This window comes from Tabrizicola sp. (assembly GCF_041911175.1).
Taxonomy (GTDB): domain Bacteria; phylum Pseudomonadota; class Alphaproteobacteria; order Rhodobacterales; family Rhodobacteraceae; genus Tabrizicola.
Window position 1 is genome coordinate 1 of the sequence record NZ_JAYRPN010000078.1, and the last position, 81,612, is coordinate 81,612.

The window sequence follows — 81,612 nt, forward strand, 5'->3', positions numbered from 1 at the left end:
CACCGTGTAGGTCGAGTTGCACACCCGGATCTTCTGCTCCAGACCCGGGCTCAGATCCATCAGCTTCGACGCGCGGTTGAACATCAGGTCAACAGACTCGCGGAAACTGGGTTCGTTCAGGTGCTGCATGTCTGTTCTCCGGTTGTTGTCTGGTTGGTGTCCTGCCCCGCCCGGACCACTGCGGCGAGAAGAAGCCCGAGACGCCGCTGCTCCACCCCGTCGGCGCGCGAATTCAGCAGGACCGGCACCCGCGCACCCAGCACGATGCTTGCCGTGCGGGCCTGGCCGTGGAGCTTCCAGGCCTTGACCGTCGCGTTCCCGGCCTCGATCGAGGGGAAGAGGACCAGGTCGGCCCGTCCCGCCACCGGCGACGCGGCGAAACCCTTCTTTGCCGCCGCGGCTGGGGACAGGGCCACGTCATAGCCGAAGGGACCGTCGACCAGCACGGACCCGTCCCCCGCCGCCCATTCATCGCGCAAGGCGGCGGCGTCGACCGTCGCGGGCTGGGCGGGATGCACCTTTTCGGAGGCGGCGATGGCCGCAACACGCAGCGGCGCCACACCCAGGCCCCGGAACAGCGGCAGGGCGTTCAGCAGGATCGCGCGCTTCTGCTCCAGCGTCGGCAGGACGAGAATGCCGTTGTCCGTCGCCCCGATCAGGCGCGGGGCCGAGGGCATTTCGGCCAGCGTCAGGTTGGACAGCACCGGCGAGGCGCGCAGTCCGCTGTCGCGGGCGACCACGGCGCGCAAGTAAGCGGCGCTGTCGACGTTGCCCTTGACCAGTACGTCGGCCTCGGCCGCATGGATCGCAGCGACGGCCAGCACGGCGGCTTCGGCGGCGCTGGCGGCGGGGCGGATCTGGACATGCGGGGCGAGCGCAGGGGGAAGCAGCGCAGCGATCCGGGCGGCATCGCCCGCAAGGATGGCTCCGCAGATCAACCCTTCGGCCAGCGCCGCCGACAGCGCTTCCAGCGTGGCCGTGTCTTCGGCTCCTGCCACGGCGGGGCAGAGTGGCGGGCGGCTCTTCGCGGAGATTTCGAGATCGGAGAAGTTGCGGATCACCACGGCATCGGCTCCACCTCGGGCGTGACGGGCCAGCGCCGCGCGCTTTCGACCCCGGCAAGAACGCGGGCGGCCCCGGCGGCAAGGGCCTCGCTTTCATGGCTGCCAGGGAAGCAGGTGACCGGGGCGAAGCTGCCGATGCGGTCTGTCAGCGCCTTGCTCAGGCGCGGCGAGTGGACCATGCCGCCGGTCAGCACGATGGCGTCGGGGCGGAAGTCCAGGACGGCGGCCATGCTGCCGATGGCCTTGGCCACCTGGTAGACCATCGCCTCCCAGACCAGACGAGCCTTGTCGCCGCCGCCGTCGATCATCGTCTCGACCCGGCGCATGTCCTTGGTGCCGAGATAGGCGAAGACCCCGCCCTGCCCGTAGAGTCGCCGTTTCAGCTCGTCTTTGCTGAAGCGACCCGAATAGCACAGGTCGATCAGCGGCATCGGCGGCAGGCCCCCGGCGCGTTCGGGCGAGAAGGGCGAGGCCTCCATCCGGTTGGTGCTGTCGACGATGCGGCCGTCGCGGATCGCGGCCACGGAAATCCCCGCGCCCAAGTGGGCGACCACGGCGTCAAGGTCTTCGAACGGCTTGCCCAACTGCGCCGCCAGCTTCCTCCCGCAGGCGCGGATGTTCAGGGCGTGGACAAAGGAAAAGCGCGGGATGTCGGGGCAGCCCGAGATGCGGGCGACCGGGGGCAGCTCGTCGACCGACACCGGATCGACGACGAAGGCGGGACAACCTGCGGCCTTGGCAATCCGAAGCGCCAGCGGGGCGCCGAGGTTCGAGGCATGGTGATGCACCGGGCGGTGCAGGGCGAAATCGACCAGTGCTTCATTCACCGCGATCACCCCGGCGGGCACGGGCGAGAGCATGCCGCCGCGTCCGGCCACGGCCGCAAGGCGCACACCACCCGGTATGGCGTCGAGAAATGCCTGCACAGCCGCCGCGCGGAAGGGCAGTTGCGCGGCGATGCTGTCGAAGCGGGCCATAGCCGCCTCGTCATGGTCGATGGTTTCGTCCAGCACCGGGCGGACGCCACCGGCCTCGGGCAGGAACAGGCCGAGCCGCGAGGTGGTGGTGCCGGGATTGATCGTCAGGATCAGCGAACGGGACATGCCTAGCCCCCGAAACTGTAGGCGGTGCGGGTGGTGGTGTAGAACTCCACCGCCTGGCGGCCCTGTTCGCGGGACCCGTGCGAGCTGCCCTTCGTCCCGCCGAAGGGGACGTGGAAATCCACGCCGGCCGTGGGCAGATTGACCATGACCATGCCCGCGCGCGCGCCGTGGCGGAAGGCGCGGGCCTGTTTCAGAGACCCGGTACAGATGCCCGCCGACAGCCCGTAGTCGCTGTCATTGGCTTGAGCCAGCGCCTCGTCGAAGTCCCCGACCCGGATCACGGCGGCGCAGGGGCCGAAGATTTCCTCGCGCGCCACGCGCATGGCGTTGCGCGCGTTCAGGAACAGGGCCGGGCGCTGGAAGTAGCCGTCGGTCGGCCCGTCCACCCTCTCGCCGCCAATCACCTCGCAGCCCTCGGTGCGCGCAAGGGCGACGTAGTCGAGGTTGGACTGAAGCTGTGCCGCCGAAACGACCGGGCCGATCTGGCTGGCGGGGTCGAGCGCGGGGCCCACGCGCAGCGCCTGCATTTCGGCACTCAGCCGAGCGACGAAGGCGTCGTGGATGCCCGCCTGCACGATCAGCCGCGACGAGGCGGTGCAGCGCTGGCCGGTCGAGAAGAAGGCCCCGTTCAGGCAGGCGGCGACGGCGAGGTCCAGGTCGGCATCGTCCATCACCAGCATCGGGTTCTTGCCGCCCATTTCCAATTGCAGCTTCTTCATGCCTTCGGCCCCGGCGCGGGCGATCATGCGGCCGGTCTGGGCCGAGCCGGTGAAGGAGATCGCCGCAATGTCGGAATGGGCCACCATCGCGCGCCCGACCACCGAGCCCGGCCCCATGACCAGGTTGAAGATGCCGGGCGGGCAGCCTTCTTCATGAATGATGCGGGCCAGCAGATGTGCGGTGCCGGGGACCATTTCCGCAGGTTTCAGCAGGACGGCATTGCCGAAGGCCAGCGCCGGGGCCAGTTTCCAGGCCGGGATCGCGGCGGGGAAGTTCCAGGGGGTAATCAGGCCGATGACGCCGATCGGCTCGCGCGTCACTTCGATGTCGACGCCGGGGCGGACCGAGGCCAGCGCCTCGCCCGGGATGCGCAGCGCCTCGCCGCCGAAGAAGCGGAAGATCTGCGCGGCGCGGCGGGTTTCGGCGATGGCCTCGCTCAGGATCTTGCCCTCCTCGCGCGCCAGCATGCGACCGATCTCCTCGGCTTCGGCCTCGATGCGACGGGCGACGCGGTCCAGAAGGTCGGCGCGCGCGAGCGGCCCCTTTGCCTGCCAGGCTGGCAGAGCGGCACGCGCGGCCTGCACGGCGCGGTCCACATCCCCGGCGGTGGCGGCGGCGTAGTGGCCAACAAGGTCCGAGAGGTCAGAAGGGTTGCGGATTTCGGTCAGGTGATCGCCCGGCATCCAGGTGCCGTCGATCAGGTTCAGATGCGCGTCGGACATGGCGGCGGTCCTTTTGGTCAGCACGGGATTGCCCCCTGCCCGGGATTGGCGGGCAGGAGTGCGTTGCAGGCGATCGGAAGGGGATCAGGCGGCCAGTTTCATCACCGCCGCTTCCAGAGCGGCTTCCAGGATGTCGAGCGCCTCGTCCAGCTGCGCCATCGGGATGGTCAGCGGCGGCAGAAGGCGGATCACGTTGTAGCGGGTGCCGCAGGACAACAGGATCAGGCCGCGCGCCTCGGCCTCGGCCACGACGGCGGCGGTCAGGGCGGCGTCGGGGGCATTGGTGGTGCGGTCGGCAACAAGTTCCAGCGCGTTCATCGCCCCAAGGCCGCGCACGTCGCCGATGCATTCCATACCCTGCCGCGCCGCGATCTGGTGCAGGCGGGCGCGGATGACCTCGCCGATGGCCTCGGCCCTTGTGCAGAGGTCTTCGTCGGCGATCACGTCCAGCACGGCATGGGAAGCCGCCACCGCCAGCGGGTTGCCGGCATAGGTGCCGCCGACGCCGCCGGGGTTCGGGGCATCGACGATCTCGGCCCGCCCGGTGACGGCGGAGAGCGGGAAGCCCCCGGCAAGGCCCTTGGCCATCGTGACAAGGTCCGGGGCCACGCCGGAATGGTCGAAGCCGAACATCCGCCCGGTGCGCGCCATGCCTGCCTGCACCTCATCGGCGATCAGGACGATGCCGTGCCGGTCGCAAATCGCGCGCAGGGCGCGCAGGAAACCGAACGGGGCAATATTGAAACCGCCTTCGCCCTGCACCGGCTCGATGATGATCGCGGCTATGCGTTCGGGGTCGACGGAGGACGCGAAGAGCCGGTCGAGCTGGGCCAGCGCCTCGGCCTCGGTCACGCCGTGGAAGGCGTTCGGGAAGGGCGCATGGACGATTTCGGGCGGCATGGCACCGAAGCCCTTCTTGTAGGGCGCGACCTTGCCTGTCAGCGCCATGCCCAGGAGCGTGCGCCCGTGGAACGCGCCGGAGAACGAGATGACACCGGACCGCCCGGTATGGGCGCGGGCCATCTTTATCGCATTCTCCACCGCCTCGGCGCCCGTCGTTACCAGCATGGTTTTCTTGGCAAAATCGCCGGGAGTGGCGGCGTTCAACCGTTCGGCAAGCGCGATGTAGCCCTCATAGGGGGCGACGTGGAAGCAGGTGTGGGTGAAGGCCTGCGCCTGGTCCGCCACCGCCGCCATCACGCGGGGATGGCGGTGGCCGGTGTTGTTCACCGCGATGCCGGCGGCGAAATCCAGGAAGCGGCGGCCCTCGGCGTCCCAAAGCTCGGCGTTTTCCGCGCGGGTGGCGTAGATGCTGCGGGTGGCGACGCCACGGGCAACGGCGGCGGACTTGCGGGCGGAAAGCTGGGCGGTGGCGCTCATGACTCGGCTCCTGATCTGAGATGGTGTTTCGCTAGCATCGCTCAATATTTTGCGCAAATAGATTTATGATCCTGCGCACCGGAAGACAAAAGATTGTGCGCTGCCCACCCAAGGCTTATGGTCGCCGACAGGACAGGATGGCGGGCATGAGAGATTTCAGCGTCGGAGACAGGTTGCGGCAGATGCGGCAGACCGCAGGCCTGTCGCAGCGGCAGCTGGCCGAGGCATCGGGGGTGCCGCATGGCCAGATCTCGATGATCGAGACCAACCGTTCCAGCCCCTCGGTCGCATCCCTGCGCAAGATCCTGGGCGGGCTTTCGGTGACCATGTCGGAATTCTTCGAGCCCGACGCCCCGGTCAGCCAGTCGGTCTTCTTCAAACCGCAGGACTTGCGCGACCTGACGACACGGCTTTATTCGACGCTGGACGATCCGCGCGGCAAGATCACCCTGCAGCAGGTCGGCGATGCCAAGGCGCACAACCTGCAAATCCTGCACGAACGCTATGAGCCGGGCGCGGATACCGGCGCGCAGATGCTGGAACATGTCTCGCACGAGGGAGGGATCGTCATCGCGGGCGAGATCGAGGTGACAGTGGGCGAGCAGAGCGCAGTCTTGAAGGCGGGGGACAGCTACCTGTTCGATTCGACCCAGCCGCATCGGTTCCGCAACATCTCGGACCGCGAGGCGGTGGTGGTCTCGGCCTGCACGCCGCCGTATCTGTAGGGGGCGCGGGTCGACCCCGCGCCCCGCGACATCATTTCTTCATCAGCACGTCCAGCGGCACCGGCTCCGAGATGCGCCATTCGTCGACGCGGGCGGGCTTGCCGCCCGTGATCTCGATGATCTGCATCAGCGCGGTGTTCTGGTGGTGCAGTTCGGGGGTGAAGCTGCGGGGGCCGAAGGCCGTCGGTTCGTCGCGCATCTTTTCCAGTTCCGCCGTGACCGCCGCGCCATCGACCGTTCCGGCCCGCTCGACCGCCTTGGCCCAGAGGTCGATCAGCACATAGCCCGGATAGGCATACTGGCTGGCCGGACGGGCACCGGTCTTGGCCTCATAGGCCTTGTTGAAGGCCTCGACTTCCGGGCGCGGATCGTCGCCGTAGATCGAGCCCTGGACAGGGACGACGAAGCCAGACAGGTCCGGGGTCGCGTCCAGCCAATAGGAGCCGTCCACCGCCGATCCGTTCAGGATCAAGGAGTTGATCCCGGCCGCCCGCAACTGGCGCACCGCCGCAGCAGCCCCCGGCATGACCGAGCAGAGCATGATCACGTCGGGTTGTTCCGGCAGGTCCTTGATCCGGGTGATCTGGCTGGCGATCGAGGCATCGTCGTTCTTGAACGTGTCGCTGCCGACGATCTGGGCGCCTTCCAGCTGCGGGAACATCCAGTTGAAGCCGGTGCAGATGCCCTTGTTGTATTCGATGAAGGTGTCTTCCAGCACATAGGCGGTGCGGGCCTCGCGCTTGGCATGGGCCCATTCGGCCATCGTGGCACCCTGGACCGGGGCAAGGACGGAGGACGAGAAGCTATTCGGCCCGACGCCCTGGATCCCGGCCTTCACGTCCTCGGCGCAGAGAAAGAAGCTGTTCATCCCCTCGCCCTCCGCGACCAGCGCGGCGGGGGCGCCGAAGTCGTAGTCGCAGGACACGACCATCATCTCGGCGCCCTGGTCCAGCACGTCGAGGCCCGCCTTGGCGCTTTCGGCGCGGTCGGTGCGGGTGTCGGCCTCGACCACCTTGATCTGGCGGCCGAGAAGGCCCCCGGCGGCGTTGATCTCGTCGATGCGGATCATCGCGGCGGTGGCGGCGGGGGTGTCGTAGGCCTCCATCCAGCCGGATTTCGCTATGGCGAAGCCGATGGTCAGGTCGTCTTCGGCGGCAGCCGGGACGGCCAGCGCCGCCAGCGCCAGAAGGGGAAAGGCAAGTCTTTTCATGGGGTCTCTCCTGTGGGTTGGGTCGGTTCTCTGTTCGTTGCGTCCGGCCGCGCGACCCAGCGGGCGGGCAACATCACCTCGCGCCCGGCCATCAGGCCTGCGGGACGGAAGATCAGGATCAGGATCATGGCGATGGCGAGGATGATCTCCTGGCTGCCGGGGGGCAGGGAAAAGGTCACGGCGCCAAACGACACGCCCTTTTCCAGCCGAACCAGCCCCTCGACCGCGATGGAAAGCGCCAGCACCCCCACCACCGCCCCGGACAAGGAGCCGACGCCGCCGAGCACCAGCATGGCGAGCAGCAGGAAGGTCAGGCTCAGGTAGAAGCCGTCGGGATTGATGACGCCGATGAAATGCCCCATCAGTGCGCCGCCTGCGCCGCAGAAGAAGGCCGAGAGCGTGTAGGCCAGCAGCCGGTGGCGGTAGCGGTCGATGCCCGAGGCGGCGGCGGCGACCTCGTCCTCGCGCGTGGCCCGCAGGGCAAGGCCCGAGGCCGAAGCGGCATGGAGCGCGGCGATCAGGATGGCGGCCACGGCCCAGGCCAGCGCGACCCAGGGGGTGACATAGCGGTCAAGCCCCACGACCGAGGAGGTGCCGCCGGTGACAGGCGTCCAGTTCGCCCAGATCGTGTTGACCATCGCCAGGAAGGCGAAGGTCGCGATCGAGGCGGCGATCCCGGACAGGCGCAGAATGGCAGCCCCGGTCAGCAGCGCGACCAGCGCAGCAACGATCCCGCCTGCAACCGCTGCGGGCAGGACGTGCCAGTGTGCGGCGGTGATGGCGTCGGGGAGGCCGGGCAAGAGGGTGGCCTTCATCTCGGGCTTCAATGTCGCCCAGGCCGAGACATAGGCGCCGATGCAGGCAAAGGCGGCGTGGCCGAAGCTGACCACCCCGGAATTGCCGACGAAGATCCAGAACCCCACCACCAGCGTGACGCGGATCAGCGTCTCGGCGGCCATGCGGGCGATGGCGCGGTCACCCAGCGAAAGCGCCACCAGCACGAAGGCCAGCAGGAGAAGCGCCAGCACCAGCGGCGTCGTGGCGGCCATGCGGCGGCGGATCATGTGCGGACTGGCCATGCTCAGACCCTCGGCTTGCTGCCCACGGGGGCGAAAAGGCCCTGCGGCCGGAACAGGAGGACAAGGATGACGCCGCCGTAGAGGAAGGCGTCACGGAAGGGTCGCGCCTCGGCGGGCAGGCCGGCCTGAAGCAGGGCGGAGGCCGCGCCGATGGCAAGACCGGCAGCGACCGCCCCCGACAGGCTACCCATGCCGCCGACCACGGTGGCGATGAAGGCCACCAGCATGATCTGGCCGCCCATCCGCACATCGGCCACGCCGGTCTGCGCGACCAGCACCAGCGCCACCACAGCAGCCAGCGCACCGGACAGCGCGAAGGCGCCCGAGATCACCCGGTTCGACCGCACGCCCAGCATCCGGGCCATCGTGAAATCCTCGGCCGCCGCGCGCATTTCGAGCCCGATCCGGGTCTTGCGCAGCATGAGCGCGAGGCCCGCGAGGATCACGATCACCGTCGCAATGACGATCAGTTGCAACAGGGGCACCGACGCGCTGCCGATCTGCACCGGCTGGCCCAGTTCGGCCCAGAGGCTGACCGCCTTGGGCCTGCCGCCATAGAGCACCAGGAGCAGGTTTTGCAGCGCCACGCCCAGGGCGAAGCTGCCGACCATCAAGGCCACGGGCGAGGCATTGCGCATCGGGCGGAACACCAGCGCCTCGGCCAGGACGGCAAGCCCGGCGCCGAAGGCCAGCATCACGGGGATCAGGACCGGCGCGGGCAGGCGGCCCAGACCCAGCACCGCCATCGCGTCGGTCGAGGGCAGGATCAGCGCGAAGACCGCGCAGGCGATGAACTGGCCGTGGGCGAAGTTGACCAGTCGCATGACCCCGAAGATCAGCGCGATCCCCAGGGCGGCGATGGCATAGATCCCGCCAAGCGCAAGGGCGTCGAACAAGAGTTGCAGGCTCATGCCGCACCTCCGAAATAGGCTTCGGTCAGAAGGTCCTTCGCGGCAAAGTCGGTGGCATCGCCATCGGCCACGATCTTTCCGCCGCGCATCAGGAGCATCCGCCCGCCCACGCGCGCCGCCCGGGCCGAGGATTGCTCGACGATCACCAGCGTCAGCCCGCGCAGGGCCTGAAGCTGGCAGAGCCGGTCATAGACTTCGTCCACCACCTTGGGGGCGAGGCCGAGCGAGGGTTCGTCGACCAGCATCACCTTGGGGTTGGTCATCAGGGCGCGGGCGATGGCCAGCATCTGCTGTTGCCCGCCCGACAGCGCCCCGGCACCGGAGTGCGCACGGTCGCGCAGGATCGGGAAGGCGGTGAAGACGGTCTCCAGGTCATCGGCCACCGCGCTGCGGTCACGCCGCATCCCGGTGCCGACCATCAGGTTCTCCTGCACGCTCAGGCTGGGAAAGATCCGCCGCCCTTCCGGCACCATCGACAGCCCGCGCCGGGCGATGGCTTCGGGGCCGAGGCCGGAGAGGATCGCGCCATCCATCTCGATCCGGCCATGTGCGGCACGGACGGACCCGGCGATGGCGGAGAGAAGCGAGGATTTCCCCGCCCCGTTCGGGCCGGAGACGAAGACCCGCTCGCCCTCGGACACGGTGAAGGACAGGTCGGAGATGGCCGTCAGCTTGCCGTAGCGCACTGCAAGGTCGAAGACGCCGAGCTTCGCCATCACGCGGCCTCCGCATGGGCGCCGAGATAGGCTTCGCGCACCGCGGTGGAGCCGAGGATCGCCGCCCGGTCGCCGCGCTCGATGATCTTGCCGCCGTCCAGCACCACGACATCGGAACAGACCGACAGGACGAGGCCGACGTTGTGTTCGATGAGCAGGCAGCCGGTGCCGCGCTCAGAGGCGATGCGGCGGATCAGGGCGGCAAGGTCGGTGGCCTCGGGTTCCGACATCCCGGCGGCGGGTTCGTCGAGCAACAGATAGGCGGGTGCCCCCATCAGCGCACGGGCGATGGCGACGCGGCGTTCGTCGGTATAGGGCAGGCCCGCGGCAGGGCGGCTTTCCAGCGCAGCGATCCCCATCCAGCGCAGAAGCTCGCTGGCCTGGTGTTCGGCCTCGGACCGGCCGAGGCCAAGACCGACGCCGGTGCAGGTCAGGTTGTCCAGCACGTCGAGGCCCCCGAACAGCCGCCCGGCCTGGAAGGTCCGCGCCACCCCGGCCCGGCGCATGCGGTGGGCGGGCAGGGCCGAGACGTCCCGCCCCTCCAGCGCCACCCGCCCGGCCGTCGGGCGCTGGAACCCGGTCAGGACATTGACGCAGGTGGTCTTGCCCGCCCCGTTCGGGCCGATCAGCCCGACGATCTGCCCCGGCGCCACCGACAGCGAGACATCGGTCAGCGCGCGGAAGCCGCCGAAGGCGACCCCCACCTCAACCAGCGCCAGCGCCATCTCAGGCCACCTCGACCGTGCGGGCGGTGCGCTGCGGCTGGGCGGTGTCGGTGGCTGCCGTCACGACATAGACCGCCGAGGCGTCGAGTTCCGCCATCCAGCCGGGTTCGATCACGATGGTCGTGGTGACTTCCTGGATCACCGCAGGGCCGGTGATCCGGTCGCCCGCCCCAAGCTGTGCGCCCTCGTAGACCGGCGTCTCGTGCGGGATGCCGTCGGCAGTGAAGATCATCTCGCGCGTGCCTTTCAGCGCGGAATGCGCGCCCTTGCCGGGGGCTGAGGTCATGCGCGCAGGCTTGTCCACCGCGCCGGTGATGGCGCTTTCGACGTTGACGACTTCAACGGCGCTGTGCGGTTCGGAATAGGTGTACAGCTCCTCGTGGCGGGCGTGGAAAGCGGCCTTCAGCCGTTCCAGCGCGGCTTCGGTGATCTCGAACGGGTCGATGTCCACCGTGCATTCATGCACCTGCCCGACATAGCGCATGTCGAGGCTGCGGCGGATGCCGATACGCTCTTCGGTGAAGCCATCGGCCATCAGGTCGTTGCGACCCCGGCCTTCCAGCTCGCCGAACAGCCGGTTCAGGCGGCCCGCTGCCTCGGCGCCTTCCAGACGGGCGGCGACGGGGGCCATGTAGTTGTACTTCACGTCCGACAGGATCTGGCCGAAGGCGCAAAGCCCCGAGGCGAGCTTGGAGATCAGCACCTTGCGGATGCCCATCTCGCGGGCGAGCGCCGTGATATGCGCCGCCGTCGCCCCGCCCGCGCAGTTCAGCACGAAGTCGCGCGGGTCGTAGCCGCGTTCGACCGAGACGCGGCGGATGGCGTTGACCATGTTGTTGTTGACGATGGTGAACATGCCATAGGCCGCCTTTTCCACGCTGATCCCCAGCGGGTCGGCCAGATGGGTCTTGATCGCGCGGCGGGCCTTGGCGACGTTCAGCGGCAGGCGGCCGCCGACCAGGCCATCGGGGTTCAGGTAGCCCAGCACCAGGTTGGCGTCGGTCGTGGTCGGCTTCTCGCCGCCCTGGTCATAGCAGGCGGGACCGGGTTCTGACCCTGCCGATTGGGGTCCCATCTGCATCAGACCCATGCTGTCGATCCAGCCGATTGAGCCGCCGCCCGCGCCAAGCGTCTCGACCTGGATCATCGGGATGCCGATCCGGTAGCGCAGGAAGTCGATGTTCTTCGACACGTTCGCCCGCCCGTCGCGGGTCAGGGTGATGTCGAAAGAGGTGCCGCCCATGTCGACGGTGATGATGTCCTTCGTCCCCCAGGGCTCGCCCAGCCAGAGCGCGGCCTGCGGGGCCGAGGCGGGGCCGGAGTTGATGGCATAGACCGACTGGTCGCTGACGACATGCCCCAGCGCCAGCCCGCCGTTCGACTGGAAGTAGCGCACCGGGTGCCGCGCGCCGAGCGACTGGAAATAGGCGTCCACCGCCTCGACATAGCGTTGCAGGATCGGGGCGAGGTAGGCGTTGACGATGGCGGTCGAGGTGCGGGTGTATTCGCGCACCTGCGGGTAGAGCTGGCTGCCGACGGTCAGGCGGACATGCGGCATCATCTCGCGCACGATCCCGGCCGCGCGGGCTTCGTGGTCGGGGTGCAGGACCGACCAGACGAAGCTGATGGCGACCGATTCCACCCCTTCGCGCAGGAAGTGGCGGCAGGCGTCGCGGACCTGGTCTTCGTTCAGGGGGGTATGGACCCTGCCATTCGACAGCACGCGTTCCGCCACGCCGCGCCGCAGGTAACGCGGCACCAGCATGGTCGCGGGCGGATACTCCGGGTCGTAGCGGTAGCCGTCTTCCTTGTGCCCAAGGCGGATCTCGATGCTGTCTTCATGGCCCGCCGTGGCGATCAGCCCGGTCTTCGCACCATTGTGGGTGATCAGCGCGTTCAGCCCGACCGTGGTGCCGTTGATGCAGAGATCGGCATTCGAGACGATCTCCTCGGGCGACAGGCCGGTTTCCTCCTGGATCAGCCGAAGGCCGTTGCGGATCGCGGCGGTCGGGTCGTTCGGGGTGGACAGTGCCTTGAAGATGCGCACGCCCCCCTTGCGGTCGGCCAGGATGAAGTCGGTGAAGGTGCCGCCCGCGTCGATGCCAAGGCGATACTGGTTCTGCATGGGATGGGTCCTTTCGGGTGGCCGAGGTCGCACGGGGGGCCGCCTGCCCCCCGACCCCCGGGGATATTTTGGCAAAGATGAAGGGGATCAGGCTGCGCGGAGGCGGCGCGTGGCCTCGTGATCGACGGTCAGGCTGTCGCGGTCGGTGATGACGACGCCGTAGTCCAGCCGGGCGCCGTCGAGGCTGACCAGGCCGTTGCGGACATCTTCCACCACCTTCTGCACCTCGCGTTCAAACGGGTTGCCATAGCCGCCGCCGCCGGGGTTCTTGTTGGCCGCGCGCTCGCCGGGCTGGATGGTCTCGATCACGTTGTCGGTGATGATGGTGGTCGCACCATTCCGGGTGAGTTCCAGGCGACCGACCTTTTTCTCCACCATCGTCGATTTGGCCCCTGCCGCACCCATCGCCGGGATGCGGCGGCCCTCGCCGAAGGTGATCAGCGTCATCGGGGTGTCGAGCGGTTCCACCTCCCAGCAGGTGCCCGACCCGCCGCGGTTCCGGCCCGCGCCGCCCGAGTCCTCCATCAGCGAATAGCGGTGGATGATGATCGGATAGCTGTGTTCCAGCATCTCGATGTCACCCGAGGTCAGCGCACCGAAGCAGCATTCCGGGCCGACCGCGTGCCAGCCATCCGCCTGCGCCGTGGCCCCGGCGCCCGAGATGATCGAGGCCAGCACCATCGTCACATATTCCTCGTCGTGGCGCTTGTCCCAGCCGGCGATGTTGCAGCCGTTGGCATGGCCCCAGCTGGCCGAAACCTTGTGCGGGGCCGCCTGTTCGAAGGCCAGGCGCACCGCGTCGGTCAGCGTCTCCATCGGGGTCGTGGTGCAGTTCATGTGCGGTGCCGGGGACTTGGCGTTGCAGAGCGTGCCCTTCGGCCCCATGTCGGTGGTCACGCAGCGGTAAAGGCCCTCGTTGTAGGGCGGGGGCAGCTGCGCGAACATCATCAGGCCCAGGTAGACGCCAGAGTGGCTGTTCCCTTCGTAGCTGTTGATGAAATAGGGGATCTGCGGCGGCGAGGAGATGGCGATGTGGCAGCCGTCGCCCTTGATGGTCACGGTGGCCTCGATCTGGAAATCGCCATAGCCGTGGCCCGCGTCTTCCAGGATGGCGGTACCGGTGTAGGTGCCGTCCGGCACTTCGGAAATCAGCTTGCGCATATGCGCCTCGGCCATGTCCAGAAGCTCGGCGATGCAGTCCTGCACCGTTTCCTTGCCGTATTTCTTCATCAGGTTGACCAGGTTGCGCGCACCGACCTGGCAGGCCCCGATCAGCGCGTTGAAATCGCCCTCTTGGTCGCGACGGGCGCGCATGTTGGTGAGCAGCAGGTTCATCACGTCCTTGCGCGGGCGCCCCCGGTCCCAGAGCTTGACCGGCGGGATGCGCAGGCCTTCGGCGAAGATCTCGGTGGCGTTCGGGTTGTAGCCCGCGGGCACCGGCCCGCCGATATCGGTCAGGTGGCCCTTGCAGACCGTCCAGAACGCCAGCTCGCCCTCGTAGAAGACCGGCATGTACATGCAGGTGTCGATGATATGCGACCCGCCGTAGGCCGGATCGTTGTGCAGGATCAGGTCGCCCTCGTGGATGTCGCCCTCGAAGAACCGCGCCACCGACTTCATCGCCGGGATCAGGCTGCCGAGGTGGATCGGGATGTCCTGGCCTTGCAGGATCATCTCGGGCGTGTGGTTGAACAGCGCCGTCGAATAGTCATGCGCCAGGTTGAACACCGAAGACCGCGCCGTCTGTTCCAGCGTCAGGGTCATCTCGCGCTGGGTCGTCTCCAGCACGCCCCGCACCACCGACAGCGTGATCGGGTCCACATTGCGTTTGGTCATCCATTTCCTCCCCGGATGGGAAAACGGCACCGGACGGCTGCGGGTAGTCCTGATTTTCCTCCCGTCGCGTCCGGGCTGCTTTCCAGCCTCTCTCATTGCGCAAGACTGGCCGAAATCCGGGGGCCGATCTTGCAGCGCAGGGCACGATCCTTTGCATCTGCGTGCAGCTGGGCGGGTGCATTTGTCGCTGAGCGCACAATGCCTTGAACCTCAGCGCACGGCCCGGTGCCGCCCCAGCATTCGGGCTTGATGCAATGCGGTTTCGCGCCTATCGATTCTGGGACGGCGCTTTGGGGAGAGGGCGCATGGAATTCGTTGCTCACAGCACCGACCAGGTCATGCCGAGCCAGCGCTCTTCGCACTGGAACCGCGTGATTGCCGAGACATATTTTCCCTTGCAGCTTGCCTACCGCGATGCGGCCTCCTTCACCGGCACGCTGGAACGGCGCGAGATGGGCAGCGTCTCGCTTTCGCGCCTTGCCACGCAGCCGATGCAATACGAACGCAGGCCAACGCACATTTCGCATACCCGCGAGGAAGAATACCTGATCACGGTTCCCCGCCGCAGCCCGGTCGAGTTCAAGCAACTGGGACGCGAGGTCCGCTGCGACCCTGGCGGCTTCATCCTGGAACGCGGCGACGAGCCCTATCGCTTTGCCTATGCCGACCCGAACGAGCTGAGCGTGCTGAAGATCAGCAAGAAATCGCTGGCCGAGAAGGTCCGCGACCCCGACAGGTTCTGCGCCCATACCATCGACTCTCGCATGGGGCTGCCGTCCCTCTTCACCTCGATGATGGAGCAGATGCATTCCCTGCCGCTGACCGCCGGTCGCGCCGCCGAGGTGCTGGGGCGGCAAATGGTTGAGGTCCTGGCGCTGGTGCTGGACGAGGCGGCGGGCGAGGACAGCCAGGTCCGCACCGCCGTCCGCTCGGGGCATCTGCGCCGGGCCGAACAGGTGATCCGCAAGCACCTGTCCAATCCCGCGCTGTCGCCCGAATTCGTCGCCGACGCCTGCGGAATCTCCAAGCGCTACCTGCACGAGCTGTTCGGCGACACCAACCAGACGGTGTCGCAATTCATCCGTGACGAGCGGTTGATCGCGGCGCGGGATCTGATCGGATCGTCGCCCGCGCTGTCGATGGCCGAGATCGCCTATCGCTTCGGCTTCTGCGACCAGGCCCAGTTCTCGCGGCTGTTCAAGGCCAAGTTCGACCGGCCCCCGACCGAATGGCGCAAGCACGGTTCGGTTGCAGCCTAGGTCCGGGCCGGAGGGTGATTGTTGCATCCGCCGTCGCGGGCGCAGCGGGAATCGACTATCCTGCGCGAACAAAACCCGATTTGGCGCGTTGGGGCCAGGCCCCTGCCGTGTCTTCCGGTAGCTTGAGTTAGGTCAAGGCCCGCTCCGCAGCGCCGGACTAAGCAAGGGCCAACTTTTGGGGGCCCCATGAAAGCTCTTCTTCAACTACTTCTGGCACTTGCCCTGCTGCTGCCCCTTCCGGCCGCTGCAGAATCAGTCCTGGAAACCCTTCTGCCCAAGGTCACCGCGTCCGATCTGGTCGAGGGGGCCGAAGGGTTCGGGCCCGTCCGCAAGGATGCGCCTGCGGTTCCGGTGCTGAAAGGCGGAGAGACGATCGGCTGGGCCTTCGTCACCAGCGATTTCGTGTCGACCACGGGATATTCCGGCAAGCCCATCCACACGATGGTCGCGGTCGACAAGGACGCGAAGATCATCGGCGTCAAGCTATTGAAACATTCCGAGCCCATCGTGCTGATCGGGATTCCGCAGGCCAAGATCGACGCGCTGGCGAAAAGCTATGTCGGCGTCGACCTGGTGGCCGAGGCGAAATCGGGGGGCACATCGCATGACCTCGACATCATCTCGGGCGCGACGGTCACGGTGATGGTGATCGACGATTCCATCGTGCGGGCCGGGCTCAAGGCGGCGCGGGCGATGGGGCTGGGGGGCCTTGCGCCCGAGACGGCCAGCGCCGGCCCGGCTTTCGAGATGAACCCCGATGCGACGGCGGCCTCGGACTGGATGGCGCTGGAGGGCGACGGCACGCTGCGGCGGCTGTCGCTGGACGTGGGCCAGGTCAACGCGGCCTTCGCGGCGTTGGGTGATCCGCGCGCCACGGAAAAGGCGCTGAAAGAGCCGCCGGAGACCACCTTCATCGAGATGCAGGCCGCGCTGGTGTCGCAACCGGCCATCGCCAAGGCGGTGCTGGGCGAGGGCGAGGCGGCGAACCTGAAGACCTGGCTGCAGCCGGGCGAGAATGCCATCGTCATCGTCGGGCGCGGGCTCTACAGCTTCAAGGGGTCGGGCTATGTGCGCGGCGGCATCTTTGACCGGATCGTGCTGATCCAGGACGATGTCTCGGTCCGGTTCCACGACAAGATGCACAAGCGGGTGGTTGCGGTGCAGACCCCCGGCGCGCCGGAGTTCACCGAGGCCGACCTGTTCAAGATCCCCGCCGACGTGGGCTTCGACCCGACCAAGCCGTTCCGAATCCAGCTTCTGGTGCATCGCGAGGTGGGGCCGATCGAGAAGCTCTTCACCACCTTCGACCTGGGCTACCAGCTGCCCGAGAAGTACCTGCGCCCGGTTGCGGTGCCCGTTGCCACCGAGGATACCGGCCCGGCAGAAGCGGCGGCGGCTGAGGACGAGTCGGCGGCGCAGCAGGCGTTGTGGAAGCGGATCTGGGCGGACAAGCGGCCGCAGATCGCGGTCACCGCGGCGATGCTGGCGGTGCTGACGCTGGTCTTCTTCTTCCAGCATTTCGCCGTCCGCAATGCCCGCCGCTTCTACTGGTTCCGCATGGGCTTCCTGACAGTGACGCTGGTCTTCCTGGGCTGGTATGCCAATGCGCAGCTGTCGGTGGTGAACCTGATGGCGCTGTTCGGGGCGCTGGTCAGCGGGTTCAGCTGGCAGGCGTTCCTCCTCGACCCGTTGACCTTCATCCTGTGGTTCAGCGTGGCGGCCTCGCTGATCTTCTGGGGAAGGGGGGCCTATTGCGGCTGGCTCTGCCCCTTCGGCGCGCTGCAGGAACTGACGAACCAGATCGCCCGCAAGCTGCACATCCCGCAATGGACGCTGCCCTGGGGCCTGCATGAAAGGCTGTGGCCGATCAAGTACATGATCTTCCTGGGACTTTTCGGTGTGTCGCTGGCAAGCATCGAACAGGCCGAACATCTGGCCGAAGTGGAGCCGTTCAAGACCGCCATCATCCTGAAATTCGTCCGCGCCTGGCCCTTCGTGGCCTATGCGCTGGCGCTGCTGGCGGCGGGGCTGTTCGTCGAGCGCTTCTTTTGCCGCTATCTCTGCCCGCTGGGCGCAGCTCTGGCGATCCCGGCACGCATCCGCATGTTCGACTGGCTGAAGCGCTACAAGGAATGCGGCAACCCCTGTCAGACCTGCGCCATCGAATGCCCGGTCCAGTCGATCCACCCGACGGGCGAGATCAACCCGAACGAATGCATCGATTGCCTGCATTGCCAGGTCCTGTACCAGTCGACGACCAAGTGCCCGGTCGTGATCAAGAAGCTGAAGCGGCGCGAGACCGCTTCGGCAAGCCCGGCCCGCAACATCTCGGGCCATCCGAACCAACCGAAACCCCAACCTGCTGAATGAAAGGGACAGATCATGTCTGAACGACCCACCTCGGGGATCTCACGCCGCGGCCTTCTGGGGGCCACCGCCGGCGGCGCGGCGCTTGCGGGCGCCTTGGGCGGTCGCCTGGCGCTTGGCACCGGCGCAGGTGTCGGCGCGCTGGCGCTTGGCACCTCGGCCGCCGTCGCACAGGCGGCGGAAGGCTTCGAAGTTGCACCCGGCCAGCTTGACACGCATTACGGCTTCTGGTCCTCGGGCCAGACCGGCGAGATGCGCATCCTGGGCATCCCGTCGATGCGCGAGCTGATGCGGGTTCCGGTGTTCAACCGCTGCTCGGCCACCGGCTGGGGCGAGACCAACGAATCGATCCGCATCCACCAGCGGACGATGACCGAGAAGACCAAGAAGCAGCTGGCCGCCAACGGCAAGAAGATCCACGACAACGGTGACCTGCACCACGTCCACATGTCGTTCACTGACGGCAAGTACGACGGCAAGTACCTGTTCATGAACGACAAGGCGAACACCCGCGTCGCCCGGGTCCGTGCCGACGTGATGAAGTGCGACGCGATCCTGGAAATCCCGAACGCCAAGGCAATCCACGGGATGCGGCCGCAGAAGTTCCCCGGCACGAAGTACATCTTCTGCAACGGGGAGGACGAGGCTCCGCTGGTCAACGACGGCTCGACGATGACCGACGTGTCGACCTATGTGAACATCTTCACCGCAGTCGACGCCGAGCAGATGATGCCGGCATGGCAAGTGATGGTGTCGGGCAACCTTGACAACTGCGATGCGGACTATGAAGGCAAATGGGCCTTCTCGACCAGCTACAACAGCGAAATGGGCATGACGCTGGCCGACATGACCGCCGCCGAAGCCGACCACGTCGTCGTCTTCAACATCGCCGCGATCGAGGCTGCCATTGCCGCGGGCGAGGGCGAAGAGCTGAACGGGGTCCGTGTTCTGGACGGCCGCAAGGACGCGAAGAGCAAGTTCACCCGCTACATCCCGATCCCGAACAACCCGCACGGCTGCAACATGGCGCCGGACAAGGTTCACCTCTGCATCGGCGGCAAGCTTTCGCCCACCGTCACCGTGCTGGACGTGACCAGGTTCGATGCCCTCTTCGACGCCGATGCCGATCCGCAGACCGCCATCGTCGCGCAGCCGGAACTGGGCCTCGGCCCGCTGCACACCGCCTTCGACGGCAACGGCAACGCCTATACCTCGCTGTTCCTCGACAGCCAGGTGGTGAAGTGGAACATCGCCGACGCGGTGAAGGCCTATGCCGGTGAGAAGGTCGATCCGATCAAGGACAAGGTGGACGTGCAGTACCAGCCCGGCCACCTGAAGACCGTGATGGGCGAAACGCTGGAAGCGGAAAGCAAGTGGCTCGTCTGCCTCTGCAAATTCTCGAAGGACCGCTTCCTGAACGTGGGTCCGCTGAAACCCGAGAACGACCAGCTGATCGACATCTCGGGCGACAAGATGGTCGTGGTCCACGACGGCCCGAACTTCGCCGAACCGCATGACGCCATCGCCGTGGCGGCCTCGAGGGTGAACCCGCTGTCGGTCTGGAAGCGCGACGACAAGATGTGGGCCGAGACCCGCAAGCAGGCCGAGGCGGACGGGGTCAACCTGGACGACTGGCAGGACATGGTGATCCGCGACAAGGACGATCCGAAGAAGGTCCGCGTCTACATCTCCAGCCAGGCGCCCAGCTTCGCGCTGGAAAGCTTCACGGTGAAGGAAGGCGACGAGGTCACGGTGACGGTCACCAACCTGGACGACATCGACGACCTGACCCACGGCTTCACGATGGGCAACCACGGCGTCGCGATGGAGATCGGGCCGCAGGCGACTTCCTCCGTCACTTTCGTGGCGGCGAATGCCGGGGTCTACTGGTACTATTGCCAGTGGTTCTGCCACGCGCTGCACATGGAGATGCGCGGCCGGATGTTCGTGGAGCCGACCGGGGCCTGATGATGAAGCCTGTCCTTGCCCTTCTCATGCTGCTCTCCTCGCCGCTTCTGGCGGCGGAAGTGCAGGTCATGCCGGGCGAGGGCACTTTGGCCGCAGCCATCGCCGGGGCCGCTCCCGGCGATGTGCTGCTGCTTTCCGGCGGGGCCTATCTGGGCCCCGTCATCCTCGACCGCACGCTGACGCTGCAAGGCGACGGCAGCACGGTGGTCGACGGGCAGGGCAAGGGGACGGTGATCACCGTCACCGGCGACGGCGTCGTCCTGACCGGGCTGAAGGTCATCGGCTCGGGCAATGACAACCAGGCTATCGATTCCGGGATCAAGGTCGTGAAGGGTGCCGACGGCACGCGGATCGAGGGCAACCGGCTGGTCGAGAACATGCACGGCATCGATGTGCATGGCGGGCTCGACACCCTGGTCCTGAACAACGTGATCGAGGGCAGGCAGAACCTGCACATGAACGAACGCGGCAACGGGATCTATGTGTGGAACAGCCCCGGCACCGTGATCGAAGGCAACAATGTCCGCTGGGGCCGCGACGGGCTGTTCTCGAACGCGTCGAAGAAGGGCACCTACCGCAACAACATCTTCCGCGACCTGCGCTTCGCGGTCCACTACATGTACACCCATGACAGCGAGGTGTCGGGCAACGTCAGCATCGGCAACCACCTTGGCTACGCCATCATGTTCAGCGACCGGGTTGTGGTGAAGGACAACCTCTCGCTCGGCGACCGCGAGCATGGGGTGATGCTGAACTTCGCCAACAACGCCGACGTGGCGGGCAACCTGGTGCGGGGCGGCACCAAGAAGTGCCTGTTCATCTACAACGCCCACAAGAACCTGATCGCCAACAACCGCTTCGAGGGCTGCGGCATCGGCATCCACTTCACCGCCGGGTCGGAACGCAACATGCTGACCGGCAATGCTTTCATCGGCAACCAGGAACAGGTGAAATACGTCGGCACCCGCTTCATGGAGTGGAGCTTCGAGGGACGCGGCAACTACTGGTCCGACCATCCCGCCTTCGACCTGAACGGCGACGGCATCGCCGACGGGGTCTACCGCCCGAACGACCTGATGGACCATATCCTGTGGTCGCAACCCTCGGCTGCCCTGCTCACCGGCTCTCCCGCCGTGCAGCTGGTGCGCTGGTCGCAGTCTTCCTTCCCGGCGATCCTGCCGGGCGGCGTGACCGACAGCCACCCGCTGATGCAGCCGATCACCATCCCCGTCCCCGACGACATCGCGCTCATGGAAGCCGCCGTCGCCGGGCGCTGGACACAAGGCACCTACGATGACATCGACCCTGACGATCTCGGAACTCACTAAGCGCTTCGGCGAGGTGGCGGCGCTGACCGGCGTCAGCCTGTCCGTCGCGCCCGGCGAACGCGTGGCGCTCTTGGGCCACAACGGCGCGGGCAAGTCGACGCTGATGAAGATCATCCTCGGCCTGATCCCCGCGACCAGCGGCGCGGTCACGATCTGCGATGCCGCCCCCGGCTCGGCCGCGGCCCGTCGCGCGGTGGCCTACCTGCCCGAGAACGCCGCCTTCCACCCGGCGCTGACGGGCCTGGAGCAGACCCGCCACTACCTTGCCCTGCGCGGCGAGGACCAGTCGCAGGCGATGCCCCTTCTGGAGAAGGTCGGCCTCGGCCACGCCGCCCGGCGCCGGATCGGCACCTATTCCAAGGGCATGCGCCAGCGCGTCGGCCTGGCCCAGGCGCTGATCGGCCATCCCCGGCTTCTGGTGCTGGACGAGCCGACTTCGGGCCTCGACCCGGTGTCCCGGCGGGAATTCTACGCTCTCCTCGACGATCTGGCGGCGAAGGGGGCCTCGATCCTCCTCTCCTCGCACGCATTGACCGAGGTAGAGGCGCGGACCGACCGGATCGTGATCCTCTCGAAGGGCCGGATGGTGGCCGAGGGCTCGCTGCCCGATCTGCGTCGCCGCGCCGACCTGCCGGTCGCGCTGCATGTCACTGCGCGGAACGGCTATGCGCCCGACATCGCGAAGGCGCTGCCGGGTGCGATCATGGTCGACGGCGCGCTGCACCTGACCTGCCCGCAGGCCGAAAAGCTGGAGACGTTGGGCCGCATCGCGGGGCTCGGCGACAAGGTGGCCGACCTCGACGTGCTGCCGCCCAGCCTGGAAGACCTCTACGCCCATTTCAGCCAGGGGGGCCTGCAATGATCCGCATCCTCTCCACCGCCCGGACCGAGTTCCGCATCGCGCTCCGCAACCGCTGGGTCGCCATCGCGCTGGTGCTGATGGCGGTCTTCTCGCTGGTCCTCGCGCTGGCCGGGTCGGCCCCCACCGGCGGGCTGGGGGTGGACCGGCTGTCCGTCACCGTCGCCTCGCTCACCTCGCTCTCGGTCTACCTGATCCCGCTCCTCGCCCTCCTCATGAGCTTCGACGCCATCGCCGGGGAAACCGAACGCGGCACGCTGCCGCTTCTGCTCGCCTATCCCATCGCGCGGTGGGAGATCCTGCTGGGCAAGCTCCTCGCCCATCTCGCCATCCTGACGCTCGCCGTCCTCCTCGGCCACGGCCTCGCCGCCGCGGTCACCTTCTGGTCCGACCCGACCGCCGTGAAGGGCCTGCCCGCGCTCTGGCGGCTCTCGTGGTCTTCGGTCCTTCTGGGTGCCACTTTCCTCGGCGCGGGCTATGCGCTGTCGTCGCTGTCCCGGCGTCCGTCCGGGGCCGCAGGGCTGGCCATCGGGCTCTGGCTCGGCCTCGTCGTCCTCTACGATCTCGCGCTGCTGACGGCCATCGTCGCCGACAACGGCGGCTGGTTCACGACCGACGCTTTCCCGATCGCGCTCCTCGCCAACCCGGCCGATGCGTTCCGGCTGTTCAACCTCACCGCCTCGGGCGCCACCGCCGCCGCTGCCGGGGTGGGCGGGGCTGCCGATGCCATCCCGCTCTGGCAATCTTTGGCTTCGGTCCTGATCTGGCCCTTCGCCGCACTGGCCCTTGCCGCTGCGGCCTTCCGAAAGGTCACGCCATGAAACGCGCGCTTCTCTTCGCCCTCGCCCTTGCCGCCTGCAAGGAAGAGGTTGCGCAGAACACCGACCCGCTGCCGCTGGCGCCCGAGACGCTGGGCTATTTCTGCCAGATGAACCTCATGGAACATGAGGGGCCGAAGGGCCAGGTCCACCTTGACGGCCTGCCCGGCGCGCCCCTGTTCTTCAGCCAGGTCACCGACCTTGTCACCTACTTGCGCCTGCCCGAACAAAGCAACACCGTGCTTGCGATCTACGTCAGCGACATGGGGGCGGACGGCGCGACCTGGGCGCAACCCGGTGCGGCGAACTGGACCGATGCGAAGACCGCAACCTATGTCGTGGGCGCCGATGTGACCGGCGGCATGGGTGCGCCGGAACTTGCCCCCTTCGCCGACCCGGCCAAGGCCGAAGCCTTCGCGGCAGTGCACGGCGGCTCGGTCATGGGGCTGGAGGCGATCCCCGACAGCGCGCTTGCGCCGCTGACCCCCAATGTTGCGGAGGGCGATGACGACTACGCCCGCCGCCTGAAATCCCTGTCCGGAACCGAGGGCTGACCATGCTGACCCGTCGCCGCTTCATCGCCATTTCCGCCGCTCTCGCCCCCTCGATGGCGCTTGCGCAGAAGTCTGACCTGCATGTCGAGACCGGCATCGCGCTTGGCGCCAAGGTCACGCTGCGGCTGGAACACCCCGAAGCCCCCCGGCTGGCCGCGCTGGCTATGGCCGAAATCCGGCGGCTGGAGCAGGTCTTCTCGCTCTACCTGCCCGACAGCGATCTGGTGCGGCTGAACCGCGATGGCCGACTTGCCGAGCCGCCGTTCGAGCTGCTGGAATGCCTGGCCCTGGCCGGTTCCGTCCATGCCGCCAGCGAGGGGCGCTTCGATCCGACGGTGCAACCGCTGTGGCGGGCCGAGGCATCCGCGCGCGAGGCCGGAGTGCCGCTGTCGGAGAGCGACCGTGCCAAGGCAAGCGCGCTGATCGGCTGGGCCTCGGTCAGGCTGGAGCCCGAGGCGATCACCCTGAACCCCGGCATGGCGCTGACCCTGAACGGCATCGCGCAGGGCTATGTCGCCGACCGGTTGGCGACGCTGCTGGCCGGGCATGGCCTGACCCGCGCGCTGATCGACACCGGCGAGATGGTGGCCCTGCCCGATGGCGACTGGCCGGTGCAGCTGGAAGCCGGGGGCAACCTGGCCCTGCGCAACCGGGCGCTGGCAACGTCCGCGCCCCTTGGGATGACCTTCGGCGGCGATGGCGTCACCAGCCACATCCTCGATCCGCGGACCGCACGGCCCGTCCTGTCGACCTGGCGCGTTGTGTCGGTTTCCGCGCCCTCGGCAGCCCTCGCCGATGCCCTGTCGACTGCGGCCTGCCTGACCGAGAACCGGGAGAGCATGGAAACCCTCTGCCGCGCCTTCCCCTCGGTGATCGTCGAGAATGCCGTCTCGGCCTGAGTGCTGGCTCGCGGGCTCCGAAACTCGCTAAAATCAGACGGGTTAAGCCGCCGTAAAGCCTGCGTCTGCTATCACTGGTCCCGGGTAGAAGACTTGGGTGATGTGGATGGCTGCGCAAGGCAATGCGGCGCCGGTCATCATCAAACGGAAGAAGGTTGTCAGTGGCGGGGGCCACCACGGCGGGGCATGGAAAGTGGCCTACGCCGACTTCGTGACCGCCATGATGGCGTTCTTCCTGTTGATGTGGCTGCTGAACGCGACGACGGAAAAGCAACGCAAGGGGATTTCGGATTACTTCAATCCGACGATCCCGGTGAACCGGATTTCGGGCGGGGGCGACGGCGCCTTCGGCGGCGACAGCGTCTTCGCCGAAGAGACGATGGCGCATGACGGGACCGGCGCGGTCGATCGCAAGACCGCCGCCAGCGCCGCGGATGCCAATGGGGACAATTCCGGCAAGGGGGCTGCGGGCGACGGCAAGGCGATGTCCGAGCTTCAGGATGTCGAAAAGGCCCTGATGGCCCGGGGCGGCGAAAGCAACACGATGGAACGGCTCTTGCGCCACATCGTCACCAAGGTGACCGACGAAGGCCTGGTGATCGAACTGTTCGATCTTCCCGGTGCCCCGCTCTTCGATGGCGAAACGGACGAACCAACGCCGGTGCTCCTGGCGCTGACCGACCTTCTGTCCGAGGTGCTGAACCTCACCACGAACGAGATCGCGGTCGCGGGCCATCTGCGTGCGCTTCCGGTGACGCTGATCGACAATCCGGTCTGGGACCTGTCGGCCCTGCGCGCCCAGACCACGCGCAAACGGCTGGAGGAGGCAGGGCTCGACCCCGCGCGGATGCAGCGGATTTCGGGCTATGCCGACCGGGTCCCGGCGGTGTCCGATCCCGCGGCGATGCGCAACAACCGGATCGAGGTGATCCTTCTGCGCAGGGACAGATAACCCTTCGAATTTTACCTGTTAGGCAGGTGTTAATCGACGCAGGTGCAGGGTCGGCCCTACAGGAGTCGAAGCTGCAGAAAGGCGCTTTCCATGACGATTTCCTCCTCGCTCAGCGCGGGCGTGGCCGGGCTGAACGCGAACGCCACCCGGCTGGCCTCGATTTCCGACAATATCGCGAATTCGGGCACCTATGGCTACAAGCGCGCCTCGACCGATTTCACCAGCATGGTGATCACCTCCTCGCGCGGGGCGGGCACCTATTCCGCCGGGGGCGTGCGGGCCTCGACCGTGCGGCTGATCGACGAACGCGGCGACCTCGTCGGCACCGGCAACCCGCTCGACCTGGCGATCGCCGGGCGCGGGATGCTGCCGGTGATCAACGAGGTGTCGCTTGGCAATGCCCTGTCCGACACGCCCTTGCTCATGACCCGCACCGGCAGCTTCCGCACCGATGCCGACGGCGTGCTCAAGACCGACTCGGGGCTGGTGCTGCTGGGTTGGCCCGCGAATGCCGACGGCACCATCCCGTCAAACCCGCGCGACACGATCTCTGGCCTGGTGCCGATCGTGATCAACACCAACCAGACGGCCGGTGACCCGACCACGACGATGAACCTCGGCGTCAACCTGCCCGCGACCTACACTGTTGCCGGATCGACGGCGACCCCGCCGCCGTTGTCGGTCGAATATTTCGGCAACCTCGGCACCTCGGAAGCGCTGGAGGTAACGTTTGTTCCCGTCGTGCCAGCCACAGGATCATCGAACCAGTGGACGATGCAGATCCGCGACAGCGCCGGTGGTGGCACGCTGATCGGCGAATACAACCTGACCTTCGACGATTCGCGCGGCGCGGGTGGCACGCTCGCTTCGGTCACCGTCGTGTCGGGCGGGGCCTACAACCCGGCCGACGGCACGCTTGACCTGACGGTCGCGGGCGGGCCGCTGACCGTGGGCATCGGCCGCCTGGGCGACCCGAACGGCCTGACCCAGCTGTCGGACAACTTCGCCCCAGTCTCGATCACCAAGAACGGCTCGCCCGTCGGCAACCTGACCACGATCGAGGTCGACGAGAAGGGCTATGTCAACGCCACCTACGACACCGGCTTCACCCGGCGGCTCTACCAGATTCCGCTCGTCGACGTGCCGAACCCGAATGGCCTTCTGTCCTTGTCGAACCAGACCTACCAGGTCTCGCCCGACTCGGGCTCGTTCTTCCTCTGGGACGCGGGATCGGGACCGACCGGATCGATCCAGGGCTATTCGCGCGAGGGGTCGAAGACCGATGTCGCGGCGGAACTGACCAGCCTGATCCAGACCCAGCGCGCCTATTCCTCGAACGCCAAGGTCATCCAGACGGTGGACGAGATGCTGCAGGAAACCACCAACATCAAGCGGTGATAGGCGATGAGCGTCACCTCCGCCCTTGCCGGCGCCCTGTCGGGTCTCTCGGCCACCTCGCGGCAGGCGGAAATCCTGTCGTCGAACGTGGCCAACGCCACGACACCGGGCTACGCGCGCCGCCAGGTCAGCCTTGGCTCGGCGGTGCTGGCCGGGCACGGCCAGGGCGTGCAGGTGCTGGGCGTGACGCGCGACGTGGACAAGCAGCTTTTGGGCGAGAGGCGGCTCGCGCAGGCCTCGGGCGGCGACCGCGACGCGCGGGCCGCGTTTCTGGCCCGGATGGAGCAGGCGCTTGGTACGCCCGACAGCGCGGGTTCGCTGGCCGCCCGGCTGGCGGCTTTCGATCAGGCGCTGGTGGAAGCGGCGGGCCGCCCGGACTCGCAGGCGCGGCTGACCGGCATCGCCACCACCGCGAAATCGCTGGCCGAGGGGCTGGCTTCGGCGACCAGGGACATCCAGTCCGCCCGCGCCACCGCCGACCGCCAGATCGGCGATCAGGTCGGCAGGCTGAACTCCACCCTTGCCCAGCTGCAGGACCTCAACGTCGAGCTGCGGTCCTTCACCGGGGCCGGGCGCGACATCTCGGCGCTTCTGGACCAGCGGCAGCAGCTGGTCGACCAGATCTCCTCGATCATTCCGGTGCGCGAAATCTCCCGCGATCTCAACCAGATCGCGCTTGTCACCACCGGCGGGGCGACGCTGCTTGACGGTTCGGCGGCGGTCATCGGCTTTTCACCCACCCACACCATCACGCCCGAGATGACCCAGGCCTCTGGCGGGCTGTCCGGCCTCAGCATCAACGGGCGACCCTATGATACGGCGGGTTCGGCCAGCCCGATCCTGGGCGGCAGCCTTGGCGCGCTTTTCGCGGTGCGCGACGATCTGGCTGTCAGCGCGCAGGGCAAGCTGGACGCGGTCGCGCGCGATCTGGTCGAACGCTTCGCCTCGCCCGCCGTCGACCCGACGCTTGCCCCCGGCGTGCCAGGCCTTTTCACCGATGCAGGCGCCGCCTTCGACCCGCTGGACGAGGCGGGCCTTGCCGGACGCCTCTCGCTCAACGCCGCCGCCGACCCGGCGCAGGGCGGAGCGCTGTTCCGGCTGCGCGACGGGCTGGGGGCCGTCACGGAAGGTCCGGCGGGCAACGGCACGCTGATCACCGCCCTCCACACCGCGCTGACCGGGACGCGGCCGCTGTCTTCCACCGGCTTCGCAGCCGGCAGCCGCAGCTTCGCCGCCCTGACTGGCGACCTGATGAGCGATGCCTCGGCGCTGCGGCTGTCCGCGCAGTCCGAGCAGAGCTTCGCCGCAGCCAAGCTGACCGCCCTGACCGATCTTGAGGCGCAGAACGGCATCGATACAGATCAGGAGATGCAGGACCTGCTGGTGATCGAGAAGAACTATGCCGCGAATGCCAAGGTGATTCAGGCGGTGGCCGACATGATCGACACCCTCATAAGGCTGGACGGATGACACGGATTTCAGTTGGCGACGCAAGCCTCACGAACATCCTGGCGCGGCAGGGTGCTGATCTGCGCGGTCAGGTGCAGCGCGCCTCGCAAGAGGTGGCAACCGGCCGGCATGCCGACATTGGCGCGGCATTGCGCGGCGATTTCTCGCCGCTTCTCGCCGTCGACGCAAGCCTCGCGCGGCTGGCGGCCTACAAGTCGAACACCGCCGACGCCGCCTTCCAGACCGCCGCGCAGCAGGCCGCGATTTCCGGGCTGTCGGACCTGACCTCGGGGATTTCGACCACCCTTCTGGGGGCGAAGAATTCCACACCCGTGCAGATCGACACGCTGGCCGCCGATGCCAAGGGACGTCTCGCCTCGGCCATCGGGCTGCTGAACACGCAGGCCTCGGGCCGCGCGGTGTTCTCTGGGGTGGCAACCGGCTCGGTCCCGCTCGGCCCGGTCGAGGACATGCTGGCTGCCCTGCAAACCGCCGCTACCGGGGCCACGACCGCCGGACAGGTTTCGGCGGCGGTGAGCGGCTGGTTCGCCGACCCGCTGGGGTTCGGGGCGTTCTACCAGGGGGGCGGCCCGCTCTCCGCCACCCCCATCACGCAGGGGGAGGCCGCAGAGATCTCGACCACCGCGACGGACCCGGCCCTGCGCGATACGCTTGCGGGCTTTGCGATGGCGGCGCTGCTCGACAGGGGCGTCCTCGCGGGTGACGCGACCGAACGCGGGCGGCTGGCGCAGCAGGCGGGGCAACAGCTGGTCTCGACCGAGGATGCGCGGACGACGCTCGCGGCGCGCATCGGTACCGTCGAGGCGCAGATCGAAGCGGCGCGCAGCCGAAACTCGGCCGAGGAAACCTCGCTTGGCATCCTGCGGTCCGACATCGGCTCGGTCGATCCCTACGAGGCCGGCACCCGGCTGGAGGTGCTCCGGTCGCAACTCGAATCCCTCTATCTCGTCACCGCCCGCGTCGCGCGGCTGAGCCTTGCGGAGTACCTCAGATGATCCGTTTCCTGCTGGCCTTCCTTCTGTTGGCAAGCGCAGCCCTGGCCGAGCCGATCCGCATCAAGGACCTGGTGGAGTTCGACGGGGTGCGCGGCAACGACCTGGTGGGCTACGGTCTGGTCGTGGGCCTGAATGGCACCGGCGACGGGTTGCGGAACGCGCCCTTCACCGAGGAAATCATGGCCAATCTCCTGGAGCGGCTGGGGGCCAACGTCACCGGCGAGGAGTTCCGTCCGAAGAACGTGGCGGCCGTCTTCGTGACCGCGCAACTGCCGCCCTTCGCGCGGGCGGGGGGGCGGATCGACGTGACGGTCTCGGCCATCGGAGATGCGAAGAGCCTTCTGGGCGGGACGCTGGTGATGACGCCGCTGAATGGCGCCGACGGTCAGATCTATGCGGTGGCGCAGGGGACGATCATCGCGGGCGGGGTCGCCGCCGAGGGGCAGGGGGCGAAAGTGACGCAAGGAGTGCCGACGGCGGGGGTCATCCCCTCGGGCGCGCGGGTGGAGCGGGAGGTGGAGTTCGACTTCGCGGGCCTGCCGGTGCTGCGGCTGGCGCTGAAGGCGGCCGATTTCACGACGGCGGCGCGGATCGAGCAGGCGGTGAACGCGGAATTCGGCGCGCGGGTCGCCGAGATGCAGGATGCGGGGACGGTCGCGGTGGACATCGACGCGACGGGGATGCGGTCCCCCGCGCATGTGCTGGCCCGGATCGAGGGCATTCTGGTGGAACCTGAAACGCGGGCGCGGGTGGTGGTCGACCAGCGGTCGGGAACCATCGTGATGGGGGCCGACGTGCGGATCAGCCGGGTCGCGGTGGCGCAGGGCAACCTGACGCTGCGGGTCGAGGAGAGCCCTCTCGTCGTCCAGCCGAACCCCTTTGCCGAGGGGGAGACGGTGGTGGTGCCCCGGACCAGCGCCTCGATAGGCAAGGACGGGACGGGGCTGGCCGAGGTGCAGGGCAACACGGATCTGGCCGAGGTGGTGGCCGGTCTGAACGCGCTGGGGGTGGCCCCGCATGACATGATCGACATCCTGAAAAGCATCAATGCGGCGGGGGCGCTGCATGCGGAATTCGTCGTGAACTGACGGGCTGTCCACGGTGGACAGAAAATCGGGACGTTTGATATCAACGGCTTGCTTGCGGGCGTTAGGGATTTCGTAACACTTCCGTGGCCGGAGACTGCTGACGCCAACCCTCTTGCTCCGGCGGGGAGACGGGACGCGGGTCTTGCTAGAGGTGGCCGGGGTTCGGGTGGGCGCCGGGTGAAAGTGTGGCCGCGAGACGAGTTGGGTCAAGCGCGGCGAGCCTTTGGGTCCCCGCTTTCGCGGGGATGACAGGGGGCGGGAGGTCTTGCGAGCGGTCGCGTACCCCCAAGGAGTTCAGGGACACCCGAAGGCGCTGAGCGGAAGGAGAGTTGGCACACCACGCCATGCCGGACCCCGAGCGAGGAGTGCATGACATGCTCGACGAGCGGCCCGGCGCAAGGGCGGGCGGCCCGCAGTTGACCCTGCGGGGGCGCGGGCGTAATCCGGGGATGATCCATGAAAGAGCATTCCCTTGACCATCCACCTGCACCAATCCGACCTTCCCGACGGCCTGACCCTCGGCCCAGTCGTCGCCATCGACACCGAGACGATGGGCCTTGATCCCCGCCGCGACCGGCTGTGCGTGGTGCAGCTGTCGGACGGCAACGGCGACGCGCATCTGGTGCAGATCGCCAAGGGCCAAACCCGCGCGCCGAACCTGGAGCGACTGCTGGCCGACCCCGCGACATTGAAGCTCTTCCACTATGGCCGCTTCGACATTGCGGTGATGAAGAAGGCGTTCGGCGTCACCACCGCCCCGGTCTGGTGCACCAAGATCGCCTCGAAGCTGATCCGCACCTTCACCGACCGGCACGGGCTGAAATACCTGCTGGCCGATCTGGTCGGCGTCGATGTCTCGAAACAGCAGCAGACGAGCGACTGGGGGGCGGAAACCCTTTCTGACGCGCAGAAGGACTATGCCGCGTCGGACGTGCTCTACCTGCACGCGCTCAAGGCGGAACTGGAGGCGCGGCTGATCCGCGAGGACCGGCTCGACCTGGCGCAGCGGCTGTTCGCCTTCCTGCCGACCCGGGCCGAGCTGGACCTTCTGGGCTGGGAAGACACCAATGACATCTTCCTCCACTGACCTGCTTGCCACCGGCCAAAGGGTGATCCGCCGCGAGGCGGGTGCCCTGGAAACGCTGGCCGGGGGGCTGGATGGCAATTTCAGCAAGGCCGTCACCTTGCTGATGGCCGCCAAGGGGCGGGTGATCGTCTCGGGCATGGGGAAATCCGGCCACGTTGCCCGCAAGATCGCCGCCACCTTCGCCAGCACCGGAACACCGGCGCATTTCGTCCACCCGGCGGAGGCGAGCCACGGCGACCTGGGCATGGTGGCCGAGGGCGACGTTCTGCTGATCCTGTCGAACTCCGGCGAGACGCCGGAACTGGCCGACATCCTCGCCCATGCCAAGCGCTTTGGCATTCCGCTGATCGGGGTGGCCAGTCGCGAGGGGTCCACCCTGATGCGGCAGGCGACGGTCGGCATCCTGCTGCCGCAGGTGCCGGAGGCCTGCGAGACCGGGATCGTGCCCACCACCTCGACCACCATGACGCTGGCTTTGGGCGATGCGCTGGCGATTGCGCTGATGGAGCACCGGGCCTTCACGCCCGAGCATTTCCGCATGTTCCACCCCGGCGGCAAGCTGGGCGCGCGGCCGTTGAAGGTGGCCGACCTGATGCATGACGACCCGCCGCTGGTGGCCGAAACCCTGGCGATGGGCGAGGTGCTGCTGGAGATCACCCGGCGCGGCTATGGCGTCGTGGGGGTGACGGATGCCAATGGCGACCTGGCCGGGATCATCACCGATGGCGACCTTCGGCGGCATCTGGAAGGGCTGATGCTGCACAAGGCGGGCGAGGTGATGACGCCGAACCCGCGTACCATCGGGCCGGAGGCGCTGGCGGGCGAGGCTTTGGCCCTGATGAACGACCGCAAGATCACCTGCCTGCTGGTCACCGCGCCGGACAGCCGCACGGCGATCGGCATCCTGCATGTACATGACTGCCTGCGCGCGGGTGTCGCCTGATCATGGCCCGGGTCGACCGGCATACGCGGCTGGTGGGCTGGCTGAAGGTGGCCCTGCCGCTGGCCGCGCTGGCGATCCTGTCGACGCTGTTCCTTGTTGCGCGCCGGATCGACCCCGAGGCGGCGCTGCCCTATGCCGAGGTCGATGTCGAGGACCTTGCCCGCGAGCCCCGGATGACCGCGCCGACCTATGCCGGGACGACCCAGGACGGCGCGGCGCTGACCCTTTCCGCCACCGAGGCCCGGCCCGAAGCGGAAGGCACCCCGGCCAAAGCGGCGGGGCTTCGGCTGGAGCTTGCCACCCCGGACGGCGGGCGGACGGAACTGCTTGCGGCTTCCGCGGTGATGGACGATGCCTCGCGGCAGGTGCTGCTGTCGGGCGGCGTCACGCTGACCACCGCCACCGGCTACCGGCTGGAGACGGCGGAGGTCGCGGCCAAGCTGGACCGGACCGGGCTGGAAAGCCGGACGCCGGTGGTAGCGACGGGGCCGGCGGGGGAAATCCGTGCCGATGGCATGGTTCTAAGTCAGGACAACCAGACCCCCGGGGCCTATGTTCTGGTTTTCAAGGGTGGCGTCCGGCTGGTATACCAACCGGGCAGCTGAGACGGCTGCAGAGGTTCGACGCATGGCATTTCGGCTTGGTTTTCTGGTCCTGACCCTGGCGCTGGCGGCGGCGGGCGCCGAGGCGCAGCAGAAGATCGCCTTCGGCGAGTTGAAGCAGGACACTTCGCTGCCGGTGCAGGTGCAGGCCGACCAACTGGCGGTGAACAATGCCGACGGGACGGCGGTGTTCAGCGGCAATGTGGTGGTGACGCAGGGCGAGATGAAGCTGGCGGCGGGTGAGGTGAAGGTCAGCTACGGCGCCGACAAGAAGAGCATCGAGACGCTGGTCGCCTCGGGCGGGGTGACGGTGACGAACCTCGGCGATGCGGCCGAGGCGAAGGAAGCGGTCTACACCATCGCCAGCGGGGTGATCGTGTTGTCGGGCGACGTGCTTCTGACGCAAGGCGGCTCGGCGATGGCGGGGCAAAAGCTGTCGATCAACCTCAAGGACGGGACCGGGGTGATGGAAGGCCGGGTCACGACCACCTTCGTGCCGGGGGGCAACTGATGGCCCGGCCCGACCTGACCGTGACCGATGGCAATGCCGGGCTGCAGATCCGCAGCTTGCGGAAGAGCTACAACAAGCGCCCGGTGATCCGCGACGTCAGCATGGACCTGCACCGGGGCGAGGTGGTGGCGCTGCTGGGGCCGAACGGGTCGGGCAAGACGACCTGTTTCTACTCGATCGCGGGCCTCGTGATGCCGGAAGGCGGCCAGGTGCTGATCGACGGCAAGGACGTGACCGCGCTGCCAATGTATCGCCGCGCCCGGCTGGGGATCGGCTACCTGCCGCAGGAAGTGTCGATCTTCCGGGGGCTGTCGGCGGAAGACAACATCCTCGCCGTGCTTGAGATCGCGCAGCCCGACCGCCACAAGCGGCGCGAGCGGCTGGAGGAGCTGCTGAGCGAGTTCTCGATCACCCACCTGCGGCGGACGCCCGCGCTGGCGTTGTCGGGGGGCGAGCGGCGGCGGGTCGAGATCGCGCGCTGTCTGGCGGCGGACCCGAAGTATCTGCTTCTCGACGAACCCTTCGCGGGGGTGGACCCGATTGCGGTGGGGGAAATCCGCCACCTTGTCCATGACCTGAAGGCGCGGGGGATCGGCGTCCTGATCACCGACCACAACGTCCGCGAGACGCTGGAGATCGTCGACCGCGCCTATATCCTGCACGACGGCAAGGTGCTGATGTCGGGCACCACGGACGAGGTCGTCCGGGACGAGAACGTGCGCCGGGTCTATCTGGGCGAGAACTTCCGCATCGTCTGAAACCGCGCATCGATTCTGTTGACAAGCGGGCTGCGCGGTGTGCCAAATACCCGTAATGCGAGCGATACTTGCCCCTGCCCCGGCCCGGTTTCTCGCGGTCACTCCAACCGCCAGATGCGGCGTGACGCAACGTTTTTTCCGACCAGAACCAGAAAGACCGGACGGTACGGCCTAGGGGCCGGAACGCTCTGGCAGCATGCAAAAGGAGAGATCATGCGCTACCAGATCAGTGGAAAACAGATCGACGTTGGTGAGGCTCTTCAGACCCATGTGAAAGCCGAACTGGGCGAAGTGGTGGAGAAATACGCCCAGCGGCCGACCGAATGCGTGGTGGTTTTCTCGAAGGTTGCGCATGAATTCGTCTGCGAGTCGGTGATCCACCTGTCCACCGGGCTGACCGCACAGGCGAAGGGGCATGCCGCCGAGATCTACGCGGCGTTCGAATCCTGCCGCGAGAAGCTGGACAAGCAGCTTCGCCGCTACAAGCGGCGCATCCGCAACCACCATTCGAACCGAACGGGCCCTGTTGAATTTGGCGGGGCGTCCTCGTATATCCTCGCCGCAACCGAGGACGCCGAGGAAGCCGAGCCTGACAGCCTGCAGCCGGTGGTCATCGCCGAGATGGAGACGAAGATTCCTTCGATCACCGTCGGCGAGGCCGTGATGCAGATGGAACTGGCGGGGCAGAAGATGCTGGTGTTCCGGAACGAAGGACATGGGGGCGTGAACGTCGTGTATCGCCGGGAAGACGGCAACATCGGCTGGATCGACCCTCGCAACAGCAAGTAGAGCGTCCGACCGACGCGGGACCAACGTCGACTCATGGAACTTTCCAAGCTACTTACCCCGGGGGCCGTTCGGGTCGTGGGGCAGTTCACCTCGAAGAAGCGGCTGTTCCAGGAGCTGGGCGAGATCGCGGCGCAGGCCTATGGGCTGTCGGGCGCTGCGGCGATCGACGGCTTGCAGGAACGCGAGTCGCTGGGTCCGACCGGCGTGGGACATGGCATCGCCCTGCCCCATGCCCGGCTGGAGGACCTGAAGGGGATCATCGGGGTCTTCCTGCGGCTGGAAAAGCCCCTGGACTATGACAGCGTCGACCGGCAGCCGGTGGATCTGGTCTTCGGGCTGTTCGCCCCGAAGGATTCCGGGGTCGACCATCTGAAGGCGCTCGCCCTCGTCAGCCGGACGATGCGCGACCCGGCGGTGGTGGCGAAGCTTCGGGCCAATTCGGACCCGGCGAAACTGTATGCGATCCTGACCGAAGCGCGGGCACCGCAGGCGGCGTGATCCTGTCCACGGTGGACAATCCCTGATATTCACGCAAAATCAATGGGTTGGTCGCGGGCGTCAGGGGTTTCTTAACCCAGGCCCTTGGGGCCGCTCGTCGTCGACTTCGTCGCTCCTCGCCGGGTTGCGACGAGAAGCCGAAGGCGCACGAGGAGCGGTCATTTGCGCCAGCGGGTAAACCCGAAGCCCATGTAGTCGCGCTGGTACGCCTCGGCGGCGGCGGCTTCCAGGGTTTCGTCCCAGATCGAGAGAAGCGCCGCTTCGGCAGGGTTGGGCGAAGTGACGGGCGCCTTCACCGTCGCCTCGGCGGCAATCGCGGCAAGGCCTTCGGCAAGCCGGTCTTCCCGCAACAGGTGGTCGAGCGGCTGGAAGCCCGCGAAGCCCTGCACCAGCGCGGTCTGGCTGGCGAGGCTGGGGTCGACCCGTGCGCCGGTCTGGCCGCCGGTGGCGAGGCGGCAGTAATTGAGAAAGATCAGGAAGGCGGCGCGTTCGGCCTCCGGGGTTGCAAAGGGCTCACCCGGGGGCTGCAGCTCGGCCAGGAAGCCGTTGATCAGGATGCGACGCAGGTCCTGCGCCTCGCCCGTCACGATCTTGCGGCGAAAGGCGGCATGGGCGCGCAAAAGCGGGTGGCGCAGGACGGTGAAGCTGCGATGGCCGGGATGCCTGCGCTTCCACTGGCGGAGCGATTTCTGCTCGAAGCCTTCGCTCACCTCACCCAGCGCGGCGAACCAGTCGCGGATCGCCACCTCGGGGCCGGAGCGGATCGGGAAGAACAGGAGACCCGCTTCGGAGGCCAGCGCCGTCGGCACCCCGGCGGCGCGACGGGGCTCGAAACTGGGGGTGCGACCAAGGTTGAAGACATCCACGGCGGCGAAGGCTTCGGCCAGTGCCTCGGGGTTTTCCAGCTTGTCTTCCAGCGGGCCGGGGTTCTGCTTTTTCAGCGTGTCGTCCAGCGCCTTCAGCCGCGCCTCGACCCCAAGGAACGCGGCAAGACCGTTGATCACCTCCAGCGAGCCGAGGTCTTCATAGTCGAGGTAGAAGGCCGTCTGCCCGCTGGTTTGCAGGGCCTGCATCAGCAGAAGCTGGAAAGCCTGGATGTCCCGCAGATGTTGCAGGAATTCCGGCACGTCGAAGCGGACCTTCGCGGTCTTCAGCCGCCGGGCATTGGTCAGCTTCCACTGGTCGGTCGCCTGCGCGATCTTCCAGCTGACATAGCTTTCCAGCGGGTTGCGGGTCAGGATGATCTTGGCGCAGCCGGGGTCGGGCAGCACGTCATCAAGGATGCGCAGATCGTGGTCGTGGAAGAAGCGGAAGCCGGGCAGGCCCTCGGTTTCCTCCCGCAGTTTGCGGAGAAGCGGACGCGGGTCGCGGTCGCGCTCTTCCATCGTGATGCCGAAAAGCTCCGTCCGGTCTTTCTTGCCGAGGATGTAGCGGTTGAAGACCTCGCCGTGGCTGGTGACGCCGGGCAGGGCGTTGAGGTTCGCCTCCAGGAGGTTCGACCCGGTGCGCATCTCGGCGAAGACGACGAAGGAGTGGAAGCGCGGCATCTCAGCGGACGATCCGGGGGCGGAAGGGCTGGTCCGGCCGGGCAAGCTCGGCATCCGAGGGGAAATCGCCCATCAGGACCGGGGCCATGCCCTGATTGCGCAGGTCCTGCAGGAAGCTGCCGAAGCCCTGCAGCGGGATCAGCTGCGGCAGGTCGGTCACGCGATGCGCGGCGCGGGGGTTCAGGAGGTCGACCAGTTGCTCCAAGGGCTCGGCGGGGTTCTCGATGAAATCGGCCAGCGACCAGAGGCGGACAGTGGCCTTGGTTTCGGGGCCGTTCAGCTCATGCAGGAAGTCGGATTCCATCTTTTGCAGGCGCGCGGCTTCCGGGCGGACCTCGGCGGCGCTGCGACCGGACAGCCAGAGCGGCACGGCGAAGGCGCCGGTGACGGCAAAGATGGTGGCGTTGGGGTCGGAGGCGAGGAAGGGGGCGATGGCCTGTTCGTCGGCGGGGCCGAACTGGAAGCATTGCGTCTCGCCCCGCGTGTTCCAGATCAGGTTGGTCAGGAAGCTTTTCGGGTTGTAGTCGCGCAAGGTCGGGCTGTCGGAGAGGCCGCCCTTGAAGACGCTTTCACCTCCGGCGAATTCCGCCCGGTCGAAGGCGAAGAGATGGCCGTGGACGCGGGCGTCGAGCGCGCGGGCAAGCCAGGGCTGGAAGTCGTGGAACAGCTCGGCGAAGCCGGAGAACACGCCATAGGGCGCGGCGGAGAGGGTGCCGCCGCGGGCGCGGATCGGGAAGCGGCTTTGCATATAAAGGCCGGGTCGGCCCTTGACGCGACGCTCGACCGCCTTGGCGAAGAGGCGGTTGATCTTGCCGGGGTTGGGCTCCAGCGTCCGGTCGCCATCGGGCGTGAGGAAGGTGCGGTAGAGCAGCTCGGCCTGGGGCCAGATCTTGCGGGCGAGGAAGGCGTCGGTCTGGCGCAGCAAGTGCAGGTGGTCATCGTAGAAGGTGTAGGGGCGGCCCTGGTAGTCGAATTTCGACAGGGTCAGCGAGCGGCTTTCGATGCGGGTGGAGACCTGACGGACGAGGCTTTGGAAGTAGCTTTCGTCTGGAATCCAGACGCGCTTGAAATAGCGGTCCAGCGTGGGGCGGTCGGGGTGGTTCAGGATGGCTTGCAGGGTGGGGCGGGTCAGGCACCACCACTGGCTGCCGAGATGGGGGATCAGGCCTTTCGGCAGGCGGCGGCGGAAGCGAAAGAAGCGCTGAAGGGTGACGTAGCCGTCGAAAAGCCTGCGCTGGCGTTTCCACGAGAAGGGGAAGCGCAGGGTGAAGCGTTCCTCGTTGAGGCCGCCGATGGTCCAGCCGACATCCGCCGTGGTGACGCTTTCGATGAAGTCGGTGTCGGGGTGCTGGCCAAGGTGGGCTTGCAGCGCGCGGACGGGGCGGATCGGCAGGCAGGAGCCGGAGGCGAGGAGGATGTGGCTGGCTTGCGGGAAGTCGGCGAGCATCTGGGCAGAAGCGTCGAGCGTGGCTTGCACGATGCCGAAGCTGCCCCATTCGCAAGGCGAGCGGGGGGAGAAGCGGATGTCGGGGAGGTCCTGCAGGGCGGTCTTCAGCGTGTCGAATTGCGCTTGCGGGGTGCGGGCGTCGACGTGGATCACCACCGGGCAGCCGTGCTGCGCCCAGTGCCGGGCCAGTTGCGCCGCGCGGTCGAGGGCGGCGTGGCAGAGCATGACAACCCCGAGAGTCACGCCCAGTTTCCTTTCGACATCAGGCCCAGCACCTCTAGCTGGCGCCAGTTGACATATTTCTCGCTCCAATTGCACCAGAGATCGCGCTCGCGGGCGATGCCTTCGCGGTAGGCGCGGTATTCGTGGCTTTCGGCATAGTGCTGGCCGCGGGCCAGTTCCTCGGCAGCCTTGGCGGCGAAAGTGTCGAGGAACTTGGCGTGGAGAAGGACGCCGGAGGGACGTTCGCCGCCCTGGTCCTCGTAGGTGAGGTTCAGCGCGCGGGGCAGGAGCATGTGGGTCGAGGAGACATAGGCGTAGGCGCGGTGCCACTTGACGAGCGGGGTCTTGTTCATCGCCGGGGCGTGTTTCGGGCGGTCAGGGAAAAACAAGCGCGCGCGGGGGCCGCCCTGGATCCAGAGGTTGCGATACAGGGGATTGCGGGCGATCAGGTAGTTGCCGCTGTCGAAATAGGGGGCGATTTCAAAGGGGTTCTGGCCCTCTCGGTAGGGCTGTTCGTGCATCGCGCCCTTGGGATACATGTCCAGCATCATCGCCCCGAATGAGGGGGTTTCGGCACTGTCGAGCCAGTCGGTGAGGGCGCGGAGGGGGCGGGTCTCGCAGAAGGGGTAGACGAGGAATTCGTCGACGTCGACGGTCAGGCACCAGCGGCCGTGGCCGTGGCGGCGCAGGAGATGCATCATCCAGTCCATGCCGAAGCGCGACTGTTTGTAACCGGCGGTGGCGGACCAGATCGAGACGTCGGGCTGGTCGGCAAGGTAGTCGCGGGTGCCGTCGTCGGAGCCGTTGTCGACGATCAGGAAGTGGTCCACCCCGAGGCGGCGGTAGTAGGTCAGGAAATACGGCAGCCGGATGCGTTCGTTGCGCATGGTGGAGAAGAGGAGGATCGGCTGGGCGGGCAGGCTGGCGGTGCAGTCCTGCACCGGGGTCAGCTGACGGCGGCGGCGCCAGGCGCGGGCCAGGAGATACTTGCGGCGGGTGCGCAGACGGATCAGCGAGATCAGTCCCATGTCGGCCCCGCATTCTGGGGAAATCCCGTCATATCCAGCCGCCCCGCGACATCAGGCCCAGCGCCTCCAGCTGCCGCCAGCCGGTGTAGCGGGTGGAGGCGGGCGTGTGCAAGACCGGGTCGGCGGTGAGGCGGTCGTAGTAGGCGGCATACTGGCTGGCGTCGGCGAAATGTTCGGCGCGGGCTTTCTCCTCGGCGGAACGGTCGGTGATGCCGGGCAGGAACTTGGTGTGGAGAAGGACGCCGGAGGTCAGTTCGCCGCCATCTGTCGCATAGACCTGGTTCAGGCGGGGGGGCAGCAGGGCGTGAGTGGAGTTGACGTAGGCGTTGCGCCAGTGCCAGCGGACCAGCGGGGTCTTGTTCAGCGTCGGCGCGCGGCGGGGGTCGGTGGCGAAGAAGGCCCGCGCACGGGCACCGCCCTGGACCCAGAGGTTGCGCATCCTTGGCTGGACCTGCACCTGATAATTCCCGGCGTCGAACCATGCGAGATGGCGGATCGGGTCATCCTCTGGCTCGACCCGGCCCTCTGACACCGGGCCTTCGGGATACATGTCCAGCGTCAGCGCGCCGAAGCTGTCGCGCCCCTGCATTTCCAGCCAGCCGGTCAGGGCGGACAGGGGTCGGGTCTGCCAGTGGGGGTAGACAAGGAGTTCATCGGCATCAAGCGTCAGGCACCAGTGGCCATGCCCGTGGCGCATCTGCAGCCAGGTCAGCCAGTCCATCCCGAAGCGGCTGGCCTTGTAGCTGGCGGAGGTCTGCCAGAGCGAGACATCGGGCTGGTCGGCGAGCAGGCGGGCGGGGCCGTCGGTACTGGCATTGTCGACGGCCAGAAAATGCCGGACCCCAAGCGCGCGGTGATGCGCCAGGAAATGCGGCAGGCGCTGCGCCTCGTTGCGGAGGCAGAGGAAGCAGAGCACGTCACCGGGGGCGATCTGCGCGGTGCGGTCCTGCACGGGGGCAAGCTCCCGGCGCTTCCGCATCGCGCGCAACAGAAGGCGCTGGCGGCGGAGGCGCAGTTTCAGCGCCAGAAGCGCGCCGGTCAGGCCGGTGAGGGGCGGAACAAGCTCGCCGACGGCGCAGGCATGGGGCAGGCGCCGGGGAAAGCTGCTGGTCGCGCCCCGGCTGCCCAAACCTATTGCGCGGCCTTCTGCATGGCCGTCAGGTCGTGCAGGAAATCGGCGAATTCCTCGCCGAACTCGGGGCGCGACAGGCCGAAGGCGACGGTGGCCTGCAGGAAGCCGATCTTCGAGCCACAGTCGTAGCGCTGGCCCCGGAAGCGCAGGCCGAAGACGCCGCCCGGCTTTTTCGTTTCCTGCGCGATGGCGTCGGTCAGCTGGATTTCCCCGCCCGCGCCCTGCTTGATCTTGTTGAGGTTGGTCAGGACCTTGGGCGTCAGGATATAGCGCCCGATCACCGCGAGGTTCGACGGCGCGTCCTCGGGTTTCGGCTTTTCCACCATCCCCTTGACCTTGACGATCAACCCGTTGTCCTCGGCGATGTCCAGCACGCCGTAGCTGGAGGTCTTCTTCGGCGCGACTTCCATCGCCGCGACCATGCAGCCGCCGGTTTCGGCATGGGCCTCGACCATCTGTTGCAGGCAGGGCGTCTCCGCCGCGATCACGTCATCGGGGAGGAGGACGGCGAAGGGCTCGTTCCCGATCAGGCGGCGGGCGCACCAGACGGCATGGCCGAGGCCCATCGGGCGGTTCTGCCGGACATAGGCGATGGCCCCCGAATCCATGTTGGTGTCCTTGAGGATTTCCAAGAGGTCGGTCTTGTTCTTGCGGCGCAGCTCGGATTCCAGCTCCGGCGCATTGTCGAAGTAATCCTCCAACGCGGATTTCCCGCGCGAGGTCACGAAGATGAACTCCTTGATCCCGGCGGCACGGGCTTCGTCGATGGCATACTGGATCAGCGGCCGGTCGACGAGGGTCATGATCTCTTTCGGAATCGACTTGGTGGCGGGCAGGAAGCGGGTGCCGAGCCCAGCCACGGGAAATACTGCCTTGGTGATCTTTCTGGTCTTCATGGACTCGTCCTAACCCCGTCCGGTACTGGGAATATTTCAGGCTCAATCGTGGTTCGCAGCCGAATCTGACCTTATGCGGGCAGTGGCGCGGCAATATTCGTAAACTGCCTCAGTCGGGGAAGTTTCGCATCAAAAAACGGCGGCAAGACGACAATCCCTACCCGGCGCGATTGCTTTTCAAGCAGGGGTTGTGGCGAGCATGGCCTCGATGATCGGGACGTCCGACGGGTTGTTCAGCTCCCAGAACTGGCGACCGTGCGATTCGACCTGGACGCACAGCACGGGGCGGCCCTGTTCCAGAAAGCGGAGCTGTTCCAGGCCTTCCAGCGTCTCCAGCGGGCCGACGGGCCAGGACGGATAGGCGGCCAGCGCGGCGGGGCGGTAGGCGTAGACGCCGACATGGTGGAAGACGGGGGTGGGTTCGTCCGGGGCATAGTCGCGGCCAGTGTAGGGGATGACTTCCTTGGAGAAGTAGAGCGCGCGTCCGCCTTCGCCGAAGACGGCAGTGGTGCCGCCGACGCGACCGTTGCGGCGGTCGTTCAGGAAGCCCGCGACCGCCCGGCCGTCACAGCGCAGGACGGGCGTGGCGATGTCGGCCTGCGGGTCTTTCGCCATGCCCGCGACCAGATGCTCGACGAACCAGGCGGGGGTGAGGGGGGCGTCGCCTTGCAGGTTGACGATCACGTCGTAACCGGGGAGTTTGGCGGCCACCTCGGCGCAGCGTTCGGTGCCGTTGCGGGCGTCGGACGAGGTCATCACCACCTCGGCGCCGAAGCCTGACGCATGGTCGGCAATACGGCTGTCGTCGGTGGCGACAACGACGCGGTCGATGCCTTTCACCGCAATTGCCGCCTCCCAGCTGCGGCGGATCAGGGTCTTCTCGCCGTCGGGGCCGCGCAGGGTGACGAGGGGTTTGCCGGGGTAGCGGGTGGAGGCATAGCGGGCGGGGATGGCGATCAGGGTCTTCATTTCAGCACGACCCCCGGCGCGTAGGCGATGAAGAAGGGGTTGTCCCAGCCGGGCTTGCCATAGGCCAGCGTCTGGTGGTCGTCGAAGCGCACGGTCAGGCCCCCTGCCCCGCGCAGGACGGCGTCGCCGGCGGCGGTGTCCCATTCCATCGTGCGGCCAAGGCGGGGGTAGAGGTTGGCCTCGCCCGTCGCCAGCAGGCAGAACTTCAGGCTGGACCCCGCGCTGGTCATGTCGCGGACGGCGTAGCGCGAGATGTAGTCGTCTGTCGCCTGGTCGCGGTGGGATTTCGAGGCGACGACCATCAGCGCCGCGTTGTCGGGGGTGGAGACGCGCAGCGGTTTCAGCGGGCCGGGTTCGGGACCGAAGGGGCCGGTTTCCTCGACCGCGCTGCCGTCGGGCAGGGTGTAGAACAGGCGTCCCTTGGCGGGGGCATAGACGACGCCGTGGGTGGGAATGCCGTCTTGCACGAAGGCGATGTTGACGGTGAAATCGCCGCGGCGCTGGACGAATTCCTTGGTGCCGTCCAGCGGATCGACAATCAGGAAGGTGCGCGCGGTCAGCGAATGGGAGGCGGCCTGCTCCTCGGTGATCAGCGGCACCTGCGGGAAGGCGGCGCGCAGACCGGCGGAAATGACGGCATCGGCGGCGAGGTCGGCCTCGGTCACCGGCGAAGCATCGCCCTTGGCGCGGACCTCGAAATCGGGGCGGCGATAGATTTCCATGATCCGGTCGCCCGCTTCCAGCGCCAACCGGCGGAAAAGCGGCATCAGTTCGGCAAAGTCCATCGTGGCCCCTGGTGGTAATTGATCAACGGTCCGGGGGCCCTTATCCTTCGCCGTCAACAAAACGGCAAGATTTCCCGGTACAGGATGCCGACCGGAAGGGAAGACGCATGTTCCGACACAAGCCCGTTGCGCGGTCCTGGTTCAGCCTGGCGTTCGAAACGCTGGAGCTGATCTACCACGTCGCCGTGCGCAACCTGCGCAGGTCGCACAACAATGCGATGCTTGGCCTGTTGATGTCGATCGTGCAGTCGCTGATGATGCTGCTGATCATGTTCTTCATGATGCAGCTGTTCGGCATGCGCCGGATCGCCGTGCGCGGCGACTTCATGCTGTACGTCATGTCCGGCGTCTTCATGTTCATGACGCACATCAAGGCCATCGGCGCGGTATCCGGGGCGGACGGGCCGACCTCGGCGATGATGATGCACGCACCGATGAACCCGATCATCTCGATCATGGGGGCCGCGCTCGGCTCGCTCTATCAGCAGACGCTGTCGGCGGGGGTGATCCTGTTCATCTACCACGCGGCCTGGAGCCCGATCACCATCGACGAACCGATCGGGATGCTGGGGATGTTCCTTCTGTCCTGGTTCAGCGGCGTCGGCATCGGCATGGTGTTCCTGTCGGCGAAACCCTGGCAGCCCGAGCTGATGGGGATCCTGGTGATGATCTACCAGCGGGCCAACATGATCGCCTCGGGCAAGATGGTGCTGGCCAACAACCTGGCACCCAAGCGGCGCGACCTGTTCGACTGGAATCCACTGTTCCACACCATCGACCAGGCGCGCGGGTTCATCTTCCTGAACTACACGCCACGCTATACCGACTATCATTATGCGATCAAATATGCCCTGGTCTGCATCCTGATCGGGCTGATGGCGGAATTCTTCACCCGGCAGCATGCCTCGGCCAGCTGGAACAAGCGGCGATGATCCGGCTCTGTCTTCTGTTTCTGGCGCTTGCGCTTCCCCTGCGGGCCGAGGTCTTTCCGGCGCTGCATAAGGTGACCGGGGTCGCGGCGGATGATGTGCTGAACATCCGCGCCGCACCGGATGCCGGGGCCGAGGTGATCGGGGTGCTGGCGCCCGATGCGACCGGGGTCGAGGTCTTGTCCGAGGCGGGCGGCTGGGGTCAGGTGAACACGGACGAACGCAGCGGCTATGTCGCGATGCGGTTTCTGAAGCGGGCAGACGGGCCGGACTGGAACGCGCTGGAAACCCCGCTGACCTGTCTCGGGACCGAGCCGTTCTGGTCGCTCCGGATCGATGCGGCGAAGGGCGAAACCCGGTTCCAGACGCCTGAGGACGAGGAGGCCCGTATCGCCCCGATCACCGCAAGCTGGCCCGCGCTGCCCTGGTCACCAAGCGCCGCCCTCGCCCTGCCCGACGGTATTGCCGTGCTTGCGCCTGCCGAATGCTCGGATGGCATGTCGGACCGCGGCTATGGCATTGCCGCCGATCTTTTCCTGACCGGACCGGACCGGACACGGCTGTCCGGCTGCTGCTGCCTGGACCCGCCGTGAGGCCCGGCAAACCGTGAACCCAAAGTTTGACGGATTTCCGCGCATCAGCGGCCAAGATTCGCGCAGCCGCCCGCGCGGCAACCGTTGCAGGCCCGAAAACGCCTGCCTATATACGCCACACACGGGCGCCGGGCCGCCAGACCCGACGTCTATTCGCAAGGTGGGGATGCCTGCTTCCTTAGGGTCCTTGCCGGAACATCGCCTGAAGTAAAGGGATACATACATGGCCAAAGTCATCGGTATTGACCTCGGGACCACCAACTCCTGCGTTGCCATCATGGATGGTTCGCAACCTCGGGTCATCGAGAATTCGGAAGGCGCGCGCACGACGCCCTCCATCGTCGGCTTCACGGAAAGCGAACGCCTGGTCGGCCAGCCCGCCAAGCGCCAGGCCGTGACCAACCCCACCAACACCGTCTTCGCGGTCAAGCGCCTGATCGGCCGCCGCCTGGGTGATGCCGAGGTGGAAAAGGACAAGAAGCTTGTCCCCTATCACATCGTCGACGGCGGCAACGGCGACGCCTGGGTCGAGGTGCGCGGCGAGAAATATTCGCCCTCGCAGGTGTCCGCCTTCATCCTGCAGAAGATGAAGGAAACGGCTGAATCCTACCTGGGTGAAAGCGTCACCCAGGCGGTGATCACCGTCCCCGCCTATTTCAACGACGCCCAGCGCCAGGCCACCAAGGATGCGGGCAAGATCGCCGGTCTTGAGGTGCTGCGCATCATCAACGAACCGACCGCGGCCGCGCTGGCCTATGGCCTCGACAAGAAGGAATCGAAGACGATTGCCGTCTACGACCTTGGCGGCGGCACCTTCGACATCACCATCCTGGAAATCGACGACGGCCTCTTCGAGGTGAAGTCGACGAACGGCGACACCTTCCTTGGCGGTGAAGACTTCGACATGCGCATCGTCCAGTACCTCGCGGACGAGTTCAAGAAAGAGCATGGCGTCGACCTCACGCTGGACAAGATGGCGCTGCAGCGGCTGAAGGAGGCCTCGGAAAAGGCCAAGATCGAGCTGTCGTCCGCGAGCCAAACCGAAATCAACCAGCCGTTCATCAGCATGGACAAGAACACCGGGCAGCCCCTGCACCTGGTGGTCAAGCTGACGCGGTCCAAGCTGGAAAGCCTGGTCGAAGACCTGATCAAGAAGTCGATCAAGCCCTGCATGGCCGCGCTGAAGGATGCGGGCGTGTCGAAGGACGACATCGACGAGGTCGTGCTGGTCGGCGGGATGACCCGGATGCCGCGCGTCGTGGAAGAAGTGACCAAGTTCTTCGGCAAGGAACCCCATAAGGGCGTGAACCCCGATGAAGTCGTGGCCTTGGGCGCGGCGATCCAGGCGGGCGTTCTGCAGGGCGACGTCAAGGACGTGGTGCTTCTGGACGTGACGCCGCTGTCCCTGGGGATCGAGACGCTGGGCGGTGTCTTCACCCGCCTGATCGACCGCAACACGACGATCCCGACCAAGAAGTCTCAGGTGTTCAGCACCGCCGAGGACAACCAGAACGCGGTGACGATCCGCGTGTTCCAGGGCGAGCGGGAAATGGCCGCCGACAACAAGATGCTGGGCCAGTTCAACCTGGAACAGATCCCCCCCGCCCCGCGTGGGGTGCCGCAGATCGAGGTGACCTTCGACATCGACGCCAACGGCATCGTGTCGGTGAAAGCCAAGGACAAGGGCACCAACAAGGAGCAGGCGATCACCATCCAGGCTTCGGGCGGGCTGTCGGACAGCGACATCGAACAGATGATCAAGGACGCCGAGGCGAATGCCGAAGCCGACAAGGAACGTCGCGAGCTGGTGGAGACCAAGAACCAGGGCGAAAGCCTGCTGCACTCGACGAAGAAGTCGCTGGCCGAGCATGGCGACAAGGTCGATCCCTCCACGGTCGAGGCGATCGAGCTGGCGATGGGTCCGCTGGAAGACGCGCTGAAGGGCGAGGATGCCGGCAAGATCAAGAGCGGTATCCAGAACCTGACCGAAGCCGCGATGAAGCTGGGCGAGGCGATCTACAAGGCCAGCCAGGCGGAAGGTGGCAGCGCCGAGGACGAGCCGCGGCCGGTGGATGACGACGACATCGTCGACGCCGACTTCGAGGACCTGGGCAACAACCAGCGGAAGTAAGTCCGCGGGAATCGGAAAAGGGGCGGTCTGGCAACGGGCCGCCCTTCGCCGGTTCCACATGGGGGTTTTGCCGTGGCAAAGCGCGACTATTACGAGGTTCTGGGGGCGAAGAAGGGCGCTTCGGCGGATGAGCTGAAGAAGGCCTATCGGGCGAAGGCGAAAGAGCTGCACCCCGACCGCAACTCCGACAACCCGCAGGCCGAGGCCCAGTTCAAGGAAGTGAACGAGGCCTATGAGGTCCTGAAGGACGACCAGAAGAAGGCGGCCTATGACCGCTTCGGCCATGCGGCCTTCGAGGGCGGCATGGGCGGCGGCCCGCGTCCGGGCGGCTATGGCCAGCAGGGCGATTTCGCGTCTGCGTTCTCGGACGTGTTCGAGGACCTGTTCGGCGATTTCATGGGCCGGGGTGGCGGGGGCGGCGGAGGCCGGTCACGCGCCCAGCGCGGCTCGGACCTGCGCTACAACATGCGGGTCTCGCTGGAAGAGGCCTATACCGGCAGCCAGAAGTCGATCACCGTGCCCACCTCGGTCACCTGCGACATCTGTCACGGGTCGGGGGCGGAAGGCGGGGCGGAGCCCGTCACCTGCCCGACCTGCAACGGCATGGGCAAGGTCCGGGCGCAGCAGGGTTTCTTCACCATCGAACGGACCTGCCACCAGTGCAACGGCATGGGCCAGATCATCAAGAATCCCTGCCGGACCTGCGGTGGCCAGGGCCGGGTGCAGAAGGATAAGCAGCTGTCGGTCAACATCCCGCTGGGGGTGGAGACGGGCACGCGGATCCGGCTGGCCGGCGAGGGCGAGGCCGGTCTGCGCGGCGGGCCGAATGGCGATCTCTACATCTTCATCGAGGTGAAGGAGCACGCGCTCTTCCAGCGCGACGGGGTGCATCTCTTCTGCCGGGTGCCGGTCTCGATGCCCACCGCCGCGATGGGCGGCGAGATCGAGGTACCGACGATCGACGGCGGCAAGGCGCGGGTCAAGGTGCCTGCGGGTGCGCAGTCGGGCAAGCAGATGCGCCTTCGGTCCAAGGGGATGCCGGCGCTGCGGTCGTCGAACACCGGGGACATGGTGATCGAACTGGCGGTGGAAACCCCGGTGAACCTGACCTCGCGGCAAAGGGAGCTGCTGCGCGAGTTCGAGAAGCTGAGCGAGGAGAACAACCCGGAAGGGTCGTCGTTCTTTTCCAAGGTGAAAAGCTTCTGGGAGGGGATGAAGGGATAACCCTCCGGTGTCATCCCCGCGAAAGCGGGGACCCAGCGTCTCATGGATCCCCGCCTGCGCGGGGATGACAGGTGGCTTGGTGTTCCGCGCCGCTTAACCTTTTCTCAACCATGACACGGCAATCTTCGTGTCATGGCCCAGTCCTTCAACGAACCCTTCCTTCCCCTCGTCGCCCCCTCGGGCGATGAGGATGAGGCGCAGCCGTCCGTGATCACCGGGCGGCTGCCCTCCTATATCGCCGACCACCGCCAGCGCCTGCGCGACCGCTTCACGCAGGGCGGCGGCGCGGCGCTCCCGGATTACGAACTTCTGGAACTGGTCCTCTTCCGTGCCATCCCCCGGCAGGACGTGAAGCCCTTGGCCCGGCTGCTGCTGGACACGTTCGGCGATTTCAACCGGGTCGTCACTGCCTCTCCCGCCCGGCTGCAGATGATCAAGGGCGCAGGCCCCGCCGTGGTGCTGGAGCTGAAACTGGTGGAAGCCGCCGCGCAACGGATGATGCGGGCGCGGGTGATGCAGAAGCCGGTGTTGTCCTCGTGGGACGCGCTTCTGGACCATTGCCACACCACGATGGCGCATCGCGAGACCGAGCAGTTCCGCGTTTTGTTCCTCGATCGCAAGAACGTGCTGATCGCGGATGAGGAACAGGCCCGGGGCACGGTCGACCATGTCCCCGTCTACCCGCGCGAGATCGTGAAGCGGGCGCTGGAGCTGAACGCCTCGGCGCTGATCCTTGTCCACAACCACCCTTCGGGCGACCCCACGCCCTCGGACGCGGATATTTCGATGACCCATCAGGTCAAGGATGCCTGCGAGGCGCTGGGGCTCAAGCTGCATGACCACCTGATCATCGGCAAGTCGCGCGAGTTGAGCTTTCGCTCACAGGGCTACCTTTAGCCCGGCCCTTGCGCTAGGCATGGGCGCATGAGCGAGTTCGACCTTGTCATCTTCGACTGCGACGGCGTGCTGATCGACAGCGAGATCATCAGCGCCCGGATGCTGGTCACCGAGCTTGCGCGCCTTGGGCTGGCCATCGACCTCACCTATGTCGAGCGCAACTTCCTGGGCCGCAGCTATCCCGTGGTGATGGAGGTGATCCGGCGGGAATTCGGCCTCGACCTGCCGCCGGATTTCGAGCAGCGCTACCGCGAGAACCTGCTGGCCGTGTTCCAGACCGAGCTGAGGATCGTGCCGCATGTGCATGGGGTGATCGCGGCGATGGGCGTGCCGTTCTGCGTCGCCACCTCCTCCTCCCCCCGCCGGGCGGAAATGTCGCTGGGACTGGTCGGCCTCGCGCCACTGATTGGCGACCGGGTGTTCACCTCGACGATGGTGGCACGGGGCAAGCCCGCGCCGGACCTGTTCCTGTTCGCCGCCGCGCAGATGGGGGCCGATCCGGCCCGGACGCTGGTGATCGAGGACAGCCTGACCGGCATTCGCGCAGGGCTGGCGGCGGGCATGACGGTCTGGCGCTTTGTCGGTGGCAGCCATCTGGGGCCGGAAACGCCAGAGGAACCCGAGGACGCCCGCCCGCACCGCAGGCTTGTCAGCTTCGGCGATTTTTTCCAGATTGCCCCCGGTCTGAAATCCGCGCGGCAACCGGCATGAGCAACGAACCCACCCTTCAGGACGAGGCGGCCCGCGCGGGCTGGCTTTACTATGTCGCGGGCATGACGCAGGACCAGATCGCGTCGGAGCTGGGGGTCAGCCGCCAGCGGGCGCAGCGGCTGGTCAGCCGGGCGATGGCGGAGGGACTGATCCATGTCCGGCTCAACCACCGGATCGGTGCCTGCCTGGACCTGGAGGCAAGCCTGCGCGACCGATTCGGGCTGGACCGCGTGCGGGTGGCGCCGGGCCTTGGCGCGGGGGCCGACCCGGTGCGTGCGATCGCCCCGGCGGCGGCGGCCGAGCTGGAACGCTTCCTGCGGATGCCGGAGCCGCTGGTCGTGGCGCTGGGAACCGGCCGGGCGCTGCGGGGCATGGTGGATGCGATGGTCGAGATCGACGCGCCGCAGCACCGCCTCGTCAGCCTGATCGGTAACATCGCCCCGGACGGCTCGGCCAGCTTCTTCGACGTGGTGATGCGGATCGCCGACAAGGTGCGCGCGCCGCATTACCCGATGCCCGTCCCGGTGATCAGCCCGACGCCGGAAGAGAATGCCGCCTTCCATGCGCTTGCCCCGGTGCAGAAGGTGGTGGCGCTGGCCGAGGCGGCGGATGTGGTTTTCGTCGGCGTCGGCCAGATGTCGCTGGATGCGCCGCTGCTGGCCGATGGCTTCGTCACGCGAGAGGAGCTGGACGAGATGCAGGCCGCCGGGGCTTCGGGCGAAGTGGCGGGCTGGGTTTTCGACTCGGAGGGGCGTTACCTGGACCTTGGCACCAACCGCAGGACCGGCGGGGTGCGGGTTGCACCGGCGCTGTCGCGGCCCTCGATCGGGATTGCTGCGGGTGCATCCAAGGTTCCCGCCATCTACGGCGCGATGAAATCCCGGATCATCAACGGCTTGGTGACAGACGAGCCTACCGCACAGGCCCTTCTGGCCCGCGCCTGAACCATGCAGTTGCGGCGGAAGAGGGGGCTTGACGACTCTGGTCAATGTGTGAGCATTTACCCATCAGGCGATGATTTGCTCATACGCTGATCCAGGGAGGATTACATGACCAAGACGCTTCGCGCCCTGATGGGTGCAACGGCTTTGATCACGCTTTCGGGTGTGGCAATGGCCGAAACGACCATTACTGTCGCGACCGTGAACAATGGCGACATGGTCCGCATGCAGGGCCTGATGGACGACTTCAACGCCAAGCACCCCGACATCAAGGTGGAATGGGTGACGCTGGAAGAGAACGTCCTGCGCCAGAACGTGACGACCGACATCGCCACCGGCGGCGGCCAGTACGACGTGATCACCATCGGCACCTACGAAGTCCCGATCTGGGGCAAGCAGGGCTGGCTGGAAAGCCTGGACGACCTTCCCGCCGAATATGACGTGAACGACCTGCTCCCGCCGATCCGCGGCGGCCTGACTGTCGATGGCAAGCTGATGGCCTCGCCCTTCTACGGCGAAAGCTCGATGGTGATGTACCGCAAGGACCTGATGGAAGCCGCCGGGCTGACCATGCCCGACGCGCCGACCTGGGCCGACATCGAGAAGGCCGCGGCCGCGATGACCGACAAGTCCAAGGAACAGTACGGCATCTGCCTGCGCGGCAAGGCCGGCTGGGGCGAGAACATGGCCTTCCTCACCGCCATGTCCAACAGCTATGGCGCGCGCTGGTTCGACGAGAACTGGAAGCCGCAGTTCGACCAGCCGGAGTGGAAGGCGACGCTGGACAGCTACCTGCACCTGATGACCGAATACGGGCCTCCCGGCGCGTCGAACAACGGGTTCAACGAAAACCTGACGCTGTTCCAGCAGGGCCATTGCGGCATGTGGATCGACGCCACGGTTGCGGCGTCCTTCGTGACCGGCAAGGATTCGACCGTCGCCGACAAGGTGGGCTTCGCCCTTGCCCCCGACAACGGACTTGGCAAGCGCGGCAACTGGCTCTGGGCGTGGTCGCTGGCGATCCCGTCGTCGTCGGATGCCAAGGATGCCGCCAAGGTCTTCATCGACTGGGCGACCAACAAGGACTACCTGGCGCTCGTCGCGTCGAAGGAAGGCTGGGCCAACGTTCCTCCGGGCACACGCACCTCGCTCTATTCGAACGAGGAATACGCCAAGGTGCCCTTCGCCAAGATGACGATCGACAGCATCAACTCGGCTGACCCGAATGCCCCGACCGTGAAGCCGGTGCCTTACGTCGGCGTCCAGTTCGTCGCCATCCCGGAGTTCCAGGGCCTTGGCACGACGGTCGGCGAGATCTTCTCTGCCGCGCTGGCCGGCCAGAAGACCGCGGACGAGGCGCTGGCCGAAGCGCAGACCGCCGTGACCGACGAGATGACGGCTGCGGGCTACATCAAGTAGCAAAGACCCCGGGGGGACCCTCCCGAGACCCCCGGGGATCACCCGGCTTGCAGCGCCATCGGCCTGCAAGCCGACCCTTCCAAAGCCGAAAACCCCTCTTCTTGCTTGCGTGGTGCCTTTGGGCCCGCCCCATTGCGCCATCGGTCGCTGACCCCCGGACCCATCGGAGACCTGCCCCATGTCCACGCAATCCAGCCGCTTTGCCGCCCGCCTGATGGTCGCGCCCTCGGTCGCGCTTCTGTTGATCTGGATGATCGTGCCGCTGGCGATGACGCTGTACTATTCCTTCCGGCTCTATCGCCTGCTCTCGCCCGACCGGACCGGCTGGGTCGGGTTCACCAACTATACCTGGTTCGTGAAATCGCCCGATTTCTGGCTGGCCATGTTCAACACGCTGGCGCTGGTTGGTGGCGTGCTGGTCATCACCGTCGTGCTGGGAATGCTGATCGCGCTGCTGATCGACCAGCCGGTGAAGGGACAGGGCGTGCTGCGCATCCTGGTGATCGCGCCCTTCTTCGTGATGCCCCCCGTTGCCGCCTCGATCTGGGAAAACCTCTTCATGCATCCCCAGAACGGCCTTTTCGCCGCCGTCGCCCGGGGTTTCGGGGCCGAGCCGATCCTGTTCCTGGAGAACTACCCGATGCTGTCGGTGATCGGCATCGTCAGCTGGGAATGGCTGCCCTTCGCGACGCTGATCCTGCTGACCGCGCTGCAATCGCTGTCGTCCGAGCAGCTTGAGGCCGCCGAGATGGACGGCGCGTCCGCGCTTTCCCGCTTCCGCTACATCATCCTGCCGCATGCCACCCGGGCGATCACCGTGGTCATCCTGATCCAAACGATCTTCCTTCTGGGCATCTTCGGCGAAATCTTCACCACCACGCAAGGCGGCCCCGGATCGGCCAGCACCACCCTGCCCTACATGATCTTCAAGCAGGCCATCGCCGCCAAGGACATCGGCCGCGCCGCCGCCGGGGGGATCATCGCGGTGATCCTGGCCAACATCGTCGCCTATTTCCTGATGCGCAGCATCGGCAAGCATCTCGACGCGTAAGGAGACATCATGGCCCGCGCTGTCACCCCCCGCCGCAAGCTGATCACCACCATCGCCGCCTGGGCGGTCGCGCTGATCATCTTCTTCCCCGTCCTCTGGATGATCCTCACCAGCTTCAAGACCGAAGCCTCTGCCGTCGCCAACCCGCCGGAGCTTTTCTCGGCCGACTGGACGCTGGAGAACTATGCCGAGGTCTGGGCCCGGTCGGACTATCCCCGGTTCTTCTGGAACTCGGTCGTGATCTCGGTCGGGTCCACGCTGCTGGGCCTCCTGGTCGCGGTGCCTTCGGCCTGGGCGATGGCCTTCGTGCCGGGCAAGAAGACCAAGGACCTCTTGATGTGGATGCTGTCGACCAAGATGATGCCCGCGGTTGCGGTCATGATCCCGCTGTACCTTCTGTTCCAGCGGCTTGGGCTGATCGACACCAAGACCGGTCTCGTCTTCGCGCTGATGCTGATGAACCTGCCGATCATCATCTGGATGCTCTACACCTACTTCAAGGAAATCCCCGGCGAGATCCTTGAGGCGTCCCGCATGGACGGCGCGAGCCTCTGGGGCGAGATCGTGCATGTGCTGACGCCGATGGCGCTGCCCGGCATCGCCTCGACCATGCTTCTGAACATCATCCTCGCCTGGAACGAGGCGTTCTGGACCATCGTCCTGACCACCACCAAGGCGGCGCCCCTGTCGGCCTTCATCGCCAGCTTCTCGGCGCCGCAGGGCCTGTTTTACGCGAAACTCTCGGCGGCATCGGCGATGGCCATCATGCCGATCCTTATCCTTGGCTGGTTCAGCCAGAAGCAACTCGTGCGCGGCCTGACCTTCGGCGCGGTGAAGTGAGGAAATCATGGGCAAGATCGAACTGACCAAGGTCCGCAAGAGCTTCGGCGACGTGCATGTCATCCCGGGGATCGACCTGCAGATCAACGACGGCGAATTCGTCGTCTTCGTCGGCCCCTCGGGCTGCGGCAAGTCCACCCTGCTGCGGCTGATCGCCGGGCTGGAGGATACCTCGTCCGGCACGATCGAGATCGACGGCAAGGATGCGACGAACCTGCCGCCCGCCAAGCGGGGACTGGCGATGGTGTTCCAGAGCTATGCGCTGTATCCGCACATGACGGTGCGCAAGAACATCGCCTTCCCGCTGAAGATGGCGGGGATGGACCAGGCGGAGCAGGACAAGCGGGTGGAACGCGCCGCCAAGGTGCTGAACCTGGCGAACTACCTCGACCGCCGCCCCGGCCAGCTTTCGGGCGGGCAGCGCCAGCGGGTCGCCATCGGGCGGGCCATCGTGCGCGAACCGGCGGCTTTCCTGTTCGACGAGCCCTTGTCGAACCTCGACGCCGCGCTGCGGGTGGGGATGCGGCAGGAAATCAGCGAACTGCACCAGTCGCTGAAGACCACGATGATCTATGTGACACACGATCAGGTGGAAGCCATGACGATGGCCGACAAGATCGTCGTGCTGAACGCGGGCAACATCGAGCAGGTCGGCGCGCCGCTGGAACTCTACAACAACCCCCGCAATCTGTTCGTCGCGGGGTTCATCGGCTCGCCGCGGATGAACTTCATCGAGGGGGCGGAGGCCGCCAAGCACAACGCCCACACTATCGGCGTCCGCCCCGAGCATATCACCGTGGGTCAAGGCCCGTGGGAGGGCGTGGTGGGCCTGTCGGAACACCTCGGCTCCGACAGCTTCCTGAAGGTCGCAGTCGATGGCATCGGCACCCTGACCGTCCGCGCGCCGGGCGAGATCCATGCCCATCACGGCGACCGCATCAAGCTGGCCCCCGGCGGCAAGATCCACCGCTTCGACGCGAACGGGCTGGCGCTATGAGACTGACCGGCAAGACCGCCCTGATCACCGGCGCGGCGCGCGGCATCGGCCTGGCCTTTGCCCGCGCCTATCTGGCCGAAGGGGCAGAGGTGGCGATTGCCGACATCAACCTGGCAGCGGCTGAGAAGGCGGCAAAGGCGTTGGGTCCCAAGGCCCATGCCATCGCGCTGGACGTGACCCGGCAGGAAAGCATCGACGCAGGCTTCGCCGAAGCCGTGGCGAAGATGGGCAAGCTGGACATCCTGATCAACAACGCGGCGCTGTTCAGCGCTGCGCCCATCGCCGGGATCACGCGCGCCGACTATGACAAGCTGTTCGCCGTCAACGTCGCGGGGACGCTTTTCTGCCTTCAGGCGGCGGCGAAACACATGATCCCGCGTGGCGAGGGGACGATCATCAACATGGCCTCGCAGGCGGGGCGGCGGGGCGAAGGCCTTGTCGCGGTCTACTGCGCGACGAAGGCGGCGGTGATCAGCCTGACGCAATCGGCGGGGCTGGGCCTCATCCAGCACGGGATCAACGTGAACGCCATCGCGCCCGGCGTGGTGGATGGCGAGCATTGGGACGGGGTCGATGCCTTCTTCGCCAAATACGAAGGCAAGCCTTTGGGGCAGAAGAAGAAAGAAGTCGGCGCGGCCGTGCCCTTCGGGCGCATGGGCACCGCCGAGGACCTGACAGGCATGGCGATTTTCCTTGCCACGCCGGAAGCGAAATACATCGTCGCCCAGTGCTTCGGCGTGGACGGCGGCAACTGGATGGCCTGACATGCAAGCGCAACTCCCCGCCTATGACCGCAGCAAGCTGACCCCCGGCATCGTCCATATCGGGCTGGGGAATTTCCACCGCGCGCATATGGCCGTCTACCTGGACGACCTCTTCGCCATGGGGCAAAGCCACGACTGGGCGATCCTCGGCGCCGGGGTGCGCGAGGGCGACGCCAGGATGCGCGACGCATTGAAGGGGCAGGACTGCCTGTCCACGGTGATCGAGCTGGACCCCAAGGGCAAATCCGCCCGCCGGATCGGCAGCATGATCGACTTCCTGCCGGTGGAGCCTGACAACGCCGCCCTGATCGCGGCAATGGCCCGTCCCGAAATCCGCATCGTCAGCCTGACCGTGACCGAGGGCGGCTATTTCATCAACCCGGCGACCGGGCAGTTCGACCCGGCGCACCCGGAAATCATGGCCGACGCCGCCTACCCGCACCGCACCGCCTTCGGCGCGATCATCGCCGCCTTGAAGGCGCGGCGCGCGGCGGGGGTTCCGCCCTTCACGGTGATGTCCTGCGACAACCTGCCCGGCAACGGCCATGTCACGCAGAATGCGGTGATCGGCCTCGCCCGGCTGTCCGATCCGGCGCTGGCCGACTGGATCGCCGCGAACGTCGCCTTCCCGAACGGCATGGTCGACCGCATCACCCCCGCCACCGGCCCGCGCGAGCGTGAGATGGCGGCAAGCTTCGGCCTGGGCGACGATCCGGTGCCAGTGACCTGCGAGCCCTTCCGGCAATGGGTGCTGGAGGACAACTTCCCCCAGGGCCGCCCGGCCTTCGAGAGGGTGGGGGTCACGCTGACGCCCCACGTCCACAATTTCGAGATGATGAAGATCCGCATCCTGAACGGCGGCCACGCGACCATCGCCTATCCCGGCGGGCTGATGGACATCGAGTATGTCCACGAGGCGATGGCCAACCCGCTGATCAAGGGGCTCCTCGACAAGGTCGAGATGGACGAGATCGTCCCCTACATCCCCCCGGTCCCCGACACCAACCTCGGCGACTACTACCGCCTGATCGTCGAGCGTTTCTCGAACCCCGAGGTCGCCGATACCGAACGCCGCCTCTGCCTTGACGGCTCAAACCGGCAGCCGAAGTTCATCGTCCCCTCGATCCGCGACGCGCTGGCCGCGGGCGGGTCGGTCGAGGGGCTGGCGCTGGTTTCCGCGATGTGGTGCCGCTACTGCTACGGCGAGACCGACAGCGGCACCCCGATCCCGCCGAACGACCCCGACTGGGATGCGCTGGTCGCGCGGTCGAAGGCGGCGAAGTCTCGCCCGGCGGCCTGGCTGGAGATGGTGGCGGTCTATGGCGACCTTGGGCAGGATGCCCGCTTCGCCGGGGCTTTCGCGCGGCATCTGAACCGGCTCTGGGCCGTGGGCACCAGGCAGGTCCTGACCGAATACCTGGCCTAGGGCGCAGGCGCCAGCACCGGCGGGGTGCCAGTGGGGGAGAAGTCCGGCACCACCCACAGCTCCACCCGGCGGTTCAGCTGGCGACCGATGGCGGTTTCGTCACAGGCCATCGGCAGCGCCTCGCCGAAGCCCTCGACCACCGGCATCTGCGCGGGTGACAGGTCGGGCGCCACCGCCGCCAGCTCCTGCGCCACCTTCGCCGCCCGGTCCACCGACAGCGCCAGGTTCGCCTCGGCGGCGCCCGATCCATCGGAGAACCCCGCCAGCACCAGCTTCTGGTCGCGGAACTGCCCCGCCGCAATCAGTTGCGCAAGGTCCGCCAGATTGTCCTGCGACTGCGCATCCAGCGTGGACGAGCCGTCCTCGAAGCGGAAGGTCAGGCTGATCCGGTCCGCCCCGTCCATGATCCCCGCCAGCCGCTTCAGGTCGTCCAGCGTCACATCCTCGCCCGCACCCTGGATCGCGTTGATCAGCCGCAAGCCATCGGCCGTCATCGGCTGGCGGCTGACCGAACGGTCGACGAACCCCGCCGCCGCCACGGCCGCCTGCGCCGCCGGTGTGCGCAGGAAATCCAGGAACTCACGCGTCAGCAAGGGCAAGCGGCGCTTGGCGGCCAGAAGCATCACCGGCAGCGCCAGGGGATAGTCCTCGGCCTTGATCGCCAGCGCCGTCGGCAAGAGCGGGAAGCCGCAACTGTCGGTCAGGGGCATCCTTCGCGCCGGGGCAATCGCCGACCGGCCCGAGATCGCGATGGCCCAGGGGTCCTTCGCCACCGCCTGCGCCAGGGACGCGAGGTCGGGGTGCAGCTCCACTGCCCCCTCCTTCGCGCCAAGCCGGTCGGCCAGCGCCTGCTGGATGTCCGTGTCCCCGGCCAGCGCATGCAGCACCACCGGCATGTCCGGTCCGCCGATTTCAGACCAGTTCGTGACCTTGCCCGCCAGAACCGAAGCCAGCTCGACGGTGGAAATCTCGGGCGTCGGGTTGTCGGGTGCGACGATCGCCACCAGCGCATCCATCGCGACGGCATGGCTGCTGAACCCCGCCTCGGCCCGGTAGGCCAGCTTCAGGTCCGCCGCCCCGGCTTCAAGCGCGGCGGTCGCCTGATCGGGCGGAAGGGCAGCGAAGGAAATCTCCGCCAGGTCCTTGCGGCTTTCGGGGTCGAGGATGCGCGCGGCATAGTCCCCGCTCTCGGCCGCCTCGTAGACCAGCCCGCGTTCGCTTGCGAAGGCCTGGAACAGGACCGGCAACAGCGCCGCCGCATCGGGCGAACCGACGACGCGCATCACCGCCTTGGGCGCGGTCAGCTCCGGGCAGGCGGGGCCTTCGCAGATCACCCCCTGACCGTCCACCGTCAGTAGCCCGTAAGAAGTTGAAATCCGGTAGAATTCCCCGTCATAACCCTGAAGCGTGCCATTGAGGACAATGCCCCCTTCACGCGCGACGAGCGTCACGTCCTGGGCAGCGGCAGACCCCCAAATGCACAGGGCAGCGCCAAGCGCCGCCAGTCCTGCCTTCACACCCATACCCTGCCAATCCGCACCTACTTCGGGGCGGCGAGTTTCGGGGCAGGCGCAAGATTCTTCAACACCAGAATATCGCCGGCGGTGCCGCATAGCGGAACCCTGATCGCCTGGTCGGCAGTGGTGGCGATGCCGCGGGAAGAGTAGACCGTGTCCACCCGCAGAGTCCGCCCGCATGAGGCGGGTGTGATCCTGAGTTCTCCGGTGATGTCGGCATCGCCCAATGTCTGGCTGCGAACGGAATAGACCCGCGCCAGGACAGGAGACTGCACTGCGGTGGAGCCCAGCGCGATCACCCCCTGGTCACCATCGGAAGCCGAGGTGCCGCTGCCGACCAGAACCTTCGTGCCATCGGTGACGCGCAGGTCCAGATCGGCAGGAAGTTCCCAGACGATGGCAAAGCGCGAATAGGCGCTGACATCAGGGACCGCGATCTTGCCCAGCACCAGACGGGAATCCTGCAGATAGACCGGCGACCAGCGCATCGGCGCGCAGGGCAGGCAGGGTCACGGTCGCGAAGCCGTCGGCTTGGGTCCGCGCCGAAAAGGCCAGACCGGCGTGCCGCACGATGAACCGTTCGCCCCGGTTGCAGGGCGCTGCAAGGGACAGGCGGATCATCGCGCCGGGTTGGGTGGAAAGCTGAAGCTCGGGGCGACAACGGTCACCGCCTGCGGGCGGAGTCGTGGCCGCCACCGGGGTGATGCCGGTCAGATCGCCGACCCGCTTTTCCACCGGGCTGCTGAGCGAGGCGGATTGCGGCACCGCCGACTCGGTCGAGGGATCGGGCGAAGCGTCGGAGGTCGCAAGCCGGGCAGCGGAGACCAGAACCGACTGTTCGACGGCAGGCGCCTTCAGCCGCTCAGCCGTATGGGCCGCTGCTGCCGCAACGGCCACTGCTGCGGTGATCCGCAGAACCTTTTTGCCCAAAAGCATGGCAGCGCCCCGGCACGAGAATCGTACTCAGGTCGGGGTAGACCCCAATACTGGCGGAGAAATGGCATTATTGGGGAAGGTCGCGCCGCAACCCCCCGATTGACGCCAAGGCAAGAACAAAGCACCCCGGCCACATCCGGCCGGGGTCAGCAGCTCTGCCTCAGGCGAGGCGCCCGTGGCAATGCTTGAACTTCTCGCCCGAGCCGCAGGGGCAGGCGTCATTGCGGCCGGGGTTGCCCCAGGTCGTCGGGTCGGTTTCGTCGAACCCGGCCAGGCGGGTTGCGGCGGCGGCGGCAGGCGCGGCGACCAGGACGGCCGGACCGGCGGCAGCCTCGACCGCTTTGGCCTGCTCGGCTGCGGCGGCCTGCTGGGCGGCCAGCATCTGCCGCATCATGGCGTCCTGTTCCTCTTGCGACACCGGACGGATGCGCGACAACTGTTGCGTGGTCTGCTCGCGCAGCGAGTTCAGCAGCCCCTCGAACAGCTGGAAGGCTTCGGTCTTGTATTCGTTCAGCGGGTCGCGCTGCGCATAGCCGCGGAAGTTCACCACCGAGCGCAGGTGTTCCAGCCGAAGCAGGTGTTCGCGCCACTTGCTGTCGATGGCTTGCAGCAGGACCTGCTTCTCGATGGTCTGCATCGTGGTTTCGCCGAAGGCCGTGGTCTTCTCGGCCATCATCTTGTCCGAAGCTTCGATGATGCGCTGCATGATGTCGTTCTGGTCGACGCCTTCCTCGGCGGCCCAGGCGGCAATCGGCAGGTCGATGTTCAGCATGTCGCGGCAGCCGGTGACCAGTCCATCGACGTCCCAGCTGTCGGAATAGGATTTGGGCGGCATGGTCAGGTCGACGAGATCTTCGACAACCTGATGCCGCATGTCGGCAGCAACGTCGGCGACGTGGTCGGCCTGCAGGATTTCAAGGCGCTGGCTGAAGATCGCCTTGCGCTGGTCGTTCATCACGTCGTCGAATTTCAGAAGCTGCTTGCGGATGTCGAAGTTGCGCCCCTCGACCTTGGCCTGCGCTTTCTCCAGGCTCTTGTTGACCCAGGGGTGAACGATGGATTCGCCTTCCTGCATCCCGAGCGTGGACAGGATCTTGTCCAGCCGTTCCGACCCGAAGATGCGCATCAGGTCGTCTTCCAGCGACAGGAAGAAGGCCGAACGGCCCGGGTCGCCCTGACGGCCCGAGCGACCGCGCAGCTGGTTGTCGATCCGGCGGCTTTCGTGGCGTTCGGTGCCCAGCACGAACAGGCCCCCGGCCTGCTTGACGGCCTCTTCCTCGCCCGTATGCGCGGCCTCGATCCGGGCGCGGATGGCGACGTGGTCGCCCTCGGGGTCGGCGGCGATGGCCTCCATGATCTTGAACTCGACGTTGCCGCCCAGCTTGATGTCGGTCCCCCGCCCCGCCATGTTCGTCGCGATGGTGACAGAGCCCAGCTTGCCCGCGTCGGCAACGATCTTGGCTTCCATCTCGTGCTGGCGCGCGTTCAGCACCGAATGCGGGATGCCGTCCTTCTTCAACAGGTCCGACAGCTGCTCCGACTTCTCGATCGAGGTGGTGCCGACCAGGATCGGCTGCCCCTTCTCGTGCGCTTCCTTGATCGCCTTCAGGATGCCGTCGTATTTCTCGCGGGCAGAGCGGAACACCTGGTCATGCTCGTCCAGGCGGGCGACATGACGGTTGGTCGGCACCTCGACCACACCCAGACCGTAGATCTCGCGGAATTCCTCGGCCTCGGTCGCCGCCGTGCCGGTCATGCCGCCCAGCTTGTCATAAAGCCGGAAGTAGTTCTGGAAGGTGACGCTGGCATAGGTCACGTTCTCGGGGTTGATCTTCACCCCCTCCTTGGCCTCGATCGCCTGGTGCAGACCGTCCGAGAGCCGCCGCCCCTTCATCATCCGCCCGGTGAATTCGTCGATCAGCATCACCTCGTCGTCGCGGACGATGTATTGCTGGTCCTTGAAGAACAGCTTGTGCGCCCGCAGCGCCTGGTTGACATGGTGGACGATGGTGGTGCTTTCCGCCGCATACAGGTTCTGCCCCTCCGGCAGGATCCCCGCCTGGTGCAGCAGCGCCTCGATGGCATCGTTGCCCTCTTCCGTCAGCGTCACGCCGCGGGTCTTTTCGTCGACCGCATAATGCTCGGGCGTCAGCTGCGGGATCACCGCATCCACCGCCGTGTACAGCGGGCTGCGGTCCTGGCTTGGGCCCGAGATGATCAAGGGCGTCCGCGCCTCGTCGATCAGGATACTGTCCACCTCGTCGACGATGGCATAGTTGTGCCCGCGCTGCGCCATGTCCTCCAAGGAGCCCTTCATGTTGTCGCGCAGGTAGTCGAAGCCCAGCTCGTTGTTGGTGGCATAGGTGATGTCGGCGCGGTAGGCCGCCATCTTCTCGGCGTCGGGCTGGTGCGAATAGACCACCCCCGTCGTCATCCCCAGCTGGGCATAGACCTTGCCCATCCATTCCGAGTCGCGCCTGGCCAGGTAGTCGTTCACCGTGACGACATGCACCCCCTTGCCGGTCAGCGCATTCAGGTAGGCCGCGAAAGCGGCGACCAGCGTCTTGCCCTCGCCCGTCTTCATCTCGGAGATGTTGCCCTGGTGCAGGAACATCGCGCCCTTCAGCTGCACGTCGAAGGCCCGCAGCCCCAGCGCCCGGCGCGCGCCCTCGCGGCAGTTGGCGAAGGCTTCCGGCAGGATGCTGTCCAGATCTTCCCCGCCCTCCTGCACCCGCTTCTGGAACTCGCGCGTCTTGGCGATGATCCCTTCGTCGGTCAGCGCCTGGTATTCCGGCTCCAGCGCATTGATCTGCGCCACGACCGGACGGACGGACTTTACCTTGCGGTCGTTCGGGGTCCCGAACACCTTGCGCGCAAGCGATCCAAATCCCAGCATGTTCTCTCCGTCCAGCGGCTTCTGACAGCATCGTGTGGCACTTTGACTTGCCCGGCTCCGACACCTTCCCTAGAAGGGCCAGTGAATGACCGGAGGGCCCCGTTCCACGCGACTGTCGCGATGTAAGGGGGAAGGCCGGGATAGTCAACTTGGGCAGGCGGATCGCGCCGATCAGGAGATGGTGAAAATGACGAAACGTTCAGGATTCTGGTCGGTTCTGGCGCTGGGTGCGCTGCTGGCCGGTCCGGTGCTGGCCGAAGGCGAAACCGCCGATACCGTGGTGGCCACGGTCAACGGTGCCAAGATCACCCTTGGCCAGATGATCGCGATGAAGGAAACCCTGCCGCCGGAATACCAGTCCTTGCCCGATGACGTCCTGTTCAAGGGCATCTACGACCAGCTGATCCAGCAGGAAGTCCTGGCGCAGTCGATCAAGGACCTCGGCCCCCGCGCCGTCGCCACCATCGACAATGAGAAGCGCGGCTATGTCTCGGGTCTTGCCATCGAAGGCATCGTCAAGGAAGCCGTCACCGACGCGGCGCTGCAGAAGGCCTATGACGACCGCTTCAAGGACGCCAAGCCGCAGACCGAATACCATGCCGCGCATATCCTGGTCGCCACCCAGGAAGAGGCCGACGCGCTGAAGACCGAACTCGCCGGCGGGGCCGATTTCGCCGAACTGGCCAAGGCCAAGTCCACCGACACCGGATCGGGCGCCAATGGCGGCGACCTCGGGTGGTTCGGCCTCGGCATGATGGTCAAGCCCTTCGAGGATGCCGTCGTCGGCGCCAAGGTCGGCGAAGTGACCGGCCCGGTGCAGACCGATTTCGGCTACCACCTGATCCTGGTCAAGGAAACCCGCATCGCCGAAAAGCCGACGCTGGACCAGATGCGCGACGAACTTGCCTCCGAGGTTGAACGCGCTGCAGTAACTGCGAAGATCGACGAGCTGAGCAAGGGCGCCACGATCACCCGCGATGGCGAAGGGCTGGACCCGGCGATCCTGAAGAACTCGGCCCTGATCGACTGACGGAACCGGCAACAAGAGGGACGGGACATGGCGAAGACCGACTGGAAGGCCGAAGCGAAGGCGCTGAAGAAGAAAGTGCGCAAGCTGAAGGACAACCTGACCGCGGCGGCAGCCCCGGTGGCCGAAGCGGTGACGGAAGCCGTGTCTGGCGCGGTCAACGACGTGGTCGCGGCGGCGAAGAAGGCGCTGAAGCCGGTCTCGCCCTTGGCCCCCGCCAGCTTCCCGGTGCTGCCCGCCATCCCCGGCGCCGAATTCGCGGCGGTGGAGGCGGGCGTGCGCTACCAGAACCGCAAGGACGTGATGCTCGTCCGCCTTGCCCCCGGCACGACGATGGCCGGGGTCTTCACCCGCTCCTCCACCCGGTCGGGTTGCGTCCGCGACTGCCAGGCCAAGCTTGCGATGAAGGTTTCGGCGGATGCAGGGGCGGCGATCATCGTGAACTCCGGCAATTCCAACGCCTTCACCGGTCGCGTCGGGGATGAGGCTGTCGCCGCCGTCACCGGCGCGGTCGCCGAGGCTTTGGGGATGCCCGCCTCGCGTGTCTTCTCCTCCTCGACCGGCGTGATCGGCGAGCCGCTGCCGTTCGAGAAGATCACCGCCAAGGTGCCCGCCCTTGTCGCCGCGTTGAAGGAAGACGCGGTGGAAATGGCCGCGCAGGCGATCATGACCACCGACACCTTCCCGAAGGGCGCCGCCGCGACGGTGCAGGGCGAGGGCGGGGTGATCCACATCTCCGGCATCGCAAAGGGTTCGGGCATGATCGCGCCCGACATGGCGACCATGCTGGTCTACATCTTCACCGACGCGAAGATCGGCGCGAACCAGCTGCAGAAGATGCTCGCGCGCAACGTCGACGCCACCTTCAACTCGATCACGGTGGACAGCGACACCTCCACCTCCGACACGCTGCTCATCGCCGCGACCGGCCAGTCGAAGGCCGCCGAGTTGAAAGGCCCGGCACTGAAAGCCTTCGAGACCGCGTTGGCGGGCGTCATGCGCGACCTTGCACTGCAGGTGGTGCGCGACGGCGAGGGCGCGACCAAGCTGGTCGAAGTGCGCGTCACCGGCGCCGCCTCCGACGAAGACGCGGCGAAAGTCGCCTTCGCCATCGCCAACTCGCCCTTGGTGAAGACCGCCGTCGCCGGGCAGGACCCGAACTGGGGCCGCATCGTCGCCGCCATCGGCAAGTCGGGGGCCGCAGCCGACCGCGACAAGCTGACCATCCGCTTCGGCGACATCCTCGTCGCCCAAAACGGCTGGCGGAACCCCGATTACAAGGAAGAGGACGGCGCGGCCTACATGCAGGGGCAGGACCTGGTCTTCGCCGTCGACCTCGGGCTTGGCAAGGCCAGGCGGAGCGTCTGGACCTGCGACCTCACCGCGCGCTACGTCGAGATCAACGCCGACTACCGCTCCTGATATTTTCTGTCCCCAAATATCCCGGGGGGTCCGGGGGGCTGGCCCCCCGGCGGTCCCCACCAAGGACCCCGCATGAGAATCATCCTCGCCTCTGCTGTCGCCCTGATCGACCCCGACGGCCGCGTCCTTCTGGCCCAGCGCCCCGAGGGCAAGTCGCTTGCGGGTCTCTGGGAATTCCCCGGCGGCAAGGTCGAACCCGGTGAAACCCCCGAAGCCGCGCTGATCCGCGAGCTGAAGGAAGAACTCGACATCGACACCTGGACCAGCTGCCTCGCGCCCTTGACCTTCGCCAGCCACACCTACGAAGACTTCCACCTGCTGATGCCGCTCTACGCCTGCCGCCGCTGGCAGGGCACGGTCCGCTCGCTCGAAGGGCAGCAGCTTGCCTGGGTCGCGCCCAACCGGCTGCGCGACTATCCGATGCCCCCCGCCGACCTGCCGCTGATTCCGATCCTGCGCGACTGGCTCTGACAACCGCTCGTCGAAGCCCTTCGGGCACTCCTCGCTCCGCCCCGCGAGGAGAAGCCGAAGGCGCACGACGAGCCGTCCGGAAAAGAAAAACGCCGGACCCGAAAGCCCGGCGCAATTCCTAATATTTCCTGAACGTCCGCAGCCAACCCCTTGAAAAGACTGGTCGCGAAAATCTGTCCACCGTGGACAGGATCAGTCCAGCGTGCGCTGGACCTCTTCCCGCTCGAAGATCTCGATGACGTCGTTCTGCCGGATATCCTCGTAGTTCTCGAAGGCCATCCCGCATTCCTGGCCCGAGATGACTTCCTTCACCTCGTCCTTGAAGCGTTTCAGTGTCTTCAGCGTGCCCTCGTGGATCACCACGTTGTCCCGCAGGAGACGGACGCCCGCCGACCGCCGCGCGACCCCCTCGGTGATCAGGCAGCCCGCGACCTTGCCGACGCCCGAGACCTTGAAGACCTCCAGGATCTTGGCATAGCCGATGAAATGCTCGCGCACCTCGGCCTTCAACAGGCCCGACGCGGCGGCTTTGATATCGTCGACCAGATCGTAGATGATCGAGTAGTAGCGGATCTCCACGCCCTTCTGCGTCGCCGAAGCCCGCGCCGTCGCGTTGGCGCGGACGTTGAAGCCGATGATCGGCGCCTTCGACGCCTCGGCCAGCGCCACGTCGGTATCGGTGATCGCCCCCACGCCGGAATGCAGCACCCGGACACGGACTTCCTCGTTGCCGATCTTCTCCATCGCCTGAACGATAGCCTCGGCAGAGCCCTGCACGTCGGCCTTGATCAGGATCGGCAGTTCCGCGACCGACTGGTCAGCCTTGGCCTTGGCCATCAGCTGTTCCAGCGTGGTCGCAGCGCCCGCCGCAGCCCGCTTGTCCTTGGCGGTCTTGATCCGGTAATCCGCGATCTCCCGCGCCTGGGCTTCGGTCTCGACCACGTTCAGCGTGTCGCCCGCCGAGGGCGTGCCGCTGAGGCCCAGCACCTCGACCGGAACCGAAGGCCCGGCTTCGGCGATGGTTTCGCCCTTGTCGTTGATCAGCGCGCGGACCTTGCCCCACTGTTCGCCGACGACGAAGATGTCGCCCTTGCGCAGCGTGCCGTTCTGGACCAGCACCGTCGCGACCGGACCCCGGCCCACGTCGAGCTTGGCTTCGATCACCGCGCCAGACGCCGCCCGGTTCGGGTTGGCGCGCAGTTCCAGCACCTCGGCCTGCAGCGCGATGGCTTCCAGAAGGTCGTCCAGCCCCAGCCCGGTCTTGGCCGACACTTCCACGTCCTGCACGTCGCCGGACATGGCTTCGACCACGACCTCGTGCTGGAGCAGGTCCGTGCGGACCTTGGTCGGGTTCGCCTCGTGCTTGTCGATCTTGTTGATCGCCACGATCATCGGAACCTTGGCGGCCTTGGCGTGATTGATCGCCTCGACCGTCTGCGGCATCACGGCGTCATCCGCAGCGACCACCAGCACCACGATGTCCGTCACCTGGGCCCCGCGCGAACGCATGGAGGTGAAGGCCGCGTGGCCCGGCGTGTCGAGGAAGGTCACCAGCTGGCCGTTCGGGGTTTTCACCTGATAGGCGCCGATGTGCTGGGTGATCCCGCCGGCTTCGCCCGACACGACGTTGGCATGGCGGATCGCGTCCAGGAGCGAGGTCTTGCCGTGGTCGACGTGGCCCATGATCGTGACGATCGGGGGACGCGATTGCAGGCTTTCGTCGGTGTCCTTGACGGTGTCGATGACCTGTTCCACGTCGGCATCCGACACGCGGACGGCCTTGTGGCCGAATTCCTCGATCACCAGTTCGGCGGTGTCGGCGTCGATGGCCTGGTTCATCGTGACCATCATGCCCATTTTCATCAGGGCCTTGACCACGTCGGCGGCACGTTCGGCCATCCGGTTCGCCAGTTCGCTGACGACGATGGTTTCCGGCAGCTGCACATCGCGCACCTGCTTTTCGGCCTTGTGGCCCAGGCCAAGCGCCTTGGCGCGGGCCTTTTCCTGCTTGCGCTTGATCGCGGCCAGGCTGCGCTGGCGGCCACCCTCGTCCGAGATGGCGTCCGAGAGCGTCAGCTTGCCCGAACGGCGACCCTCGTCGCCACCACCACGCTTGGCGCCGCGGTCGGCGCGGTCGTCCTTCTCGCGGTCGGTCTTGCGGGGCGTCGGCAGGCCGGGCTTGGCCGAGGCCGGGCCGCGCGCATCCTCGGTCGCCGCAGGCGAGGCCGGGGCAGCACGGTCAGCCGGTTTGGCGGCAGCAGGCGGCGGAGTGGCCGAACGGGCGCGGGTGCCCAGAACATCGGCCTTGCGGGCTTCGGCTGCCGCGATCTTGGCGGCTGCTTCGGCCTTGGCGGCGCGCTCCTCTTCCTCGGCCTTCAGGCGCAGGGCTTCGGCGCGTTCGCGATCCTCGCGCTCCTTCGCCTCGATCTCGGCGCGGCGGAGGGCACGCTCTTCCTCGCGGGCGCGGTCTTCCTCGGCCCGGCGGGCGGCATCCTCGGCCTCACGCGCCTTGGCAGCACGGAGGGCGGCAAGGCGACGCTCCATCTCGGCATCGGTGATTCCGGCAGGACGCTTGGACGGATCGCCAAGCCCGGTCGCGGTCGACGGCGCGCCAGCGCCGGGCGCCCCCGGCTTGACCGGAGTGGGCACCACCACGCGCTTGCGTTTGGTTTCGACCACGACGCTTTTGGTCCGGCCGTGGCTGAAGCTTTGCTTCACCTGTCCGGAACGGGGGGCGCCGCCAAGGCCAAGAGGTTTCTTGCCGTCAGTATCGGTCATTCGTTCTTCGTATCCTTCATGGCGGTCTCGCCGCCGTCATCCCCACCGGCCTGCCCACGCAGGCCCGCGAGTTTTGCCGCTTCCTCTACAACACGGGACCTGAGTCCACCAGCGGCAAGCGCGGCGTGTATCGCACGTTCGCGCCCGAATGCCAAACCGATTTCCCCAGCCGTCAGACAGCCGACGAAGCCCTTTTCGCCTTCCGGCGCATGCAGCTTCGTCTTGCCCCGTTCCGACCCGTCGCTGGCCTGGATCAGCGTTGCCGCCGTGCCCTTGACCAGCCAGTCCTTCACCTTCTCGTAGCCGGTGACAGCCTCACCCGCCTTGCGCGCCATCGACAGAAGATCGACGGTCCGCTGGGCGATCAGAGCCTCGACCAGATCGGCCAGACCTTCCGGCACTTTCACCGGCTGGCGGGCCGCGCGGGTGAAGAGATTCTTCTTCACCGCCTTCTCAAGCGCCGCCCGGTCGGCCGAGACGTAGATGCCCCGCCCCGGCAGCTTGCCCAGCACGTCCGGGACGATCTGCCCGTCAGGACCTGCGCAAAAGCGGATCAGACCCGCCTTCGGCTGGCTTTCCCCGGTCGCAATGCACTTGCGTTCCGGGTCGTCCCTGTCTTTTTCCCGGCCGCCGCGCGTCAACGCGTGTCCCCGAGGCCTGAAATCAGGCCTCGGCCTCCTCGTCGTCGGCAACCTCTTCTTCCGGTTGCTCGAGTTCGGTCGGGTCGACCCAGCCCAGCATCACGCGGGCGGTCATGATCAGGGTCTGCGCTTCCTCAAGCGACATGTCGAACTTTTCGAGGACCCCTTCGTCCTTCTTGCGCTGGCCGTTTTCCGTGGTCCAGCCGCCCGCCAGTTCCCAATCGGCGCAGGTGGCGAAGTCTTCCAGCGTCTTGATCCCGTCCTGGGCCAGGGCTTCCAGCATCTGCGGGGTCAGGCCTTCGAAGTTGACCAGGCTGTCTTCCACGCCCATCGCACGGGCGTTTTCCATCGCCTTGGCATTGGCCGCTTCCAGATAGTCGCGGGCGCGGGCCTGAAGCTCGGCGGCGGTATCCTCATCGAAACCGTCGATGGACAGAAGCTCGTCCAGCTCAACGTAGGCGACTTCTTCCAGGTTGGTGAAGCCCTCGGCGACCAGAAGTTGCGCCATCATCTCGTCGACATCGAGCGCGTCCATGAATAGCTTGGTGCGTTCGGCGAATTCGGCCTGGCGACGCTGCGATTCCTCGGCTTCGGTCAGGATGTCGATGTCCAGCGCAGTCAGCTGGCTGGCCAGGCGGACGTTCTGGCCGCGACGGCCGATGGCGAGCGAAAGCTGCTCATCAGGGACCACGACTTCGATCTTCCCGGCCTCTTCGTCGAAGACCACCTTCGAGACTTCGGCGGGTTGCAGGGCGTTGACCAGGAAGGTCGCGGTGTCCTGGTTCCACGGGATGATGTCGATCTTTTCACCCTGAAGCTCGTTCACCACGGCCTGCACGCGGCTGCCGCGCATCCCGACGCAGGCGCCGACCGGGTCGATGGAGTTGTCGTAGCTGATCACGGCGATCTTGGCGCGGGAGCCCGGATCGCGGGCCACAGCCTTGATCTCGATGATGCCGTCATAGATTTCCGGCACTTCCATCTTGAACAGCTCGGCCATGAACTGCGGGTCGGTGCGCGACAGGAAGACCTGCGGCCCGCGCGGCTCGCGGCGGACGTCCTTGATGTAGCAGCGGATGCGGTCGCCGATGCGGTAGGCTTCGCGACCGATCTTCTCGTTCCGGCGCAGGATGCCCTCGCCCCGACCGATATCGACGATGACGTTGCCGTATTCCTCGCGCTTGACGGCGCCGTTGATGATGGTGCCCTTGCGGTCCTTGAATTCCTCGAACTGGCGGTCACGCTCGGCCTCGCGGACCTTCTGCAGGATCACCTGCTTGGCCGATTGCGCGGCGATCCGGCCCAGGTCGACCGGGGGGACGTCGTCGATGACTTCGTCGCCGATCTGCGGGTCGGCGAGGTAGCTCTTCGCCTGTTTGACCGTGATCTGGGCGTGGTGGTTCTCGATCAGGTCGTCTTCGGTGACGGTGCGGACGCGGGTGAAGCTGGCACGCCCGGTCTTGCGGTCGATCTTGACGCGGATGTCCATTTCCGCGCCGTAGCGCGACTTGGCGGCGCGGGCGAGGCTGTCCTCCATCGCCTGGATCACCAGGTCCGGGTCGATCATCTTTTCGCGCGCAACGGCTTCGGCGGTCTGCAGAAGCTCAAGCTGGTTGGCCGAGGTGATTGCCATCGGGGTCTCTCCGCTCAGTGTTTCGTCTCGGGGGCAGGCTCGTCGTCCTCGTCCCCGTCAATTTCCTCGATCTCGTCGAACTGGCCATCGGTGGGCTCGGCCACCTTCTTCTGGCGCAGCATTTCGGTGATCAGCGCGTCGCTCAGGATCAGCTTGGCATCGGACAGCCAGTCGAACTGCAGCCCAATGGTGACCTCCTCGCCGCCTTCCTCGATGGTGATCAGCACCTCGTCGCCCTCGACCCCCGCCAGATCGCCCTTGAAGCGGCGGCGGCCGTCGATCAGCTCGGTCGTCTCGACCCGGGCTTCCCAGCCCTTCCACATCTCGAAATCCTTCAGCCGGGTCAGCGGCCGGTCGATGCCGGGCGAGGAGACTTCGAGGACATAGTTGTCCTCCAGCGGGTCTTCCACGTCGAGGACTGCAGAGACGGCGGTAGAGATGTCGCCGCATTCGTCGACGCCGATCCCGCCATCGGGACGGTCGGCCATGATCTGCAGCACGCGCGTCTTGCCGCCCATCAGCCGCAGGCGGATGAGTTCGAAGCCGAGGCCTTCGATCACCGGCTGGACGATGTCAGCCAGGCGACGGTCGATGGCGGTTTTCGCGACAAGATCGGTCATGCTGTCCAGAAACAAAAAAGCGGACCCAGCGGCCCGCCCGTGACTTTCGGTAGCGTCAGGTTTGGACCCTGAAGCAGCTGTTGAGGTGCATATAGGCCGATGCGGGTGAGTCTGCAAGGGACTTGGCGCCGCCTGCGCGGGAACCCAACTCCGCCCATGCGGTTTCCCCGGATTGAAGGGGCCGATGCAAGCTGCAATAGTCCGGGGATGTGGTGTCGATGAGGTGTTTGACGTGAGTGCCGGTCGCAATCTCTTGCGGGCCAAGGGGGCTGCCGTTGCCGTTCTTTTGGCGCTGGCGGCTTCGTCGGCGCAGGCGCTGGACCGGCTGGACATAGTCGTGGCGGGCGGGTCGAAGGACCTGCAGCAGGCGGTCGAGGGGGCCTCGCAACTGCGCACCCTGCAGTCCGAAGGACAGACCGATCCGCAGGATCTTCTGGCCGCAGCACGGGCCGACTATGCCCGGATTTTGTCGGCGATGTATGCCAAGGGGCACTACTCGGTCGATATCCGCATCCTGATCGACGGGCGCGAGGCGGCGGCGATTCCGGTGCTGGAGGCTCCCCGCGCGATTTCCGTGATCCGTATCGCGGTGGACCCCGGCGATCCCTTCCGGTTCGGCCTGGCGCGGGTGCAGCCGCTGGCGCGGGGGACCGAGCTGCCGAAGGAGTTCCACACCGGCGCCGTCGCGGAAAGCGGAGCGGTGGCCTCGGCGGTGGACGTGGCGATCAAGAGCTGGCGGGAGGCGGGCTATGCCAAATCAAAAGTCGCCTCGCAGGATGTGGTGGCCGACCACGCGGCGCGGCGGCTGGATGCGGACATCGCCCTGGCCCCCGGCCCGCGCCTGCGCTTCGGGCACCTGGAGATCGTGGGCGAGGACAGGATGCGCGAGCGTCGCATCCGCAAGATCGCAGGCCTGCCCGAGGGCGACACCTTCAGCGAGTCCGAGTTGCGGCTGGCGGAAACCCGGCTCCGGCGGACGGGCATCTTCGCGTCGGTAGCGCTGACCGAAGACGAGAGGATCACCGCGCCCGACCTGCTGGGCATCACCGCCACGGTGGTGGAGCAGAAGCCGCGCCGCTATTCCTTCGGGGCCGAGATCGCCAGTCTGGACGGGGTGTCGCTTTCGGCGTCCTGGCTGCACCGGAACCTGCTGGGCGGCGGCGAGAGACTGGGCATCAAGGCCGGGGTGACGAACATCGGGTCGGGGCAAAGCGGCGTCGACTACGGGCTGGACATCACCTTGGACCGCCCGGCGACGCTGTCCCCGGACACGACGGCGGGGCTGGTGCTGGGCTATTCGCATGAAGACGAGATCGACTACAATCTCGACTCGGTGACCTTCGGGCTGAAGTTCTCGCATATCTTTTCCGAAACGCTGACGGCCCATGCCGGGCTGACCTACGACTACCTGGATGGCCGCGACCCCGGCGGTTCCTTCCATTTCCGCAACCTCTCACTGCCCTTCGGCGTGACCTGGGACAAGCGGGACGTGGCGAACAACCCGACCAAGGGCTTCTACCTGGACGCCACCGCCAAGCCCTTTGCCGGGTTCGGCACCACGGGATCGGGCCTGCGCACGACGGTGGACGGGCGCGCCTTTCGCAGCCTGGGCGAGCCGGGGAAATTCGTGGTCGCGGCCCGGGTTCAGGCCGGGGCGATCTTCGGTTCGGACCTGCTGGAAACCCCGCGCGACGACCTGTTCTTCTCGGGCGGGGGCGGCACGGTGCGCGGGCAACCTTACCGCTCGCTGGGAATCGCGGTGACGCGGGGCTTCGGGCCGCAGTTCCTGATCGGTGGCAAGTATTTCCTGGCCGGATCGCTGGAATTGCGCGCCAAGGTCAGCGACAAGATCGGCGTCGTGGGCTTCGTCGACTGGGGCAGCATCGGGCTGGACAGCTTCACCGGAGCAACTGCGGAAAGCCATGCCGGGGCGGGCCTGGGCCTGCGCTATGACACCGGGCTGGGGCCGATCCGGCTGGACGTGGCCGCGCCGATCAGCGGCACCACCGGCGAGGGCGTGCAGATCTACGTCGGCCTGGGGCAGTCGTTCTGATGCGGCGGCTCCTGCTCATCGCCGCCTGCCTGATCCCCGGACTGGCCTGGGCGCAGGAAGATGACCGCGACTACCTGACCGCCTTCCTGGAGGACACCTTGTCCGATGCCGGGCGGCAGGTGACGGTGACAGGCTTCGAGGGCGCCCTGTCCTCGCGCGCGACGATGGCGTCGCTGACCATCGCCGACGACAAGGGTGTCTGGATCACCCTGAACGGGGTGGTGCTGGACTGGAGCCGCTCGGCGCTGCTGTCGGGCGAGTTGAACATCAACGAGCTTTCGGCGCAGGAAATCATCATCGCACGCCTGCCCGAGACGCAGGCCGGGTCCCCCTCGCCGGAAGCCTCGGGCTTCAGCCTGCCGGACCTGCCGGTTTCGGTGAACATCGACCGGGTGGCGGCAGAGCGGATCGAACTGGCGCCAGAGGTGCTGGGCCAGGCGGTGACGGGGACGCTGGACGCCTCGATGGAGCTTGTAGGGGGCGAGGGGCAGGCCAAGCTGGACCTGATCCGCACCGGCGAGGGGCCGGGGGGCGAGATCACGCTGGACGCCTCCTATTCCAACGCGACGCGGCAACTGGGGCTGGAGCTGGTGGCCGAGGAGGACGCGAAGGGGATCGTGGTCAGCCTGCTGGACATACCCGGCGCGCCCTCGGCCTCGCTGAAGGTGACGGGAACCGGGCCGGTCGACGACTATGCGGCGCAGATCGCGCTGGCGACCGACGGGGCCGAACGGTTGCAGGGCACGGTGACGGTCCGGGGCGAAAACGGCGGCTATCGCTTCCTTGCCGACGTGGCGGGCGACCTGGCGCCGATCCTTGCCCCCGAGCAGGTGGATTTCTTCGGCACCGAGGTGGCCCTGAAAGCCGATGCGCTGCGGTCCCCGGCGGGGCGGCTCCTGCTGGATCACTTCGACCTGTCCGCCCGATCGCTGAGCCTGAGCGGCAAGGCCGAGATCGCGGCGGATGGCCTGCCAGAATGGTTCGACGTGACGGGCACACTCGCCTCGCCCGACAACGCTCCGGTCATCCTGCCCTTTGGCGAGAGTATCCGCCTCAGCCGGGCCGAATTCCATCTGGCGACGAAACCGGGCGACAAGGACAGCTGGTCGGGCGAAGTGTCGGTGGACGGGTTCGACCAACCCGACATGAAGATCGCCCGGATGCGGCTGGACGGGTCGGGCCGGGTGGGGCGGACCCCGGCGGGCAACAGCTTTGGCGGAACGCTCAACCTGCTGGCTTCGGGCATCGCGCCTATGGACCCGGCGCTGGCCGAGGCGCTGGGACCGGAGATCAGCGGCCAGGTGCGGATGCATATGCTGGAAGGCTCGGGCGCCTTGCAGCTTTCGGACATCAGGTTCCAGGGCGCGGGCCTGACCGGCACCGGGGCGCTGAAGATCGAAGGGTTGAGCGACGCTTTCCTGACCACGGGCCGGCTGGCGGTGGACGCGACCGATTTCTCGCGCTTTTCGGGAATCGCGGGCCGCAAGCTGGGCGGGTCGGGCCGGCTGGAGCTGACCGGCTCGGCCAGTCGGTTGTCGGGGTTCTTCGACGCCGACATCGCCTTCAAGGGCAGCGACCTGCGCGTGGACATTCCGCAGGCTGATCGCCTTCTGGCCGGACCGTCGACCCTGACCGCCTCGATCCGCCGGGACGAGGCGGGGACCGTCCTGCGGTCGATGGAGGTTGCGGCGGACGGGCTTCTGGCGCGGGCGAACGGCAAGCTGTCGTCGCTCGGGTCGGACCTGGCCGGATCGATCACGCTGGAGAACCTGGCGGTGCTGGGGCCGGGCTATGGCGGCAAGATCGCGCTGGACGGACGCTTCAGCGGAACGCCGGAAGACGGACAGGTCACGCTGACGGGAACCGGCCAGTCGCTGCGGATCGGCAACCCGGAAGCGGACAAGCTTCTGGCCGGAAAAAGCCTGCTCGACGTGGCGCTCGCGCTGAAGGATGGCGTCGTGCAGGTGCAGTCGGCCAAGCTGTCGAACCCGCAGCTTTCGGCGACGGCCAGCGGCACGGTCGACGGCGGCCAGCGCAATATCAAGCTGGAGGCGCGGCTGGCGAACCTTGAGCTGATCGTGCCCGAGGCGCCGGGCCCGCTGACCATTTCCGGCACGGCGACGCAGGACGACAAGGGCTATGGCCTGGACATTTCCGCCAAAGGGCCGGGTCAGATCAACGCCGCGGTTGTCGGGCGCATTGCCAACGGCTTCGGTTCGGCGGACCTGACGATCAAGGGTGCGGGCGAGGCGGGGCTGGCGAACCTGATCCTCTCGCCCCGGTCGATCTCGGGCCGCGTCGGCTATGACCTGCGCCTGAACGGCCCGCTTGCGCTGCGCTCGCTGTCGGGGCGGGTGACGCTGGCCGACGGGCGGATTTCCGATCCCGGTCTGGGGCTGTCGCTGCAGCAGGTCGAGGCCATCGGGCAGTTGCAGGACGGGACACTGCGGCTTGCGGCGACCTCCGGCCTGTCGACAGGCGGGAAGCTGCGGGTCGACGGGCCCATCGGGCTTTCCAGCCCGCAGACCGCCGACCTGATGATCGCGCTGGATGCCTTGCGGCTGTACGACCCCGAACTTTACGACACCCGAGTCAGCGGCGGTCTGTCGCTGAAAGGCCCGCTGACCGGCGGCGCGCGACTGGCGGGGAACCTCGCCCTATCGGAAACCGAAGTGCGGGTGCCCTCTTCGGGCTTCAGTTCGGCGGCGGCGCTGCTGGATATCCGCCACCTGCGCGAACCGCGCGACGTGCGGGACACCCGGCGCAAGGCGGGACTGCTGGGCGATGGCAGCGCGACTGCTGGCGGCGGCGGCTCTGCACGGCCCATCGCGCTGGACCTGGTCATCTCGGCCCCAAGCCAGGTCTTCATCCGCGGTCGGGGGATCGACGCCGAACTGGGCGGCGAGTTGCGGCTGCAAGGCACGACGGCGGACATGCGGCCCTCGGGTGGCTTCCACCTGATCCGGGGGCGGATGGATATCCTCGGTCGCCGCCTGGTCCTGTCGCGGGCAGACATGGTTCTGGAGGGCAGTCTTGTCCCCGACATCGGTATCGAGGCCTCGACCGAAAGCGACGGGATCACCAGCACCGTCACCGTGGAAGGCCCGGCGGACGACCCGGTGGTCAGCTTCATCTCATCGCCCGAACTGCCGCAGGAAGAGGTGCTGGCCCGCCTTCTGTTCGGGCGAGGGCTGGACAAGATCTCGGCCCTGCAAGCCGCGCAACTGGCGAATGCCGTCGCCGTGCTGGCCGGGCGCGGCGGCGTCGGCATCGTCGGCAACCTGCGCCGCAGCTTCGGGCTGGATGACCTGGACGTGACCACGGACGAAAACGGCAGCGCCGCTCTGAAGGCGGGCAAGTACATCTCGGAGAACGTCTATACCGAGATCGAGGTCGATCAGGAGGGCAAGAGCCGGATCAACCTGAACCTCGACCTGCGCGAGGGGGTGACGGTCAAGGGCCGCCTGGGTGCCGATGGGCAGACCGGGATCGGGGTCTATCTGGAAAAGGACTACTGAAACGGCACCGCGATCAGGGCGGCGGTGTGTTGTCGTCCGGCCCGCACATCACGATGCACAGGATCAGCGGCACAGCCAGCCAGGGCAGCATTCCGGCGCTGGAGGCAGGTTTTTCCTCGACCACGGGGGGTTCTTCCTCGACCACGACGACAGGACCGCCAGCAAGGGCAGACGACGCAGCCAGGGCGGCGGACAGCGTCAACGCAATCAGGGTCTTCATGGCGGCCCTCCTGCTGTGGTCCGTAGCGCCAGATTACCAGCGGACCGACGAAAGCCAGCCGATCTTCACGGCTTGGATGAAAGAATAGCCGAAACTGAGCGATTCTTGCATCAGATTCGCCGGGCCTCGGGCTGCCGAGCGGCTTCAGTCGATCACGCGCTGGAACTCGATATAGCCGATCGCGCCGCTGACCCATTGCCGTGATTGCCGAATCGACGCGCCTTCGATCCAGTAGTCGTTGGTCAGCTTGCCCAGGGGACGTTCACAGGTCTCGCTCACATGGGTCGCGCTGTGGCTGCGGCCAAGGACCTCGATGCTTTCCTTGCCGACGATGGTGATCGTGCAGTCATAGGTCCGCCGCGTCCCCTGGTCGTCATCGCCGAGAAAATAGTAGATGCGCTGGTAGCTGGCACCCGGATGCAGCAACTGGCCGACCGAAGGCGCCTCTGCCGACATCAGGTCGGCCCCGAGGCCGCGTGTCTGGATCAACACGCCATTGCGCTGCGAGAACGTCGCCCCGTCTGGGGTCGTCCAGGTCAGGACATCGCCCTTGGCATCCAGGATGGACAGGAACCCCGTCTGGCCCAGGGTCTTGGAGGAGGCGAGGAGAACGGGCTTGCCCGCTGCCTCCAGCTGGGTGCGAAGCTCGGCAGGCGTCGCAGCCTTGGCAGTGGATTTGCCGCCGGACTTCTTCGCCGCGACCTTGGCAACGCCGTCCTTCGCCATTGCGCCAATAGCCGAAACCATCGGGTTCGGCCCGGATTTCTCGTTGCCGCAGGCCGCGAGAACGGCAAGCAGGGCCACGCCTGCCACAAGCTTCATGGCTGACCTCACCGCCAGACCCTGCCCCAATCGGGGTCAAGCCCGTTGGTGTGATACTCGCGCAGGGAATCGTAGAGCCGGTCGTCGACATCCACCCGCGCGCCGCCGTCCCCGGTTTTCGGTCGCAGCGTCATGCCGATGCCACGACGCGAGTCGGTGCCCAGCGCCCAGTTGAACGGGATGGTGAAGCGGATGCCCTTGTCGAAGCCGCCCTCGCCGAAGTCGGCCGCGCTGACATCGGTCACGGTGGCAAAGGCGCCGACACGCCAGCCATTCGCGAAGACCCGGTCCAGCGAGATCGTTGCGCCGACATCGCCTGCCAGGTAGCGGCCCACGTCAAGCTGCCCAAGGTAGCCGTTGCCGAAGTCGTAGTAGGCCGAGACGTAGCCCGTCACCACGTCATAGTCGTACTCGTCGAAGCCCAGCCCGCCGTCGGTGTCGCGCTGCTTGGTGTAGTTCAGCTCCACACCCAGGGCGAGCTGGCTGTCCACCGGCATCCAAAGCACCTCGCCGGAGATCCCGGCATGCATCCGCTCCAGATAGCCGAGGGTGACGCGGGAATAGATGTTCTCAGCCGGATGCGCGTACCAGGCCAGGGTCAGCTTCTCCAGCGCCGGGTCGCCGAATTCGTTGTAAAGCCCACTGTCGGTGCGCACATGCGGCAAGACGGATGTCGAGGGCGTGGCACTGTCGCGGTTGCTGGCGACCGGCTTGTAGATCGAGCCGGACAGCACAAGTCCCGGCGCCAGGTCATAGGTGCCGGACAACCGCAGCCCGATATCGCCCTTTGCCGGTTCCGCAAGCCGGATCGCAGGCTTCAGGCTCCAGCGGAACTTCGGATACAGGTCTTCGTCGCCCAGGGAGAAGGCCGGAGCTGCCCCCGCATCGGTGACGGTGATCCGCTCGCGCAGCAGTGTGGCGTTGTCGGCGGCATATTCCAGCTCTTCCAGGTCGCTGCGCCGGATGGTGACCTTCGAAGCGCCGATCCCGTTGACCACCGGCACGATCTCGAACACCTCGACCGAGGCGGGCATGACATGGCTGAGCGCGCGGGCGGTGCGGCCGATGGCCTGCGATCCGGCGTCAATCCGGCCATTGCGGATGCGCACCTGGACGGTCGTCGCGGTATAGGCCAAGTCCTCGACGGCGATGCCGTCGGCCGCCAGCCGCTTGGCCAGATTCTCGCGCAGGATCGGGCCGGCATCGGCTTGCGTGACCCAGCCGCCGTCATAGGCGTCGGGGTCGACCGCGCGGGCGGGTCGCGCCTTGACCGGCACCGGCGCCGCCCCGACGATCCCGCCGGTCGCCCGGCTTTTCGGGTCAAGGATGATGTGGAAGGCCAGGCCCACTTCGGATCCATAAAGCGAATAGACGCCGAAGCGCAGGTTCGGGCCGCGCTGGTATTCCAGTCCGAAATTGAACGGGCTGTCACGCTCGATCAGCCCCCGTTCGCCGTCCTCCATCAGGTAGGCGTCCGAGGAATACTCGCCCTTGAGCGTCCAACTGTCGTTGATCTTGTATTCCACCCCGAAGAAGGGCGCGGCCTCGCCCCGGAACCACTGGTCGGCATTCGGGGTGCCTGCAGGATCGACCGGAGGGCGGCTGCCAAAGGGCGCGCCGATGCCCTGGTAGCTGCCCAGCCGCCCCCAGCCCAGGCCCGCCGTCACCTTCAGCCGGTCGCCGAAGGTCTTGGTGGCGGCAATATACTCCGACGCGAACATCCCTCGGCTGGTCAGGTCGATAAGACCGATGGTCACGGCAGGGGCGATCTTGCCCTCTTTCAGGATCTGGTAGCGCAGGTCGATGCTGCGGTCGGATTCTTCGGCGTCGCCGGGAATGACCGCGTCCCAATCGCGCCAGGTCTGGAACCGGAACGAGGCCGACAGCCGTTCCGTCGCCTGGAAACTGAGCGTGGTGCGGGTGATCGGCCCGATATTGCCGACGCTGAACGAGAAGGTCGCATCTGGCTGCGCATCACCCGACGGCATGTCGATCAGGCCGGGCATGCCGTTCAGGTTTGGCGAAACCGTCATCTCGGCCAGCGCGGGCGAACTGCACAGCGCAGTGCCGAGGGCAAGCGACGAAAGGACGTGGCGAGGCGAAAGCAGCATGGCGACCGGAACCCTGGAGATACCCCGAATCTATGCGAAGATATCGCTGGCAGGGCAAGGGCTATCGGTTCGGCGGCAGGAGGAACCGGGGGCGGTATGGCATTTCGGACATGACCCGAAGGGTCAGCCGTCCTCCAGCTTGACCCGCAACTCGCGCAGCACGGGCAGAAGCGCCCGCACCCGGTCGGCGCCGATGGCCTGCACCACCTCGGCGATCAGCGGCACCACGCCCGCCAGCGCAGCCTCGCGCGCCGCCCTGCCGCTGGGGCTGATCGCGACGAACTTCTGCCGCGCATCCTCCCAGTCCGGGCGGATATGCACATGGCCCGCCCATTCCAGCTTGGCCAGCGTGTTCGTCATTGCGCCCCGCGTCACATGGAACGACTTCGCCAGCTGCGCCGGGGTGCGTTCGTCGCCCACCCGCGCCAGGTGGTTCAGCACGCTGAAATGCGACAGCTCCATCCCCTTCGGCAGCACCTTGGAAATCCGGTTCCGCGCCAGCTGGTCGGCCATGAACAGCTCGCCGAAGAGGGCAACCGCGATGTCCTCAGCCTTTTCGGTGCTCATGGCCCGTCAAAGCCCCGGTCATGGCTAAGCGAGGGCACCCTGCCCCGCGCCTTCGCGACTTCAGTCAGGTCAAGATCGACCAGAGTCACCCCCGGCTCGACCCCCGCATCGGCCAGCACTTCCCCCCAGGGCGCGATGGCCAGCGAATGCCCATGCGTCCTGCGCCCCTTGCCGTTGGCTTCCGCGTGGAACCCGGTCTGCGCGGGTGCCAGCAGGAAACAGCCCGTCTCGATCGCCCGCGCCCGCAACAGGGTCTCCCAATGCGCCGCGCCGGTGATGTGGTTGAAGGCCGCGGGTACGGTGATCACCTGCGCGCCGCCCTGCGCCAGCCCACGGTACAGCGCCGGGAAGCGCACATCGTAGCAGACGGTCATCCCGATCTTCGCGAAGGGCGTCTCGGCTACCACGGCGCGGGTGCCGGGCCGGTAGCCCTCGCTTTCCCGGTAGACCTCGGTCGCCGAGACGTTCACGTCGAACATGTGGATCTTGTCGTAACGCGCCGCCACGCTGCCATCCGGGGCGATCAGGAAACTGCGGTTGGCGAAGCGCCCGTCCGCGTCATGCGTCAACAGCCCCAGCGAGCCGACCAGCAGCCAGATGCCCGCCGCCTTCGCCTCGGCCCGCAGCGCAGCCAGGGTCGGATCGTCCTCCTCATGCCGGAACACGCTGCGTTGATGCGCGCGGCTGGAGGACAGCCCGTTGGTCAGCTCGGGTGTCAGCACGAAGCCCGCGCCAGCCGCCACCGCCTGCCGGATGTACCCCACTGTCACCGGCAGGTTCGCCGCCGGATCGTCCGTCACCGTCAGCTGGACCAGCGCCGCCCGCATCATTCGGCCAGCATCGGGTCAAGCTTGCCCTGATGGTCAAGCAGGTGGATGTCATCGCAGCCGCCGACATGGGTGCCGCCGATGAAGATCTGCGGCACGGTGCGGCGACCGTGGGCGCGGTCCATCATCGCCATGCGCAGGGCGG

Annotated in this window: 71 protein-coding genes; 39 read left to right on the plus strand and 32 right to left on the minus strand. The window is 66.9% G+C overall.

From position 1 onward, the window contains the following. Window positions 1-116: 116 nt before the first annotated feature. The 4 genes from ACE3P6_RS09885 to gabT form a co-directional block, all read right to left on the minus strand. Window positions 117-998 (minus strand): phosphate acyltransferase, encoded by an 882-nt coding sequence (locus ACE3P6_RS09885; RefSeq protein WP_374394349.1) that lies wholly within the window; start codon window positions 996-998, stop codon window positions 117-119. 59 nt (window positions 999-1,057) lie between these two features. Beyond that, window positions 1,058-2,167, minus strand: coding sequence for a butyrate kinase (gene buk / locus ACE3P6_RS09890; RefSeq protein WP_374394351.1), 1,110 nt, complete (start codon window positions 2,165-2,167; stop codon window positions 1,058-1,060). A gap of 2 nt (window positions 2,168-2,169) precedes the next feature. Beyond that, window positions 2,170-3,609, minus strand: a complete 1,440-nt coding sequence (locus ACE3P6_RS09895; protein ID WP_374394354.1) for an aldehyde dehydrogenase family protein — start codon at window positions 3,607-3,609, stop codon at window positions 2,170-2,172. Window positions 3,610-3,693: 84 nt separating this feature from the next. Continuing rightward, on the minus strand, window positions 3,694-4,989 hold the full coding sequence (gene gabT / locus ACE3P6_RS09900) for a 4-aminobutyrate--2-oxoglutarate transaminase (RefSeq protein WP_374394356.1): 1,296 nt from the start codon (window positions 4,987-4,989) through the stop codon (window positions 3,694-3,696). Window positions 4,990-5,135: 146 nt separating this feature from the next. Between gabT and ACE3P6_RS09905 the strand changes: the two genes are divergently transcribed. Beyond that, window positions 5,136-5,714 carry a cupin domain-containing protein gene (locus ACE3P6_RS09905; protein ID WP_374394359.1) on the plus strand — a complete coding sequence of 193 codons (579 nt, stop codon included), beginning with the start codon at window positions 5,136-5,138 and terminating at the stop codon, window positions 5,712-5,714. A 31-nt stretch (window positions 5,715-5,745) separates the two neighbouring features. Here ACE3P6_RS09905 and ACE3P6_RS09910 read toward each other — a convergent pair whose 3' ends face one another. From ACE3P6_RS09910 to ACE3P6_RS09940, 7 genes are all read right to left on the minus strand, one after another. After that, window positions 5,746-6,924, minus strand: coding sequence for an ABC transporter substrate-binding protein (locus ACE3P6_RS09910; RefSeq protein WP_374394362.1), 1,179 nt, complete (start codon window positions 6,922-6,924; stop codon window positions 5,746-5,748). After that, window positions 6,921-8,003 carry a branched-chain amino acid ABC transporter permease gene (locus tag ACE3P6_RS09915; RefSeq protein WP_374394365.1) on the minus strand — a complete coding sequence of 361 codons (1,083 nt, stop codon included), beginning with the start codon at window positions 8,001-8,003 and terminating at the stop codon, window positions 6,921-6,923. Before ACE3P6_RS09915 ends, ACE3P6_RS09910 begins: the two co-directional genes overlap by 4 nt. 2 nt (window positions 8,004-8,005) lie before the next feature. After that, entirely contained in the window at window positions 8,006-8,914 is a 909-nt protein-coding gene (locus ACE3P6_RS09920; RefSeq protein ID WP_374394367.1) for a branched-chain amino acid ABC transporter permease, read from the minus strand. Continuing rightward, on the minus strand, window positions 8,911-9,630 hold the full coding sequence (locus tag ACE3P6_RS09925) for an ABC transporter ATP-binding protein (RefSeq protein WP_374394369.1): 720 nt from the start codon (window positions 9,628-9,630) through the stop codon (window positions 8,911-8,913). The genes ACE3P6_RS09920 and ACE3P6_RS09925 overlap by 4 nt, the downstream gene beginning before the upstream one ends. Further along, window positions 9,630-10,355 (minus strand): ABC transporter ATP-binding protein, encoded by a 726-nt coding sequence (locus ACE3P6_RS09930; protein ID WP_374394371.1) that lies wholly within the window; start codon window positions 10,353-10,355, stop codon window positions 9,630-9,632. The genes ACE3P6_RS09925 and ACE3P6_RS09930 overlap by 1 nt, the downstream gene beginning before the upstream one ends. Before the next feature lies 1 nt (window position 10,356). Continuing rightward, the gene (locus ACE3P6_RS09935) at window positions 10,357-12,480 is read right to left on the minus strand and encodes a hydantoinase/oxoprolinase family protein (RefSeq protein WP_374394374.1); all 2,124 of its coding nucleotides are present in this window, start codon (window positions 12,478-12,480) and stop codon (window positions 10,357-10,359) included. An 87-nt stretch (window positions 12,481-12,567) separates the two neighbouring features. Beyond that, a complete protein-coding gene (locus tag ACE3P6_RS09940) occupies window positions 12,568-14,316 on the minus strand; it encodes a hydantoinase B/oxoprolinase family protein (RefSeq protein WP_374394377.1) in 1,749 nt (582 codons plus the stop codon). 305 nt (window positions 14,317-14,621) lie between these two features. Here ACE3P6_RS09940 and ACE3P6_RS09945 point away from each other — a divergent pair, with 305 nt between their 5' ends. The 20 genes from ACE3P6_RS09945 (at window position 14,622) to ACE3P6_RS10040 (ending at window position 35,459) form a co-directional block, all read left to right on the plus strand. After that, window positions 14,622-15,575 (plus strand): helix-turn-helix domain-containing protein, encoded by a 954-nt coding sequence (locus ACE3P6_RS09945; protein ID WP_374394379.1) that lies wholly within the window; start codon window positions 14,622-14,624, stop codon window positions 15,573-15,575. A 186-nt stretch (window positions 15,576-15,761) separates the two neighbouring features. Then, window positions 15,762-17,945 carry a 4Fe-4S binding protein gene (locus ACE3P6_RS09950; RefSeq protein WP_374394382.1) on the plus strand — a complete coding sequence of 728 codons (2,184 nt, stop codon included), beginning with the start codon at window positions 15,762-15,764 and terminating at the stop codon, window positions 17,943-17,945. 12 nt (window positions 17,946-17,957) lie between these two features. Then, window positions 17,958-19,910: a TAT-dependent nitrous-oxide reductase gene (gene nosZ / locus ACE3P6_RS09955; protein ID WP_374394384.1), complete on the plus strand. Its 1,953-nt coding sequence runs from the start codon at window positions 17,958-17,960 to the stop codon at window positions 19,908-19,910. Further along, window positions 19,910-21,238 carry a nitrous oxide reductase family maturation protein NosD gene (locus ACE3P6_RS09960; protein ID WP_374394387.1) on the plus strand — a complete coding sequence of 443 codons (1,329 nt, stop codon included), beginning with the start codon at window positions 19,910-19,912 and terminating at the stop codon, window positions 21,236-21,238. The genes nosZ and ACE3P6_RS09960 overlap by 1 nt, the downstream gene beginning before the upstream one ends. Beyond that, window positions 21,204-22,100, plus strand: a complete 897-nt coding sequence (locus ACE3P6_RS09965) for an ABC transporter ATP-binding protein (RefSeq protein ID WP_374394391.1) — start codon at window positions 21,204-21,206, stop codon at window positions 22,098-22,100. The genes ACE3P6_RS09960 and ACE3P6_RS09965 overlap by 35 nt, the downstream gene beginning before the upstream one ends. Continuing rightward, window positions 22,097-22,918 carry an ABC transporter permease gene (locus ACE3P6_RS09970; protein ID WP_374394393.1) on the plus strand — a complete coding sequence of 274 codons (822 nt, stop codon included), beginning with the start codon at window positions 22,097-22,099 and terminating at the stop codon, window positions 22,916-22,918. Before ACE3P6_RS09965 ends, ACE3P6_RS09970 begins: the two co-directional genes overlap by 4 nt. Beyond that, window positions 22,915-23,469 carry a nitrous oxide reductase accessory protein NosL gene (locus tag ACE3P6_RS09975; protein WP_374394396.1) on the plus strand — a complete coding sequence of 185 codons (555 nt, stop codon included), beginning with the start codon at window positions 22,915-22,917 and terminating at the stop codon, window positions 23,467-23,469. The genes ACE3P6_RS09970 and ACE3P6_RS09975 overlap by 4 nt, the downstream gene beginning before the upstream one ends. 2 nt (window positions 23,470-23,471) lie before the next feature. Further along, a complete protein-coding gene (locus ACE3P6_RS09980; protein ID WP_374394399.1) occupies window positions 23,472-24,368 on the plus strand; it encodes an FAD:protein FMN transferase in 897 nt (298 codons plus the stop codon). A gap of 106 nt (window positions 24,369-24,474) precedes the next feature. Further along, the gene (locus ACE3P6_RS09985; RefSeq protein WP_374394402.1) at window positions 24,475-25,320 is read left to right on the plus strand and encodes a flagellar motor protein MotB; all 846 of its coding nucleotides are present in this window, start codon (window positions 24,475-24,477) and stop codon (window positions 25,318-25,320) included. 90 nt (window positions 25,321-25,410) lie between these two features. Continuing rightward, window positions 25,411-26,718: a flagellar hook protein FlgE gene (locus tag ACE3P6_RS09990; protein ID WP_374394405.1), complete on the plus strand. Its 1,308-nt coding sequence runs from the start codon at window positions 25,411-25,413 to the stop codon at window positions 26,716-26,718. Between the two features lie 6 nt (window positions 26,719-26,724). Further along, window positions 26,725-28,188, plus strand: coding sequence for a flagellar hook-associated protein FlgK (gene flgK, locus ACE3P6_RS09995; RefSeq protein WP_374394408.1), 1,464 nt, complete (start codon window positions 26,725-26,727; stop codon window positions 28,186-28,188). Next, entirely contained in the window at window positions 28,185-29,183 is a 999-nt protein-coding gene (locus ACE3P6_RS10000; RefSeq protein ID WP_374394411.1) for a flagellin, read from the plus strand. Before flgK ends, ACE3P6_RS10000 begins: the two co-directional genes overlap by 4 nt. Further along, on the plus strand, window positions 29,180-30,271 hold the full coding sequence (locus tag ACE3P6_RS10005) for a flagellar basal body P-ring protein FlgI (protein WP_374394413.1): 1,092 nt from the start codon (window positions 29,180-29,182) through the stop codon (window positions 30,269-30,271). Before ACE3P6_RS10000 ends, ACE3P6_RS10005 begins: the two co-directional genes overlap by 4 nt. Window positions 30,272-30,743: 472 nt before the next feature. Then, window positions 30,744-31,358, plus strand: coding sequence for a ribonuclease D (locus tag ACE3P6_RS10010; protein WP_374394416.1), 615 nt, complete (start codon window positions 30,744-30,746; stop codon window positions 31,356-31,358). After that, window positions 31,339-32,301 (plus strand): SIS domain-containing protein, encoded by a 963-nt coding sequence (locus ACE3P6_RS10015; RefSeq protein ID WP_374394418.1) that lies wholly within the window; start codon window positions 31,339-31,341, stop codon window positions 32,299-32,301. The genes ACE3P6_RS10010 and ACE3P6_RS10015 overlap by 20 nt, the downstream gene beginning before the upstream one ends. Before the next feature lie 2 nt (window positions 32,302-32,303). Further along, window positions 32,304-32,906 (plus strand): LPS export ABC transporter periplasmic protein LptC, encoded by a 603-nt coding sequence (lptC, locus tag ACE3P6_RS10020; protein ID WP_374394421.1) that lies wholly within the window; start codon window positions 32,304-32,306, stop codon window positions 32,904-32,906. A 22-nt stretch (window positions 32,907-32,928) separates the two neighbouring features. Further along, on the plus strand, window positions 32,929-33,414 hold the full coding sequence (gene lptA / locus ACE3P6_RS10025) for a lipopolysaccharide transport periplasmic protein LptA (RefSeq protein WP_374370711.1): 486 nt from the start codon (window positions 32,929-32,931) through the stop codon (window positions 33,412-33,414). Next, complete coding sequence (gene lptB / locus ACE3P6_RS10030; RefSeq protein ID WP_374394424.1) at window positions 33,414-34,172, plus strand: LPS export ABC transporter ATP-binding protein; 759 nt, start codon at window positions 33,414-33,416, stop codon at window positions 34,170-34,172. The genes lptA and lptB overlap by 1 nt, the downstream gene beginning before the upstream one ends. A gap of 213 nt (window positions 34,173-34,385) precedes the next feature. Further along, window positions 34,386-34,961, plus strand: a complete 576-nt coding sequence (gene hpf, locus ACE3P6_RS10035; RefSeq protein ID WP_374394426.1) for a ribosome hibernation-promoting factor, HPF/YfiA family — start codon at window positions 34,386-34,388, stop codon at window positions 34,959-34,961. Window positions 34,962-34,994: 33 nt separating this feature from the next. Beyond that, the gene (locus ACE3P6_RS10040) at window positions 34,995-35,459 is read left to right on the plus strand and encodes a PTS sugar transporter subunit IIA (protein ID WP_374394428.1); all 465 of its coding nucleotides are present in this window, start codon (window positions 34,995-34,997) and stop codon (window positions 35,457-35,459) included. A gap of 158 nt (window positions 35,460-35,617) precedes the next feature. Here ACE3P6_RS10040 and ACE3P6_RS10045 read toward each other — a convergent pair whose 3' ends face one another. The 7 genes from ACE3P6_RS10045 to cysQ all read right to left on the minus strand — a co-directional run bounded on the left by ACE3P6_RS10045 (window position 35,618) and on the right by cysQ (window position 43,485). Next, entirely contained in the window at window positions 35,618-37,006 is a 1,389-nt protein-coding gene (locus ACE3P6_RS10045; RefSeq protein ID WP_374394429.1) for a nodulation protein NodH, read from the minus strand. 1 nt (window position 37,007) lies between these two features. Beyond that, window positions 37,008-38,678 carry a beta-1,6-N-acetylglucosaminyltransferase gene (locus ACE3P6_RS10050; RefSeq protein WP_374394495.1) on the minus strand — a complete coding sequence of 557 codons (1,671 nt, stop codon included), beginning with the start codon at window positions 38,676-38,678 and terminating at the stop codon, window positions 37,008-37,010. Between the two features lie 14 nt (window positions 38,679-38,692). Further along, window positions 38,693-39,703 (minus strand): glycosyltransferase family 2 protein, encoded by a 1,011-nt coding sequence (locus tag ACE3P6_RS10055; RefSeq protein WP_374394431.1) that lies wholly within the window; start codon window positions 39,701-39,703, stop codon window positions 38,693-38,695. Between the two features lie 28 nt (window positions 39,704-39,731). Beyond that, window positions 39,732-40,832: a glycosyltransferase family 2 protein gene (locus tag ACE3P6_RS10060; RefSeq protein WP_374394432.1), complete on the minus strand. Its 1,101-nt coding sequence runs from the start codon at window positions 40,830-40,832 to the stop codon at window positions 39,732-39,734. Between the two features lie 2 nt (window positions 40,833-40,834). Further along, on the minus strand, window positions 40,835-41,731 hold the full coding sequence (galU, locus tag ACE3P6_RS10065) for a UTP--glucose-1-phosphate uridylyltransferase GalU (RefSeq protein WP_374394434.1): 897 nt from the start codon (window positions 41,729-41,731) through the stop codon (window positions 40,835-40,837). Window positions 41,732-41,908: 177 nt separating this feature from the next. Then, complete coding sequence (locus tag ACE3P6_RS10070) at window positions 41,909-42,700, minus strand: 3-deoxy-manno-octulosonate cytidylyltransferase (RefSeq protein WP_374394436.1); 792 nt, start codon at window positions 42,698-42,700, stop codon at window positions 41,909-41,911. Beyond that, on the minus strand, window positions 42,697-43,485 hold the full coding sequence (gene cysQ, locus ACE3P6_RS10075; RefSeq protein ID WP_374394438.1) for a 3'(2'),5'-bisphosphate nucleotidase CysQ: 789 nt from the start codon (window positions 43,483-43,485) through the stop codon (window positions 42,697-42,699). The genes ACE3P6_RS10070 and cysQ overlap by 4 nt, the downstream gene beginning before the upstream one ends. Window positions 43,486-43,592: 107 nt before the next feature. Between cysQ and ACE3P6_RS10080 the strand changes: the two genes are divergently transcribed. The 13 genes from ACE3P6_RS10080 (at window position 43,593) to ACE3P6_RS10140 (ending at window position 57,408) form a co-directional block, all read left to right on the plus strand. Beyond that, window positions 43,593-44,417, plus strand: a complete 825-nt coding sequence (locus ACE3P6_RS10080) for an ABC transporter permease (protein WP_374370681.1) — start codon at window positions 43,593-43,595, stop codon at window positions 44,415-44,417. Beyond that, window positions 44,414-45,007 carry a COG3650 family protein gene (locus ACE3P6_RS10085; RefSeq protein WP_374394440.1) on the plus strand — a complete coding sequence of 198 codons (594 nt, stop codon included), beginning with the start codon at window positions 44,414-44,416 and terminating at the stop codon, window positions 45,005-45,007. The genes ACE3P6_RS10080 and ACE3P6_RS10085 overlap by 4 nt, the downstream gene beginning before the upstream one ends. Before the next feature lie 223 nt (window positions 45,008-45,230). Continuing rightward, window positions 45,231-47,138: a molecular chaperone DnaK gene (dnaK, locus tag ACE3P6_RS10090; protein WP_374394442.1), complete on the plus strand. Its 1,908-nt coding sequence runs from the start codon at window positions 45,231-45,233 to the stop codon at window positions 47,136-47,138. 72 nt (window positions 47,139-47,210) lie between these two features. After that, window positions 47,211-48,362 (plus strand): molecular chaperone DnaJ, encoded by a 1,152-nt coding sequence (gene dnaJ / locus ACE3P6_RS10095; protein ID WP_374394444.1) that lies wholly within the window; start codon window positions 47,211-47,213, stop codon window positions 48,360-48,362. A 132-nt stretch (window positions 48,363-48,494) separates the two neighbouring features. Continuing rightward, a complete protein-coding gene (gene radC / locus ACE3P6_RS10100) occupies window positions 48,495-49,259 on the plus strand; it encodes a DNA repair protein RadC (protein ID WP_374394446.1) in 765 nt (254 codons plus the stop codon). A gap of 27 nt (window positions 49,260-49,286) precedes the next feature. Then, entirely contained in the window at window positions 49,287-49,970 is a 684-nt protein-coding gene (locus tag ACE3P6_RS10105) for an HAD family hydrolase (protein WP_374394447.1), read from the plus strand. Beyond that, on the plus strand, window positions 49,967-50,914 hold the full coding sequence (locus ACE3P6_RS10110; RefSeq protein WP_374394449.1) for a sugar-binding transcriptional regulator: 948 nt from the start codon (window positions 49,967-49,969) through the stop codon (window positions 50,912-50,914). Before ACE3P6_RS10105 ends, ACE3P6_RS10110 begins: the two co-directional genes overlap by 4 nt. Before the next feature lie 105 nt (window positions 50,915-51,019). Next, entirely contained in the window at window positions 51,020-52,330 is a 1,311-nt protein-coding gene (locus tag ACE3P6_RS10115; protein WP_374370661.1) for a sugar ABC transporter substrate-binding protein, read from the plus strand. A 178-nt stretch (window positions 52,331-52,508) separates the two neighbouring features. Continuing rightward, window positions 52,509-53,381 carry a carbohydrate ABC transporter permease gene (locus ACE3P6_RS10120; RefSeq protein ID WP_374370658.1) on the plus strand — a complete coding sequence of 291 codons (873 nt, stop codon included), beginning with the start codon at window positions 52,509-52,511 and terminating at the stop codon, window positions 53,379-53,381. Between the two features lie 9 nt (window positions 53,382-53,390). After that, window positions 53,391-54,221 (plus strand): carbohydrate ABC transporter permease, encoded by an 831-nt coding sequence (locus ACE3P6_RS10125; RefSeq protein WP_374370655.1) that lies wholly within the window; start codon window positions 53,391-53,393, stop codon window positions 54,219-54,221. A 7-nt stretch (window positions 54,222-54,228) separates the two neighbouring features. Beyond that, window positions 54,229-55,218, plus strand: coding sequence for an ABC transporter ATP-binding protein (locus ACE3P6_RS10130; RefSeq protein WP_374394452.1), 990 nt, complete (start codon window positions 54,229-54,231; stop codon window positions 55,216-55,218). Beyond that, a complete protein-coding gene (locus ACE3P6_RS10135) occupies window positions 55,215-55,982 on the plus strand; it encodes an L-iditol 2-dehydrogenase (RefSeq protein WP_374394454.1) in 768 nt (255 codons plus the stop codon). Before ACE3P6_RS10130 ends, ACE3P6_RS10135 begins: the two co-directional genes overlap by 4 nt. Window position 55,983: 1 nt before the next feature. Next, window positions 55,984-57,408, plus strand: coding sequence for a mannitol dehydrogenase family protein (locus ACE3P6_RS10140; RefSeq protein ID WP_374394456.1), 1,425 nt, complete (start codon window positions 55,984-55,986; stop codon window positions 57,406-57,408). Here the strand turns inward: ACE3P6_RS10140 and ACE3P6_RS10145 are convergent. The 4 genes from ACE3P6_RS10145 to secA form a co-directional block, all read right to left on the minus strand. Then, window positions 57,405-58,931: an OmpA family protein gene (locus ACE3P6_RS10145; RefSeq protein WP_374394457.1), complete on the minus strand. Its 1,527-nt coding sequence runs from the start codon at window positions 58,929-58,931 to the stop codon at window positions 57,405-57,407. The two genes, ACE3P6_RS10140 and ACE3P6_RS10145, sit on opposite strands and share 4 nt — an antisense overlap. A gap of 17 nt (window positions 58,932-58,948) precedes the next feature. Beyond that, window positions 58,949-59,374, minus strand: coding sequence for a hypothetical protein (locus tag ACE3P6_RS10150; RefSeq protein WP_374394460.1), 426 nt, complete (start codon window positions 59,372-59,374; stop codon window positions 58,949-58,951). Next, window positions 59,349-59,861 (minus strand): hypothetical protein, encoded by a 513-nt coding sequence (locus tag ACE3P6_RS10155; RefSeq protein ID WP_374394463.1) that lies wholly within the window; start codon window positions 59,859-59,861, stop codon window positions 59,349-59,351. Before ACE3P6_RS10155 ends, ACE3P6_RS10150 begins: the two co-directional genes overlap by 26 nt. A 160-nt stretch (window positions 59,862-60,021) precedes the next feature. Continuing rightward, the gene (secA, locus tag ACE3P6_RS10160) at window positions 60,022-62,757 is read right to left on the minus strand and encodes a preprotein translocase subunit SecA (protein WP_374394465.1); all 2,736 of its coding nucleotides are present in this window, start codon (window positions 62,755-62,757) and stop codon (window positions 60,022-60,024) included. A 187-nt stretch (window positions 62,758-62,944) separates the two neighbouring features. On the opposite strand from secA, the gene ACE3P6_RS10165 reads away from it, so the two are divergent. From ACE3P6_RS10165 to ACE3P6_RS10175, 3 genes are all read left to right on the plus strand, one after another. Beyond that, window positions 62,945-63,787 (plus strand): peptidylprolyl isomerase, encoded by an 843-nt coding sequence (locus ACE3P6_RS10165; RefSeq protein ID WP_374394468.1) that lies wholly within the window; start codon window positions 62,945-62,947, stop codon window positions 63,785-63,787. A gap of 27 nt (window positions 63,788-63,814) precedes the next feature. Beyond that, complete coding sequence (gene argJ / locus ACE3P6_RS10170; RefSeq protein WP_374394469.1) at window positions 63,815-65,206, plus strand: bifunctional glutamate N-acetyltransferase/amino-acid acetyltransferase ArgJ; 1,392 nt, start codon at window positions 63,815-63,817, stop codon at window positions 65,204-65,206. Between the two features lie 72 nt (window positions 65,207-65,278). After that, window positions 65,279-65,677: a (deoxy)nucleoside triphosphate pyrophosphohydrolase gene (locus ACE3P6_RS10175; RefSeq protein WP_374394472.1), complete on the plus strand. Its 399-nt coding sequence runs from the start codon at window positions 65,279-65,281 to the stop codon at window positions 65,675-65,677. Between the two features lie 192 nt (window positions 65,678-65,869). Here the strand turns inward: ACE3P6_RS10175 and infB are convergent, their stop codons facing one another. Genes infB through rimP form a run of 4 tightly spaced genes read right to left on the minus strand, consistent with a single transcriptional unit; the run spans window position 65,870 to window position 71,349 of the window. Further along, window positions 65,870-68,455 (minus strand): translation initiation factor IF-2, encoded by a 2,586-nt coding sequence (infB, locus tag ACE3P6_RS10180; RefSeq protein WP_374394474.1) that lies wholly within the window; start codon window positions 68,453-68,455, stop codon window positions 65,870-65,872. Further along, window positions 68,452-69,096, minus strand: coding sequence for an RNA-binding protein (locus ACE3P6_RS10185; protein ID WP_374394478.1), 645 nt, complete (start codon window positions 69,094-69,096; stop codon window positions 68,452-68,454). Before ACE3P6_RS10185 ends, infB begins: the two co-directional genes overlap by 4 nt. Window positions 69,097-69,118: 22 nt before the next feature. Then, window positions 69,119-70,729: a transcription termination factor NusA gene (nusA, locus tag ACE3P6_RS10190; RefSeq protein ID WP_374374062.1), complete on the minus strand. Its 1,611-nt coding sequence runs from the start codon at window positions 70,727-70,729 to the stop codon at window positions 69,119-69,121. 14 nt (window positions 70,730-70,743) lie between these two features. Beyond that, a complete protein-coding gene (rimP, locus tag ACE3P6_RS10195) occupies window positions 70,744-71,349 on the minus strand; it encodes a ribosome maturation factor RimP (RefSeq protein ID WP_374394480.1) in 606 nt (201 codons plus the stop codon). Between the two features lie 223 nt (window positions 71,350-71,572). On the opposite strand from rimP, the gene ACE3P6_RS10200 reads away from it, so the two are divergent. Both ACE3P6_RS10200 and ACE3P6_RS10205 read left to right on the plus strand, forming a co-directional pair. Then, entirely contained in the window at window positions 71,573-73,402 is a 1,830-nt protein-coding gene (locus ACE3P6_RS10200; protein ID WP_374394482.1) for an autotransporter assembly complex family protein, read from the plus strand. Continuing rightward, window positions 73,402-76,920 (plus strand): translocation/assembly module TamB domain-containing protein, encoded by a 3,519-nt coding sequence (locus tag ACE3P6_RS10205; RefSeq protein ID WP_374394485.1) that lies wholly within the window; start codon window positions 73,402-73,404, stop codon window positions 76,918-76,920. Before ACE3P6_RS10200 ends, ACE3P6_RS10205 begins: the two co-directional genes overlap by 1 nt. A 13-nt stretch (window positions 76,921-76,933) precedes the next feature. Here the strand turns inward: ACE3P6_RS10205 and ACE3P6_RS10210 are convergent, their stop codons facing one another. From ACE3P6_RS10210 to ACE3P6_RS10235, 6 genes are all read right to left on the minus strand, one after another. Then, window positions 76,934-77,140, minus strand: coding sequence for a hypothetical protein (locus ACE3P6_RS10210; protein WP_374394487.1), 207 nt, complete (start codon window positions 77,138-77,140; stop codon window positions 76,934-76,936). A 144-nt stretch (window positions 77,141-77,284) separates the two neighbouring features. After that, window positions 77,285-77,962, minus strand: a complete 678-nt coding sequence (locus ACE3P6_RS10215) for a YjbF family lipoprotein (protein ID WP_374394490.1) — start codon at window positions 77,960-77,962, stop codon at window positions 77,285-77,287. Window positions 77,963-77,970: 8 nt separating this feature from the next. Beyond that, window positions 77,971-80,073, minus strand: a complete 2,103-nt coding sequence (locus ACE3P6_RS10220) for a YjbH domain-containing protein (protein WP_374394492.1) — start codon at window positions 80,071-80,073, stop codon at window positions 77,971-77,973. A gap of 123 nt (window positions 80,074-80,196) precedes the next feature. Continuing rightward, window positions 80,197-80,640, minus strand: a complete 444-nt coding sequence (locus ACE3P6_RS10225; protein WP_374375317.1) for a MarR family winged helix-turn-helix transcriptional regulator — start codon at window positions 80,638-80,640, stop codon at window positions 80,197-80,199. Continuing rightward, a complete protein-coding gene (locus ACE3P6_RS10230; protein ID WP_374394498.1) occupies window positions 80,637-81,467 on the minus strand; it encodes a carbon-nitrogen hydrolase family protein in 831 nt (276 codons plus the stop codon). Before ACE3P6_RS10230 ends, ACE3P6_RS10225 begins: the two co-directional genes overlap by 4 nt. Next, the coding region (locus ACE3P6_RS10235) for a glutaredoxin domain-containing protein (RefSeq protein ID WP_374394500.1) at window positions 81,467-81,612 on the minus strand (146 nt) is incomplete at its 5' end. The genes ACE3P6_RS10235 and ACE3P6_RS10230, both read right to left, overlap by 1 nt.

Excerpts from the sequence above, each read along its gene's own strand:
- buk (WP_374394351.1), bottom strand. The coding sequence starts at position 2,167 with ATGTCCCGTTCGCTGATCCTGACGATCAATCCCGGCACCACCACCTCG.
- ACE3P6_RS09895 (WP_374394354.1), bottom strand. The coding sequence starts at position 3,609 with ATGTCCGACGCGCATCTGAACCTGATCGACGGCACCTGGATGCCGGGC.
- gabT (WP_374394356.1), bottom strand. The coding sequence starts at position 4,989 with ATGAGCGCCACCGCCCAGCTTTCCGCCCGCAAGTCCGCCGCCGTTGCC.
- ACE3P6_RS09905 (WP_374394359.1), top strand. The coding sequence starts at position 5,136 with ATGAGAGATTTCAGCGTCGGAGACAGGTTGCGGCAGATGCGGCAGACC.
- ACE3P6_RS09910 (WP_374394362.1), bottom strand. The coding sequence starts at position 6,924 with ATGAAAAGACTTGCCTTTCCCCTTCTGGCGCTGGCGGCGCTGGCCGTC.
- ACE3P6_RS09915 (WP_374394365.1), bottom strand. The coding sequence starts at position 8,003 with ATGGCCAGTCCGCACATGATCCGCCGCCGCATGGCCGCCACGACGCCG.
- ACE3P6_RS09920 (WP_374394367.1), bottom strand. The coding sequence starts at position 8,914 with ATGAGCCTGCAACTCTTGTTCGACGCCCTTGCGCTTGGCGGGATCTAT.
- ACE3P6_RS09925 (WP_374394369.1), bottom strand. The coding sequence starts at position 9,630 with ATGGCGAAGCTCGGCGTCTTCGACCTTGCAGTGCGCTACGGCAAGCTG.
- ACE3P6_RS09930 (WP_374394371.1), bottom strand. The coding sequence starts at position 10,355 with ATGGCGCTGGCGCTGGTTGAGGTGGGGGTCGCCTTCGGCGGCTTCCGC.
- ACE3P6_RS09935 (WP_374394374.1), bottom strand. The coding sequence starts at position 12,480 with ATGCAGAACCAGTATCGCCTTGGCATCGACGCGGGCGGCACCTTCACC.
- ACE3P6_RS09940 (WP_374394377.1), bottom strand. The coding sequence starts at position 14,316 with ATGACCAAACGCAATGTGGACCCGATCACGCTGTCGGTGGTGCGGGGC.
- ACE3P6_RS09945 (WP_374394379.1), top strand. The coding sequence starts at position 14,622 with ATGGAATTCGTTGCTCACAGCACCGACCAGGTCATGCCGAGCCAGCGC.
- ACE3P6_RS09950 (WP_374394382.1), top strand. The coding sequence starts at position 15,762 with ATGAAAGCTCTTCTTCAACTACTTCTGGCACTTGCCCTGCTGCTGCCC.
- nosZ (WP_374394384.1), top strand. The coding sequence starts at position 17,958 with ATGTCTGAACGACCCACCTCGGGGATCTCACGCCGCGGCCTTCTGGGG.
- ACE3P6_RS09960 (WP_374394387.1), top strand. The coding sequence starts at position 19,910 with ATGATGAAGCCTGTCCTTGCCCTTCTCATGCTGCTCTCCTCGCCGCTT.
- ACE3P6_RS09965 (WP_374394391.1), top strand. The coding sequence starts at position 21,204 with ATGACATCGACCCTGACGATCTCGGAACTCACTAAGCGCTTCGGCGAG.
- ACE3P6_RS09970 (WP_374394393.1), top strand. The coding sequence starts at position 22,097 with ATGATCCGCATCCTCTCCACCGCCCGGACCGAGTTCCGCATCGCGCTC.
- ACE3P6_RS09975 (WP_374394396.1), top strand. The coding sequence starts at position 22,915 with ATGAAACGCGCGCTTCTCTTCGCCCTCGCCCTTGCCGCCTGCAAGGAA.
- ACE3P6_RS09980 (WP_374394399.1), top strand. The coding sequence starts at position 23,472 with ATGCTGACCCGTCGCCGCTTCATCGCCATTTCCGCCGCTCTCGCCCCC.
- ACE3P6_RS09985 (WP_374394402.1), top strand. The coding sequence starts at position 24,475 with ATGGCTGCGCAAGGCAATGCGGCGCCGGTCATCATCAAACGGAAGAAG.
- ACE3P6_RS09990 (WP_374394405.1), top strand. The coding sequence starts at position 25,411 with ATGACGATTTCCTCCTCGCTCAGCGCGGGCGTGGCCGGGCTGAACGCG.
- flgK (WP_374394408.1), top strand. The coding sequence starts at position 26,725 with ATGAGCGTCACCTCCGCCCTTGCCGGCGCCCTGTCGGGTCTCTCGGCC.
- ACE3P6_RS10000 (WP_374394411.1), top strand. The coding sequence starts at position 28,185 with ATGACACGGATTTCAGTTGGCGACGCAAGCCTCACGAACATCCTGGCG.
- ACE3P6_RS10005 (WP_374394413.1), top strand. The coding sequence starts at position 29,180 with ATGATCCGTTTCCTGCTGGCCTTCCTTCTGTTGGCAAGCGCAGCCCTG.
- ACE3P6_RS10015 (WP_374394418.1), top strand. The coding sequence starts at position 31,339 with ATGACATCTTCCTCCACTGACCTGCTTGCCACCGGCCAAAGGGTGATC.
- lptC (WP_374394421.1), top strand. The coding sequence starts at position 32,304 with ATGGCCCGGGTCGACCGGCATACGCGGCTGGTGGGCTGGCTGAAGGTG.
- lptA (WP_374370711.1), top strand. The coding sequence starts at position 32,929 with ATGGCATTTCGGCTTGGTTTTCTGGTCCTGACCCTGGCGCTGGCGGCG.
- lptB (WP_374394424.1), top strand. The coding sequence starts at position 33,414 with ATGGCCCGGCCCGACCTGACCGTGACCGATGGCAATGCCGGGCTGCAG.
- hpf (WP_374394426.1), top strand. The coding sequence starts at position 34,386 with ATGCGCTACCAGATCAGTGGAAAACAGATCGACGTTGGTGAGGCTCTT.
- ACE3P6_RS10040 (WP_374394428.1), top strand. The coding sequence starts at position 34,995 with ATGGAACTTTCCAAGCTACTTACCCCGGGGGCCGTTCGGGTCGTGGGG.
- ACE3P6_RS10045 (WP_374394429.1), bottom strand. The coding sequence starts at position 37,006 with ATGCCGCGCTTCCACTCCTTCGTCGTCTTCGCCGAGATGCGCACCGGG.
- ACE3P6_RS10050 (WP_374394495.1), bottom strand. The coding sequence starts at position 38,678 with ATGCTCTGCCACGCCGCCCTCGACCGCGCGGCGCAACTGGCCCGGCAC.
- ACE3P6_RS10055 (WP_374394431.1), bottom strand. The coding sequence starts at position 39,703 with ATGGGACTGATCTCGCTGATCCGTCTGCGCACCCGCCGCAAGTATCTC.
- galU (WP_374394434.1), bottom strand. The coding sequence starts at position 41,731 with ATGAAGACCAGAAAGATCACCAAGGCAGTATTTCCCGTGGCTGGGCTC.
- ACE3P6_RS10070 (WP_374394436.1), bottom strand. The coding sequence starts at position 42,700 with ATGAAGACCCTGATCGCCATCCCCGCCCGCTATGCCTCCACCCGCTAC.
- cysQ (WP_374394438.1), bottom strand. The coding sequence starts at position 43,485 with ATGGACTTTGCCGAACTGATGCCGCTTTTCCGCCGGTTGGCGCTGGAA.
- ACE3P6_RS10080 (WP_374370681.1), top strand. The coding sequence starts at position 43,593 with ATGTTCCGACACAAGCCCGTTGCGCGGTCCTGGTTCAGCCTGGCGTTC.
- ACE3P6_RS10085 (WP_374394440.1), top strand. The coding sequence starts at position 44,414 with ATGATCCGGCTCTGTCTTCTGTTTCTGGCGCTTGCGCTTCCCCTGCGG.
- dnaK (WP_374394442.1), top strand. The coding sequence starts at position 45,231 with ATGGCCAAAGTCATCGGTATTGACCTCGGGACCACCAACTCCTGCGTT.
- radC (WP_374394446.1), top strand. The coding sequence starts at position 48,495 with ATGGCCCAGTCCTTCAACGAACCCTTCCTTCCCCTCGTCGCCCCCTCG.
- ACE3P6_RS10105 (WP_374394447.1), top strand. The coding sequence starts at position 49,287 with ATGAGCGAGTTCGACCTTGTCATCTTCGACTGCGACGGCGTGCTGATC.
- ACE3P6_RS10110 (WP_374394449.1), top strand. The coding sequence starts at position 49,967 with ATGAGCAACGAACCCACCCTTCAGGACGAGGCGGCCCGCGCGGGCTGG.
- ACE3P6_RS10115 (WP_374370661.1), top strand. The coding sequence starts at position 51,020 with ATGACCAAGACGCTTCGCGCCCTGATGGGTGCAACGGCTTTGATCACG.
- ACE3P6_RS10120 (WP_374370658.1), top strand. The coding sequence starts at position 52,509 with ATGTCCACGCAATCCAGCCGCTTTGCCGCCCGCCTGATGGTCGCGCCC.
- ACE3P6_RS10125 (WP_374370655.1), top strand. The coding sequence starts at position 53,391 with ATGGCCCGCGCTGTCACCCCCCGCCGCAAGCTGATCACCACCATCGCC.
- ACE3P6_RS10130 (WP_374394452.1), top strand. The coding sequence starts at position 54,229 with ATGGGCAAGATCGAACTGACCAAGGTCCGCAAGAGCTTCGGCGACGTG.
- ACE3P6_RS10135 (WP_374394454.1), top strand. The coding sequence starts at position 55,215 with ATGAGACTGACCGGCAAGACCGCCCTGATCACCGGCGCGGCGCGCGGC.
- ACE3P6_RS10140 (WP_374394456.1), top strand. The coding sequence starts at position 55,984 with ATGCAAGCGCAACTCCCCGCCTATGACCGCAGCAAGCTGACCCCCGGC.
- ACE3P6_RS10145 (WP_374394457.1), bottom strand. The coding sequence starts at position 58,931 with ATGGGTGTGAAGGCAGGACTGGCGGCGCTTGGCGCTGCCCTGTGCATT.
- ACE3P6_RS10155 (WP_374394463.1), bottom strand. The coding sequence starts at position 59,861 with ATGCTTTTGGGCAAAAAGGTTCTGCGGATCACCGCAGCAGTGGCCGTT.
- secA (WP_374394465.1), bottom strand. The coding sequence starts at position 62,757 with ATGCTGGGATTTGGATCGCTTGCGCGCAAGGTGTTCGGGACCCCGAAC.
- ACE3P6_RS10165 (WP_374394468.1), top strand. The coding sequence starts at position 62,945 with ATGACGAAACGTTCAGGATTCTGGTCGGTTCTGGCGCTGGGTGCGCTG.
- argJ (WP_374394469.1), top strand. The coding sequence starts at position 63,815 with ATGGCGAAGACCGACTGGAAGGCCGAAGCGAAGGCGCTGAAGAAGAAA.
- ACE3P6_RS10175 (WP_374394472.1), top strand. The coding sequence starts at position 65,279 with ATGAGAATCATCCTCGCCTCTGCTGTCGCCCTGATCGACCCCGACGGC.
- infB (WP_374394474.1), bottom strand. The coding sequence starts at position 68,455 with ATGACCGATACTGACGGCAAGAAACCTCTTGGCCTTGGCGGCGCCCCC.
- nusA (WP_374374062.1), bottom strand. The coding sequence starts at position 70,729 with ATGGCAATCACCTCGGCCAACCAGCTTGAGCTTCTGCAGACCGCCGAA.
- rimP (WP_374394480.1), bottom strand. The coding sequence starts at position 71,349 with ATGACCGATCTTGTCGCGAAAACCGCCATCGACCGTCGCCTGGCTGAC.
- ACE3P6_RS10205 (WP_374394485.1), top strand. The coding sequence starts at position 73,402 with ATGCGGCGGCTCCTGCTCATCGCCGCCTGCCTGATCCCCGGACTGGCC.
- ACE3P6_RS10210 (WP_374394487.1), bottom strand. The coding sequence starts at position 77,140 with ATGAAGACCCTGATTGCGTTGACGCTGTCCGCCGCCCTGGCTGCGTCG.
- ACE3P6_RS10215 (WP_374394490.1), bottom strand. The coding sequence starts at position 77,962 with ATGAAGCTTGTGGCAGGCGTGGCCCTGCTTGCCGTTCTCGCGGCCTGC.
- ACE3P6_RS10220 (WP_374394492.1), bottom strand. The coding sequence starts at position 80,073 with ATGCTGCTTTCGCCTCGCCACGTCCTTTCGTCGCTTGCCCTCGGCACT.
- ACE3P6_RS10225 (WP_374375317.1), bottom strand. The coding sequence starts at position 80,640 with ATGAGCACCGAAAAGGCTGAGGACATCGCGGTTGCCCTCTTCGGCGAG.
- ACE3P6_RS10230 (WP_374394498.1), bottom strand. The coding sequence starts at position 81,467 with ATGCGGGCGGCGCTGGTCCAGCTGACGGTGACGGACGATCCGGCGGCG.